This is a genomic window from Paraliobacillus sediminis (assembly GCF_003426055.1).
The window spans coordinates 230,687-346,029 of the sequence record NZ_QJSI01000003.1 but is presented as its reverse complement, the minus strand read 5'-3'; the positions used below and the strand labels follow the sequence as shown (position 1 = coordinate 346,029).

General features: G+C 35.8%; 112 protein-coding genes, 1 pseudogene and 1 other annotated feature (2 of these 114 running past the window's edge). Of the genes and pseudogenes, 16 read left to right on the top strand and 97 right to left on the bottom strand.

Annotated features, from left to right (window positions below; genetic code table 11):
- From ffh to smc, 4 genes are all read right to left on the bottom strand, one after another.
- A protein-coding gene (gene ffh / locus D2K60_RS14380) for a signal recognition particle protein (protein WP_117169736.1) crosses the window boundary here: on the bottom strand, positions 1–1,100 show its 5' portion. The gene continues 253 nt to the left of window position 1, outside the view; 1,100 of the gene's 1,353 nt are visible here — the first part of the coding sequence; the start codon lies at positions 1,098–1,100; its stop codon lies beyond the left edge, outside the window.
- 13 nt (positions 1,101–1,113) lie between these two features.
- The gene (locus D2K60_RS14375) at positions 1,114–1,440 is read right to left on the bottom strand and encodes a putative DNA-binding protein (RefSeq protein WP_117169737.1); all 327 of its coding nucleotides are present in this window, start codon (positions 1,438–1,440) and stop codon (positions 1,114–1,116) included.
- Positions 1,441–1,522: 82 nt separating this feature from the next.
- Entirely contained in the window at positions 1,523–2,512 is a 990-nt protein-coding gene (gene ftsY / locus D2K60_RS14370) for a signal recognition particle-docking protein FtsY (protein WP_117169738.1), read from the bottom strand.
- A gap of 26 nt (positions 2,513–2,538) precedes the next feature.
- Complete coding sequence (smc, locus tag D2K60_RS14365) at positions 2,539–6,111, bottom strand: chromosome segregation protein SMC (protein ID WP_117169739.1); 3,573 nt, start codon at positions 6,109–6,111, stop codon at positions 2,539–2,541.
- Positions 6,112–6,254: 143 nt separating this feature from the next.
- Between smc and D2K60_RS14360 the strand changes: the two genes are divergently transcribed.
- Entirely contained in the window at positions 6,255–6,476 is a 222-nt protein-coding gene (locus D2K60_RS14360; RefSeq protein WP_117169740.1) for a DUF1128 domain-containing protein, read from the top strand.
- Between the two features lie 85 nt (positions 6,477–6,561).
- Here the strand turns inward: D2K60_RS14360 and rnc are convergent, their stop codons facing one another.
- From rnc to D2K60_RS14310, 10 genes and pseudogenes are all read right to left on the bottom strand, one after another.
- Positions 6,562–7,242: a ribonuclease III gene (gene rnc, locus D2K60_RS14355; RefSeq protein WP_117169741.1), complete on the bottom strand. Its 681-nt coding sequence runs from the start codon at positions 7,240–7,242 to the stop codon at positions 6,562–6,564.
- 440 nt (positions 7,243–7,682) lie between these two features.
- Positions 7,683–7,916 carry an acyl carrier protein gene (locus tag D2K60_RS14350; RefSeq protein ID WP_117169742.1) on the bottom strand — a complete coding sequence of 78 codons (234 nt, stop codon included), beginning with the start codon at positions 7,914–7,916 and terminating at the stop codon, positions 7,683–7,685.
- Between the two features lie 43 nt (positions 7,917–7,959).
- Positions 7,960–8,700 (bottom strand): 3-oxoacyl-[acyl-carrier-protein] reductase, encoded by a 741-nt coding sequence (fabG, locus tag D2K60_RS14345; protein ID WP_117169743.1) that lies wholly within the window; start codon positions 8,698–8,700, stop codon positions 7,960–7,962.
- Positions 8,700–9,647 (bottom strand): ACP S-malonyltransferase, encoded by a 948-nt coding sequence (gene fabD, locus D2K60_RS14340; RefSeq protein WP_117169744.1) that lies wholly within the window; start codon positions 9,645–9,647, stop codon positions 8,700–8,702. Before fabD ends, fabG begins: the two co-directional genes overlap by 1 nt.
- Before the next feature lies 1 nt (position 9,648).
- Positions 9,649–10,650: a phosphate acyltransferase PlsX gene (gene plsX, locus D2K60_RS14335; RefSeq protein ID WP_117169745.1), complete on the bottom strand. Its 1,002-nt coding sequence runs from the start codon at positions 10,648–10,650 to the stop codon at positions 9,649–9,651.
- Positions 10,634–11,227: a transcription factor FapR gene (fapR, locus tag D2K60_RS14330; RefSeq protein WP_117169746.1), complete on the bottom strand. Its 594-nt coding sequence runs from the start codon at positions 11,225–11,227 to the stop codon at positions 10,634–10,636. Before fapR ends, plsX begins: the two co-directional genes overlap by 17 nt.
- A gap of 119 nt (positions 11,228–11,346) precedes the next feature.
- Complete coding sequence (recG, locus tag D2K60_RS14325) at positions 11,347–13,380, bottom strand: ATP-dependent DNA helicase RecG (protein ID WP_117169747.1); 2,034 nt, start codon at positions 13,378–13,380, stop codon at positions 11,347–11,349.
- 5 nt (positions 13,381–13,385) lie between these two features.
- Positions 13,386–13,535 (bottom strand): annotated as a pseudogene (locus tag D2K60_RS14320) (L-serine ammonia-lyase, iron-sulfur-dependent, subunit alpha); the annotation flags it as partial.
- A 154-nt stretch (positions 13,536–13,689) separates the two neighbouring features.
- A complete protein-coding gene (locus tag D2K60_RS14315) occupies positions 13,690–15,357 on the bottom strand; it encodes a DAK2 domain-containing protein (protein ID WP_117169748.1) in 1,668 nt (555 codons plus the stop codon).
- Positions 15,358–15,435: 78 nt separating this feature from the next.
- Positions 15,436–15,798, bottom strand: a complete 363-nt coding sequence (locus tag D2K60_RS14310) for an Asp23/Gls24 family envelope stress response protein (RefSeq protein ID WP_112180806.1) — start codon at positions 15,796–15,798, stop codon at positions 15,436–15,438.
- Between the two features lie 443 nt (positions 15,799–16,241).
- On the opposite strand from D2K60_RS14310, the gene rpmB reads away from it, so the two are divergent.
- On the top strand, positions 16,242–16,430 hold the full coding sequence (rpmB, locus tag D2K60_RS14305) for a 50S ribosomal protein L28 (RefSeq protein WP_117169749.1): 189 nt from the start codon (positions 16,242–16,244) through the stop codon (positions 16,428–16,430).
- Between the two features lie 118 nt (positions 16,431–16,548).
- On the opposite strand, the gene spoVM is transcribed toward rpmB, so the two are convergent.
- From spoVM to D2K60_RS14230, 15 genes are all read right to left on the bottom strand, one after another.
- On the bottom strand, positions 16,549–16,671 hold the full coding sequence (gene spoVM / locus D2K60_RS14300; RefSeq protein WP_240335288.1) for a stage V sporulation protein SpoVM: 123 nt from the start codon (positions 16,669–16,671) through the stop codon (positions 16,549–16,551).
- On the bottom strand, positions 16,668–17,342 hold the full coding sequence (locus tag D2K60_RS14295) for a thiamine diphosphokinase (RefSeq protein WP_117169750.1): 675 nt from the start codon (positions 17,340–17,342) through the stop codon (positions 16,668–16,670). Before D2K60_RS14295 ends, spoVM begins: the two co-directional genes overlap by 4 nt.
- A 28-nt stretch (positions 17,343–17,370) precedes the next feature.
- Complete coding sequence (gene rpe / locus D2K60_RS14290) at positions 17,371–18,024, bottom strand: ribulose-phosphate 3-epimerase (protein ID WP_117169751.1); 654 nt, start codon at positions 18,022–18,024, stop codon at positions 17,371–17,373.
- 3 nt (positions 18,025–18,027) lie between these two features.
- On the bottom strand, positions 18,028–18,909 hold the full coding sequence (gene rsgA, locus D2K60_RS14285; protein WP_117169752.1) for a ribosome small subunit-dependent GTPase A: 882 nt from the start codon (positions 18,907–18,909) through the stop codon (positions 18,028–18,030).
- An 8-nt stretch (positions 18,910–18,917) separates the two neighbouring features.
- The gene (pknB, locus tag D2K60_RS14280) at positions 18,918–20,984 is read right to left on the bottom strand and encodes a Stk1 family PASTA domain-containing Ser/Thr kinase (protein ID WP_117169753.1); all 2,067 of its coding nucleotides are present in this window, start codon (positions 20,982–20,984) and stop codon (positions 18,918–18,920) included.
- The gene (locus D2K60_RS14275; RefSeq protein ID WP_117169754.1) at positions 20,978–21,736 is read right to left on the bottom strand and encodes a Stp1/IreP family PP2C-type Ser/Thr phosphatase; all 759 of its coding nucleotides are present in this window, start codon (positions 21,734–21,736) and stop codon (positions 20,978–20,980) included. Before D2K60_RS14275 ends, pknB begins: the two co-directional genes overlap by 7 nt.
- 69 nt (positions 21,737–21,805) lie before the next feature.
- Entirely contained in the window at positions 21,806–23,152 is a 1,347-nt protein-coding gene (gene rsmB / locus D2K60_RS14270) for a 16S rRNA (cytosine(967)-C(5))-methyltransferase RsmB (RefSeq protein WP_117169755.1), read from the bottom strand.
- A 1-nt stretch (position 23,153) separates the two neighbouring features.
- Complete coding sequence (gene fmt / locus D2K60_RS14265; RefSeq protein ID WP_117169756.1) at positions 23,154–24,092, bottom strand: methionyl-tRNA formyltransferase; 939 nt, start codon at positions 24,090–24,092, stop codon at positions 23,154–23,156.
- Between the two features lie 14 nt (positions 24,093–24,106).
- Positions 24,107–26,515 (bottom strand): primosomal protein N', encoded by a 2,409-nt coding sequence (priA, locus tag D2K60_RS14260; protein ID WP_117169757.1) that lies wholly within the window; start codon positions 26,513–26,515, stop codon positions 24,107–24,109.
- Positions 26,512–27,717 (bottom strand): bifunctional phosphopantothenoylcysteine decarboxylase/phosphopantothenate--cysteine ligase CoaBC, encoded by a 1,206-nt coding sequence (gene coaBC / locus D2K60_RS14255; RefSeq protein WP_117169758.1) that lies wholly within the window; start codon positions 27,715–27,717, stop codon positions 26,512–26,514. Before coaBC ends, priA begins: the two co-directional genes overlap by 4 nt.
- A 108-nt stretch (positions 27,718–27,825) precedes the next feature.
- Positions 27,826–28,038: a DNA-directed RNA polymerase subunit omega gene (gene rpoZ / locus D2K60_RS14250; RefSeq protein ID WP_117170377.1), complete on the bottom strand. Its 213-nt coding sequence runs from the start codon at positions 28,036–28,038 to the stop codon at positions 27,826–27,828.
- Positions 28,038–28,658, bottom strand: a complete 621-nt coding sequence (gene gmk, locus D2K60_RS14245; RefSeq protein ID WP_117169759.1) for a guanylate kinase — start codon at positions 28,656–28,658, stop codon at positions 28,038–28,040. The genes rpoZ and gmk overlap by 1 nt, the downstream gene beginning before the upstream one ends.
- Positions 28,659–28,702: 44 nt before the next feature.
- Positions 28,703–28,963 carry an extracellular matrix/biofilm regulator RemA gene (remA, locus tag D2K60_RS14240; protein ID WP_117169760.1) on the bottom strand — a complete coding sequence of 87 codons (261 nt, stop codon included), beginning with the start codon at positions 28,961–28,963 and terminating at the stop codon, positions 28,703–28,705.
- A 107-nt stretch (positions 28,964–29,070) separates the two neighbouring features.
- The gene (locus tag D2K60_RS14235; protein ID WP_162880744.1) at positions 29,071–29,949 is read right to left on the bottom strand and encodes a YicC/YloC family endoribonuclease; all 879 of its coding nucleotides are present in this window, start codon (positions 29,947–29,949) and stop codon (positions 29,071–29,073) included.
- 595 nt (positions 29,950–30,544) lie between these two features.
- Positions 30,545–33,205 (bottom strand): cation-translocating P-type ATPase, encoded by a 2,661-nt coding sequence (locus D2K60_RS14230; RefSeq protein ID WP_117169762.1) that lies wholly within the window; start codon positions 33,203–33,205, stop codon positions 30,545–30,547.
- 104 nt (positions 33,206–33,309) lie between these two features.
- On the opposite strand from D2K60_RS14230, the gene D2K60_RS14225 reads away from it, so the two are divergent.
- Entirely contained in the window at positions 33,310–35,022 is a 1,713-nt protein-coding gene (locus tag D2K60_RS14225) for an Rqc2 family fibronectin-binding protein (protein WP_117169763.1), read from the top strand.
- A 144-nt stretch (positions 35,023–35,166) separates the two neighbouring features.
- Positions 35,167–36,705 carry an RNA polymerase sigma factor gene (locus tag D2K60_RS14220; RefSeq protein ID WP_117169764.1) on the top strand — a complete coding sequence of 513 codons (1,539 nt, stop codon included), beginning with the start codon at positions 35,167–35,169 and terminating at the stop codon, positions 36,703–36,705.
- A gap of 220 nt (positions 36,706–36,925) precedes the next feature.
- Here D2K60_RS14220 and D2K60_RS14215 read toward each other — a convergent pair whose 3' ends face one another.
- On the bottom strand, positions 36,926–37,387 hold the full coding sequence (locus tag D2K60_RS14215) for a GNAT family N-acetyltransferase (protein WP_117169765.1): 462 nt from the start codon (positions 37,385–37,387) through the stop codon (positions 36,926–36,928).
- Positions 37,388–37,650: 263 nt separating this feature from the next.
- Here D2K60_RS14215 and D2K60_RS14210 point away from each other — a divergent pair, with 263 nt between their 5' ends.
- Positions 37,651–38,091 carry a PH domain-containing protein gene (locus D2K60_RS14210; protein WP_117169766.1) on the top strand — a complete coding sequence of 147 codons (441 nt, stop codon included), beginning with the start codon at positions 37,651–37,653 and terminating at the stop codon, positions 38,089–38,091.
- A 466-nt stretch (positions 38,092–38,557) separates the two neighbouring features.
- Here the strand turns inward: D2K60_RS14210 and pyrE are convergent, their stop codons facing one another.
- From pyrE to lspA, 12 genes are all read right to left on the bottom strand, one after another.
- Positions 38,558–39,181, bottom strand: coding sequence for an orotate phosphoribosyltransferase (gene pyrE / locus D2K60_RS14205; protein WP_117169767.1), 624 nt, complete (start codon positions 39,179–39,181; stop codon positions 38,558–38,560).
- Positions 39,168–39,881: an orotidine-5'-phosphate decarboxylase gene (gene pyrF, locus D2K60_RS14200; RefSeq protein WP_117169768.1), complete on the bottom strand. Its 714-nt coding sequence runs from the start codon at positions 39,879–39,881 to the stop codon at positions 39,168–39,170. Before pyrF ends, pyrE begins: the two co-directional genes overlap by 14 nt.
- Entirely contained in the window at positions 39,853–40,791 is a 939-nt protein-coding gene (locus tag D2K60_RS14195) for a dihydroorotate dehydrogenase (RefSeq protein ID WP_117169769.1), read from the bottom strand. The genes pyrF and D2K60_RS14195 overlap by 29 nt, the downstream gene beginning before the upstream one ends.
- Positions 40,788–41,558 (bottom strand): dihydroorotate dehydrogenase electron transfer subunit, encoded by a 771-nt coding sequence (locus tag D2K60_RS14190; RefSeq protein WP_117169770.1) that lies wholly within the window; start codon positions 41,556–41,558, stop codon positions 40,788–40,790. Before D2K60_RS14190 ends, D2K60_RS14195 begins: the two co-directional genes overlap by 4 nt.
- Complete coding sequence (gene carB, locus D2K60_RS14185; RefSeq protein WP_117169771.1) at positions 41,555–44,755, bottom strand: carbamoyl-phosphate synthase large subunit; 3,201 nt, start codon at positions 44,753–44,755, stop codon at positions 41,555–41,557. Before carB ends, D2K60_RS14190 begins: the two co-directional genes overlap by 4 nt.
- Complete coding sequence (locus tag D2K60_RS14180; protein ID WP_117169772.1) at positions 44,734–45,855, bottom strand: carbamoyl phosphate synthase small subunit; 1,122 nt, start codon at positions 45,853–45,855, stop codon at positions 44,734–44,736. The genes carB and D2K60_RS14180 overlap by 22 nt, the downstream gene beginning before the upstream one ends.
- On the bottom strand, positions 45,842–47,134 hold the full coding sequence (locus D2K60_RS14175) for a dihydroorotase (RefSeq protein WP_117169773.1): 1,293 nt from the start codon (positions 47,132–47,134) through the stop codon (positions 45,842–45,844). The genes D2K60_RS14180 and D2K60_RS14175 overlap by 14 nt, the downstream gene beginning before the upstream one ends.
- Entirely contained in the window at positions 47,091–48,023 is a 933-nt protein-coding gene (locus D2K60_RS14170) for an aspartate carbamoyltransferase catalytic subunit (RefSeq protein ID WP_117169774.1), read from the bottom strand. The genes D2K60_RS14175 and D2K60_RS14170 overlap by 44 nt, the downstream gene beginning before the upstream one ends.
- Before the next feature lie 55 nt (positions 48,024–48,078).
- Positions 48,079–49,455, bottom strand: coding sequence for a solute carrier family 23 protein (locus D2K60_RS14165; RefSeq protein WP_117169775.1), 1,377 nt, complete (start codon positions 49,453–49,455; stop codon positions 48,079–48,081).
- A gap of 133 nt (positions 49,456–49,588) precedes the next feature.
- Positions 49,589–50,134 (bottom strand): bifunctional pyr operon transcriptional regulator/uracil phosphoribosyltransferase PyrR, encoded by a 546-nt coding sequence (gene pyrR / locus D2K60_RS14160; protein WP_117169776.1) that lies wholly within the window; start codon positions 50,132–50,134, stop codon positions 49,589–49,591.
- Between the two features lie 176 nt (positions 50,135–50,310).
- Positions 50,311–51,225 carry an RluA family pseudouridine synthase gene (locus D2K60_RS14155; RefSeq protein WP_117169777.1) on the bottom strand — a complete coding sequence of 305 codons (915 nt, stop codon included), beginning with the start codon at positions 51,223–51,225 and terminating at the stop codon, positions 50,311–50,313.
- Positions 51,222–51,689, bottom strand: coding sequence for a signal peptidase II (lspA, locus tag D2K60_RS14150; protein ID WP_117169778.1), 468 nt, complete (start codon positions 51,687–51,689; stop codon positions 51,222–51,224). Before lspA ends, D2K60_RS14155 begins: the two co-directional genes overlap by 4 nt.
- Positions 51,690–51,898: 209 nt before the next feature.
- Here lspA and D2K60_RS14145 point away from each other — a divergent pair, with 209 nt between their 5' ends.
- From D2K60_RS14145 to D2K60_RS14130, 4 genes are all read left to right on the top strand, one after another.
- Positions 51,899–53,146, top strand: a complete 1,248-nt coding sequence (locus D2K60_RS14145) for an MDR family MFS transporter (RefSeq protein ID WP_117169779.1) — start codon at positions 51,899–51,901, stop codon at positions 53,144–53,146.
- 438 nt (positions 53,147–53,584) lie between these two features.
- Positions 53,585–53,881, top strand: coding sequence for a hypothetical protein (locus D2K60_RS14140; protein WP_117169780.1), 297 nt, complete (start codon positions 53,585–53,587; stop codon positions 53,879–53,881).
- A gap of 275 nt (positions 53,882–54,156) precedes the next feature.
- A complete protein-coding gene (locus D2K60_RS14135) occupies positions 54,157–54,489 on the top strand; it encodes a hypothetical protein (protein ID WP_117169781.1) in 333 nt (110 codons plus the stop codon).
- A 51-nt stretch (positions 54,490–54,540) separates the two neighbouring features.
- Entirely contained in the window at positions 54,541–55,182 is a 642-nt protein-coding gene (locus D2K60_RS14130; protein WP_117169782.1) for a hypothetical protein, read from the top strand.
- Between the two features lie 186 nt (positions 55,183–55,368).
- On the opposite strand, the gene D2K60_RS14125 is transcribed toward D2K60_RS14130, so the two are convergent.
- The 33 genes from D2K60_RS14125 to D2K60_RS13960 all read right to left on the bottom strand — a co-directional run bounded on the left by D2K60_RS14125 (position 55,369) and on the right by D2K60_RS13960 (position 89,657).
- A complete protein-coding gene (locus D2K60_RS14125; RefSeq protein ID WP_117169783.1) occupies positions 55,369–55,752 on the bottom strand; it encodes a YuzC family spore coat inner layer protein in 384 nt (127 codons plus the stop codon).
- 272 nt (positions 55,753–56,024) lie between these two features.
- Positions 56,025–58,778, bottom strand: a complete 2,754-nt coding sequence (gene ileS, locus D2K60_RS14120) for an isoleucine--tRNA ligase (RefSeq protein WP_117169784.1) — start codon at positions 58,776–58,778, stop codon at positions 56,025–56,027.
- 73 nt (positions 58,779–58,851) lie between these two features.
- Positions 58,852–59,080, bottom strand: a binding site (T-box leader).
- Between the two features lie 81 nt (positions 59,081–59,161).
- The gene (locus tag D2K60_RS14115; RefSeq protein ID WP_117169785.1) at positions 59,162–59,677 is read right to left on the bottom strand and encodes a DivIVA domain-containing protein; all 516 of its coding nucleotides are present in this window, start codon (positions 59,675–59,677) and stop codon (positions 59,162–59,164) included.
- 79 nt (positions 59,678–59,756) lie between these two features.
- Positions 59,757–60,530, bottom strand: a complete 774-nt coding sequence (locus D2K60_RS14110) for a YlmH family RNA-binding protein (RefSeq protein ID WP_117169786.1) — start codon at positions 60,528–60,530, stop codon at positions 59,757–59,759.
- A gap of 29 nt (positions 60,531–60,559) precedes the next feature.
- Positions 60,560–60,826, bottom strand: a complete 267-nt coding sequence (locus D2K60_RS14105; RefSeq protein WP_117169787.1) for a YggT family protein — start codon at positions 60,824–60,826, stop codon at positions 60,560–60,562.
- A gap of 6 nt (positions 60,827–60,832) precedes the next feature.
- The gene (locus D2K60_RS14100; RefSeq protein WP_117169788.1) at positions 60,833–61,264 is read right to left on the bottom strand and encodes a cell division protein SepF; all 432 of its coding nucleotides are present in this window, start codon (positions 61,262–61,264) and stop codon (positions 60,833–60,835) included.
- Positions 61,265–61,269: 5 nt separating this feature from the next.
- Positions 61,270–61,956 carry a YggS family pyridoxal phosphate-dependent enzyme gene (locus D2K60_RS14095; RefSeq protein ID WP_117169789.1) on the bottom strand — a complete coding sequence of 229 codons (687 nt, stop codon included), beginning with the start codon at positions 61,954–61,956 and terminating at the stop codon, positions 61,270–61,272.
- 44 nt (positions 61,957–62,000) lie between these two features.
- Positions 62,001–62,816: a peptidoglycan editing factor PgeF gene (pgeF, locus tag D2K60_RS14090; RefSeq protein WP_162880745.1), complete on the bottom strand. Its 816-nt coding sequence runs from the start codon at positions 62,814–62,816 to the stop codon at positions 62,001–62,003.
- 114 nt (positions 62,817–62,930) lie between these two features.
- Positions 62,931–63,233, bottom strand: a complete 303-nt coding sequence (locus tag D2K60_RS14085) for a YlmC/YmxH family sporulation protein (protein ID WP_240335289.1) — start codon at positions 63,231–63,233, stop codon at positions 62,931–62,933.
- Positions 63,234–63,298: 65 nt separating this feature from the next.
- Positions 63,299–64,081, bottom strand: coding sequence for an RNA polymerase sporulation sigma factor SigG (gene sigG, locus D2K60_RS14080; RefSeq protein ID WP_117169792.1), 783 nt, complete (start codon positions 64,079–64,081; stop codon positions 63,299–63,301).
- Positions 64,082–64,201: 120 nt separating this feature from the next.
- Entirely contained in the window at positions 64,202–64,921 is a 720-nt protein-coding gene (gene sigE / locus D2K60_RS14075) for an RNA polymerase sporulation sigma factor SigE (RefSeq protein ID WP_117169793.1), read from the bottom strand.
- Between the two features lie 20 nt (positions 64,922–64,941).
- The gene (gene spoIIGA / locus D2K60_RS14070; RefSeq protein ID WP_117169794.1) at positions 64,942–65,862 is read right to left on the bottom strand and encodes a sigma-E processing peptidase SpoIIGA; all 921 of its coding nucleotides are present in this window, start codon (positions 65,860–65,862) and stop codon (positions 64,942–64,944) included.
- Between the two features lie 384 nt (positions 65,863–66,246).
- Positions 66,247–67,395: a cell division protein FtsZ gene (ftsZ, locus tag D2K60_RS14065; RefSeq protein ID WP_117169795.1), complete on the bottom strand. Its 1,149-nt coding sequence runs from the start codon at positions 67,393–67,395 to the stop codon at positions 66,247–66,249.
- A 79-nt stretch (positions 67,396–67,474) separates the two neighbouring features.
- Complete coding sequence (ftsA, locus tag D2K60_RS14060) at positions 67,475–68,761, bottom strand: cell division protein FtsA (RefSeq protein WP_117169796.1); 1,287 nt, start codon at positions 68,759–68,761, stop codon at positions 67,475–67,477.
- 216 nt (positions 68,762–68,977) lie between these two features.
- On the bottom strand, positions 68,978–69,328 hold the full coding sequence (locus D2K60_RS14055) for a small basic family protein (protein ID WP_117169797.1): 351 nt from the start codon (positions 69,326–69,328) through the stop codon (positions 68,978–68,980).
- Positions 69,328–70,047: a DUF881 domain-containing protein gene (locus D2K60_RS14050; RefSeq protein WP_117169798.1), complete on the bottom strand. Its 720-nt coding sequence runs from the start codon at positions 70,045–70,047 to the stop codon at positions 69,328–69,330. Before D2K60_RS14050 ends, D2K60_RS14055 begins: the two co-directional genes overlap by 1 nt.
- Before the next feature lie 14 nt (positions 70,048–70,061).
- Positions 70,062–70,754: a DUF881 domain-containing protein gene (locus D2K60_RS14045; RefSeq protein WP_117169799.1), complete on the bottom strand. Its 693-nt coding sequence runs from the start codon at positions 70,752–70,754 to the stop codon at positions 70,062–70,064.
- Entirely contained in the window at positions 70,738–71,529 is a 792-nt protein-coding gene (locus D2K60_RS14040) for a cell division protein FtsQ/DivIB (RefSeq protein WP_117169800.1), read from the bottom strand. The genes D2K60_RS14045 and D2K60_RS14040 overlap by 17 nt, the downstream gene beginning before the upstream one ends.
- A gap of 982 nt (positions 71,530–72,511) precedes the next feature.
- Complete coding sequence (spoVE, locus tag D2K60_RS14030) at positions 72,512–73,621, bottom strand: stage V sporulation protein E (RefSeq protein WP_117169802.1); 1,110 nt, start codon at positions 73,619–73,621, stop codon at positions 72,512–72,514.
- Positions 73,622–73,716: 95 nt separating this feature from the next.
- Complete coding sequence (gene murD, locus D2K60_RS14025) at positions 73,717–75,066, bottom strand: UDP-N-acetylmuramoyl-L-alanine--D-glutamate ligase (protein ID WP_117169803.1); 1,350 nt, start codon at positions 75,064–75,066, stop codon at positions 73,717–73,719.
- Positions 75,063–76,049, bottom strand: coding sequence for a phospho-N-acetylmuramoyl-pentapeptide-transferase (gene mraY, locus D2K60_RS14020; RefSeq protein ID WP_117169804.1), 987 nt, complete (start codon positions 76,047–76,049; stop codon positions 75,063–75,065). The genes murD and mraY overlap by 4 nt, the downstream gene beginning before the upstream one ends.
- 49 nt (positions 76,050–76,098) lie before the next feature.
- Positions 76,099–77,457: a UDP-N-acetylmuramoyl-tripeptide--D-alanyl-D-alanine ligase gene (locus D2K60_RS14015; protein ID WP_117169805.1), complete on the bottom strand. Its 1,359-nt coding sequence runs from the start codon at positions 77,455–77,457 to the stop codon at positions 76,099–76,101.
- 52 nt (positions 77,458–77,509) lie between these two features.
- The gene (locus D2K60_RS14010; RefSeq protein ID WP_117169806.1) at positions 77,510–78,991 is read right to left on the bottom strand and encodes a UDP-N-acetylmuramoyl-L-alanyl-D-glutamate--2,6-diaminopimelate ligase; all 1,482 of its coding nucleotides are present in this window, start codon (positions 78,989–78,991) and stop codon (positions 77,510–77,512) included.
- 113 nt (positions 78,992–79,104) lie between these two features.
- Positions 79,105–81,024 carry a stage V sporulation protein D gene (locus D2K60_RS14005; protein WP_117169807.1) on the bottom strand — a complete coding sequence of 640 codons (1,920 nt, stop codon included), beginning with the start codon at positions 81,022–81,024 and terminating at the stop codon, positions 79,105–79,107.
- A gap of 129 nt (positions 81,025–81,153) precedes the next feature.
- Positions 81,154–83,304, bottom strand: coding sequence for a penicillin-binding protein (locus D2K60_RS14000; protein WP_338048364.1), 2,151 nt, complete (start codon positions 83,302–83,304; stop codon positions 81,154–81,156).
- A 22-nt stretch (positions 83,305–83,326) separates the two neighbouring features.
- On the bottom strand, positions 83,327–83,716 hold the full coding sequence (gene ftsL, locus D2K60_RS13995) for a cell division protein FtsL (RefSeq protein WP_117169808.1): 390 nt from the start codon (positions 83,714–83,716) through the stop codon (positions 83,327–83,329).
- A complete protein-coding gene (gene rsmH, locus D2K60_RS13990; RefSeq protein ID WP_117169809.1) occupies positions 83,713–84,693 on the bottom strand; it encodes a 16S rRNA (cytosine(1402)-N(4))-methyltransferase RsmH in 981 nt (326 codons plus the stop codon). The genes ftsL and rsmH overlap by 4 nt, the downstream gene beginning before the upstream one ends.
- A gap of 62 nt (positions 84,694–84,755) precedes the next feature.
- Entirely contained in the window at positions 84,756–85,187 is a 432-nt protein-coding gene (gene mraZ, locus D2K60_RS13985) for a division/cell wall cluster transcriptional repressor MraZ (protein WP_117169810.1), read from the bottom strand.
- 219 nt (positions 85,188–85,406) lie between these two features.
- Positions 85,407–87,032, bottom strand: coding sequence for a bacillithiol biosynthesis cysteine-adding enzyme BshC (bshC, locus tag D2K60_RS13980; RefSeq protein ID WP_117169811.1), 1,626 nt, complete (start codon positions 87,030–87,032; stop codon positions 85,407–85,409).
- Positions 87,033–87,112: 80 nt separating this feature from the next.
- Positions 87,113–87,496 (bottom strand): DUF3397 domain-containing protein, encoded by a 384-nt coding sequence (locus D2K60_RS13975; RefSeq protein WP_117169812.1) that lies wholly within the window; start codon positions 87,494–87,496, stop codon positions 87,113–87,115.
- A 688-nt stretch (positions 87,497–88,184) separates the two neighbouring features.
- A complete protein-coding gene (locus D2K60_RS13970; RefSeq protein ID WP_117169813.1) occupies positions 88,185–88,661 on the bottom strand; it encodes an RsfA family transcriptional regulator in 477 nt (158 codons plus the stop codon).
- A gap of 207 nt (positions 88,662–88,868) precedes the next feature.
- Positions 88,869–89,042: a 50S ribosomal protein L32 gene (rpmF, locus tag D2K60_RS13965; RefSeq protein ID WP_117169814.1), complete on the bottom strand. Its 174-nt coding sequence runs from the start codon at positions 89,040–89,042 to the stop codon at positions 88,869–88,871.
- A 93-nt stretch (positions 89,043–89,135) separates the two neighbouring features.
- Positions 89,136–89,657, bottom strand: a complete 522-nt coding sequence (locus tag D2K60_RS13960; RefSeq protein ID WP_117169815.1) for a YceD family protein — start codon at positions 89,655–89,657, stop codon at positions 89,136–89,138.
- A 135-nt stretch (positions 89,658–89,792) separates the two neighbouring features.
- On the opposite strand from D2K60_RS13960, the gene D2K60_RS13955 reads away from it, so the two are divergent.
- On the top strand, positions 89,793–91,010 hold the full coding sequence (locus D2K60_RS13955; protein WP_117169816.1) for a nucleotidyltransferase: 1,218 nt from the start codon (positions 89,793–89,795) through the stop codon (positions 91,008–91,010).
- Between the two features lie 634 nt (positions 91,011–91,644).
- Here the strand turns inward: D2K60_RS13955 and D2K60_RS13945 are convergent.
- Positions 91,645–92,661, bottom strand: coding sequence for a SepM family pheromone-processing serine protease (locus D2K60_RS13945; protein ID WP_117169818.1), 1,017 nt, complete (start codon positions 92,659–92,661; stop codon positions 91,645–91,647).
- Positions 92,662–92,868: 207 nt separating this feature from the next.
- Here D2K60_RS13945 and ylbJ point away from each other — a divergent pair, with 207 nt between their 5' ends.
- Complete coding sequence (ylbJ, locus tag D2K60_RS13940; protein ID WP_275896247.1) at positions 92,869–94,083, top strand: sporulation integral membrane protein YlbJ; 1,215 nt, start codon at positions 92,869–92,871, stop codon at positions 94,081–94,083.
- An 8-nt stretch (positions 94,084–94,091) separates the two neighbouring features.
- Here ylbJ and coaD read toward each other — a convergent pair whose 3' ends face one another.
- From coaD to D2K60_RS13900, 8 genes are all read right to left on the bottom strand, one after another.
- Positions 94,092–94,592, bottom strand: coding sequence for a pantetheine-phosphate adenylyltransferase (gene coaD / locus D2K60_RS13935; protein WP_117169819.1), 501 nt, complete (start codon positions 94,590–94,592; stop codon positions 94,092–94,094).
- Complete coding sequence (rsmD, locus tag D2K60_RS13930) at positions 94,585–95,154, bottom strand: 16S rRNA (guanine(966)-N(2))-methyltransferase RsmD (RefSeq protein WP_117169820.1); 570 nt, start codon at positions 95,152–95,154, stop codon at positions 94,585–94,587. The genes coaD and rsmD overlap by 8 nt, the downstream gene beginning before the upstream one ends.
- Before the next feature lie 346 nt (positions 95,155–95,500).
- Positions 95,501–95,776, bottom strand: a complete 276-nt coding sequence (locus D2K60_RS13925; protein WP_117169821.1) for a YlbG family protein — start codon at positions 95,774–95,776, stop codon at positions 95,501–95,503.
- A gap of 64 nt (positions 95,777–95,840) precedes the next feature.
- On the bottom strand, positions 95,841–96,278 hold the full coding sequence (locus D2K60_RS13920) for a YlbF/YmcA family competence regulator (protein ID WP_117169822.1): 438 nt from the start codon (positions 96,276–96,278) through the stop codon (positions 95,841–95,843).
- 61 nt (positions 96,279–96,339) lie between these two features.
- Positions 96,340–96,561, bottom strand: coding sequence for a YlbE-like family protein (locus tag D2K60_RS13915; protein WP_240335290.1), 222 nt, complete (start codon positions 96,559–96,561; stop codon positions 96,340–96,342).
- A gap of 23 nt (positions 96,562–96,584) precedes the next feature.
- Entirely contained in the window at positions 96,585–97,004 is a 420-nt protein-coding gene (gene ylbD, locus D2K60_RS13910; protein WP_117169824.1) for a YlbD family protein, read from the bottom strand.
- An 81-nt stretch (positions 97,005–97,085) separates the two neighbouring features.
- Positions 97,086–98,138, bottom strand: coding sequence for a CAP domain-containing protein (locus D2K60_RS13905; protein WP_117169825.1), 1,053 nt, complete (start codon positions 98,136–98,138; stop codon positions 97,086–97,088).
- Positions 98,139–98,282: 144 nt separating this feature from the next.
- Complete coding sequence (locus D2K60_RS13900; protein WP_117169826.1) at positions 98,283–98,711, bottom strand: CBS domain-containing protein; 429 nt, start codon at positions 98,709–98,711, stop codon at positions 98,283–98,285.
- 264 nt (positions 98,712–98,975) lie between these two features.
- On the opposite strand from D2K60_RS13900, the gene ytvI reads away from it, so the two are divergent.
- Positions 98,976–100,034, top strand: coding sequence for a sporulation integral membrane protein YtvI (gene ytvI / locus D2K60_RS13895; protein ID WP_117169827.1), 1,059 nt, complete (start codon positions 98,976–98,978; stop codon positions 100,032–100,034).
- Between the two features lie 43 nt (positions 100,035–100,077).
- Here the strand turns inward: ytvI and D2K60_RS13890 are convergent, their stop codons facing one another.
- The 4 genes from D2K60_RS13890 to D2K60_RS13875 all read right to left on the bottom strand — a co-directional run bounded on the left by D2K60_RS13890 (position 100,078) and on the right by D2K60_RS13875 (position 103,241).
- On the bottom strand, positions 100,078–100,533 hold the full coding sequence (locus D2K60_RS13890) for a DUF420 domain-containing protein (RefSeq protein WP_117169828.1): 456 nt from the start codon (positions 100,531–100,533) through the stop codon (positions 100,078–100,080).
- A 35-nt stretch (positions 100,534–100,568) separates the two neighbouring features.
- Positions 100,569–101,501, bottom strand: coding sequence for a heme o synthase (cyoE, locus tag D2K60_RS13885; protein ID WP_117169829.1), 933 nt, complete (start codon positions 101,499–101,501; stop codon positions 100,569–100,571).
- 205 nt (positions 101,502–101,706) lie between these two features.
- The gene (gene ftsW / locus D2K60_RS13880; RefSeq protein ID WP_117169830.1) at positions 101,707–102,882 is read right to left on the bottom strand and encodes a putative lipid II flippase FtsW; all 1,176 of its coding nucleotides are present in this window, start codon (positions 102,880–102,882) and stop codon (positions 101,707–101,709) included.
- A 74-nt stretch (positions 102,883–102,956) separates the two neighbouring features.
- Positions 102,957–103,241 carry an Fpa/YlaN family protein gene (locus D2K60_RS13875; RefSeq protein WP_117169831.1) on the bottom strand — a complete coding sequence of 95 codons (285 nt, stop codon included), beginning with the start codon at positions 103,239–103,241 and terminating at the stop codon, positions 102,957–102,959.
- A 228-nt stretch (positions 103,242–103,469) separates the two neighbouring features.
- On the opposite strand from D2K60_RS13875, the gene D2K60_RS13870 reads away from it, so the two are divergent.
- Positions 103,470–104,063: a YhcN/YlaJ family sporulation lipoprotein gene (locus D2K60_RS13870; RefSeq protein WP_117169832.1), complete on the top strand. Its 594-nt coding sequence runs from the start codon at positions 103,470–103,472 to the stop codon at positions 104,061–104,063.
- A 10-nt stretch (positions 104,064–104,073) separates the two neighbouring features.
- Here D2K60_RS13870 and D2K60_RS13865 read toward each other — a convergent pair whose 3' ends face one another.
- Positions 104,074–104,298 carry a hypothetical protein gene (locus D2K60_RS13865; protein WP_117169833.1) on the bottom strand — a complete coding sequence of 75 codons (225 nt, stop codon included), beginning with the start codon at positions 104,296–104,298 and terminating at the stop codon, positions 104,074–104,076.
- Positions 104,299–104,472: 174 nt separating this feature from the next.
- On the opposite strand from D2K60_RS13865, the gene D2K60_RS13860 reads away from it, so the two are divergent.
- Positions 104,473–104,679 carry a YlaI family protein gene (locus tag D2K60_RS13860; RefSeq protein ID WP_117169834.1) on the top strand — a complete coding sequence of 69 codons (207 nt, stop codon included), beginning with the start codon at positions 104,473–104,475 and terminating at the stop codon, positions 104,677–104,679.
- A gap of 36 nt (positions 104,680–104,715) precedes the next feature.
- Here the strand turns inward: D2K60_RS13860 and D2K60_RS13855 are convergent, their stop codons facing one another.
- Positions 104,716–105,519 (bottom strand): inositol monophosphatase family protein, encoded by an 804-nt coding sequence (locus D2K60_RS13855; RefSeq protein WP_117169835.1) that lies wholly within the window; start codon positions 105,517–105,519, stop codon positions 104,716–104,718.
- A gap of 145 nt (positions 105,520–105,664) precedes the next feature.
- Between D2K60_RS13855 and D2K60_RS13850 the strand changes: the two genes are divergently transcribed.
- Complete coding sequence (locus D2K60_RS13850; protein WP_117169836.1) at positions 105,665–106,282, top strand: YktB family protein; 618 nt, start codon at positions 105,665–105,667, stop codon at positions 106,280–106,282.
- A gap of 59 nt (positions 106,283–106,341) precedes the next feature.
- Here D2K60_RS13850 and D2K60_RS13845 read toward each other — a convergent pair whose 3' ends face one another.
- The gene (locus tag D2K60_RS13845) at positions 106,342–106,611 is read right to left on the bottom strand and encodes a UPF0223 family protein (protein WP_117169837.1); all 270 of its coding nucleotides are present in this window, start codon (positions 106,609–106,611) and stop codon (positions 106,342–106,344) included.
- 119 nt (positions 106,612–106,730) lie between these two features.
- Between D2K60_RS13845 and D2K60_RS13840 the strand changes: the two genes are divergently transcribed.
- Positions 106,731–108,203, top strand: a complete 1,473-nt coding sequence (locus D2K60_RS13840; protein WP_117169838.1) for an aminotransferase class I/II-fold pyridoxal phosphate-dependent enzyme — start codon at positions 106,731–106,733, stop codon at positions 108,201–108,203.
- A gap of 361 nt (positions 108,204–108,564) precedes the next feature.
- Here the strand turns inward: D2K60_RS13840 and D2K60_RS13835 are convergent, their stop codons facing one another.
- The 6 genes from D2K60_RS13835 to D2K60_RS13810 form a co-directional block, all read right to left on the bottom strand.
- Entirely contained in the window at positions 108,565–109,440 is an 876-nt protein-coding gene (locus tag D2K60_RS13835) for a polysaccharide deacetylase family protein (RefSeq protein WP_117169839.1), read from the bottom strand.
- A 261-nt stretch (positions 109,441–109,701) separates the two neighbouring features.
- Positions 109,702–111,111, bottom strand: coding sequence for a dihydrolipoyl dehydrogenase (gene lpdA, locus D2K60_RS13830; protein WP_117169840.1), 1,410 nt, complete (start codon positions 111,109–111,111; stop codon positions 109,702–109,704).
- Between the two features lie 3 nt (positions 111,112–111,114).
- A complete protein-coding gene (locus tag D2K60_RS13825; protein ID WP_117169841.1) occupies positions 111,115–112,728 on the bottom strand; it encodes a dihydrolipoyllysine-residue acetyltransferase in 1,614 nt (537 codons plus the stop codon).
- A gap of 25 nt (positions 112,729–112,753) precedes the next feature.
- Complete coding sequence (locus D2K60_RS13820) at positions 112,754–113,731, bottom strand: alpha-ketoacid dehydrogenase subunit beta (protein ID WP_117169842.1); 978 nt, start codon at positions 113,729–113,731, stop codon at positions 112,754–112,756.
- Positions 113,732–113,734: 3 nt separating this feature from the next.
- Entirely contained in the window at positions 113,735–114,817 is a 1,083-nt protein-coding gene (pdhA, locus tag D2K60_RS13815; protein WP_117169843.1) for a pyruvate dehydrogenase (acetyl-transferring) E1 component subunit alpha, read from the bottom strand.
- A 405-nt stretch (positions 114,818–115,222) separates the two neighbouring features.
- A protein-coding gene (locus tag D2K60_RS13810) for a YkyA family protein (RefSeq protein ID WP_117169844.1) crosses the window boundary here: on the bottom strand, positions 115,223–115,343 show its 3' portion. It continues 530 nt past the right edge of the window; 121 of the gene's 651 nt are visible here — the last part of the coding sequence; its start codon lies beyond the right edge, outside the window — the gene reads right to left on this strand; it ends in the stop codon at positions 115,223–115,225.

Genomic DNA, 115,343 nt, shown 5'->3' with positions numbered 1-115,343 from the left:
TGTACGTTTTTGAGACCTTTCATTTTATTCGCACCTGGTATCATACCAAGTATATCTTCAAGCGGTCCCATATTTTTCACTTGTGCCATCTGATCGAGGAAGTCATCAAATGTAAAAGATGACGAACGCATTTTCTGCTCAAGTTCTTTCACTTTCTTTTCGTCTACATTATCTTGCGCCTTTTCTATTAAGGACAAGACATCTCCCATACCTAAAATACGAGAGGCCATTCTTTCTGGATGGAATGGTTCTAACTCATCTAATTTTTCACCCATACCAGCGAATTTAATTGGTTTATCCAAAACAGCCTTAATTGAAAGGGCTGCACCACCACGTGTATCGCCATCTAGCTTGGTCAATATTACCCCTGATATATCTAATTGTTCATCAAAACTCGCAGCAACATTAACTGCATCTTGACCAGTCATTGCATCCACAACTAAAAATATTTCATCAGGTGAAACATTTGATTTAATTTGTTTCAATTCATCCATTAGATTTTCATCAACATGTAAGCGACCAGCTGTATCGATAATCACATAATCATGATGTTCTTCTTTTGCTTTTGCAATAGCTTCATTAGCAATATCAACTGGATTTGCTTCTGTTCCCATTGAAAAAACAGGAATACTTAATTGTGTACCGATCGTTTTTAATTGGTTAATAGCCGCTGGGCGATAAACATCCGCTGCTGCTAACAATGGCTTCCGATTATGTTTCTTTCGGAGTAAATTCGCTAATTTACCGGATGTAGTTGTTTTACCGGCCCCCTGTAAACCAACCATCATTATAACTGTTGGCGGCCTTTCACTTACTGCAATCTTACTTTGTTCGCCACCCATTAAAGCTGTTAATTCTTCTTTTACTATTTTAACTACTTGTTGTCCTGGAGTTAAACTCTCCATTACTTCTTGGCCAACCGCACGTTCTTTAATTTGTTTGACAAAGTCTTTTACTACTTTAAAGTTTACATCAGCTTCCAATAAAGCAAGACGAACCTCACGGGTCATTTCTTTTACATCTTGCTCGCTAACTTTCCCTTTGCCAGTCATTTTTTTCATTGTCTGTTGCAGACGATCTGCTAAGCCTTCAAATGCCATAGAGGGTGTCCTCCTAATCTAATTCTTTTAAATTATTCACAATTTCTTTTGCTTTTGCATGTGTAGCTATTTCTGGTATTTCTTCTAATTCAGTCAATAACTTTTGTCGAGAAATAAATTTTCCATATAACTGAAGTTTTTCTTCATATGCCTCTAACATTGCTTCAGTTCGTTTAATATTGTCATAGACAGCTTGCCTTGAGATAGTATATGTTTCTGATATTTCACCTAATGAATAGTCCTCTAGATAATACATTTCCATGTAATTCCGTTGTTTTGGTGTCAATAATGCTTGATAAAAGTCGAACAAAAAATTAACCCTTGTTGTTTTTTCTAACAATATAAACACTCCTTGTTAAGTGAAAAACCTTTACATTTAAAATAGTAGACGATAGCTTACTCGTCTGTCAAGGATTCTATGATTATTCCTGTTCAATCATATCAGCAAATAAACCATAAACAAATGCATGGGCATCAAATTCCTCTAGATCGGTCACTTTTTCACCTAATCCAACATACTTAACCGGAATTTTCAATTCTTTTCGAATTGCTAACACGATACCACCTTTTGCGGTACCGTCCAATTTAGATAAGACTATCCCAGATACATCTGTTGACGCGGAGAATGTTTTTGCTTGGCTTAATGCATTTTGTCCTGTTGTTGCATCTAGCACAAGTAGCACTTCATGTGGTGCACCAGGAATCTCGCGTTCAATTACTCTTTTTACTTTCGATAATTCATTCATTAAATTCACTTTATTTTGTAATCTGCCGGCAGTGTCACAAAGTAAAACATCTGCACCACGTGATTTCGCTGCTTTAACACCGTCATATATAACAGCAGCAGGATCACTTCCAGCAGTCTGTTTAATAACATCAACACCAACACGTTCTCCCCATACTTCAAGCTGTTCAATAGCTCCTGCTCTAAATGTATCACCTGCTACTAGTACTACCTTTTTGCCTTGCGCTTTTAGTTGATACGCCAACTTACCAATTGTTGTTGTTTTACCAACGCCATTGACACCAACGAAAAGAATAACAGAAAGGTCATTCTCCTGTATGTTTAGTTTCGTGTTAACATCATCATCACCAGCGTATATCTCCACTAATTTTTCAGAGATAACTTCCTTCAAATTAGCTGTGTCTTTGATGTTTTTTCTTTTTACTTCTGTTTTTAATTCTTCGACTAAATCCATTACCGTCATGACACCGACATCTGCTTGGATGAGGATTTCTTCTAAATCCTCGAAGAAATCCTCATCCACTGTTCGATACCGAGCAACCAGGTTATTTATCTTACTAGAGAAGGAGTCTCTTGTTTTAGTTAAACCTTCTTTGTACTTATCTGATACATTGCTTTCCTCTTCTGTCGTGGTAAACTTCTCTTTCAACTTTTTAAAAAAACTCATATACTACTTCCTCTCTAGCAATTTCATTATATTGTTGTCTTCACTAAGCCGTTTGTCTCTTCTAATTTCACTGACACCAAACGGGAGACGCCAGATTCTTGCATCGTAACGCCATAAAGGACATCCGCTTCTTCCATCGTTCCTTTTCTATGTGTGATCACGATGAATTGTGTATTCTTACTGTAGTCCTTTAAATAACGGGCAAATCGATTCACGTTTGCATCATCTAAAGCAGCTTCCACTTCATCTAATACACAAAACGGTACTGGACGAACACGTAGAATTGCAAACAATAAAGCGATCGCTGTCAACGCTCTTTCTCCACCAGATAAAAGACCAAGTTGTTGTGCCTTTTTACCTGGAGGTTGGGCTTTAATATCTACTCCTGTTTCTAACATATCTGTTGGATCTGTTAAAATTAAAGCAGCATTTCCACCACCAAATAGTTGTTCGAACACTATAGAAAACTCTTCTTTTATTTGATAGAATGTTGTTTCGAATTTCCGTTTCATCTCTTCATCCATTTCGCCAATAACCGTATATAATGTTTCTTTGGCTTCTAATAAATCTGTTTGCTGCTCTACTAAAAATTCATAGCGTTCTGCAATCCGATCGTATTCATCAATTGCCCCTAAATTAACGGTTCCTAACTCTTCAATTGATCGCTTAATCAATTTTACGTCTTGACTTGATTGATTGATATCCGCAGCCGTTGGATAGGTTGCTTTTGCTTTTTCATAAGTAATTACATACTCGGTTTGCAAATGATTTAATCGATTTTCTAGTTCCACATCCAAACGGGTAGCTTTTACTTCCTTCTGTTGAATTATTTCTATTATTGCTTGCCTTTGATTCACAAGTGTTTTAATTTCTCTTTCAGCATCTTCACTAAATTGTGTTTGCTTTAACCTCTTTTGACGATTTGCTTGAATTGATTCCATTGTTTCTTGTTTCTCTTTTTGCTTTTGAACTACTTTCTCTTCAAACGCTAATTGTTTATCATCGGTTTGATGAAAAGCTATCAACTCATCTAATTGCTCTGTCGTGTTCTTTTCAGTCGCCTGAAATTCTCTCAACGTCCGTTTCAGAACTCCAGTTTTTTCTACTTGATGTTGTGCATGTCCTTCTTGTTCAGCAAGCGTTACTTGTAGACGGTGATAGTTTTCTTTTAAATCCGCATAATTTTCTTGGTGCGTATTTTTCTCACTCGTTAAGCGCGTAATCTCATCCTGTCTACTGCTTAATTGTTGTTCTAATGTTGTAAGAGTTTCCCCAATTTGAATTTTTTGGTCTGTTAGTTCTTTTTTATCTTTTTCAAATTGAGCCTTTTCTTGATCATATATACTTAGATTACTATTTATATGACGGACGTTTGCTTGATTCTCGGCCATTCGTTCCCGCAACTTATTTTCTTCCTGTTGCATCGCTTGAATGCTTGTCCTAGCTTGTTCTAAATCGGCTTCTTTTTCTGAAATTAATTGTTTTTGCTTGTTAACTTTTTGTTCAAAGTCACCTATATTTTGATTGAATTTAGTTAATTTATCTGTAACATCTTGTAAATCATTATCTCTTGTAAACAATGATTGATTTGTGTTTTTTCGCGCACCACCAGACATAGATCCACCTGGATTAACAACATCACCTTCAATTGTTACAACACGATAGCGACGCTCTAATATACCAGCAATTGCATTGGCATCTTTTAATGTGCTTGCGAATATTGTATTCCCAAGTAAGTAACGAATGACGCCATCATATTTTTCGTCATATTGAATTAAGTCACTAGCAACACCAATAAATCCAGATTGATTCTCCACTTTTTGTTTTAGGTTTGCTGGTAGCGATTTTGCACGCATTGTTTTTAGTGGTAAAAAAGTCGCTCTTCCATTGTTTGATTGTTTTAGCCATTCGATTGCTCGTCTTGCTATTCCTTCATCATCCACTACAATGTGCTGCGATTGCCCACCAAGAGCTGTTTCCATTGCAGTGACGTAATCCTTAGGAACATCAAGTAATTCGATTACAGCACCGTGTACGCCTGTTAAACGCTTATCTTCTCTTGCTTTCAATATAGCCTTAACACCTTGGAAGAATCCTTGGAAATCTTCCTTCATATCTTCAAGCATTTCTTTTTTTGATTTTAACTTTTCAATATACTGATAGCCTTGGCTTAGTTTAGTTTGTGATGCCTGATAAGCATCCTTTATCTGCTTAAGCTCTTCTATAGCAGCATGCAAGCCATCTTCTTTTTCTTTTCGATTTTCAAGTTGTACTTCTAATTGCTTTTGATACTCACTTAATACACGTGTTAAAGCGTCTCGTTGTGTCAATTGATCTTCAAATTTTGATTCTTGGCTTTTTTGTCTATGATCCATTTGATTTAACTGTTGCTCAATCGATTGTCTGGCGTTTCTTTTCGCTGCTTGTTTATTCAGTAGTTCAATATAGTCACTTTTTAGTTCTTCTATTTTTTCTTCACTATTTTCCGCGGATTCTTCTAGTTGTCTTTGTACTATTTTCGTTTGATTCTTCGTCTGATTACGTACAGACTCGAGTTCAGCAAGTTTTATATTTTCCGTTTTCAACTCATTTTCTACAGAAGCAATTCGGACTTGTAGTGTTTCTAGCTCTTGTTCTAATTTCGTTTTATTTTCTGTAAAGTGCTTGGAACGTTCTTCCATCAGCTTCTTATTGCCCTCTAAATTCTCTAATTCTTGCGTAAAAGCTAATAATTTTTCTTGTAAAGCTTCTATCGATTGATCCAACTGTTGCATATCTTGACGTTCTCTTTCCAAGACAGCTTCTTTTTGCTGAATAGATGTAGTAAATGCAATTTCTTCATCTTTATTTTGTTTAATTTCTTCCAGATAATCCGACCACTGCTTGTGAAGCGTTTCAATTTCAGCGTTTAATAACGCGATTTCTTTTGTTTTCAGACTTTCTTTTTTGGCGATATATTCTTTTGCTGTGGAAGCTTGTTGTTGTAAAGGTTCCAACTGCTTTTCAATTTCATGCGTAATATCTTCGACGCGATTTAAATTTTCCTGTGTTTCCGCAAGTTTATATTCCGCTTTCTTTTTACGATTTTTATATTTCAGAACACCGGCTGCTTCTTCAAATATTGTCCGTCTTTCTTCCGCTTTTGAACTTAATATTTCTTCGACTTTACCTTGACTAATAATAGAAAACGCATCTCGCCCTAAGCCAGAATCCATAAATAAATCAACAATGTCTTTTAATCGACAAGATTGTTTATTTAGCAAATATTCACTTTCTCCAGAACGATATACACGCCTCGTCACACTAACTTCTTCATAATCAATTGGTAATGCTTGATCATGGTTATCTAAAACAAGGGTAACTTCTGCAACATTCAAAGCTTTTCGTGTATCACTTCCTTGGAAAATAATATCCTCCATCTTTGTACCACGCAGTGATTTAGCAGACTGTTCTCCTAAAACCCAACGTATTGCGTCCGTTATATTACTTTTTCCGCTTCCGTTTGGTCCTACCACTGCGGTAACACCAGGAACAAAATCTACTGAAACACGTTCAGCAAAAGATTTAAAACCAACTGATTCTAATTTTTTTAGGAACATATATATTCTCCTATTAAGTCGCTACTATTTTTTATTCATCATTTATTTTACTACAATTTCAACTAAAAGCTTGCATTTCAACTAAACTATTTTATCATAAAGAGAGAAGAGATAGAAGGTCAGATTACCAAAGGAGTGTTCGTTTGAACTTAAATGAAGCAACAAATGAAAATCTTGCTTATATTTTGAAAGAAATTGCTAGTCAGTTACGCGTAGTAAATGAATCAATTATGGATCCAGATGATTATAACCTAGAGAAGTATGACGATTTAAAAGCATTGTATGATGTATTAATTCAAAAAGGTCAATTAAGTGTTTCTGAAACACAAGCATTTATTCAAGAACTTTCAAGTATCCGTAAATAAAATGGAGTGATTGTTGGCTTGTTTTTACGAAAAGATTTCATAAAGACGAGCCAACCATCAATCACTTTATCCTACATTTCATATCTCATCTTTGATCTAAAGCCTTTTTGGCTGCACGTTGTTCCGCTTCTTTTTTTGTTCTACCATGTCCGACTCCGGCAATTTCTTGATTCAAATGTACGTTTGCAATGAATTCACGGTCGTGAGCAGGACCTTTCTCCTCAACAATTTCATATTCAATTACTGCATCTCTATTCTGTTGCACTAATTCTTGCAGTTGGCTTTTATAGTCCATTGCATGAGAAAAGGCCCCTTTTTCAATTTTAGGATAGAGGTATTTTTCTAAGAAAGCTAATACGACGTCATAACCTTGATCCAAGTAAAGTGCACCTACAAAGGCTTCGAAAACATCTGCTAATAATGCTGGACGCTTTCTCCCACCTGTTCGTTCTTCTCCTTTTCCAAGTAACACATATTCATCAAAAGAGAGATCATTAGCAAAACCAACTAAAGCAGGTTCACAGACAATTGAAGCACGTAATTTCGTTAACTCCCCTTCTGCCATATTCGGGTATGTTCGATATAAATATTGTGAAACACCTAGCTCTAAAACCGCATCTCCTAAAAATTCAAGCCGTTCATTATCTTGAGATGTTTTGCCTCGATTTTCATTCACATAGGAAGAATGGGTAAAGGCCTGTTGCAATATTAATTCATCATTAAAATGAATTTGTAAATGATCTTGTAATGGTTGAAAATTCATCATCTTCCCCTCCTAATATTATTTTAAGCTATTTTCTAAAAGATTGTTGTTTAAAACTAAATTTCCATAGACTCTATCGTAACATTACTCGCGTTTAGAATTACCTGACCCGCTTCTCAAGTGAAATTGACTCCCTTTCCGCAGGCACGGCTTCAGCTAACTTGGAAGCAAAGAACACTTCCAAGTGGATCTTCAGTCCGTGCTGTTCCTGCAGGACAAGGAAGGCTACGGCAGCGATGCATCGCACGAAGAAATTTTTTTTTATTTTCGATGATGTCGCCAATTTCACTTGATACGCTAATATCCACCTTAGTGGGTAAGGATCTTCTGTTATGTTACAATTTTCATCAAGTCCGTATATTGAAAAGCAACAATGTTTTCGAAAAGAGCCATATGTTAAAAGTCTCGCTTTATGAGCGAGACTTTTAAATTAGTACCATGTATTATGATTGGCTGTCTATGTATGTTACAGCATCACCAACCGTTTGAAGTTTTTCAGCATCTTCATCAGCTATTTCCATATCAAACTCATCTTCTAATTCCATAACAAGTTCAACAACATCTAATGAATCTGCTTCTAAATCATCTTTAAAAGATGCCTCCAAAGTTACTTTATCTTCTTCAACATCTAGGCGATCGATCACAATTTTCTTTACGCGTTCAAATGTATCTGCCATCTTTCGTTCACCCCCTTTCAAAGTCACAAGAGAATAACAAATTCTACATTACCATACCACCATCAACTTGTATAGTTTGTCCAGTAATATAACTTGCATCATCGGAAGCTAAGAATCGGACAACTTTTGCGACGTCATCACCACTCCCTAATCTTGCAAGAGGTATTAAATCCGACATCGCTTTACGTTGCTCCATTGATAATTTAGCTGTCATATCTGTTTCAATAAATCCCGGTGCAACTGCATTTACTAATATATTGCGTGTAGCTAACTCTTTTGCAGCTGTTTTCGTCATACCAATAACACCAGCTTTTGCTGCAACATAATTTGCTTGGCCGGCGTTACCACTAATACCCACCACTGAGGCAACATTAATAATTCGACCAGCCCTTTGCTTCATCATTTGTCTTGTAACAGCTTTCGTGGTGAGAAAAACACCTTTTAAATTTGTTTGAATTACTTCATCAAATTCCTCTTCTTTCATGCGCATAATTAAATTATCACGTGTTATACCCGCATTATTAACCAAAATATCCAAACTACCAAACGTTTCCGTTACTTGCTTGACCATATCTTTTACTTCTGACTCTACTGTAACATTTGCTTGGATCTTAATTGCCTCTATGCCTAGCGCTTCTATCTCATCAACAACTTGTTGTGCTTTTATTTCGTTGCCAGCAAAGTTGATGGCAACTTTCACGCCATGCGATGCAAGCTCTAACGCAACCGCTCTGCCAATTCCTCGTGAAGCTCCTGTTACAAGTGCTACTTTACCTTTTAGCATCAAGATTCCTCCTTATACCATGAAATAAACGCCTGAAGTGATTCTGGATCTTGGATAGAGAAAGTGGTCATACGGCGATTAACTTTTTTCATTAATCCGGTTAAGACTTTTCCAGTACCAATTTCCACGATAGCATCTAATGAATCCTCATTCAAACGGTGTAAAATTTCTTCAAAACGGACTGGTGAATACAATTGTTCAATTAGTAATTGTTTAATCTCTGCTTGGTCCATCACTTCTTCAGCTGATACATTCGCATATACAGGGATTGAAGCGTTTGTAACATCCACTTGTTCTAATCGTTTAGATAATGCCTTAGCGGCAGGTTTCATTAAACTAGAATGAAATGGACCACTTACATTCAATGGCAATACTCGTTTCGCTCCAGCTTCTTTTAACTTCGTAACCGCAAGCTCAATCGCTCCTTTAGTTCCAGAAATAACAATTTGACCTGGACAATTCAAGTTAGCAATTTCAATCACTTCATTTGTTTCACTTTGAATTTGTTCTAATTCCTTTTGTAGTGCATCTTGCTCCATGCCTAGAACTGCAGCCATTAGGCCTTGACCTTTCGGGTATGCTTCTTCCATTAACCGACCTCTAGCTTGCACTAATGGTAAGGCATCCTGAAATTGGATAGCATCTGCTGCAACGAGTGCACTATATTCACCAAGACTATGCCCCGCTAAACGGACAGGTTTAATACCGTACTCAGAAAGTACCTTTGTAATAGCGACACTAGTAAGTAATAAGGCGGGTTGCGCGTTCTCTGTTTGCTTTAACTTATCATCTGGACCTGCAAACATAAGATTCATTAAATCTATATTTAGTAAGCCATTAGCTTGTTCAAAAAGTTCTTTTACCACCGGGTACGTTTGATATAATGCTTCTCCCATCCCTACTTGTTGCGATCCTTGTCCGGGATATATAAAGGCTACACGTTTCATATTATTCCTCCTCACTAGCGTCATATTCTGCTACAGTTGTTTCAATTGTTTTCGTAACATCATATTCCACCATATAACAGGCTTGTTTAATTGCACTGAAAATCGCACGGGCATTTGAAGAACCATGTGCTTTGATAACAGGTGCTTGCAAACCAAAAAGTCCTGCACCACCATATTCTGCATAGTCTAATTGATCTTTTAATTTTTTTAAGTCATTCTTCATTAATCCGGCTGCTACTTTTGTCTTCATATTAGCCATAAATGACTTTTTCAACATAGAAAACATAGTTGAAGCTGTACCTTCAATTGTTTTCAGCGTTATATTACCACTAAAACCATCTGTAACAACGACATCTGCAACACCTTCAAGTAAATCGCGTGCCTCTACATTACCAATAAAGTTAATCGGAGCTTGTTTTAATAAAGAAAAAGCAGCTTTTGTTAGCTCATTGCCTTTACCATCCTCTGTTCCAATATTCAGTAGGCCTACTCGCGGTGACTTAATTCCGCGGACTTTTTCACTATAAATCGTACCCATAATTGCAAATTGAACGAGGTGTTTCGCTTTTGCGTCTACATTAGCACCAACATCTAATAATAAAAATCCTTTTTGATCTTTAGTAGGTAAGGTTGGGCTTAATGCTGGCCTCTCTATCCCTTTTATTCGACCGACCTGAAACAGTCCCGCGCTCATCAATGCTCCAGTACTTCCTGCTGATACACAGGCGTCAGCTCGATTTTCCTTCACTTCATTTGCCATTAAAACAAGAGAAGAGTCCTTTTTTCTGCGAACAGCTCGAACAGGTTCCTCTTCACCAGTTATTACAGTTGTTGTATGTATAATCGATATCTTGCTATCAATCGTTAAATGTGGAGTAATTTTTTCTTGATCCCCCACTAGTATAATTTCAAGGTTTTTAATTTGTTTAACAGCTTCCATAGCCCCTTTTACTACTGCTTCTGGAGCATGGTCGCCACCCATTGCATCAATTGCTATCTTCATGTCGATCTTCTCCTTTTTGTTCTGTTGAACGATACATATCGAACACACCAGAAAAAACAATCTCATTATCAACATAACTATCTACTTCAACCGATGTACGTTGGTTTTCAACAGCCGTTACTACCTTAGCTTTTGCTATAACGCGTTCCCCTTGTTTCACTTGCCTCGTGAATTTTATCTCAGCCTTAGCTGTTAAAGCTAATTCGTCATTAATAACTGCTACAGCTAATGAATTCGCTTGCGCAAACAAATGATGACCACGAGCGATATCATTACGCGAGAATACATGCTCACTACTAATATCTAAAATAGAAATTGCACGATTGTCTAATTCTAAATCAATCACTTCACCAATTACTTCGTCAATTGGCAATGCTTTTACGGTTTCATTCCACTGATCTGTTGCGACAGATTTTATACGTTCACGTAACTCAGGAATCGCTAATTCCATTCGGTCCAATCGAATCGTTTGAATACTAACGCCAAACTGTTTTGCCAACGCTTCATCTGTAATAAAAGGCATTTCTTTAATTGTATCTTGTAATTTTTGTTGCCTATGTTTTTTAGGTAATTTCATTTATTTATACACCGTCCTAGTTTTCTCATCACTTCTAATGTAAAACTAAAGAGAATCTCGATATTATGAGTAGGTACTAATAGTAATATATAATACCAAAGAAAAAGATGCAAGTCCCTTTAGTCAAATGAACCTCCATTATTGTTTAATTCTTTTGTGATGTAGTTTTTAAGTGCATGATAATTTGGATCTTTCAATCGATCTTGATAAACAATTGATTGCGCATCATTTCTTGCCGTTTCTAATGCGCGATAATCTTGGACGATATCTGCTACTTTAAATTCCGGTAAACCACTTTGTTTTTTTCCGAAAAAGTCACCTGGGCCTCTTAATTGTAAATCTTGTTCCGCTAATTCAAACCCATTACTTGTTTCCGTCATAATTTTCATACGTTCTTTACCCACTTCACCTTTAGGGTCAGCGAGTAAAATACAATAACTTTGCGCTTTCCCTCGTCCTACTCTTCCTCTTAACTGGTGTAATTGTGATAAACCAAAGCGTTCTGCATCATAAACAAGCATAACTGTCGCATTTGGAACATTTACACCTACTTCTACAACTGTCGTAGAAACTAAAACATGAATCTCATTAGCCGCAAATTGCTGCATGACATTCTCTTTTTCATCACTATGTAACCTACCATGCAATAACCCAACTTTAGTGGATGAAGGAAATGTAACTTGCAGTTGATTATATAAATCTACAGCATTTTGAATATCTAGTTTATCTGATTCTTCAATTAATGGACAAATAACATACGTTTGATAACCACTATCCACTTCTTTTTGAATGAATTGTAATAGTCGTGGCAGCATGTTTTCCTTAACCCAATACGTTTCAACTGTTTTACGACCAACCGGCATTTCATCAATTTGTGAAACATCCATATCGCCATAACTTGTAATAGCAAGCGTTCTCGGAATTGGTGTGGCTGTCATAAATAGCACATCTGGGTCCATCCCTTTATCACGCAATGTCTTTCGCTGATTAACACCAAAGCGATGTTGCTCATCGACAATAACCGTTCCTAAATTAGCAAAGATGACCTCATCTTGAATTAATGCATGGGTACCAATAATAATATCCACTTGATGCGTCTTGATTTTTTCTAGAATCTCTTTTCGCTTTTTCCCCTTAACAGAACCAGTTAATAACGTAATCGTTCCGTATCCATCGAATAAAGATTGCAATGATTCATAATGCTGATCAGCCAATATTTCAGTTGGCACCATGATCGCGCCTTGCTTTTTGGAAGTAATAGAAGCAAACAAGGCAATTGCAGCTACAGCTGTTTTCCCTGAACCTACATCACCTTGTAATAATCGATTCATTCGATAAGGGGCACGTAAATCTACTAATATTTCATCAAGCGAACGTTTCTGTGCGTCTGTTAACTTAAATGGTAACGTTTCAATAAACTGATTAACTTTTGATTGATCATATAGTTGACTGTTTCCATTTGTACGCTCTCGATCTCTTTTACGAAATAGCTGCATTTTTAATTGAAATAGTAAAAGCTCTTCATAAATAAACCGACGCTTCGCATGCTTAAGGGCTTGAAAATTAGAAGGAAAATGCATTTCCCTTAGTGCTATGGCACGCCCTGGTAACTTATATGCTTCTGTATACTGATTTGGTAGAATTTCTTCAATCTCATCTGCAAATTGATCCATTGCTTGCATCATTATTTTTTTAAATTGAACTGACTTTAATATGTTCTTTAAATAATAGACAGGCTGAATCGGCTCATCTTGTTTCACTTTACCCTTTTTATATTGATTCACAGTAATTTGTAAACGATGCTGATCCCATTTTCCAGTTAGAGTTACTATGTCGCCTTGTTGCAATTGTTTTTTTGCGAAAGGTCGATTGAACATGATCCCTTTTATGATTACCTCTTCAACTTGAATGTGAAGTACTAAGCGTGATTTCTTTTTCCCAAAGAAAGTGAGCATAGGATCTCCTACAACTTCCCCTTCAATCGATACTTTCTCATCGTGTCTTAATTCACTTACAGGTTTAATTTCATAATGTTCATACCTATTCGGAAAATAAAAAAGTAGATCGTTAACTGTATGGATACCTAGCTCATCAAAATTCTTTTGTAGAGCTTCTCCTACTCCTTTAACTTGCTCAATCGGATGATCTCCCAATTATCTCACTCTTTCTTTGCCGTATTTCCGTAAATTTTTGCAGCAATCGCTCGTCCAGTTGGAGTAGCAGCCAGACCACCTTCTGCAGTTTCTTTTAAGGATGATGGCATTTGTCTTCCGATTCGATACATCGCCACAATAACTTCATCACAAGGAGCACTACATCAACTCCAGCTTGGATTGCGAGACTTCCCAAGTATACCAAGACTTATATGCCTGTTTCACTCTGCGAAGGGGTTATACTTAGTATAACGAGAATTCTAAAATAAGAAAAGCTCAGGATATGGTATAACTCCTGAGCCTTCTTACTTATTCTATAGCAAAAATATAAGAATAAATCGGTTGATTTCCTTTATGAACTTCTATTTCCAAGTCTTCAAATTCTACCTGAATATATGATTCAATAATCGCAATTTCTTCATCGGCAGCATCTTCACCTTGTAAAATTGTCACAATTTCATCTTCCTCTGTAACAAGATCCGCTAACAATTGTTTGATAACATCTAATTTGTCTGTACCAGTAGTAATAATCTTACCATCAGCAAGTCCCATAAAGTTCCCATTTTCGATAGTTAAACCATCAATTTGCGTATCGCGCACAGCATATGTTATTTGACCAGTTTTTACTTGCTTACTAGCCTCTAACATATTAGCTTTATTAGTCTCAAGTGTAGAATCAGGATGAAAGGCTAATAATGCACTCATTCCCTGTGGAATTGTTTTCGTTGGAACAACAACTACTTCATCCTTACTCAACTCTGCTGCTTGCTCAGCGGCCATAACAATATTTTTATTGTTTGGTAATATAATCACGCGTTTAGCATGCGCTTCTTCAATTGCATGTGTAATATCCTGCGTACTAGGATTCATTGTTTGTCCACCTTGAATGACAACAGAAGCACCAAGACTTTCTAACAATTCTTTTAGTCCATCACCCATTGCAACAGATACGATCGCATAATCTTGCTTTTTCTTTGGCTTTGCTTTCGTTTTAACTTGCTCACCAACAATTGATGTATGTTGTTCACGCATATTTTCTACTTTAATGCTAATAAAGCTTCCAAATCGTTGACCTAAATCTATTGCTTGGCCTGGATATTCAACGTGCACATGGACCTTAATAATTTCATCATCCGATACAACTAACAATGAATCACCAAGTTCACTTAACTCTTGACGAAATGCTTCTTCATCATATGGATGTTCCTTTAACTTTTCATCTTCAAATTTAACCATAAACTCAGTGCAATAACCAAATTCGATATCCTCTGTTCGCATATAATCCTGAACAAGTTTATGATGTTCAGCATTTACCAAATCATCCATTTCAACTGTTGCATTTGCGGATTCTGGTAATGCTTCCCCTTTTAATGATGCTAGAAAACCCTCATATATAACTACTAAACCTTGTCCGCCACTATCTACTACACCAACTTCTTTCAACACTGGTAATAGTTCTGGCGTGTACGCAAGTGACTTTTTAGAAGCTTTTAAGACACCTTCCATAAATAAAATGATATCATCAGTAGTTTCAGCCAATTCTACTGCTTTCTTTGCAGTGTCCTTTGCGACAGTTAAAATTGTACCTTCAACCGGTTTCATAACAGCTTTATAAGCCGTATTAACACCAGTTTGTAAAGCCTTAGCAAATGTCTTTGTGTCAAGTACTTGAGCACCATTCACACCTTTTGCAAATCCACGAAATAGTTGTGAGAGGATGACACCTGAATTTCCACGGGCACCCATTAATAAACCCTTTGCAAAAGCTTCTGATACGATTGTTACTGTTTCATTCTCTAATTTCTTTACTTCAGCCGCTCCTGAAGTCATTGATAAATTCATATTTGTCCCTGTATCTCCATCTGGAACAGGAAAAACGTTTAATGCATCAATCATTGTTGCATTATTAGTTAAATGGTTTGCACCAAGTAGCACCATTTGTGCAAACTTAGCACCTTCTATAGTTCTTACAACCACTAGAACTTCCTCCTTCATAAACGAAAAACGTAACAAGTTTCAATTTGTAACTAGCGTTTTATTTATAAAAATATTTTTTTATTCTGCTTGTACTCTTACACCTTGAATGAAAATATTAATTGCATGAATTGGTAATCCTAATGTTTTGTCCAATGTATATTTCACCTGAGATTGTACATTATGTGCTACTTCAGAAATTTTTGTGCCATAGCTTACAATGATATACATATCGATACTAATAAGGTCATCATCTTGACGAACGACAACACCTTTAGAAAAGTTTTCTTTACGCAAAATTTCCGCAATTCCATCTTTTAATTGGTTTTTTGAAGCCATACCAACAATACCATAACATTCAATAGCTGCTCCACCGGCAACTGTAGAAATCACTTCATTTGTAATTGTGACATGTCCGTCTTTTGTAGTTAATTCAATAGACATAACATTATCCTCCTTAATCATATCTTTCTATTCTTTTCTAATGATTTCAGTTTAACATATAAAACATTTGAGATATCTACATATTACAACAAACATATTAATTATGAAAGCCGTTTCACCTTGCACGTATAACAAATAATTCTTTCATTACTTATCATGTGCTTAGATTAATCAAAGTACTAGCTTTTCAAATCTCCCTTAACCCTAATAAACCCCTTTATACAATGGACGAAAACTCAATTCCTGTCAAGTGCTTCCTCTTTATATTCCAATTATTTAGGTTGAATTTTGTCTAAAAAATGAAGCTTATATGTATCAAGTGTGAGTTGATTCGAGATCATTACTATCGTCTATAATTATTAAACAATAGATTGCAATATCCGTATATTTATGATAAATTATATAAGTATGTAATGAGATAGCTGTAAGTAGGAGGGATTAATATGGGACGACAATGTGTTATAACTGGACGTAAAACTTCTGCTGGAAATAGCCGTTCGCACGCAATGAACTCTAATAAACGCACATGGAAAGCTAACGTGCAAAAAGTTCGCATTATGGTAGATGGTAAACCGAAACGTGTTTATGTTTCTGCTCGTGCATTAAAATCTGGTAAAGTAGAACGCGTATAATAATAAGTTACGCTTTATTGAACAGCTTTTGCTAGTCAGTAAAAATTATACTTATTCAACAAAAAAGCACCTATCATTAGGTGCTTTTTTGTTATGCTCCTTTCATCTGCGAAGCAAGTTAATTCTTTTTAAATGAACCCATGATTACACGAACAAAGCCACCAATGAACCTTGGGAGTTTAAAGGTATAAAATTTAATGAGAACCCCTCCTCTTTTCCTTATGACAAGTGAACACTTCATATTATTGTATGATTACCATGCCTAATAAGTACATCACGGCTCTTTATCATTATTAATATGCCTGTATCAAAAGAAAAAGTACCTTTTTTCCTAATAAGCTTATTGGAAAGACATAGCGTTGATCCCCACTCGATTACCTTATCTTCTAAAGGATAGTAGAAGTTTTCAAGTGATAAACCCTCTACAGTAGGTGTTAAGGGGATAAAAGAAATTATTGGTAAGTTATAATTTTCTTCTATATCATGGATTCCAGAACGAAATAAAGAAATTTCATTTTGAGAATCAATTATACTTGTTTGGATATCTGGATCCAAGCGGTAGAGTAATTGAATATTAGCCAGTGTGTGATCCATTCGACCACCTGTAGCTCCAAATATAACTAGATTATCAGGCTTTAAAGCTATCGCTTCTAAAATTGCTAAATCTAAATCGGTCTCATTTTTTTCAATTGGAAAAACTTTTATTTCCTTTGCATGTTCTTTCACTCTTATTAATTCAACTTCAGTAATGGAATCAAAATCACCAATTGCTAGATCTAGACTGATATTTGCTTCTATTAAACGGTAAGAACCTTTATCTGCACCAATCCAATAGTCAACTTGATTCTGATATAATGTTAAATTTGGAATGAATGAAGCAGGTCCCCCTGCTACAATGGCTACAGTATACATGATTCGTTACCCCTTTTTAAGCACAAAATTATTTTGTTGCATGTCGAATAACTTCAATTGCTTTATGTCGATCCTGTTGATTGAAAATTGCACTTCCCGCCACTAGTACATCGACACCAGCATCGGTACACAATTTAGCTGTCTCTGCATTGATACCACCATCTACTTCGAACTCTACATGTGGTGCGAATTCTTTTCTCCATACAGCTGCTTGTTTAACCTTGGACAATACATCTGCGATAAAAGATTGCCCACCAAATCCTGGATTTACAGTCATAAACAAAACTAGATCAACATCTTTTAAAATGGGATAGATCATTTCTACAGGTGTACCAGGATTAATAACGACTCCCGCTTTTACTCCTCTTGCTTTAATCGCGTGTATGGTACGGTGTAAATGTGTACATGCTTCAACATGAACAGAAATAATATCTGCTCCAGCATCAGCAAAAGCATCAATATAGTCATCTGGATTATCTATCATTAAATGCACATCTAAAGGTAACGTTGTAACTGGACGAATGGCATCAACAATAAGAGGTCCGATCGTAATGTTAGGAACAAAGTGGCCGTCCATTACATCCACATGAATATAATCGGCTCCCCCTTGTTCCACGTCTATAATTTCATCTTTCAATCGTGCGAAATCAGCTGATAGAATTGATGGAGCAATTTTTGTCATCTGTTAATACCTCGGCTTTCTAGTATGAATTTCATCATAAAATGAAACATAATGTTTGTATCTAAATGGTGCAATTTCTTCCTTTTCTACTGCAGCTTTAATAGCACATTTGGGCTCATTTATATGCATGCAACCACGGAACTTACAATCATTCTGTAACCTTCTCATTTCTGGAAAACAAACTGGTAATGTTTCTAAATCAATTTGATCAAATTCCAATGAACTAAATCCTGGTGTATCCGCAACTAAACCTGCAGCAATTTCTACGAGTTCAACATGCCTGGTTGTATGTTTACCACGATTAAGACTAGATGAAATTTCATTTGTCTCAATATCAAGTTGTGGATTCAATTTGTTTAATAATGATGATTTACCAACGCCTGATTGTCCAGCAATAACCGATATGTTATTCGAGAAATAAGGCATTAATTGTTGTAGGTCAGAACCATCTTTCGTTGAGGACACTTCAACCTGATAGCCAATAGACCGATAAATTTCTTGATACGAATTAATTTTCGCCAGTTCATCAGCAGAAAGCATATCTACCTTTGAAATGAAAATTACGGGTTCTATTTGATTTGCTTCGACTAATAGTAAAAAACGATCTAATAGTAGGGAGCTGAAATCAGGTTCTTTCGCTGATACAACAATAATGGCTTGATCAATATTCGCTATCGGTGGACGTCTTAATTCATTTTTACGTTCTTTCACTTCAAAAATATAGCCTTCATTTGGATTGCTAATATCAAATTGGACTTCATCACCAACTAATGGTGAGATTTTTTGTTTACGAAACAAACCCCGTCCTCTGCATTGATAGATATCTTGACCACTTTTTACGTAATAGAAGCCACTTAACGCTTTCATGATTTTACCTTCAGGCATTCATTCACTCACCCCTCTACATCTTCATATGCAATCGTTTTTTGTAAGATCACTTGATCTTCTCTTTCGACTTTGTACGTTGCTGTCTCACCTGGCGCAATTGTGAGTCTGACAGAAAATTCCGTATCTTCTGTGATCGACTCTGTCTCATACAAACTCGTAAGATCGTTATCCATGTCATTAATGTAAATACGTACTTCTTGTGCTTCACCGGAACTATTCTCGTTATTTTCGTTCCCGTTCGCATTTTCATTAGCATTACCGTTAGTTGAAGCGTCACCGGTATATGGAATTGTAAATGACACAGTATGCGTTATAGGCGGTTGTTCTTCCTCCCCTATTGAAACGACAAGATCAACAACTGAATCTTCTTCCACTTCACTATTGGCACTAGGTGATTGACTAATCACATCTCCTTCTGCCACTTCATCTGAATTACTTTCTTCTACATTAGCAGATAGATTGTTTGCCTCGAGATAATCTCGTGCATCATCTTCACTCATACCAGTTAAGTCATCTAACGTTATCGTTTTCTCCCCGGCACTAACGTCAAATATAACAGTCGTATCAGAAGGAACAACCGCACTATTTGCTGTAGGTTCAACCTGTGCTAAAATCTGCCCTTCAGGTTGATCAGAATAGGTATCATTTCTCTGAACGTCTTGATATCCTTTTTGCAAGAGAATTCGTTCTACTTGATCATAATTTTGACCTACGTAATCAGAGATATCCTCCGTTTCTTTCCCTTGACTAACATAAACCGTTATTGATGAACCTTCTTTAATATTTTTACCTGCCTCGGGGTTTGTTCGAGTGACATGATCTTCCGGAATTTCATCTGAAAAATCATCTTCACGTTCCACTTCCAAACCTAGTTCAACAAGTTCCTGTAATGCATCACTATATGCCTCTCCTTCTAACTCAGGAATCGTGATATCATCTGGTTGAAGCCAATTAGGCAGAACAAATAGTGCAAACAGACCAGAGCTTATCAAAACAAAAAACAATATAATGAGCCATATAAAAACTTTCTTCTTTTTCGATTTCTTTTTCTTATCTTTTTTATTTTTACCTGTTTTTTTATCTTTTTCGTTATCATCTGTTGGTTGCTCATTTACAACATAATTTTTAGTATGGACGAGTGTATCTTGTGCTGATTTATTTTTCTCAAATGATTGTTCTGTTATGATCGGAATTGCCTTTGTTGCCTCTCCCTCTTCTTCAGGAGGAAGAAAAGGTGCTTCATTTATACGAGATGGGTCTAATACTGTTATTAAATCTTGTTCAAAAGCGTCTACCGAATCATAACGATAGAACGGATCTTTTGTTGTTGCCTTTAAGACAACATTTTCAATACTTTGTGGTATTTCTTTATTCCATTGTCTAATGGATGGCGTATCTGATTGTAAGTGTTTCAAAGCAATCGATACCGCAGATTGTCCAGAAAAAGGTATTTGACCTGTCAATAATTCAAAGAGTACAATACCTAAAGAATATATATCAGATTTTTTATTTGCAGTACCGCCTCGTGCTTGTTCTGGTGAAAGGTAGTGAACAGAACCTAAAACAGAATTGGTTTGTGTTAAAGAGGTAGCACTTAGGGCTAATGCTATACCAAAATCAGTAACTTTAACTTGACCAAAAGGATCAATTAAAATATTTTGAGGTTTGATGTCACGATGAACAATATCATTTTCATGGGCATGATCAATTGCCGAAGTAACTTGTCTCATAATTGCAATTGCCTCTTCAACTTGGATTGGACCGTATAATTGAATGTATTTCTTCAAAGTCATTCCGTTCACATATTCCATTACCATGTAGTAGATATTATCTTCATCACCGACATCATATATATTAACTATATATGGATTAGATAGACTCGTTGCAGAATGTGCTTCTCGATGAAAACGTGTAATAAATTCTTCATCATTTGCATATTCTAATTTCAACACTTTAATAGCTACTTCACGATCTAAGATGGTGTCATGCCCTAAGTATACATTGGCCATCCCACCGCCGCCAATCGTCTTCATTACCTTATAACGCTCATTTAGCAATCGACCTTCTAGCACGACGGATCACCTTCTTTTACTGATTCATACTCAGATAAAGTAATGGTGATATTATCCTCTCCACCACGCTCATTAGCTAGATTAACTAATTGTTGTCCAATTAGTTCAACTGAATCACTCTTCTCCAAATAAGCACCAAATTCTTCATCACTAACTTTATTAGATAAACCGTCTGAACAAATTAATAAACGGTCATTTTCTTTCCATTCTTCAGATCGCACATCTGGAAACGCACTTTCATCTGTCCCCAAAGCTCGCATCAAGACATTTTTTCGCGGATGAAATGCAGCATCTTCTTTAGAGATTTGGCCAGATCGTACAAGTTCATTGACGAGTGAATGATCGTCTGTTACTTGACGAAGTATATGATCATGATAAAGATAACAGCGGCTATCACCAATATGCGCGATAGAAACAAAATCACCAGTAAAAATCGCAGCCACTATCGTAGTGCCCATACCAGTGCATTCTGTATTCTTCTGAGCATGATCATAGACTTTTTGATTAATCTCATTAATTGAATTTGTTAACCATTCTTCCGTTTCCTCTTTTGTTTTGAAGCTAGTAGTTTCTGGCCATCCTTTTTGAAAGTAATTAATGACCATTTTACTCGCCACATCACCTGCATTATGGCCACCCATTCCATCTGCTACAACACTTAAGACTTGGTTTTCTCGATTACGAAATATACCACCAGCATCTTCATTATGCTCTCTTACTTTACCTTGATCCGTTATAAAATATTGCTTCATTCATCTCACCCCGTATCATTCATTCTTCATCATTATATACTTAATCTATTTCTAATAACGTATGTCTTTTTATTTCTTTTGCAAGCGTGTAAGGAAAAAACCATCCGTTTGATAATCATCCGGGAATAATTGCAATCCTAGATTAGATAAACCAGGAGCATCTTGGATGAATTCTGGTAGCGTTTCGAAAAAAGTCTTATCTATTTCAAAGTCAGTATTCGCAAGTAAAAATGCTTCCACTACTTTTTCATTCTCTAAAGTATCAACTGTACATGTACTATATAAAAGTTTACCATCTTTTTTTAATAAATGTGCAACATTTTCTAATAATGCTAACTGAATGGTTGCTAAATTAGTAATATCCGCTTCATTTTTGTTGTATTTAATATCTGGTTTCCCTCTAATAACGCCTAAACCTGAGCATGGTGCATCCACTAATATCCGATCAAATGTGTTCGGGTTGTGATAGGCATCTAAGTTTCTAGCATCTGCTCCCTTTGTCTCAATATTGGTTAAGCCCAATACACCTGCTTTTTTAGCAACAAGATCTGCCTTCTTCTCTAATAAGTCATAAGCAAAAATCTGTCCTGTGTTCTTGAGCTTTTCAGCGATATGTGTTGTCTTTCCACCTGGCGCACTACATGCATCTAAGACGATCTGATTCTCTTCTAATTGTAACATTTCTGCTACTAGCATCGAACTCTGATCTTGAATAGATAAACTATTTCTACTAAATAAGTCACTTTTTAATACATTACCTTTTAATACGACAATTCCTTGTGCTGAGAAAAGAGAAGCTTCTACCTCATAGCCTTCATCTTCCAGTGCTTTGATTGCCTCATCCCGTGTTATTTTTAAGGGTTGGACACGAACAGACATTGGCTTTGTTTGTAAGTTAGCATGACAAATTAATTCTGTTTTAGCCATACCATACGCCATAACCCAACGTTTTACAAGCCACAATGGATGACTTGTTTCTAAACTAAGGCGTTCAACATCATCTGAAATTGTATCAAACGAAGGAAAACCACTTCGCTGTGCACTACGTAATACGCCATTAACTAAAGAAGAAATACCTTCATGTCCTCTTTTTTTAGCAATCGTAACTGCCTCATTAATAATTGCATGATCAGGAACCTTCTCTAAATAATGCATTTGATAGAAGGATAGATAAAGCAACCACTTTACCCAAGATGCTAATTTTTCTGGTTTTTTCACAAAATGCGATACGAAATAATCCAGTGTTAGTTTTCTTTGTAACGTACCGTAAACAATCTCTGTTAATAGTGATTGATCTAATGTTGATAGATCATTTGACTTAATTGTATGATCAATTAATAAGTGACTGAACGCACCATTATCACCTATTCGCAATAAAACATCTAATGAACTTGCTCGTACATTTTTTTTCTTCATCTTATTCTCCCAACTTTTCGCCTACTTTTAATGATTGACCGCTCCCACGTACAAAGTCTGCAACAGACATTTTCTTTTTACCGGACGGTTGTATTTCAGTAATCCTTAATCCTTCTTTATTTCCGCAACAGACAATGATTCCGCTAGAACTAACTTCTACTATTTCTCCGACCTTATTTTGATAAGTAGTATGCTCTATTTCTCCCCACCAAATTTTAATATTATTCCCATTTAGAGTCGTACTTGCGACAGGCCACGGATGAAGCCCTCTAATATGATTATATATTTCGTCGTTTGTTTCGTTCCAATCTATTTTTTCTTGTTCACGTTTAATATTTGGTGCATACGTAACAAGGGTTTCATCTTGCTCTATTGATTGAGCAGATTGGTTTATAATCGTTGGCAACGTTTCCTGTAAAAGTGTTGCCCCAACTTCAGCTAACTTCTCGTGTAAAGACCCTACATGATCATCATGCTTAATTGTAATTTCAGACTGCGAAATAATCGCTCCTGCATCTAACTTTTCAGCCATATACATAATTGTTACGCCAGTTTTTGTTTTACCTTGGAGTAGTGCATAATGAATTGGCGCACCACCTCGAAGTTCTGGTAAAAGAGACGCATGTACATTAATACAACCAAACTTCGGAACTTCTAATAACGCTTTTGGTAAAATCTGTCCAAAGGCCGCTGTCACGATAATATCAGGCTCATATTCCAAAATTTCTTGATAGGTGTCTTTAACTTTTTCTGGCTGATACACCGGAATACCTTGCTTAATAGCTTCATCTTTTACTGGTGGCGGTGTCAATTTTTTCTTTCTGCCCTTAGGACGATCTGGTTGTGTGACGACTAATACCACATTATAATTATCTTCTACTAATTGTTTTAAAATAGGAACAGCGAAATCTGGTGTTCCCATAAATACGACATTCTGCATCAAATACCTCATTTCTACATTAATTGATAGGGTTGTAAATCAATTTGAATTAATAACTCATTCTTTTGTATATCTTTTTCATAATAGGCTAAAACCCGTTGCAGTACACGTCGTTGTTCTGGTTCATTTTTGTATTTTATCATGCATTGATAGCGATATCTATCTTTTATCCTTGTTATTGGTGATGGTGTAGGACCTAACACACGGACTTGACTCGATAAGTGTTTAATCAATAGCTGTGTAATTGTCTTTGTAACTTCCATTGCTTTTAATTCATTCGGATGGGAGACCGTTACTAATGTTAGAAAATAGTATGGCGGATAATTATATGTCTTTCGTAATAACATCTCTTTTTTAAAGAAGGCCTCATAATCATATTGCGCGGCTAGTTCTACACTGTAATGGTCTGGCGTATAGGTCTGAATAACAACTTCTCCTGGTAGATGGTGTCTGCCAGCACGCCCACTTACTTGTGTCAAAAGTTGAAATGTTTTTTCAGAAGCACGAAAATCAGGTAAGTGTAACAAACTATCTGCAGCCAACACACCGACTAACGTAACATTACCAAAGTCAAGACCTTTTGCGATCATTTGTGTACCTAATAAAATATCCGCTTCATGGTTCCCAAACTGATCTAATAACTTTTCATGCGCACCTTTTCTTCTTGTTGTATCGACATCCATTCGAATCACGCGTGCCGCAGGTATCACTTCTTGAATTGCTTCCTCTACTTTTTGTGTTCCTGTACCAAAATAACGGATTGTTTCACTCAAGCAATCCGGACATTTATCAGGCATTTTTTCTTCATGACTACAATAATGACATTTTAATTTTTCCGTTTTCCGATGATAGGTTAGTGCAATATCACAATGTGGACAATTAATAACATACCCACAATCACGGCACATCACAAATGTTGAATAACCGCGTCGATTTAAAAATAAGACTACTTGTTCTTTACGTTCGATACGCTTTTCAATTTCTTCTTTTAATTGTCTAGAAAACATTGTTCTATTTCCAGCATGAAGTTCTTCTCGCATATCAACAATATGTACATCAGGCATTTTTGTTTCATTCATCCGATCAGGCATAGATAACAGCTGATAAATACCTTTACCAGCTCTTGCATAGGATTCTAACGTTGGTGTTGCACTTCCTAAAATAACAGGACAATGATGGTATTCTCCGCGATAAATCGCAACATCACGTGTGTGATAACGCGGATGTTCTTCCTGTTTATAACTCGTTTCATGTTCTTCATCAATAATAATAATACCAACATTTTCAAATGGTGCAAAGATAGCTGATCTTGCACCAACAACCACATTTACTTCCTTGCGTTGAATTTTACGCCATTCGTCAAATCGTTCACCTTTTGATAGAGCACTATGCATAACAGCCACTTGTGAACCAAACCTACCTTTAAATCGCGTAACCATTTGTGGTGTTAAGGAGATTTCGGGTACTAAAACGATAGCTTCTTTACCTTGTTCTAAGACATGCTGAATAGATTGTAAATAGACTTCCGTTTTTCCACTACCTGTTACACCATGTAAAAGAAAAACATCATGACTCGCTGTATCAAGTGACGCAACTATCGGTTCCATTACTTTTTCTTGTTGCTTCATTAATGGAAGTGCAGTGGTCCGCTCAATTTGATCATCTTTGAATGGATTACGATATATTTCTTCTTTTCTTTCTATTAATAAACCTTCATCTATTAATGGTTTAACTGTTGCTTGCGTTGTATGCAGTTTTTTCAAGAAATCACGTTTTAAAATCATCTCACTATTATCTTGAAAATAACGTAGTACTTCTATTTTTTTCTTTGCTTGCTTTGGTAAATCCGCAATTATTTCTTCTAATTCTAGTGGATCCTTTCCCGATCCAATCATTATTTGCTTTTTAAATGTTTCCTTCGAGTTTACCTGATAGATCATCTCTACTAGATCTGCTTTTATTGCCTGTTGCAACTGTTTATGCGATCCTGACATTTCAACAAATTCCTCGTATTCAAGGTAATCACGACTAGCAAACAATTCTTCTAGCTCATCAGATAACCTTTCATCCGTTAGACGGTGCATGGTCTTTTTATATGTTGCCTTTAAAGCTTGTGGTAGCATTGCTTGAAAGGTGGAAATATAAAAGCTTATTGTGTGTTCTGCCAACCATTTCCCCAAATCCAATAATTCATCTGTCAACACAGGTGTGACATCCATTAACGCCATAATCTTCTTTAGTGGCGAGAAATCCGATTGATCCGTAAGCTCCAGAATATACCCCATAATCTTCCTTGGTCCAAATGGAACAATGACGCGCATGCCTCGATGTATCGACCCCTGTAACGTTTCTGGTATCTCGTAATCAAATACACGATTGGTTTGAGAGGCAGGCACATCGACTACTACTTTAGCAATATTCACTTCTCATCAGCCTTTAGATCGTTGATTATTTGTTCTAAGATTTGTTTTGCTATTTCTTTTTTTTGCGCTAATCCAAAGTGCGTCGTAACACCAGAACGATGCATGTATGTGACATCGTTTGTATTTGATTTAAAACCAGCACCTTTAGCTTGAATATCATTAACAATAATCGCATCCAAATTTTTGCTAACTAATTTCTTTTGACCTTGTTCCATTAGATTATCAGTCTCAGCAGCGAAACCTACTAAAAATTGATCGGTTTTTTTGCTACCTAACTCTTTTAAAATGTCTGTCGTACGTTCAAATTCAAGCATTAAATCTCCATCTATCTTTTTCATTTTTCTGTCATACGTTGTTTTAGGTCGATAATCTGCAACTGCGGCTGCTTTAATTACGATATCACTTGTGGAAAAATAACGATTCATTTGCTCATGCATTTCACTTGCTGAAACAATGTCAACACGATTTACATTAGCTGGTGTATCTAATTCTACAGGACCTGAAACAAGTGTGACCTCTGCACCAAATTGTGCTGCTACTTCAGCTAAAGCAAAACCCATCTTCCCAGAAGAATGATTTGTAAAAAAACGAACAGGATCGATTTTTTCTTGTGTTGGTCCAGCTGAAATTAAAACCTTTTTATTTGCTAATACTTTACTCATTTTCTTGTTCTCTTCCAAAACTGCTACAATTGTTTCTGGCTCTTCTAATCTTCCTTTTCCAACATACCCACAAGCAAGATAACCATCACCAGGTTCAATAAATTTATAACCCCACGATTCTAATCTTTTCATATTATTAACCACAGCAGGATGTGCATACATATGTACGTTCATTGCAGGCGCTATATAAACATCCGCTCTTGTTGCAGTAATAGTAGTAGATAACATATCATCAGCTATCCCATTAGCGATTTTACCAATCATATTCGCTGTTGCTGGTGCAATTATAAATAAATCAGCCCAATCCGCTAAATCAATATGGGCTATTTTTTCTGAATCTTTTTCATCGAATGTATCTGTATAAACTGGATTACGAGATAACGCCTGAAAAGTTAACGGACTGACAAATTCCTGTGCGCTTTCTGTCATAATAACTTTTACTATTGCACCCTTTTGGACCAGTTTACTTGTTAGTGCACAAGCCTTATATGCAGCAATGCCTCCAGTTACGCCGAGTACAACATGTGAACCGTTTAGCATGTCATTTCTCCTTTCAAAAATTAACTGTTTTCGTAAAGTAGGAATATTTATAGAAGAAACCCCCGCCTGCAAAATGCAAACGAGGGAATACTAAGAAATAGTCAGTGTTTATCTTCTTTCTTTTACATCAGTTGCAATGTAAGTCAACTTACCCGCTTGAATTTCTTCCAAAGCAATTCCAACCTGTTTAAATGATTTAGGGTTTTCTAACTGATGCTTTTTCATTACTTGGATTTGTCTCGCACGTCGAGACGCTATCGTTACTAATGTGTATTTTGAATTAACGATTAATTGTAGCTTATCAATAGACGGTTCTAACATCATAATGAATCAACCTCCAACACTTTCTTATATTGTTTTGCGACACGTTCTCTCTTACAATGTTCACTTTTTACAATCGCTTGGACTTTATCCACAGCCACTTCGACTTGATCATTCACAACAACATAGTCATAGGCGTCCATCATTTCAATCTCTTCTTTGGCCGCATCCAATCTATTTGCTACTAATGCATCGCTTTCCGTACCACGGTTGACGATACGTGTCTTCAATTCCTCAAGACTAGGTGGTGATAAGAAAAGGAAAACACCCTCTGGGAAATTTTCTTTTACCTGAAGCGCACCTTGTACTTCAATCTCAAGGAATACATCTCTTCCAAGCTCTAAAGTCTCTTCTACATATTCACGTGGAGTGCCATAATAATTACCTACATATTCAGCATACTCTAATAATTGTTTGTCTTTAATCATTGATTCAAATTCATCTTTTGTTCGGTAAAAATAATCAACTGCTTCTTGTTCACCAACACGTTTTTGTCGCGTTGTCATTGAAATAGAATACTGTAAGGCGGTATCTCTTTCAAATAATGCTTTACGAACAGTTCCTTTTCCCACACCTGACGGACCAGATAATACAAATAAAATACCTTTCTCCTTGATCAACATACATCCTCCTGTTTGCACAAATTTCCATTCATGTCTACTATTTATTCATCTATCATTTCTTCATGACTAAGAACACGTTGACCTACAGTTTCAGGTTGAACAGCTGACAAGACAACATGGTCACTATCTGTAATAATTACGGCTCTTGTTCTACGGCCATAAGTTGCATCTACTAATTTATTATTTTCTCGAGCAACCGTAATAATTCTCTTTATTGGTGCAGATTCTGGTGATACGATAGAGATAATTCGATTAGCCGAGACGACATTTCCAAATCCTATGTTTATCAATCTTAAACTCAATCTTGCTCCCCCTCTATGTACATCATCTCCGTGTACGGTTAATCTTAATCTACTTATAATTTCTATTCCTATATATTATAGTACATTTTAGGACATGATGAAAATATTTATTCGACATTAAGAATTTGTTCTTTCAATTTTTCCATTTCTGTTTTTAGCGTAACAACCCACTCGCTAATTAATGCATCATTTGATTTGGAACCAATTGTATTTGTTTCACGGAGCATTTCTTGTAAAATAAACTCTAATTTCCTGCCCATCACCTGTTCTTGCTCAATCGCAGTACGAAACTGTTTGAGATGACTATGTAATCGTGTAACTTCCTCCGTTATATCTCCTTTTTCAGCAAGCAAGGCAATTTCATGATATATTTTACTATCATCAGGAAGCATTTCCGTTGTGTAGGACTTAATTCTATTCTGAATTCGCTGCCGATATTCTATTATAACAGTTTCTCGACGTTCACCCAACATATTTATAATTTTTTCTATTTTTTCTATTCGTGTTACCATATCTACTTTTAATGCTTGTCCTTCTATTATACGCATATCCCAAACTTGTTGACACGCATTTTCAACACTAACTAAAATTGCGTCCTTTAACTCATCCGTTTCTCGATCTATTTCTTGAACAGCCACAACTTCCTTCAGACTCGGAATCATTGCAATGGTCACTTCATCAGCTAAGTCATAGCGCGACTGAACCTTATGAAACATCGTAATATATTGATCAAAGAGATTCCAGTCCACTTGTAAATCACGTTTTACAAATCCCTGACCAGATATTGAAATAAAGACTTCTATTCTCCCACGAGAAAAATAACGTTGGACATTTTTTTTGATTTTATCTTCAAACATAGAAAATGCCTGTGGCAGTTTTAATGAGATATCAAGAAAACGTTGGTTCACACTTCTTATTTCCACCGTAATAACCGTATCACCCACAATTCTAACTTCTCTACCAAATCCAGTCATGCTGTTTGTCACATCATCACATCCAATTTTATATTTCATTCTTAAATATATAAAAGTAGTATAGCAAAAATAATCACGAAAATAAAAACGAGACTGGAACATAACGAAATTTACTAACTCTATATACGAATAATCATTCCATAAACATATATACATGACCCAACTTTTGCAGCGTGATGGAAAACGCGACGTAGATTCCTTACCTGCTACGTCAGCAAATGGATTCCCTTTCCGTGGGCACAGTCTCAGCTAACTTGGTAAAAAAACCTTTACCAAGTGGATCTTCTACTTGTGCTGTTCCCACAGGATCAGGAATGCTTCAAAGAACCCACATCGCACGAAGGAAATCGATTTGTATTTTCGAGGAGTGTCATCCATTTGCTTCCATAGCGAGTACGGTACGTCAGAATTTATAGATGTTTCTTAATAAACGTCAATCTTTTAGAAAGTAGCCTTTTTTAATGACTGTCAAGCAAATTAACAGACAGTTGATCACTATGTCTACTTTTTAACTAAATCAAAAAAACGAGCTATAGTTGTATTAACAGCTATTATAGCTCGGTTATTTGATTCTTTATTTAATTTTAGTCTAGCCTGTTATATTTTCTTATGATTTAGCTGTGCCTTTCGTGAATCCAAATAATACAGTTGGAATCGCACTCAGTGACAAGATAAAGATCCAGTCTCGTAAATGAAGATCCACTGTCTCAAAAATCACTTGCAATGGCGGGTAATAAATAACAACCATCAGTAGAGCAACTGAGGAAAATACCGCTCCTAACAAATAAATGTTTTGAAATGGATTACGTGAAAAAATCGAGCGTTCACTTCGACAATCAAAAACATGAATGAGTTGTGCCATTACAAGTGTTGTAAAGGCGATTGTTCTGGCATATGTTAGATGTGCTGGGTCATTTTGATAAGCAGTCATGAATGCTAGTAACGTAACAACACCGATCATTAAACCACGTGTTAGTATTTTAATACCAAGTCCTCTGGAGAAAATACCTTCTTTTACGGGACGAGGTTTTGTTTTCATCACATTGTTCTCCGCTTGATCGAGTCCTAATGCCATAGCTGGTAAACCATCTGTTACAAGATTAACCCATAATATTTGCACCGGAATTAGTGGTAATGGAAAACCTAATGCGATCGCAAATAACATGACCAGTATTTCCCCTACGTTTGAGGCTAGTAGATAGCGAACGAATTTTCGAATATTTTCGTATATATTTCTTCCTTCTTCAATCGCTGCTTCAATCGTAGCAAAGTTGTCGTCAAGTAATACTAATGCAGAAGCTTCTTTGGCAACATCTGTGCCTGATTTACCCATACTAATACCTATATCACTTGCCTTCATCGCTGGAGCGTCATTTACTCCATCGCCCGTCATGGCAACTATATGTCCTTTTGCTTGTAAAGCTTGGACAATTTTTAATTTGTGTGCAGGTGTTACACGTGCAAACACATAGACATTATCCACTCGATCTGCTAACTCTTTTTCAGACATATGATTTAGTTCATATCCATTTAATACTTGTCCGCCTAAAGGTAGTATATCTAACTGTTTAGCTATCGCCTCAGCAGTTTTGGCATGGTCACCAGTTATCATAACTGTTTTAATTCCTGCGTCTTTACAAGCCTTGATTGCTTTTTTCACTTCCTTACGTGGTGGGTCCATCATTCCTACTAAGCCTACAAAAGTTAGGTTATTTTCAATTGACGTGTGATCGAGCGACATATCCGCATTAAGTGGCTTTACACAAATAGCAATTGTTCGCAAAGCCTGCTCTGTCATGACATTTAATTTTTCTTCTATTTCCTTTTTATCCTTACTTGTAAAAGGCCTACGTTCCGCATCATCCGTCAGATAATTAATACGTGGCAGCAGCACGTCCGGTGCACCCTTTGTAATTGCAAAACGCTTTTTTTGATTATCTTCTACAATAACGGTCATCCGTTTACGTTCTGAGTCAAAAGGTATTTCTTTGATTATTTTAAAGTTATTTCGATCATCTTCGGAAAGATTTGCTTTACGTGCCGCGATTAGTAAAGCACCTTCCGTTGGATCACCATCCACCTGCCATAATTTCTTTTTCTGCGTCAGTGTCGCATGATTACAGACCATCCCATACATTAAAACAGCATGTATTAATCTATCTGGTACAATCTCTTGATCTTGATAGAAGTTACCAGTTATTGCTTGACCTTCCCCTGTCACTTGAATTAATCGTTGATTTGTGTAGATTTGCCTCACTGTCATTCTATTTTCAGTCATCGTTCCCGTTTTATCAGAACAAATAACGGTTGTACTTCCTAATGTTTCTACCGCAGATAACTTTCGAACGATTGCCTTTTTCTTAATCATTCGTTGGACACCTAAAGATAGGGCCACCGTAACAATTGCTGGTAATCCTTCTGGGATCGCTGCTACTGCAAGAGATATCCCAGCTAAGAACATATCGTATAATGGATGTCCTTGCCATACACCAATGAAGACGACAAAAGCTGTCAGTATTAAAGCAATTACAATTAGTATTTTACCCAAATCAGCTAATCTACGTTCTAAAGGTGTTACTTGAGCTTTTGTTTGTACTAATAGATCGGCGATTTGACCCATCACTGTTTTCATCCCAGTCGCAACAACTACACCTACACCAGTTCCTTTTGAGACAAGCGTTCCCATAAAAGCCATGTTTTGTTGATCAGCATAATCCAGATCTTCGGTTGCGATCGATGTTATCTTTTTATGAACAGGTGCAGATTCCCCGGTTAAAGCTGATTCTTCAATTTCTAATCCTTCACCTTTACAGATTCGAATATCCGCAACAATTCGATCCCCATTTGTCAGTTTAATAATGTCACCAATAACTACTTGTTGTGATGGAATAGTTATCCACTCTTTATCACGCAGTACGTGTGCTACTGGAGCAGATAACTCCTTTAACTTAGTTAATGATTTCTCAGCTTTCTGTTCTTGAAAAAAACCTAAAAAACTATTGATTAATACAATTACTATGATCGCAATTGCATCTACATATTCCCCTAGTAAGCCTGATAATAATGTAGCAGCTAGCAGAACCAGGACCATGAAATCCTGAAATTGCTTTATGAACAGAAAAAATAAAGATGCTTTTTGTTTCTCTTCTAGCTGATTGGGTCCCGTTTTCTTTAAGCGTTCTGTTGCAACCTCTTTTGTTAGGCCTACTTTTTGATTAACTGCGAGCTTGTCCAAGACTTCTTCTTCACTTAACTGATACCAATTCACATCGCATTCCTCCATCTACTTTCGCTCGTAATCATATCTATGCAGACATACCCAAAAAAATGCTATAATAGAAAAGTTCCAATAGAACAAAGAGGTGATTAACTATGACATTTGATGGCATTGTTACCCGAGCAATTACACACGAGCTTCAAGAAGATTTAAAATCGGGAAGAATTATGAAGATTTATCAACCAACAAACACAGAATTAGTCTTTACTATTCGGTCACAAGGAAAGAATAAAACATTGCTATTATCCGCGCACCCAAGTTATTCGCGCTTTCATTTAACTGATGATTCGTATCAAAATCCAAGTGAACCTTCTATGTTTTGTATGCTCCTACGTAAACACTTAACAGGGAGTTTTATTACTAACATAGAACAATATGAAAACGAGCGTATTGTGACGTTTCATATTAAAGGAAAAAACGAAATTGGCGATGAAACAGAAAAAACGTTAGTAATCGAAGTTATGGGCAAACACAGTAATATTTTATTAATTGATCATGAAAAAGGCCATATTCTAGACAGCATTAAGCACGTACCACCTGCACAAAATCGACACCGGACAATTTTACCTGGTCAAGCTTATGTATTACCACCTGATCAAGATAAATTAAATCCAGTTACGACTGATACTGACACATTCCGTAAGAAAATGGATTTAAATGCAGGAAAACTAGATCAACAGATTGTGCAAACTTTTATGGGTGTATCACCTTTATTAGCCAAAGAGATTGTGTATCGCGCTCACTTAGGTACACTTGAAACCTATCAAAAAGCTTTTACAGACATACAAACAACTGTTCAAGCTCATGCGTATCAACCAACTATCTTTAAAGAAGATAAAGAATATTTCTATGTCTTGCCTTTATCACAATTAAAAAATGATCATGAAGTTTTTCCAAGTGTTAGTGTCATGCTTGATGCATTCTATTCGGGTAAGGCAGAACGCGATCTTGTTAAACAACAAGCAGGAGATTTATTACGTTTTCTGAAAAATGAACGCGAAAAAAATATACGTAAAATAAAAAAACAAGAGCAAACATTGAAAAAAGCTGAAAAAGCGCCAATGTACCAACGAAATGGTGAATTGCTTACGGCTAACATGCATGCGGTTAAACTTGGGGATAAAAATACAACAGTTATTGACTATTACGATCCAGACCAAAAGGAAATAACGATTGAATTAAACCCAAATAAGACACCTAGTGAAAATGCACAAAGTTATTTTAAAACGTATCAAAAATTAAAAAAATCAAAACAAATGGTTATTTTAGAAATTGAAAAAGCCAAGTTAGAAATTATTTATCTTGATGAATTAATTCAACAAATTGGCGAAGCGCGTGTACAAGACATTGAGGAAATAAGAGAAGAATTACGCGAACAAGGCTATTTAAAAACGAAAACAAAGCATCGGAAAAAACCGAAGAAGGCGAAAAAGCCTGAGCCTGAAGCATTTGTTGCAAGCAACGGAACAACCATTTTAGTCGGTAAAAACAACAAACAAAATGAGTATGTAACGATGCGTTTAGCAGCACGTAATGAAATTTGGTTACACACCAAAGACATACCAGGATCCCATGTCGTCATTCGTGACCCAGATCCAGATCAAGAAACATTAGTAGAAGCAGCACAGTTAGCTGCCCTATTTAGTAAAGCAAAAGCTTCTTCATCTGTGCCCGTTGACTACACACAAATTAAGCACGTCAAAAAGCCTAACGGCGCAAAACCAGGCTATGTGACATATGATAATCAAAAAACATTATTCGTCACACCAAATAGCGCACTAATCAAGCAATTAAAACCGAAAAAATAAGTATAACCTCTCCAATGTTTGATTTGGAGAGGTTATTTTAAATATCTAATTACGCTATAAGCCAGGATTCGATTGTTCTAGAAAATCTGATGGAACGTTTCATTATTTTAATAAGTCTTATACATATAGGAGGGATCAACTAACATGATTGATGAGAACGATGTGAAATTAGCACAAACTGGTGATAAAGATGCATTTTCCCGCCTAATTATAACGTATCAAAATGCATTGTATCGTGTCTCAAAAGGGATATTAAAGCATGATGTTGACTGTGCTGACGCGATTCAAGAAATTATTATTAATAGTTATTATTCCGTACATAAGTTAAAGAATCAACAAAATTTCAAAAATTGGTTAACACGAATATTAATTGATCAATGCTACGATCTATTAGAAAAACAGGATAAAGTTATCCCCACTAAATCGGTTGATCCCGAAATTCAATTAATCGCTCATGAGGATTCAGTAACGTATGATCAACTGGCTGAGGCAGTGAATAAATTAAACACCAATAAAAAGGTAATCATAACTCTATTTTATAATGAACAATTGGCGATTCTAGAAATTGCTGCTATTCTAAATATTACGGAAGACACTGTAAAATCAAGACTTAATTATGCACGGGATAACATTACAAGCTACTTAATAGAAGAAGGAGCAAAGAAAAAAGATCATGAAGAAATAGATAAAATGTTAGAACAACTAGCTGACAAAGAGTACGACGAACCTTCTGACATTATCAAAAAGGGGATAAAACAAACACTTGATGATTTGCCAAAGTCAAACAGAAAGCGTCGACTTTTTTTATCGCCCGCTGCTATTAAATTTTGGTCAGTAGGAATTGTCTGTATGATTTTCTTTCTCTTTCTATATTTTCAATTCAATGATTCACCTTTGACACCAAGCGATTCCAATAATACAGCTATTAATATTGATGATACATTCTTATATGAAGAAGTATCTGTTGAGGCAGATCAATTATCAGAAGTAATAGAAGAGAAATTAGACGATCAAATGCTCGAGGAAGATATAGATAACATCACCATATTGACGTCGATTAAACAAAGGGACCGTTGGATTGTTCTTGTTCAATTTGACATGTTGTTTCCAGGTAATTATGCATTAATTGAAGTGAAGCAAGAAAATAACACCTATTCAAAACGATTGTTAACACTTAGTCATGAAACTAACGCTGACTACTTTCACTGGTATGATGAAACTGAGGAAGTTGGCTTTGGTTCTGGTAGGTCTTTTTCAGAAAATGCAATTATAGAAACAAAGAATAGGAAGATAAGTAGTTATCTCCATGACGATTATTATATCTACGCGAGCAATGAGAAACCTGTTAAGGTTAGCTTATTTAATGAAAACGGTGAGGTCAACAGAACATTGGAAACGTTTAATTTTGATGAAATCTATCCTTTAATTGCTGAAGACGAGGATGAATATGCGCTTTTTGTCGTCGATAATCTAGAATCTTTTGAATACGACATACTGGAACAAGAGGGCATTGAAAATGTCACTTCGGCACAAACTACTGATTCTTTGGAAAGTGCGAATCAACAATATCAATTTCTGAATTTAGAAAAATCTCCTGCATATGTAGTCTTTGATGACAAAGAAATGATTTATAAGACATATAAAATAGATGAACTATTAGAGTTTTTAAAACAAGGGGAATAATTCGAATTGTTTATGACTAAATTTTTATAGACCTCGACGTAACGTTCTTATCGCTTTGAAAATACACTCTGTTTTTTGTGCTAATAGAAAGATACAAAGAAAAAGAGAAGTGAAATTTATGTTAAAACAACAAACGTCCCTACCATCCCAGAAAATACATGTTTTTATTTGAAAAAGTACATAATTCATTTTTATAAATACCAAATCTGTAATAAAAAATTTATAACTGTTTATATACAAACTCACGATATTTTACAAAGTCATGTTTTTTGTAAAACTCTTTCGCAATTTTATTATCTAACCAATAATCTAATTCAATCATGTCTATTCCTTCATCATTTGCCATGTTATAGATATAGTTCATCAAACTTGTTCCATACCTCTTTTTTCTTTGTGTTTGAACAATGCTGATTTGGTGCAGATAAACTGATTTGTAACTTTTCTTAAACGCATTCTCTGGGTAATTTCTAAACTCTATCCAAGCGTAACCAACCGCTTCTTTATTTTCTTCTAATAGCAGAAAAACAAAATCTTCATTAACCATTAGTTTTTTAAATAGATACTTGATTTCTTCATAGTTATATTCGTTAAAATACCTCGGATATAGAGAAAAGTGTAAATCATGAACTGGCTTGTTTAATTTTGCAACTAACGCATAATCTATTGTCTTGCTTATTTCCATTAATATCACCGCATTTAAACTTTTAATTATTATAACTCTTCTTTAACTGATTTGGTTTGAAATTAACAGTTTTAAAATAATAACGTTGCAATAGTTACATATAAAGCTTTTTTGTGACCTTTGTTCTTTTAAAAATGAAGATCAGTTTAATATTTATAATTTCATTCAAAAATACAGGATTATGAATTAGATAAATTGATTTGAGAATGAAACTTTTATAATAAATAACCGTATATTTATTATAAGAAAGGTGTGATTATTCTATGATTTTCCGTTCAAAAGTAGATTCCTTTTTCATACTATTTATTTCCATAGTGATTTTAATAATAGGTGTTGTAACGTCGTTATCTCCGTTAATTGATAAAGAAGCATCAATATCTATCATAATCATTATGTTCGCTATCTTTATTACTTCGGTAGGTTTGATATTATGGTCTATCTTTTTTATTCAGTACATTTTCTATGAGGATTATCTATTAGTGAAAGGCGGACCCTTTAGGAGTAAAATCCCTTATCAAGCGATAACAAAAATATCTCTAACGAAGAATATATTTACTGGTTATCGAATTTCATCATCAAAGAAGGCACTTGAATTATTTTACAGTTCAGCAATCCTTGGTAGTATAAAAATCTCACCAAAGAATAAATCCGAGTTTATCACCGAATTAAAAAAACGATGTCCCAATGCAGAGATTCAAGAATAAACCTTCATTCACACGAATTCCGTCAAAAAGCATTTTAAGATAACTCATCATTTTTTAGTACCTTCTGCTAATTTCTGTCCTTTTTTTGTTTAACATTTAAAAATAGTTGCTTTAATCAGCGAAGAAAGCAAATGGTTGAGACTCCTGTGGGAACAGCACAAACCGAAGATCCTCTCTAGAAGCGTCCTTTGCTTCTAGAGATAGCTGAGGTTGTGCCCACGGAAAGCGAGACCATTTGCTGTCGTAGCGGAATGAGAAAGTTTAGGTCGAAATTTATGGTTGTTTCATACTATGCGACAATCTTTTACAAACAGGCTTTTTTATAGACTGTCAATTAAAATATGTAATGTACTTCAGACTTAAAGCAATCACCATTTCACACTTGTTTTTTTGTGAGAAAATTGAGTTACCTATTCACACCAAAAAAATCATAGCGATGATTCCGCTATGATTTCATAGTAAATATTTATCCAAGTGCTAGTGTGTCTCGCCATTCTAGTAAACTTTCTTGTTCTTTTTTGGTAATTGCTTCCTTTTCTAGCAATTGTTCAATTAAGATATCAAATGTTGTTATGGTTGATAAGTCTATTTGTTTAGCAGCAAATTCAGTTTTTGCTTTTTCTAGACCATATGAGAAAATCGCCATCACACCTAATACTTCTATACCCTCTTCTTGAAGGGCTAACGCTGTATTAAGTGAAGAACCACCTGTTGAAATTAAATCTTCGATAACAATTACTTTCTGACCCGCCTCTATTTTTCCTTCGATTTGATTCCCTTTCCCATGCGCCTTAGCCTTTGCCCGGACATAAATCATCGGTAAACCTAGCTTTTCTGCTAGCCATGCTGCATGTGGAATACCTGCTGTTGCACAGCCAGCAATCACATCTGGTTGAACAGGCAATGCTTTAATCTTTTCTACAAAAGCATCCGCTATGTTATTTCGAATCTCTGGATAGGACATGGTTAAACGGTTGTCACAATAGATTGGCGATTTGATTCCAGATGTCCAAGTGAATGAACGATCTGGTTTAATTTGAATCGCTTCTATTTTATATAAATCTTTGGCAATTTGTTTAGCTAGAGACATGATTCCACTCCTTTAATGCTTGCTGATAGGTTTCTTTCGGGTTCTCTGCTGCAGTAATACTCCGACCAATAACAAGTGCGTCTACCCCATGTTCTTTTGCAAAACGAGGTGTTGCAATTCTTTTTTGATCGTCATGTGCCGAATTTATTAATCTAATCCCTGGTGTTACTGCTAAAAAGTCGTCTCCGCAGGCAAGTTTGATTGCTCGCGTCTCATGAGCAGAACAAACAACACCATCCGCTCCATTATTTTTACCTAATAGGGCTAGATTTGTCACAATCGTTTCGATCGGCTGCTGTATCGCTAATTCTTGTTCTACTGTCTCTTGGTCCATTGAGGTTAACATCGTTACAACTAATAATTTTGGTATTTGGATTTGGTTACTTCCGTCAATCAATCCTTGTTTAGCAGCTGCAACCATCGCACTCCCTCCTAGTCCGTGAACATTGACCACATCGACTCCTAGGTTTGCTAGATTGCGCATTGCTTTATAAATCGTCGTTGGAATATCATGCAATTTAAGATCTAAAAAAATCGGATGATTTCTTTTTTTAAGATAAGCAATCACAGCTGGACCTTCTCGATAAAATAATTCCATTCCAACTTTTACTGGAACACCATCTAGTTCATTAACTTGTAAGAATTGAGTCGTTTCTTCCCATGTTGGAAAATCAAGGGCGAGATATATTGGTTGTTGCATGTTCATGCCCCTTTCCAATTGCATCTTGTACAGATGAAAAACCGTATTTTTCTAGTACAGCTGGCAATCCTTCTATTATTTCTGGACAAATGAACGGGTTTTGAAAATTAGCCGTTCCGATCGCGACAGCACTCGCTCCCGCTAGTAAAAACTCCAACACATCTTCTGCTGATGTGATACCACCCATACCAATAATCGGAATCGAAACATGTTGTTTTACTTGGTAAATCATTCGAATCGCTACAGGCTTGATAGCAGGTCCTGATAAACCGCCAACTTTATTCGCAAGTATTGGTTTACGTGCGTTTAAATCAATTTGCATGCCCGTTAATGTGTTAATCATCGATAAACCATCAGCACCTGCTGCTTCCACTGCTCTCGCTATTTCTACGATATCCGTTACATTCGGCGATAATTTTACGTAAACTGGAACCTTACTTTTGGCTTTAACACGTCTGGTTACTTCACTTGCTAATACTGGGTCAGTTCCAAACTGGACTCCACCCTCTTTCACATTAGGACAAGAGATATTTAATTCTAACGCAGCAATATCAGGCGAATTTGAAATAGCCTCTGCAACTGCTTCATATTCTTCAATCGTACTACCTGCAACATTAGCAATAACAGGCGTAGTATAATTTCGAAAGAACGGCAGTTGCTCTGAAATGATTTTCTCTACCCCAGGATTTTGAAGTCCAATTGCATTTAACATACCAGAAGCTGTTTCCGCTACGCGCGGTGTAGCATTACCAAATCGTGCTTCACCAGTTGCCGCTTTAATAATTACTGCACCAAGTTGACTTAAATCATAAAAGTTACTATATTCCCGACCGAAACCAAAACAACCAGATGCTGGCATGATTGGATTTTTCAAAGATAAACCAGGAAGTTCAACCGCAAGATTACTCATAGTGCCACCTCACTCGCTTCAAATACAGGACCATCGCTACAAATCTTTTTGTAATCAGTAGTTGAACCTGGCACTGGGATCACACAAGCAAAACAAGTACCAACTCCACAACCCATTCGTTCTTCCAAAGAAATATATCCCTTACTGTCCGCTAATTTAGCAGAAACAGCACGAAGCATTAGTGTTGGTCCACAAGAGAAAAAGTAATCAAATTCTGGAGATTCTGTATCAATCACATCTGTTACGAAACCTTTATGTCCATAACTACCATCATTTGTGACAATATGACAATTTCCAAGTGCTTTAAATTCTTCTTCATAAAAAACGTGCTCTTTCGCTTGGAAGCCTAGAATAGCAGTTACTTCTGTACCCTTCTCTACTAATTGTTTTGCTAGGTAATATAAAGGAGGAACACCTATTCCCCCGCCAATAAGTAATGCTTTTGGTACATCAAGTTTATCAATCGGATAGCCGGTTCCACATGGAAGAAGCACATCTAATTCTTCTCCCACCTTAGCTCGTGCTAATATTTCTGTACCAGAACCAACTATTTTAAATACGATTGTCATGATTTGATTCGCTTTATCGAGATCCGCAATTGAAATAGGTCTTCTTAATTGATGTGCATGATCACTGCCAATTCGAACATGAATAAACTGTCCTGGTTCTACTTCTTCCAATGAAATCGGCGTCTTTACTTTCATTTCAATTGTGTCCATTGCAATTTCGTTTATTTGTTCGATCTTAACAATAGACTTCGTGATCACCTGATGACCTCCTTATTCGCAACGACAGCTTGTGCGGTAAATGTCGTTGAATCAATCACATTTAAAATTGCTAGTGCAGTATCAAGACTTGTTAAACAAGCAATACCATGTTCTACAGCTTCACGACGAATTCTAAATCCATCTGATCTAGGACGTTTTCCAGAAGTGAGGGTATTTATAACAAATTGCGCTTCTCCGTTCTCAATAATAGAAAGCACATTTCTACCTTCTGCACCTATTTTCCCAACTTTTGTTACAGGTATGCCTTGCGTCTGAATGAATTCTGCTGTACCTTCTGTTGCGTATAATTGAAATCCTAGTTGATGAAATCTTTCAGCAATTTCAACAATTTCTTGTTTATCTTTGTCTGCTACAGTTAACAGTACTGCACCTTCCATGGGGATAGAAAGTCCAGAAGCGAGTAAACCTTTATACAAAGCTTTTTCTAGCGTTTTGTCACGACCAATTGCTTCGCCTGTTGATTTCATTTCAGGTCCAAGTATCGTATCCACACTCCGTAATTTCTCAAAAGAAAAGACAGGAACTTTAACGGAAACATGATTTGGCTCAGGTAGTAAACCGCTTGTATAACCCATTTCTTTTAGTGACTGGCCAACAATACATTTTGTTGCAAGGTTTGCCATCGTTACGCCAGTAATTTTACTTAAAAATGGAATTGTACGACTAGCACGTGGATTTACTTCAATGACATATACGTGATCTTTATGAACAACGAATTGAATATTAACTAAGCCGATAACTTGTAATTTAGTTGCGATTTTAATTGTCGTATCAATTAATTGTTGTTTTATTTCTGGTTTGATACGTTGCGTTGGATAAACTGCTATCGAATCACCAGAATGGACTCCAGCGCGTTCGATGTGTTCCATAATACCAGGAATAATGGTCGTCTCCCCATCACATATCGCATCTACTTCTACTTCTATGCCAGTCATATATTTGTCGATTAATACAGGATGTTTATGTTTGATATGGGTCGTTTTTCGTAAGTAATGCGCTAATTCATTCTCGTTATAAACAATCTCCATTTGGCTTCCACCAATTACATAAGATGGTCGCACTAAGACAGGATAACCAATTTCATTCGCTGTCTCTATCGCTTGATCTAAATGACGCACACTTTTCCCTTTAGGCTGTGGAACGTCAATGTTGGTTAACAATTGTTCGAATTTATCGCGATCCTCTGCTAGATCAATCGCTTCAAGTGATGTGCCCATAATTTTTACTCCACGTCTCTCTAAACCAGACGCTAAGTTTATTGCTGTTTGTCCACCAAATTGAACAATGACACCTAGTGGATTCTCTAATTCAACCACATGCATAACATCTTCTAATGTCAAAGGTTCAAAATATAATTTATCCGAGACACTGAAATCAGTAGATACTGTTTCCGGATTATTATTCATAATAATCGCTTCATATCCTGCTTCTTTTAAAGCTAAAACAGAATGTACTGTTGCATAATCAAATTCGATTCCCTGGCCGATCCGAATTGGTCCTGATCCTAATACAAGTACTTTTTGATTCGAACTTGCAACTGACTCTTGCTCTTCTTCATATGTGCTATAAAAATATGGTGTAGCTGATTCAAATTCAGCTGCACACGTATCTACCATTTTATAAACAGGCTTGATATAATGCTTTTGTCGAAGATGATAAATCGTATCCACATCAACATCCCATAGACGAGCAATTTGTGTGTCAGAGAATCCAGTCTGTTTTGCTTCTAGTAAACATTCTATTGAGTCTACTTCATCTTTTAACCTATTTTCAATTTTAATAAGTCGATTTATTTTATTTAGAAAGAAACGATCTATTTTTGTTAGCTCAAAGATTTCATCAATTGTCATGTTTCTACGCAATGCTTCAGCTAAGACAAATATTCTCTCATCATCTGCTTTTACAAGTCTTTCTTCTAATTCAGTTTTTTCAAGTTTTTCAAGTTGTGGAATCCAAAACTCTTCTTCACTAATATCTAATGATCGAATCCCTTTTAAGAACGATTCTTCAAACGTTCTGCCTATTGCCATTATTTCACCAGTAGCTTTCATCTGGGTACCAAGCGTACGATTTCCTGTCGTGAATTTATCAAAAGGAAAACGTGGGAATTTTGTAACTACATAATCAAGTGCAGGTTCAAATGCTGCATAAGTCGTCTGTGTAATCGGATTTTTTATTTCATCCAAAGTTAAACCAACTGCAATTTTAGCTGCAATTTTAGCAATCGGATAGCCAGTAGCTTTTGATGCTAATGCTGACGAACGACTAACCCTAGGATTTACCTCGATGATAAAATAATCGAAACTGTCTGGGTCTAATGCAAGTTGGACGTTACAGCCACCTTCGATTTTAAGTGCACGAATAATTTTTAACGATGCATTACGTAATAATTGATATTCACGGTCACTTAATGTTTGCGACGGTGCTACAACAATTGAGTCACCTGTATGGATCCCAACTGGATCAATATTCTCCATGTTACAAACAACAATAGCTTGATCCTTTTTATCACGCATTACTTCATATTCGACTTCTTTAAGTCCTGCAATATTCCGTTCTATTAAACACTGTGTTACTGGAGATAAAGCTAGTCCGCTTCTGGTAATCTCCCGTAATTGTGTTTCGTTATAACACATTCCCCCACCAGTACCACCTAGTGTGTACGCTGGACGGACTATTAATGGATAATCAATTTTATTGGCAAAATCAACTGCTTGCTCTACTGTTGTAACAATTTCACTTTCAGGTACAGGCTCGTTAAGCTGATACATCAGTGATCTAAATTTCTCGCGATCCTCTGCTAATTGGATTGCTTCTAACGATGTACCCAACATTTCAATATCATATGTCTCAAGAATGCCTGTTTTTTCAATTGCAACAGCTAAATTCAAACCTGTTTGACCACCCAATGTAGGTAAAATTGCATCTGGTTTTTCTTTACGAATGATTTTCGTTAAAAATTCAACCGTTAAAGGCTCCATGTAAACTGTGTCAGCTACCGTATGATCTGTCATAATTGTAGCGGGATTTGAGTTTGCTAGAATAACGCTATATCCTTCTTCTTTTAACGATTGACAGGCTTGCGTACCTGAGTAATCAAACTCTGCGGCTTGTCCGATGATAATTGGCCCTGAACCAATAACTAGTATTTTATTTAAATCTGTACGCTTTGGCATGCGAGAGCCTCCTTGACTGTATTCTGGTGTGTGTTTATTTCAGTTAAAAAAGCATCAAATAAATGACTCGTATCTTCTGGACCTGGTGAACTTTCTGGATGGTATTGGACAGAAAAGGCCGGAAACGTTTGATGACGAATGCCTTCAACAGAACCATCATTTAGTGCAATTTGCGTTAAGGCTAATTCAGTTTCTACCAATGAATCTGCTGTTACAGCATAGCCGTGATTTTGTGATGTAATATAAGTTCTATCTTCTTCTAGATCTTTTACTGGATGATTTGAGCCTCGATGACCAAACGTCATTTTCTCTGTATCGGCGCCACACGCTAAGGCTAACAATTGATGCCCTAAACATATTCCAAATATAGGAACCTTATTAATAATGGAAGCTATCATTTCAATTGCTTCTGGTACATCTTTGGGATCTCCTGGTCCGTTTGTAAGCATAATTCCATCCGGCTTTAAACGGAGAATTTCTTCCGCAGAATAATGGTACGGTACAACTGTAATATGACATCTTCTCTTCGTTAATTCACGTAAAATTCCGTGCTTCATTCCAAAGTCAACTAAAACTATTCGGTACCCTCTGCCCGGTACCACATAAGGCTTAACTGTTGAAACACGCTCAACTTGATCGCGCATGAATGTCGCATTCGTTAATGCTGCTAATTCATCTTTCTCGCTGACCTCCATTGATGCTTCCGTCAAAATGGCTTTCATCGTTCCATGTTTGCGAATGATTTTTGTTAATTTTCTTGTATCTATTCCTGAAATAGCAGGAATGTCTTTCGCTTTTAAATAGCTATCTAATGATTCTTCACTTCTAAAGTTAGATGGCATCTCACACATTTCTTTGACAACTAATCCATGGATAGACGGATTTATCGTCTCAAAATCATCTCGATTGACGCCATAATTACCGATTAACGGGTAGGTCATCGTTACGATTTGTCCACAGTAAGAAGGATCTGACAATATTTCTTGATAACCAGTCATTCCTGTATTAAAGACAACTTCCCCAACACTTTTATTTAAACTACCAAATGCTTTTCCAGTAAATATCGTTCCATCTTCAAGTACAAGTTTACGGTTTAACATATGATGCCTCCTCATAGACGATCTTCCCGTTTACCATTGTTAGAATTGGATTAGCTGTTACTTCCCAATTTTGGAATGGCGTGTTTTTCCCTTTTGAATAAAACTTCTCTTTATCTATTAGCCATTTTTGATCCAGGTTAATTAGTGTTAAATCAGCAGCACGTCCAACTTTTAACTCACCAGATGTTAAATCAAATACGTTTGCCGGCTTAATGGTTAACCAATCAATCAATTGCTTTAAAGTCACTTTCTCTGTTTGTACGAACTGGCTATATAAAAGCGCAAAAGCTGTTTCTAAACCGACAATACCAAATGGTGATTTATTGATATCTGTTTGTTTTTCTGCTTCGGTGTGTGGCGCATGATCTGTTGCAATAAAATCAATCGTACCGTCTAATAATCCTTCAAATAATGCCTGTTGATCATCTTTCGCTCTTAATGGTGGATTCATCTTGAAATTCGTATCCAGATCTTTAATATCTGTTTCATTTAATATCAAATGATGTGGTGTTACTTCTGAAGTGACATTAATTCCTGCCCGTTTTGCATCACGAATTACTCGAACGGACTCTTTTGTACTTACATGGCAGACATGATAATGACAACCAGTCGCTTCTGCTAATAATACGTCTCGAGCAATTTGTACCGATTCACAAACTGCGGGAATACCATTGACTTTTAACCTTTTACTTACTTCACCATCATGGACAACACCTTGATGAATTAAGGAATTATCTTCACAATGTGCCACAATCGGCATGTTAAGACTTGCTGCAATTTGCATTGCTTGTAACATCTGATCTGCTGTCTGCACACCAACACCATCATCTGTAAAAGCAAAAGCACCAGCTTCTTTTAAACGAGCCATATCTGTTAACTTCTCACCTTGTAAACTTTGTGTTATCGCGGCGTATGGCAAGACGCGAACAGATGCTGTATCTGTTATCTTTTGATTCAATTGTTGTAAAATCTCAGGATTATCTACAACAGGTCTCGTATTTGGCATCGTGCAAACAGTCGTAAATCCACCTCTTGCAGCGGCCTTCGTACCTGTTTCAACTGTTTCTTTTGCGCCACCTCCAGGTTCTCGTAAATGAACATGGATATCAATAAAGCCTGGTGTAATAAGATTTCCTTGACCATCGATCAGCTTATCTGTTGGCAGTCTTTCAATATAATCAGCTATCTCTTCAATCATTCCATCTTTGACTTTTACTTCACACGATTCAAATTCATTAGTTGGTAACAGTTGCTTGACGTTCGTTATAATCAGTTGCATGTGTAATTCCCCCTGTTTGAAGTAAATGATGGATTACTGCCATTCGTACCGTTACACCATTTTTCATCTGTTTAAAAATCCGTGATCTTTTTGCTTCTACTAGCGTGTCATCTATTTCTACACCTCGATTGACTGGAGCTGGATGCATAATAATCGCATGAGCTAGCATTTTTTGTTCCCGTTCTATTGTTAAGCCATATTTTTCAAGATAAGACTTTTCTTGTGGATAGTCTTTTTCTTGATGTCTTTCCGTTTGGACGCGAAGCAGCATAACAACATCAGCTATTTTAACTGCATCATCAATATTGATATACGGAAAAGGTAACGTATCATCTTGCCATTCATTCTTAGCCGAAAGATAAACATTAGCCCCTAACGTTTGTAAAGCTAAGGCATTTGATCGAGCAACGCGACTATGTTTGATATCGCCAACAATCGCTACATTTAGTCCCTTGAATCTACCGAACTCTTGAAACATGGTATATAAATCTAGTAAAGATTGTGTTGGATGTTCACCGGCTCCGTCACCAGCATTTATAACCGGAATTGACAGCTGACTCGCTAATTGTTGCACTGCATCATCTTCCGGATGTCTTACTACAAGAAGTGAAGCACCAATTGATTCAAACGTTTTTGCAGTATCGTAAATTGTTTCTCCTTTTTTCACACTTGAAGTTTCAGCATGAAAATCAAGTGCTTCAATGCCTAGTCTTTTTTGTGCTACAATAAAGCTCATTTTCGTTCTCGTACTAGGTTCGAAAAATAAATTCCCAACAAAGAATTGCTCAGAAAATGGTGCTATCCCATTCTCCTCTATATCGCTAGCTAATTTCATTAACCGCATCAATTCATGCTCGGATAAACCCTTCATCGAAACAAAATGTTTCATTACTTACTCCTCCTTTTAGTCTGAAGGACTGTTTACTTAGACAGTCCTTATCATTCTATTTTGCGTTCTCTTCTTCTATTTGTTCTTCTGTTTTGAACATATTACCATTACCAAATCCAGACTCTTTTCCTGGTAATACTAAGTTAAGAACAACTCCCGTAATAGCCGCTAATGCCATGCCTTGAATCTCAATACTTTGTCCCAAAACAGTGAATCGTACTAATGCTCCCCCAATTCCAATTACTAAAATGACTGATGCTACGATTAAGTTTCGGTTATTTCCTAAATCAACTTGATTATCAACTAACATTCGTAAACCACTTGCTGCAATAATACCGAACAATAGAATCGAAACACCGCCCATTACAGCAGTTGGTATCGAGCTTATTAGATCTGAGACGATACCGACAAAACCGAATGTAACTGCTAGAACTGCTGCACCACCGATAACGAAGACACTAAACACACGCGTAATGGCTAAGACACCAATATTTTCACCATACGTTGTGTTTGGTGGTCCGCCTAAAACAGAAGCGATTAATGTTGCAACACCATCGCCTAGAATCGAACGATGTAAACCAGGCTCTTTAATGAAATTACGTCCGACAACTTTCGACAAAACCATTTGGTCACCAATATGTTCTGCAATCGTAACGACTGATACAGGCACCATGATCCAAAATATACTCCAGCTAAATACGTCTATCGGGTTGTAATCTTTAAATGGAATAACAAACTCCGGTAGAACGAAAACTGCTGTTAAGAATGCTCCGATAGAATCAGCACCAACAATAGCTGACCATGAGGCACTTAATGCAGATGTATCAACAATCCCTTGTGTTAAGGCAAAACCGTAACCAGATACGATACCAATCAGTATCGGTATAAGTCCAAAAAACCCTTTGAAAAATAATGAGCCAATAATTGTTATTGCTAATGTTACAACTGCAACAAGAAAGTGTTTTTCACTATAACTGCCATCAACATTCATTGCCATATCTACTGCTGTAGGTGCTAAACCTAAACCAATTACGATAATAACTGGACCTACGACAATTGGCGGTAATATTTTCATTAACCAGTCTAATCCAAAAGCACCAATCAAAAGTGCGAGTATACCGTAAACTAAACCTGCAAAGAAACTACCAACCATGGCACCTGGAACACCACTTTCACTTATCGCAGCCCCAATTGGAGCGATAAAAGCGAAACTGGAACCTAGATAGGCTGGAATTTTACCTCTTGTTATTAGTAAGTAGGCAAGTGTACCTGATCCACTTGATATAAGTGCAACCGCTGGTGGTAAGCCGGTTAAAAAAGGTACTAAAATTGTGGAACCAAACATTGCGAATAAGTGCTGTAAACTTAACATAAACCATTTTGATTTCTGTGGTACATCTCTTACATCCATTACCATTTCCGAATTTGCCATTTGCTGACTTCCCCCTCTAATCTATCTTTCTCCATAAAAAAAACCTCTTTGCAAAGTCGCAAAGAGGTAGACGTGCGTACACGTATCCCTTAACAACCTTGCAAGTCTCTCAGGACTTACTTAAAGGTTTCCATTATTCACTTTCGTATATACTAACCATTTCTTCTTGATCTGTTTCATCTAACGCAACGACAATCACTTCTTCTTGTGATGTTGGAATGTTTTTACCGATATAATCAGCTCTGATTGGCAATTCTCGGTGACCACGATCAATTAAAACTGCTAATTGAATCTGAGATGGTCGACCTTGATCCATTATCGCATCCATTGCCGCACGTACCGTTCTACCTGTATACAATACATCATCAACCACTATTAGCTTTTTATTTGTTATTTGTGTTTGAAAGTCAGCATCATGAATTATCGGTTCTTGATTAGCAGAAACATGACTTAAATCATCGCGATAGAGTGTAATGTCAATTTCACCAAGCGGTATCTCTATCCCCTCAATTTCAGCAATCTTTGCTCGCAATCGATCAGCTAGTGGACCACCTCTTGTTTTAACCCCGACAAGCATCAAATTTTCGACACCTTTGTTTCTTTCCAGAATTTCATGGGCAATTCTAGTAAGTGCGCGATTTATTGCTGGCTGATCTAAAACAACTGCTTTTTGTTTCATTGCACTCACCCCCAACTTTATTGATAAATGACCGAAAAAAATCCATTTTCTCCGCGTGGAAGAAAATGGATTTAGACAGACTTACACATCTATTTGCCGATTCCTTTTCAGCCTCACGGGACTGTGCTTAAAGGTCATTTTAATACTCTCTATTATTCCAAAAAAAGACGTCAATGTCAACGCATTTCTTTGATTTTTTTCAAACCTTCTTGAAAATCTTTTGGCGCTTTTGCTTCAAAGTGCATCCATTCTTTGGTTCGCGGATGTTCGAAACCTAATTCTTTTGCATGAAGCGCTTGTCCACCCATTGCAATAATTTTTCGCGGACCATATTTAGGGTCACCTACTAAAGGAAAACCAATGTATTTCATATGAACACGAATTTGATGTGTTCTACCTGTTTCTAATACACATTTTACATGTGTGAATTTATCACCAATACGCTCTATCACTTCAAAATGCGTAATCGCTGCTTTCCCACCTGATACGACAGCAATTTTTTGTCTATCTTTTGGATCACGTCCTAATGGTGCATCTATTGTACCGTATTCGTGAGGAACTGCTCCATGTACAATCGCTTCATAAGATCGTTTGACTGTTTTTGCTTCTAACTGCTCAGCTAATGCGCGATGGGCTTGATCATTCTTAGCAACCATCAATAGTCCACTTGTATCACGATCAATTCGGTGTACGATACCCGGACGAATGACATCGTTAATCCCTGATAAATCATCACAGTGATGTAATAATGCGTTAACTAGTGTACCGCTTCTATGACCTGCCGATGGATGTACAACCATCCCTCTTGGCTTATTAACAATGATTAAGTCTTTATCCTCATAAATAATATCTAGTGGGATATCCTCAGAAATAAGATCGATCGTTTCTGGCTCTGGTGCTTGCCACGCTATCGTATCTCCTTCTTCACACTTATAGTTACTCTTTACGGTCGATTCATTTACTAAAACATGACCTTCTTTAATCCATGTTTGAATTTGTGAACGTGATGCTTCTTCAATAACTTCGGTAAGTACTTTATCAATCCGAACCTCATTTTGTTCTGAGGATACGATAAATTCATTATCTGTCATGCCTTTTTTCTCCTTTGTTTTCTTTCATCGAGTATGGTCGCTATTAAGACCAGAATAACGCCGATAACTAAAGCGGAATCTGCTATATTAAAAATCGGATAATTGTAGCTACCTATATAGATATTAAAGAAATCTACAACCTCTTTACGTACAAGCCGATCAATAAAATTACCAACAGCTCCTCCTAAAATTAAGCCTAACGCTAGACCTGTTAATAAACTATCCTTAGCAAACTTTTGTATGTAATAACAAATAAAAACAATAACAACTGCAGTTACAATATAAAAGAATGTCATTTTACCAGCTAATATACCCCACGCAGCTCCTGTATTTCGGTGTGATGTGATATAAAAGAAATTTTCAATAACTGTTATACTTTCCCGAAGCTCCATATTCGTTATAACCCACAACTTTGTTAATTGATCAATAATAACAATGACAAATGCGAGCACATAATAACGCATTTATTCTCTCCCCCGTTCAAACTCTCTTCTTCGTTCTCTAGCATTTTACCATAAATTACGACAAAAGCGAAAAACTTATTCTACTATTTAAGTAGTGATATACATCCGCCTTAAGTCGGTGGTAAATTGATCATAAATACATTATGCTAAGATAGCTATTATTTTAATACGACATATAAAGCTTTTCAAGCATCAAAGGAGAGAAAGAGATGGGTCAATTCCGAAATTATCACCGCAATATTAAAATTCGTATTGGACAAATATTTTTATCAGATATGGTGGCCGGCGCTATATTTCCATTTATCGCGATTTATTTTGCAACATACTTTGGTTCAGCTATTACTGGCCTTTTACTGCTTATCAATGTGGTCATTGGTCTTATTGTTGGATTATACGGTGGCTATTATGCCGACATCATGGGCAGAAAAAAATTAATGGTGATAGCTGGTCTCATTCGAATGGTTGCTTTTATCGTAATGGCTGTTGCGAATTCACCGTTACTAACTTCACCCGGATTGACTTTCGTGATGGCAGTACTTATAACCGCTTCATTTGGTTTAGACGGACCTGCAGCTGATGCAATGATCATTGATATTACGAAGCCATCAGAAAGAAAAGGTGTTTATGCACTTATTTACTGGAGTTTCAATCTTGCATTCGCAGTCGGCGGTATTATCGGAGCCTTAACATTTAATCATTATCTATTCGAATTATTAGTCATTATGGTTATCACGAGTATAGCAGCTAATATTTTAGTTATCTTTTTCATTACAGAAACAATGGAGAAGAAGGCTAAACCAATTGAAACCAATGTGTTAAAAAGTATGTTCACCAGTTATAAGGATGTCGCGGGTGATAAATTATTTTTACTATTTGTTTTTGCAGGGCTACTCTTGCAATCTATGGAAAATCAAATGGAAAACTATATAGCAATTCGTTTAAATAATGAGATGCCACTTCAAACCATTTTAGGCTTTCCGTTTTCAGGTGTAGAGATGGTCGGTTTTCTAAAATCCGAAAATACGATACTCGTTGTTTTCTTAACTGTATTTGTCACAAGATGGGTAGCAAAACAAAAAGAAGGCCCTATTTTCCTTTGGTCAATTGGAATATTCACATTAGGCTATGTGGGTATCAGTTACTTCAACAATATTTGGCTATTATTTGCATTTATGGTCCTTGCAACAATTGGAGAGTTAATGCGCGTTCCGATTCAATCTGATTTCTTAGCTAGCATTCCTACAGATGATAAAAGGAGTTCTTACATGGCTGTCTACGGATTAGTCTTTAATGGCTCAATGATGATTAGTTCATTTTTTGTTACCTTAGGCGGGATATTCTCTAGTGAAATCATGTCTACACTTATTCTTTTTTGTGGATTTATAAGTTTTATAGTAATGAAACATATTATGGGCGACTTAAAAAACAGACGCGATGCACAGTTGAACGAGGATTAGATATGTATGTTTTACTTTTCGAAAACCACTACGATTTTAGGAAGCCACTGAAAGTCTTATCCCTACTCAGTGAACGTAAATTCCGTTATAAAAAGACGACTTTAATTTCAATTTTTGAAATTAAAGTCGTCTTTTTTTAGGGAAATTCCTTTCTTTCCTTGCTAAACCTTTCCAATAGGTCAATACCCCCCCCGCCTGCAAACTTACATTCCTGTTTCTTTATTAGATTTTCATCATCTTTCATGGAGTAGTTTATTTTAACTACTAATTTCATTTTCTCTATATTGGTGAATTCAATATTTTCTATTTCAGAAGAAGATTCATCACCCTATTACTAGAAATTCACACATTTTGGTTTAAAGTAGTTAAACACCACGTGCAAGAACAACAAAATTCTATATAGTACTAGTAGCCTTAGAGAGAAGGAGGTGAATTCCAATGACTAATAACGAAAAACTAGATTTGAGTCTTTTAAGTCCTGAAGCTTTGTCTAAAGCTTTGTCTGTACTTTTGCAAGCACAGAAACTGGAGCAGGATACTGAACAAGAGGTAGAAGTAGAAAATGAACAAGATGCTGAACAAGATGCTGAGTTAAAAGGGAAATTTGAGGTTTATAACGGAAACTCGTATGTTAAAAATAGTGGAAACAGTAAATCTTATAAGCAAGTAGACAATATAAACATTATTCTCATCATTATTCTCTTCCTTTTTGGAGGGGGCGTGGCAAATTCTTAAAATGAAATCTAGAAAAAGGGTGCTTATATAGGCATCCTTTTTCTTATGTTAGCCCGCGCAAATTTCATATTACTGCATAATTCTAATTATATGAGATAGTGTGCCCTAACTGTAACATTCGATCTTGCTTATTATCTAAGACACATAAGACTGCCGGTCGAAAGCTCATACGGAAAGTTGCAGGTATAACAGATGAATCAATCGGATGATATAAATATTTTAACAGGTTTTTAATAAAAACTGACAAATACAAATTAAAAACAGGAGGAATATTGATGGAATATGAAACAGAATTAAGAGCGTTAGTTAAAGAAGAACTAGAGGATTACATGCAAAATCAATTTAGAGACCTCGCGAAAAACGTCACAACAGATTTAACGAATGAAAATGGGAATTCTAGTATTAAGCAAAGTGGAAATGGATTTGTATATGTTGATAATACAGGAATTGCCTACGCATTATCATTATTTTTCTATCATTTTATGTCTGAAGAAGGGAAACAAAATATTCATATAGATCAAATTTTAGCAAAACTAGATGATCATATAGGTGATAATCGTAAAATGTTTGAAGCTACTATTCAATCACTTAGAGACAACGAAGAATAATCTGTAAACTCTGTTTCCAAACATCTAATCCTAATGAATAGGGGGGGAATTATGATACAACTTATGCAACTTCTTCAAAACCAAAAGCAGCCAGTTATCGCTCAATTCTATTTTAAAAATGGAGCATCGATCAGCATGCAAAACGTAAAAGTATTTTCAAATCACATTTTAGTAGGAAGCGATCAGTTTCACGGAAAAACTTTTATTTCAATTAAAAATATTAAAGGTTATTGCTTTTTACCAAAGCCTATTAAACAAATTGAGAAGAACATAAAAAGTGATACAGAACAAGCCTCTAATATGCAACAAACAAATGAAACTTCTAAATGGTTTAGTAAAAAAGCTTATTCCCAAACTAATAATGATTACTTTAACGCTAGAGAAGCAAAAAACGAACAATTAGTAGCTACAGTAGAAAAACAGCCTATTACTAGAAGTACATTAAACTTAGATTCTAATCAGGTAAGTTTAAATTCAGATCCTTCTAAAGCAGACAATACTCCCCTACTAAATCTATTGGAATCAAAGACTAGATCTAATAACATTACCATACAAAAAACATTGTCTGAATCACAGCAATCTATCGCTAAAAAAGCAGATAAATTAGCAGCAACTAACACAAGATTGTCCAGTACGAACGGCAATTCTATAATTAAAGACAGTGGTATATTTACAAATGTAGATAAATGTTGAAAGACTACTGTACTTTATCCATTTCCTCAAGAGTTTTGAATCACCAACCCTAAAATACCCCCTCGTATTTTAATCACGAAGGGGTATTTCTAGCGATCATTCAAATCAACTTTCTCAATTTATGTGATTTTAGTTCAAACCATTTTTTAGGTAGGCTTTAAAGTATTATGCTCTTACTAACTTCTTTTAACGCCAGCGGAGTGCGATTTTCAGGTGGCAACACTCCGTTGATTCCACTTGTGATTTGAATTCTATACGTAACCCATCTGGATTGAAATCAAGCGTTACATCAGATGCTAAACCTAATGAATTAATTAAGCGATTAACCTCATTGTTATTTGAAGACTGTGCAGCATGCATTAATTCTGTGTTGAATTCTTTTGAATCTTCCAGCTTATCTAAAACAATACTAGCATCTTTCATAAGTTTTTTCGTTTCATTCGCTGATTGACACAATTGGTTTGGATCAATGGGTGGAAACTGTTGTCTTGTAATTTGCTCATATGACATATCGAACGTATGATCAGGAATAGGGTAATAATAGTAACCAGGCTGATAAACATAATACATAAACCAGTACCTCCTTTTTTTAAGAACAGTGCTAAAATAATATATTCAGACAATAGGGGTTAGTGATTAATTAATAAATTGATACATGTCACAATAGGAATGATACACTGGTAAAATTCTTATATCTCGACTAGCGTACGAACGGCGTTTATTACTTTTGAGACTTCTAGTTCAAGAAGAAGTATTACCAGTTTACGCTTCAAAAATTTAATAGTTATAAAAAAACCATCAAATTAACGTACAATTTGATGGTTTTTCTATTTAAATCTGTTTTAAGCCTGATAATGTTCTGTGACGATTGCTGCACATCTCGTACATAGTGCTGGATGTGCCAGATCTTCTCCGACTGTTTCAGCAGCAACCCAACAACGTTCACATCGCTCTGCAGCATGTTTTTCAACTTTTACAGTAACTTGTTCAAACTCTTTCGCATCCGTAAGCTCTTCTACTACTTCAACTTCTGAGACAATGAACAATTGATGGATATCTTCCATACTTGTAAGCAATTCTTTTGTATCAGCATCTTTAGCAACAATTTGTAATTTCGCTTCTAAAGATTTACCGATTACTTTCTCAGCTCGCGCTTCTTCTAATGCTTTTAAAACATCGTCACGAATTGTCATGAAATGATCCCATTTTGCTTGTACTTGCTCTTGATTAGCAATTTCTCTTGCAACAGGCATATCTGTTAATTGAACACTTTTCTCTTGTACGTGTGGAATGTGTTCCCAAACTTCTTCTGCCGTGTGCGAAAGAATTGGTGCTAATAGTTTTACTAAGCTCGTTACAATCTCATAATAAACGGTTTGAATGCTTCGACGTCTTGAACTATCTTCAGATTCGATATATAAAACATCTTTACCGAAATCTAGATAAAAAGCACTTAATTCAATCGAACAGAAATTGTGAATGGCTTGATTAACACTTGAGAAATCATATTCCTCATAAGATTTTGTTACTTTTTTAATTAAGCTTTGTAAACGAACTTGCATATATTGATCTACTTCTTGTAAGTCCTCATCTTTGATCGTATGAATAGCCGGATCAAAATCAGCGATATTCCCAAGCATGAAGCGGAAGGTGTTACGGATTTTGCGATAACCTTCTGATGCTTGCTTAATAATTTCATCTGAAATACGAACATCTGCCTGATAATCTACTGATGCAACCCATAAACGTAAAATATCAGCACCATATTGGTTCATAATTTTTGAAGGAACAACTACATTCCCTACTGATTTACTCATTTTTCTACCTTTACCATCTAAAGCAAAACCATGACTAATAATTGTATTAAATGGCGCTTTTCCAGTAACGGCAACTGCTGTTGAAATAGATGAGTTAAACCAACCGCGGTATTGATCCGAACCTTCTAAATATACATCAGCTGGACGTTGTAATTCTGGTCGTTCACTTAGAACACCTTGATGAGATGATCCTGAATCAAACCAAACATCCATGATATCCATTTCTTGTGTAAACGTATTTCCTGGACTCTGTTCTGATGTAAATCCTTCTGGCAATAAATCTTTCGTGTCCCACTCAAACCAAATATTTGACCCATGTTCACGGAATAAGTTAGACACGTGTTCAATCGTTTCATCCGTAATAATTGGTAGACGATCTTCCCCATAGAATACTGGAATTGGAACTCCCCACGCACGTTGACGTGAAATACACCAATCTTCACGATCTCGCACCATATTATAAAGACGCGTTTCGCCCCATTTTGGAACCCAGTTAACTCGATTGATTTCAGCTAGGATATCTTCACGGAAATCTTTAATTGATGCAAACCACTGATTTGTTGCACGGAAAATTGTTGGTTTCTTCGTACGCCAATCATGTGGAAACGAATGTGTAATGAAAGTAAGTTTTAGTAAGGCGCCAACCTCTTCAAGTTTCTCGGTAATTTCTTTATTTGCAGCATCATAAAATAATCCTTCAAATCCTGGAGCCTCATCAGTAAATACACCCTTTTCATCAACAGGACAAAGAACATCTAAGCCATTCTTCTTACCAATGATAAAATCATCTTCACCATGTCCAGGAGCTGTGTGAACAAGTCCAGTACCACTTTCAGTCGTAACGTGATCACCTAAAATAACTAATGAATCACGGTCATAAAAAGGATGTTTGGCAACTAAATGATCTGCTTCTTGACCTTTAAACGTTTGGACAATCTCTGTTTTATCCCATTCTAACGTTTCTTTCACTTGCTCAATCATTTCTTCTGCAACAATATACTTTGCATCGTTTACTTTTACCACTGCATATGTTAAGTCAGGATGTAGTGCGATTGCTAAGTTTGCCGGAATTGTCCAAGGGGTTGTTGTCCAAATAATGAACTTCTCATCTCCTTGTAGCAATTCACCCGGATTTTTCACATCAAATGTCACGTAGATTGATGCAGAACGTTTATCTTGGTATTCAATTTCAGCTTCAGCTAGTGCTGATTCAGACGAAGGTGACCAGTAAACAGGTTTTAAACCTTTATAAATATAACCTTTTTTAGCCATTTCACCAAATACTTGAATTTGGGCAGCTTCATATTCTTTTTCTAATGTGATATACGGATTATCCCAATCACCACGTACACCTAGTTGTTTGAATTGAATGCGTTGATTGTCCACTTGTTTTAGCGCATATTCTGCACACTTTTGTCTGAATTCAGCAATTGACATCTTCTTGCGATTCACTTTCTTTTTAGCTAAAGCTTGCTCAATTGGTAGGCCGTGTGTGTCCCAACCTGGAACATATGGTGCATGGAAACCCGACATTGATTTATATTTAACAATAAAATCTTTCAGCACTTTATTTAGAGCATGCCCCATGTGTAAATCACCATTTGCATATGGAGGGCCATCATGTAAAATAAATAGTGGTCTACCCTCTGTCCGTGCTTGAACTTGTTGATACATGTTATCTTCGTCCCATTTTTCTTGCATCTTTGGTTCTTTGTTTGGTAAATTACCACGCATTGGAAACTCAGTTTTTGGCATTAATAACGTATCTTTATAATCCATCTTTTTTCCTCCTTGAATGATCTTCACATTACCATTACTTATTTTTTTCAACAAAAAAAGCCCTCAAGATCCCAAAAGGGACGAGAAGACTCGCGGTACCACCCTTACTAGATAAAAATGTTCTGAATATTTTTATCCGCTTAGCATCGTAACGTGATGGACACGTCCTACTTTACTCGAAATCTTTCAAATAGGAAGCTTAAGGGTGATTTTAAAATAGTATACTGTGTTAGGCTCACACCAACCCTAACTCGCTAATCAACAGTCTTATTCTATTCTACTTTCCCTTGCATTGCTTTTCTTAGTTATAGAAATTGCATTTTATAAATTATAATAGCTTTAAGTTAATCCATTATATGAATTAACCTTTAAAACGTCAAGTTTTAGTAACGATTTGTTTCTACTTCTTCCTCATTTTCATACTCTTCATCCACCCGTGTATGAAATAAACCATCCCAATCATCATTTTCCACTAGTTCAAGCTGCGCTTCGACTAACATCTTCAAGCGTGTACGGAATACTTTTGCTTGTTTCTTTAAATCTTCTACTTCAATTGCAATCGTTCTTGATTTTTGTAATGCTTCATTAATAATTCTATCTGCATTTTTCTCTGCTTCTTTGATAATCAGTTTTGATTCTTTATTCGCATTTCCTTTTACTTCTTCTGCAGTCTCTTGCGCGATTAATATTGATTTGTTTAATGTTTCTTCAATATTAGAGAAATGGCCAAGTCTATCTTTCATATCTTCTACTTGATTTTTTAATTCCTTTTTATCCCTTATTACTAACTCATAGTCTTTAATAATCTGGTCTAAAAATTCGTTAACGTCATCCTCATCATAGCCTCTAAATCCTCGCGAAAATTCTTTATTATGAATATCCAATGGTGATAATGGCACATCGGCCACCTCCTTGTGAAGTGATCTATCTACTTTATATATTTCGACAAAATTAGTACAATTCCTGCTAAAACTTTTATTATTTTAGTATATCATAGTTTATTTGTGCTTTATTTTTTTTTGAGGCCCCTACTATTTCCTTTAATCTACTTCTTCCTTTACCGCGCAAGGAAAATATATCCCCTTCTTCCACAACAAAAGCAATATCTTCGACAATTCTGAAATTCACTTTTACAAATTTCTTTTGGATTGCTTGTACCGCACTTTGTCTTGAGATACCGTAGATTTCTTTCATCATAATATCCAACCTTAAAGAACTCACAAACGTCATATGGGACTGCCATGTTTCACTTGATAAAATAGCTTCTTCTAAAGGCTTCTCTATCCATTCAATCGTGGCTTTCTTCACAGATGTTAAGTTAAATGTGATAAAAGATGCAATGTCTGATGAAACGAACAACTGAATAATGCCGTCGCCTACCACTATATCGCCAAGTTTTTTTCGTTGAACACCTAATGATAGAAAAGCACCAAGTACGTCACGATGTTCAATTGTGATAAACTTTGTTGGGTAAACAGCATGTAACATAACAATCGGAAAATCTGTCTGTTCGATTGACTCATAATAGGGTGCTAGAATTGCTTGTTTTCTTTCTGTTTCAGCAGTACCACCAAAAAAAGATAGTTTAAATTGCTCGTCATTGCCAATTAAACTTTGAAAAATCTTTTGTTCTCTTGGATCTAAAAAGTCACTACTCTTTTGTAGAAATTGTTTTTCCACTAATTCTTTCCAAGATAGAACTTGGTCGATAAATGGCTGTTCTTCTTTTCGAAAATGTTGATATATTTCCATTTTATCTCCTCTTCATTCCATTAAAACAATTAAATAAACCAACCGAACAATACAGTAATTCCACTCGGTATTAAATATCTAAGTACAAATATAGCTACTATTGGCGAAATATCAATCATTCCAAGTGGTGGGATAATTTTACGAAATGGTTCCAAAAACGGCTCACTTAATCTAGATATGATACTTCCAAACGATGATTCTCTTGCTCCTGGAAACCATGACATTAAAATATATATAATTAAAACATAACTATATATTTCAATAGCTTGCATAATTATTTGATAAAGCATATACATAACCACTTACCACCTCTGCTCAAATTCTTCCTCTTCTTCAATCATTTGTGTGATACTTCCTGAAACATCGACATTATCTGGTGTACATAAGAAGGTGTGTGGTCCAAGTTTTTGAATTTCACCTGACACAGCATAAACAGTACCACTAAGGAAATCAACAATCCGTTTTGCCTGTTGAAAGTCCACTTGTTGTAAATTGATTACAACAGAACGCCGATTAACAATATGGTCAGCTATCTCTTGTGTCTCATCATAAGAACGTGGTTCAGCTAGAACAACCTTTGCAGAAGCTTGGACTGATTTTAAACTGACAATATTTTGTCCTGTACGCTTTTCGCTTCTAGTAGAAGGTTCTTCCGTACTCTCTTCTTCTTCATCAACATATTCATAGTCATCTTCGACTGAAAATAACGTTTTGAATTTATTTTTCATGCTCATTTTGCTCACCCCGTTTCAGTAGTTCCAACTAAATTGGAACCAATTCGAATATGTGTTGCACCTTCTTCAATGGCAAGTTGATAATCATTACTCATTCCCATTGATAGGTATGTACACGGTGCATGTGCCCATTGCTTTTGTTTCATATCATCTCGTAACTCTCTTAATGATCGAAAAGTATTGCGAAGCTCTTGTTCATCTTCTACATGAGGAGCCATCGTCATCAGCCCAATTACTTTAATGGCAGGGTACGCTTCTAATGCAGTAATAAAATCCGGAACGTCTTTTCTATCTAAACCTTGCTTGGATTCTTCTCCACTAACATTAACCTGCACAAAACAGGGTAATACCTCATCCGTACGTTTATTAATTTCTTTTGCTAAAGACAAGCGATCAAGCGAATGTAAATAATCTATTGAGCCAATAACACTCTTGACCTTTCTTGACTGCAGTGTGCCGATAAAATGCCAATTTATTTGCTCTTGAGAAAGGTGTTCTTGCTTCTCAAGCAGACCTTCAAGCCTATTCTCTGCTAGATCGACAATACCAGCTTGAAACGCTTCTTCTGTACGTTCTATTGTAACATATTTCGTCACGCCAATGATTGTAATTTCTTCAGGGTTACGATTTACCCGAGTACATACTTCGGCTATATTGTTTTCAATTTTCTTTAAGTTTTGTTCTACATTCATATTTCTCTATCCTTTCATACTCCGAATCAACACAAGGTTCAAGTTTATCTAGCTGTTTTCAACCCAATGTAGCCAAGCATTCTTCCTGTTTTCCCATCTTCTTTACGGTGTGAATAAAAAGGATCATCTTGGTAGGTACAATAATGCGTTTTGAAAATGTTATTTGGCTTTATCCCACTATCAATTAATATTAATTGATGCAATTTGTGTAGGTCAAGCAAATAATGTGTCGCATCGATTTTCTGCGTAACTTCTTCTCTCCATTTACCCGGAATAAGTTGAAAAACTTTTTCATCTACTTGGTAATTTGATAAAGAAATGGACGGACCTATCGTTACTTGCAACGTAGAGATATTTGCACCGTGATCTGTTATTTTATCTACCATATGCCTCGCCATCTGGTTCACCGTGCCACGCCATCCTGCATGTGCAATCCCAATCCAGTCTGTAGCTGGATCATAGTAATATAGTGGAACACAATCTGCAAACATTGCTGTTAATAATACGTTCTCTTGTTTTGTAATTAAACCATCTATATCTTTCAATGCATCTCTATTTGTTAAAGCACCCGATCCAATTTTCGGATCATCCTTGTTAACAACATAAATGTTTGTTTGATGGGTTTGTTCACCCATAATCCAATTATGTAAAGGGAATTCTAGCAGTGTGGCAATTTTTTTTCGATTATTACGTACGCGATTTGGATCGTCAGGAACATGAAATCCCATATTTAAAGAATCAAACGGTGCAGTGCTTTCTCCACCAAAGCGCGTTGTTATTCCAGCAATACATTTTGAATTGTTACCTTGTCCATATGAGAGCTCCATAATGGATTCATTTTTTTGTTTAAAAGGTTCCAATTTGATCTCTCCTTGCATTTTTAACTATTTTATCATATAACCAGACTAAATTCTCGTCTCAATTGTATAAGCGTTAGATTTTGTCTAAAATACGTATAAATTCTTACTTATCTACTACAAATTTGCCTCTTTTATTAATATCACATCTGAACCGACAGTGACAATATGGTTCCACGGAATAATGACTTCTTCTTGTTTCCCAAATAGACCCATCATTTTGTTTTTCATTGCAATTACAACATGCGTTATAATTCCTTTATCAACATCGATTTCCAGATCAATTATGTTACCGATCTTTTCCCCACTCTCAACAAAAATAATTTCTTTAACTTGCATATTTGTTAATGTTACCATAATATGATCACCTTCCTTTTTACTACTATATGCACATAAACCTAATATTTTCGTATTATTCAACAAAACAAAAAACCCGACTACAGAAGTGTGTAGTCGAGTCCATATAAATACCAGTTTCTTTTTATTTATTCAAACATTTCTTTATTCATTTCTTGAATAGCCGCTTTCTCTAAACGGGAAACTTGTGCTTGAGATATACCAATTTCATCAGCAACTTCCATTTGCGTTTTCCCTTGGAAAAACCGTTTAGTTAAAATCATTTTTTCTCTTTCATTTAACCGATGCATACCTTCTTTTAATGATATTTGATCAAGCCAATTTGATTCTTTATCTTTATCGTCACTTATTTGATCCATAACAAATATTGGATCGCCTCCATCATTATAAATAGGTTCAAATAATGAAACAGGATCTTGAATCGCATCCATTGCGAAAACGATATCTCCATGAGAGACACCCATCTCCTCTGCAATTTCCATAGCTGTCGGATCTCTTAATGTTTTACTCATTAATTTTTCTCTCACTTGCAACGCCTTATAGGCTGTATCTCGCAGTGAACGCGAAACTCGAATCGGATTATTATCACGTAAATAACGGCGTATTTCTCCAATAATCATTGGTACAGCATAAGTTGAAAATTTTACATTCTGTCCTAAGTCGAAATTGTCAATTGACTTCATCAAACCAATACAACCAACCTGAAATAAATCATCACCATATTCACCACGGTTTTGAAAACGTTGTATGATACTTAAAACCAATCGCAGATTTCCATTCACCAGTGTTTCTCTGGCAAAAAGATCCTTATCTTCTTGTAGTTGTTTGAACAGTTTTCTCATTTCATCATTCTTAAGTACTGGTAACTTAGACGTATCTACACCACATATTTCTACTTTATGTCTTGCCATTTTCCACCCTCCCATTTGGAGATGTTACTCATGGAACAGTATCACCCGTGGGAGGATCTTTTATGCAGGAAAAATATACCGGAACGTCTCTCTATTTCCGAAAAAACAAGCCATTACTTGCTAAACCATCTTATTAAATTCTTTTTGTAAACGTCGAATAATTTTTTTCTCTAAACGTGAAATATAGGATTGTGAGATACCTAACATATCTGCAACATCCTTCTGTGTTTTTTCTTCATCACCAATTAAACCAAACCTTAATTCCATTATTTGTTTCTCTCTTTCATTTAATTGTTCCAATGCATTTCTTAATAATGATTTATCCACATCAGCTTCTACATCTTTAATTGTAATATTCTCATCTGTTCCTAAAATATCAGAAAGCAATAATTCATTTCCATCCCAATCAATGTTTAATGGCTCATCAAAAGAAACTTCTGATTTCAGCTTATTATTTTTACGTAAATACATTAATACTTCATTTTCTATACAACGTGAGGCATAAGTAGCTAATTTAATTTTTTTCTCAATATTGAATGTATTAATCGCTTTGATTAAGCCAATTGTACCAATACTGATCAGATCTTCAATGTTTATTCCTGTATTTTCAAATTTCCTTGCAATGTAGACAACAAGACGTAAGTTTCGCTCAATTAACACGGCTCTGGCGGATTTATCTCCGCTAGGTAATTTTTGTAACAGAACGTATTCTTCCTCTTTTGATAAAGGAGGTGGTAAGGGTTCGCTCCCTCCTATGTAATAAATTTCTTTTGGTTTTAACCCTAATTTTAAACGAATTTTATACCAACTTAACTTAAATTGAAACAACCATCTTCTCATAATATATCTCCCCTTCATCTTCATGCTGAGTTCGTAACAACTTCCTTAAACAATCCTGGTTGCAATAAACAATGATAACTTTCATCTGCTGTAAGATTACCAAATTGAATGCCTATCAGAACCTTAGCTATTTTAATTGATTTATTTTCATATTCGATCTTTATAAAATTCGGCTTCACCACTACAAGGAAGCGCTGATCGCCTGTAACACCTTGATACGGTACAAATTGAACTTGTGTCATTAATTGATCTGGAATACAGTCAAAATCACATGTTTCTTGTGCTTTTTTTAATTGTGCTACTTCCTCTGCCTGAAATAATTGATTAATAATTTTATAATCACATATAATAACAGGTTTTTGACTAATCGGGTCAACTAGATGGTTACCACTATCGACATAACCAATTGTCGAAACTTCCTTATCACGTAAGACAATTGTGACCTGCATATATTGATCCTGTTGAAATTTAAGTAATGCGTGCTTGTCCATCGTTTTTTTAGTAAAGATCCAGACAATTGGAAAACCTATAACAACAAACAACCAACTAATCGGATCACCATAACCACTACTCCAAGTTAAAAACCCATGTTCTGAATAATACATAGGACTTTGAATAAAAAAGTGTAAAGCTGTTAATCCACCTCCCAATGTAATAGAAATAAAGTAAAATGTGACGAGTAACTTTGCGAATCTTCGTATGTTGTGAAAACCAAATCCAGCGATTACAATCAGAATAGAATAAACTAATTTCCCAATGGGATGCAGTACAATTGAATTTGGATAAAAGATAGTCAAAGGAACTAATAACGCGGCAATTACAGCAGCAATTATGAGTGAGAATCTACCTGTCGCCATTTTTGACATCTGTTGGGTTAATAATAAAATCATCCAATCAATTAAAAAATTCAATAAAAATACTGCATCAACATAGATGGTCACTTTTTACTTCCTCTCTATTAGTTCCTTACTAATTGTTGCAAGTATATCGAAGCTATCTATAAAAGTCTGTCATATACTGTAAGGGAAATACCGCTAATTTTTAGAGTTTCGCCAATAAATTGTCGCATTAAAAATAGAGAAGAATATCCGATCATATTCTTCTCTATTTAAATTAAAACCTATTGTCTATAAAATTCTTGTTTTTAAAGAAAAAACTAAACGTGCTTGGTCCCCAATGCTTCAGAAAAAGCTTTCGGATTTCTTGGGCTGAAAATCTCTTGCAAGCGTTCTTATCTACCTAGCCTGCTAGTAATATTTCTCCAAAAAGAACCACAGCAAAAAGGACAAGTGAGCAATAGCCACTTGTCCTTTTAATCATTTTATTTATCTTCTACGGTTTCTGTTACGTAAAAATGTTGGTACATCTAACGTATCTTCTTCTTGACGTGCATTATGCGGTGTAGCTGGTTCTCGATTACCTTCTTCACGTCGTGGCTTTTCGTCCGGTTGTGCAGCTGCTTTTGGTGATTGTTTTGCAGCACTTGGTCGTTGTTGCTTTGTTTTTGCTGTATTCAACTGTGCTTCATCAAATCCTGTCGCAATAACTGTTACAACAATTTCATCTTTTAATTCCTCATTGATAACAGAACCAAATATAACATTTACCTCTTGGTCTGCCGCTGATGTAACAATATCTGCAGCTTCTTGCACTTCATACAAACTTAAATTATTGCCGCCTGTGATATTCATTAAGACACCATGAGCGCCATCAATTGAAGTTTCTAATAGTGGAGAAGAGATTGCCTTCTTAGCCGCTTCTACTGCTCTATTTTCTCCAGTAGCAATACCAATACCCATTAAAGCAGATCCTTTATCAGACATAATTGTTTTAACATCGGCAAAGTCGACGTTAATTAAGCCTGGTACAGCGATTAAATCTGATATACCTTGTACACCTTGACGTAAAACGTTATCAGCTTCACGGAACGCTTCTAACATAGGTGTATTTTTATCAACGATTTCTAATAAGCGATCATTTGGAATGACGATTAATGTGTCAACACTAGCTTTTAAACCATCTGTGCCACTTGCTGCTTGTGTAGAACGTTTCCGCCCTTCAAACGTAAATGGACGTGTTACAACACCTACAGTCAACGCTCCTAGTTCTTTGGCAACTTGTGCTATAACAGGTGCAGCACCAGTACCAGTTCCGCCTCCCATACCAGCTGTTACAAAGATCATATCTGCTCCAGCAAGTACTTCTTCTAACTGCTCTTTACTTTCTTCAGCAGCTTTTCGACCAACTTCTGGATTAGCACCTGCTCCCAATCCTCTAGTCAACTTTGTTCCAATTTGTATTTTCACTTCTGCTTTAGATAAGTTCAAAGCTTGCGCATCCGTGTTAACTGCAATGAATTCAACACCTTGCACGCCGTGTTCAATCATACGGTTTACAGCATTGCTTCCACCACCACCAACTCCGATTACTTTTATCGTTGCTAGCTGATCCATTTCTGTATCAAACTCTAACATGTTCGTTCCTCCTAATTTGCAAGTTTACAAGATTCAATGAAGTTAGCTTCCTACTTTGAAAATTCTTTCAGAAGCTATTCTAATCAAAAAAGTATTTGAATAAGTTAGCAATACCTGATTCTTTTTTCTTATTTGAACTTGATTTCTCATTTGTATTTGATGTACGTTTCTGTTTACTAGGCTTTTCAATAGCCTGATCTGTTAATGTTACAGCAGCTGATAATTCTTTACCTTGAATTTTCGCATTACGATATGCAAATTTCAAGATACCGACACCAGACGTGAATTGCGGCTCTCGGACTCCAATATAATCTGGAATGGCCATTCGAACATTTGCATGAAATAAATCTTGTGCAAGTTCAATTGCTCCAGGCATTTTAATACAACCACCTGTGAGTACGAAACCACCAGGTACTTCTGAATAGCCCATTTTCTTAATTTCACGTGCTGCAAAAGTGTAAATCTCTTCTAATCTAGCTTCAATCATATCAGAAATTTCTAATTGATTAAACGTTTGCTTTTGGTCACTTCCTATAATTGCTGCTTCAAAAGTCTCTTCTTCACGAGCATCTTCATAAAAAGCGTGACCATGACTAACTTTAATTTCTTCCGCATCTTCTGATGTAGTACGTAATCCAATAGAAATGTCTTTTGTGATATTATCTCCACCTAATGCAAATACGCTTGTGGAAACAAGGTGGTCATCTTCAAAAACGGAAACAGTAGTGCTACCACCACCTACATCAATTAAAGCGACACCTAAATTCATTTCATCTTTTGATAAAGCAATGGACCCCGTAGCTAGTGGTTGTAAACAGATATCAATAACATCTAAGTTTGCACGTTCTACACATTTTAAAATATTATGTAACATCGTTCTAGAACATGTAATAATTGTACCTTCCATTTCAAGACGAACACCAATCATTCCTCTTGGATCCGTAATCTCATCTAATCCATCAACAATAAATTGTTTCGGAATAACATCAATAATTTCGCGTTCAGGAGGTATGGATATAACTTGGGCAGCATCAATGACTCTTGTTACATCTTCATTACCTATTTCACGATTGTCACTTGCAACAGCAACAACGCCATGACATGGTTGCAATTGAACATGATTACCATTCACGCCAACAATCACGCGGTCGATTTTTAAATCTACCATTCTTTCTGCTTGTTCTACAGCAGCCCGAATAGATTGAACCGTTTGATCAATATCTACTATTGCACCTTTTTTCATCCCATTCGATTTTGCTGTCCCTACCCCAATAATGTTTAACGAATCACTTAATACTTCACCGATAATTACTTTTATTTTTGATGTACCTATATCCAGGCTGACTAAAATTTCATTGTTGTTCAAAAGTAAGGCACCTCCCAATCTAAGGCATCTGAATAGTACAAATATTAACGAATAATCAATAAAATTACAATCGATTTTTTAAAATACTTTCTCAAAATCCGATCTTTCATTCAGTATACCATTTTTATAGTCATTCTTTTAACAATATCTTTATATCTCTACTTTAGTACATTATGCAACATATTACGACTATTTTCTGTTTAAAATCGCTATTTTTTATAAATCCCCTTGTTTTTTTCTTGTTTTGAATAGATGTCGACGAATAATCGCTATATTTTGGAATAATCGAACACCAAAAGCAAATATTGCAGCTAAATAGAGATCAACACCTAATTGTACTCCTAAAAATGCTAATACAACTGCTAAACCAATATTAAAGAAAAAGCCTGAAACAAAAATCGTTTGATCGAATTTCTTGTCCAAATAAGCACGTATACCACCCAAGAGTGTATCAAGCGCTGCTAGAACGGCGATCGATAGATACAACGTATATTGTTCTGGAATCGTAATATCTGATAAAAACCCTAATGCGATACCGACGACTAAGAACAATGCTGGTAACCACATTATCCTTCACCCGCTTCGTTAGTTTCATCTATTTCCACTATTTCTAAATCGATGTTTCCATCATAAGAAGGTAAGGTAAGATTATCTTCAACGTTAATTTCAAACATCATATTTTCGATTATAAAATCATCCTTTGATTGACTAACTTCCATATAATCAAGCAACCGTTTCGGTTCATTTGATAGTACTTTAATATCAAACGGAATATCTGATAGCGCTCGATTATTAACATAAGTTTCTCCATTCACATATCGAATTGGTGTGATGCCAATATATCTTTCATTTCCAATTGCGATATCAGTTGCACCATAATTGTTCAACTCATTAATGAGACGATTTAACAATTCTGGTGTCACACTCGGATAAACTTGTGGTCCAGCTGACTCTTCATAAACCGGATTAATTGTTATGATAATTCCTCTACCTGTCTTATCCGTTAGTCCTGCTTCCATTTGCAGTGCCTCAACTGATTCCATTAAGGTATTAATCTGCTCTTGTTCTGCATTATCTTCATATAGTTGTAATGTCGTTTCTAATTCATCTAACTGTTGATAAAGCGCTTGTTGCTCCTCTTGTTCAGCTTGTAGTTGCATACGAATTTCCCACATATCCCTTGTATCCCGTTCCTTTGGTTCTTGTATAGATTGGAATTGGATCGCAATCATAAATCCAATACATGCAAATATTAGGGACAAAATGATTTTACTTTTAGTTAACAAACCGATCACCTTTCCTAATTAACTCTTGCACCCATAGCAATCTGGTCGGCAGTTCCAACCTCAACTTCTACATTATCACTTACTAGCATGTCAATTACACCGTTTTTTAGTTCTAAACTTACTTCTAACGTCTCCTGCTCACCTATCGCTTCAATCGAGAATGGTGCAGGATACTGGTTTCCATCAACAGATATTACAGGACCAACACATGTAACGTAACTATCCTTATAAATACGCTGGCCATTAATTGCAATTGCTTTTGCCCCAGCACTATATAATTCATTGATCACTAATTGAACATGACGGTCGTGAACAATATACTGATTTGTATTTTCTGTAGATGGTATATAATCCGCATCAGACAATGTTACGCTAACACCTGGTCCAGTAATAGGTAATTCTCCTGTTAGCATTTGAAGTTTACCCTTCATTTCAACGTATTCACCAATTGCTGTTTCTTGTTCACCTAATGATTTTTCAAACGTGTTTATTTCTTGACGGTAAGTGTCTACCTTTTGTTGTAATTCTCGACTTTGTTCTTCAAATTGTAGTAATTGCTGCCTGTAATAGAAATCTTTTTCCCACTCCTGCTGAGATAATTGAATAACCTCTGCTTGCTCTTTCGTATTTTGATAACTAAAGGCAACAAGAAAACCAAAAATGAATAATACAAAAGAGAGAACAACATGTTTACCCTTCAATTTCATTTTCTGCCTCCTCTTCAGTTTCATCCTTTTTCTTATAAGGATCGAACACTGCTCCACCTTCACCAATACGAATAATGCCCTCTTTCTCTTCTAGCTGACTAACGATAGATGGGTACGTTTGTAGGTATTTGGCGAAATTTCTAATGGAGGATTCTACTTGATAACCATCATCCATAAATAACAAAACTTTATATGGATTTGCATCTGTTGGCTTCCAATAGATCTCAGATATTAACGTAGAGACAGTAGTAGGTAATTCCTGCAGTTCCTCAGCAATCTCCTGAATATAAGTATCCTTTGCAAAATCAATTAAAAGAGGGGCATCACCTTTCCATTTAGAGACCTCAATAGAATCAATAACTTCCCCATTTTCTAGTAGTGGCATATAGCTATCTTCCAATTTTATGTAAGCAACTTTTTCTAACTCTTCCACATTAATTACAATTGAATTCGGTAATTTTCTTTGGACTTGTACATCTTTTAATTCTGGATGTTTTTTAATTTTCTCAACAGTGTCACTCAAGCTAACACTCCACAAGTTATTCTCATTTGATAATTCGCTTAATTCAACAATTACATCCTCTTCTACATATTCATTTCCATTCACTACAATATGTTGTATATAACTAAGAGGAGATTGTAAATATACAACTATTGAAATCAAGATAAAGAATAATGATAAATAGAAAACTAAACGTCTATTTGTTTTCTTTTTTCTTGCTTCTTTTAGCTTTGGAATTCGATCCTCTATGGATATAACTTTTTTCTCTGCCATCTCCTCATTCTTCCTTTATCGAAACAAAATAACAATCCTATATAAACAAATTGTTTGAACTACATTAAAATAGTTCGTCACACTAAAAGTATATCATATTTTTTCGTTAAAAGTTGTAAGATTTACTGATCCAAAAGATGGATTTTTTATCAAATTTCATCTTTTTTCGTCGAGTTTGTTGGATAATATGACAACAAATTATTTAATTCCGATTTATTCAATCAAAAAAGCTCATCTTTTTGTGAAAGATAAGCTTTTTAATTAGAATATATAAAGTATAAATAATTATACCACTCAACTTTCTCACCAAAAAAGTGAGTGCCACTCATTGCCTGTTTTAAGTTTGACATTTAGCTGTCATATTGCTTGACAATCTTTAAAAAAGGCTGCTTTCTAAAAGACTGTCATATTACAAACATTCATAGACTCTGACATAACGTTCCTTGCGTCGGAATAATCATCAACTGTGACGTAAAGTTCTAGTCTTACTCGCTACGTCAGCAAATGCTTTCCCTTTCCACGGGCACGGCCTCAGCTAACTTAATAAAGCAAAGAACGCTTTACTAAGTGGATCTTCGGCTCGCGCTGTTCCCGTAGGAGTGTCAAGCATTTGCTTCCTTCGCTAGTTAGTGGAAATATTTTTAAGTGTAAGACAGAATCAATCGAAACATTTTCAAGAGACTAATGATTAATGTGTTTATTTGTAGTTCATAAAATGTTTAAAGACAAAACTAGCGGAGCAATTGAAGTTGGTGAGACTCCAGTGGGAACAGCGCGAGCTGAAGCCGTGCCCACGGAAAGCGAGCCCATTTCAATTGTGGAGCGGGTATGGAATCTACGTTGCAGTTTCTCTCAAGTTAGTCAGTCAAAGCACCATGATGCTTACGAAAGGAGTACGAAGTCAACTTCACCTTTGGAAGTCTTCTTAGTTATATCAAGACTTATTTGCCAATTTCACTTTACGAAAATGAGTATATAATGTTTATTCGTTACTATATTTGCTAATATTTATAATAATACCCATTGCGGCTAATGTTAACGTAAGAGAAGATCCTCCGTAACTCAGGAAAGGCAATGTAATTCCTGTTACTGGAATTAATCCAATTACGACACTCATATTGATAATTACTTGCAAGGCAATCATAACTGTTATGCCTAATCCAAGTAGCATGCCAAATTTATCAGGTGCAGCTAAACCTATTTTAGTACCTCTCCAAAACAATATAAAGAATAGACTTATAAGTATTAATGCGCCGATAAACCCAAGTTCTTCAGCTAAGATAGCGAAGATAAAATCATTGTGTGGTTCCGGAAGATAAAAAAACTTTTGTAGGCTATTTCCAAATCCCATTCCTAATAGTCCACCTGGTCCAATTGCATAGAGCGATTGGATAATTTGAAACCCATTCCCTAATGGATCTTCCCATGGATTTAAAAATGCTGTAATCCGATTTATTCGGTAAGGGGCTGAAATAATTAAACCAGTAAAGCCGATCACACCTAAAATACCTAGACCTACAAAATGGCTAATCCTAGCTCCAGCTACAAATAATAAAACAAAACATGTTAAGATAACAATCACCCCTGTACCCAAATCCGGTTGTAGCATAATAAGTCCAAAACCGGTAAATATCAGTAACAGTAATGGCAAAAACCCCTCTTTAAAGGATGTAATATACCGCTGTTTTTCAGCTAGGTAAGTGGATAAGAAAATTACGAGACCTAATTTCATAAATTCCGCTGGTTGAATACTGAAGGCACCTACACCAATCCAGCTCCTTGCTCCACCACGAACTAAACCCACTCCAGGTATCAACACCGCAACCAATAAAATAAAACACGTAATTAAAATAACTTTTGAGTAGGTCCGCCATACTTGGTAAGGAACACGTGCTACACTGAACATCGCAACCAAACCGACAGTTGCAAATAGAAGTTGGCGCTTAGCAAAATAAAGGGAATCGTTAAATTTATAATCGGCCCAAATTGCTGATGCACTATATACCATAAAAACTCCGATTAATAAAAGCGCCAATATAGTGATAATCAAAAGGTAATCAGGACGTAATTGTGTTTTATGTTTACTTTCCACCTTGAAATGACCCCATTTCCACTCGCATATAAATAAGAATGTAAAAGCCTCACCTTCCCAATTAACAAGGAAGATGAGGCCTTTTGTACAAGCCCTTATTTTAATGTATGCACAGCTTCAATAAACATGTCTCCTCTTTCTTCAAAAGTTTGATACTGATCCCAACTTGCACAAGCTGGTGACAAAAGAATGATATCCTTTTCGTCTGAAAGTTGAAAGGCTTGATCAACAGCTTGTGCCATATTATCAGCAAACAGAATATCTTCTACACCTGCTTGTTGTCCTGTTTCATTTAATTTAGTAGCTGTCTCACCAAATAGGATCATTGCTTTCACATTTTTCAAGTAAGGAATTAGTGAATCAAAATTATTCCCGCGATCCAAACCACCAGCTAATAAAATAACAGGTTGTTCGAAAGAGTCTAGCGCTTTTGAAGTTGCTAAAATATTAGTCGCCTTTGAATCGTTATAAAATAATCGCCCTTGTACTTGATCGACATATTGGGTTCGATGTTTCACGCCCGGGAATGTCGTTAGCACTTCTACAATTCCATCCCTCGTTGCGCCAGATAGTATGCTTGCAGCTATTGCAGCTAAGATATTTTCTAAATTATGATCCCCAACCAAACGAATCTCTTCTCGTGCAATAATTCGTTCATTTCTAAAGTAAACATACGTTTCATCACACCACGCACCATTTGTAAGTTCTTTTTCACTAAGACTAAATGGTACCTTTGTTGCCATAGTATTTTCAATTAATTCAGCAATTTCACTATCCGATGCATTATAAACGAGATAATCCTCTTCTGTTTGATTGACAAAGATACGTGCTTTTGCATCTTTATAATTCTCAAAGGTTTTATGATAATCTAGATGTGCTTGAAATAAATTTAACATTACAGCTATATGTGGTTGGAATTTTTCAGTTCCCATTAATTGAAAGGAGGATAATTCTACTACCATTGTTTCCTCTTTTTTAAGATTTTCAGCTATTTCAACTGCTACCTTACCTATATTACCTGCTAATTTACTTCCTTTATTACTCTTTTGTAACATTTCATGTATTAATGTAGTCGTTGTTGTTTTGCCATTTGAACCCGTTATCCCTATGTATGGCTCAGTAATAAGGTAATGAATAAGTTCGATTTCTGTAATTATTGGTATACCTTTTATTTCCGCTTCTTTTATAAGTTCATTTTCATAAGGAATACCTGGATTTTTCACGACAACGTCCACTTCATCTAATAAAGTTAATGGGTGTGAGCCAGTTGTCACTTCTATCCCTAATGCATGTAATTCAGCAATGACTGAGTCACTCGCTACCTGTAAGTCATTCGCTCTGACTGTGCATCCATTTTTCACTAAAACTTTACACGCTGCTGTTCCACTCTTAGCTAAACCAAGTACTAAAACGTTTTGATATGGGAAATTTTTTAGCTTATTCATGTTAACCACACCTCAATGTAAATTCCTAACGCAGCACATAAAAGTCCAACAAGCCAAAAGGTAGTGACAACGCGCCATTCTGACCAACCTTTTAGTTCATAGTGATGATGTAGTGGACTCATTTTAAATACCCGTTTTCCAGTCGTTTTAAAAGAAATAACTTGAATGATAACAGATAATGTTTCAAGCACAAAAACACCACCGATAATAACAAGCAATAATTCCATTTTTGTTAAGATAGCTATTGCAGCTATCGCGCCACCTAAGGCTAAGGAACCAGTGTCACCCATAAATACTTTAGCTGGATGTGCATTAAATACTAAAAAGCCTAATAGCGCTCCGACTATCGCTAATGAGAAAATTGTCACTTCAAATTGAGGAATACCATACCACGCCAAAATGCCAAAAGCACCAAATGCAATTGTTGCAGTTCCAGCTAGTAGTCCATCTAAACCATCTGTTAAGTTAACCGCATTAGACGCTCCTACAATCATAACAATAACAAAAATCGCATATCCCCATCCTAAATCGAACTGTATACTCGTACCTGGAATTGAAATATAAGTCGAAAAATCCTGCATGACTAATACGACATAAAAAATACCGGCAATTAGCACTTGACCGAACAATTTCTGTTTAGATGTAAGACCCAGATTTCTTTTTAATACTACTTTGATAAAATCATCTAAAAAACCAAGGATACCATATCCGATTAATACTAGGATAAGTAGCATTGTTTCTGAATTTATTGAACTAGCATTAAATTTATTGGTAATGATTAGAGTCGTAATTGTGACACTTAAAATAATCATAACACCACCCATTGTTGGCGTTCCTGTTTTCTTCATGTGTGACTTTGGTCCTTCTTCACGTATGCTTTGACCAAACTTTAACCGACGTAAAAGTGGTATGAAAATTGGTGATAACAGGACGGTAATTAAAAATGCAATACTCATCGTAATTATTAATACATATTCATTCATGATCTATTTCCTCCTCTATTAGTCAAACCGCCCATTGTTTTTTTAAAAATTATAATAGTCGATCAATAATTGTTTCTAACTTTATTCCTCTTGATGCTTTCACTAAAATTAATGTCCGTTCATCTAAATACCCTTCTAAAAAAGTTATCGCTTCTTCTTTAGTCGTAAAGTGTTTTGTCTGAATCGATGGATTTTGTTGTTTTACTGCTTTACTTATTTCATTAGCATCTTCACCAATTGTACATACATACGCGATTGGCGGGGATATTACATCTGCAATCGAACGGTGAAAATCTTTAGACGAATCTCCAAGTTCATACATATCACCTAAGACAACAATCTTTCTTTCGTATCCTGTAATTTCTTTGACTACGTTAATTGCTGCTTTCATTGATGTCGGAGACGCGTTATATGCATCATTAATTAGTGTTACACCAGATCTTCCTTTAATCATTTCAAAACGCATTCCAGTCCGATCAACTTTTAAAAAGGATTGTTGCATCTCTTTCTGTTCCATACCAAGTTTTCGTGCTATTTCAATTGCAAAGGAAGCATTTTTGGCATGGTGCATTCCTAGTAATGGGATTTCATATGTATCATTGCCCATTAGCCGAAAGCTAGAATGTGAAGGAAGCATGCTAAATTGATCAATTACTACGTGATTAGAAAGGTCAAAACCTATTTTGATCGTTTCAACTTTATCACTATATGGTAATAATAATGATTCATCGCCATCAATTAACAAGGTGCCGCCAGACTTTAAACCACTTAAAATTTCAGCCTTTGCTTTAGCTATACCAGCTCTTGTGCCTAGATACTCAATATGAGATTCACCAATATTTGTAATTACCGCAATATCTGGTTCAGCTATTTTTGATAAACGTTCCATTTCACCAAAATGATTCATTCCCATTTCTAATATAAGCATTTCAGTATCTTTTGGCATTGATAGGATAGTTAAGGGTAAACCAATATGATTATTTAAATTCCCATCGGTATAATGTGTTCGATAGCGACTTGATAAAACAGTTGCTATTAAATCTTTGGTCGTCGTTTTTCCATTTGAGCCCGTTACGCCTATAACAATTGGATTTATCTTCAAACGATAAGCATGAGCTAATTGTTGCAATGCTACTAATGTGTCCGTAACAAAGAAAACAGGAAAATCCGTTGGCAAAAACTTCGGCAACGGTGTATCTTTTTCCCATATAGTAGCAACTGCACCTTGTTCAATTGCTTGATTCATATAGGTATGCCCATCAAATTTGTCCCCTTTTAATGGAACAAACAATGCATGTGACATTGGTTTTCTACTATCTGTGGTAACCTCATTAATTACAAATTGATCATGTATCGATCCCTTTGCATCAGGAAATAATTCCACTAGAAACGGTAAGGTAAATAACATAGTGATAACTCCTCAGTAAACAGTAATACATCCTCTTGCATAAACAAATTATTTATTCTTGCTTTAAACGTTGTTCTATTGCATGCTTCGCAACTTTACGATCATCAAAATCTACTGTTTTCGAACCAATAATTTGGTATGTTTCATGGCCTTTTCCAGCAATTAATATCATATCATTTCTTTTTGCCATTGCAATACTTTTTTCAATGGCATCTTTGCGATCTATAATAACCTCGTAATTAGACATTTCAACCCCAGCTATCATGTCTTCAATAATGACAGACGGCTCTTCAGATCGTGGATTATCAGATGTGAAAATAGCGTGAGCAGCATACTTAGTAGCAATGTTTGCCATTAGAGGGCGTTTCGTTTTATCACGATCACCACCACAACCTACCACTACATAAATATCACCTTTCGCAAAAGCGCGCATGGTCTGCAATACATTTTCAAGTGAATCAGGTGTATGTGCATAATCAACAACTACGCCATATGTTTGACCAAATTGAACAGGTTCAAATCTACCACTTACACCAGCTGTTTCTTCCAATGCAGCTTTAATTATTGTTAAAGGAATATCTGATAATAAACTAGTAGCTACAGCCGCCAACATATTATAGATACTAAACTTACCCATTAACTTACTTGAGATAGCTATATTTCCTTTATAAGTCACAAGTTCAAACGACGTACCATTTGCATTCAACTCTAAATTTGTCGCGCGAACATCTGCTTCATTGTCGATACCATACGTGATAACAGGCTGTGTTGTTGCATGAATAAACCTTTCGCTGTATGAATCATCTTGATTAATTACGGCATATTTCGGGTTTTTTGCATCATATCTGTTTCCTAATTGTTGAAATAATTGACTCTTTGCTTGAAAATAACTTTCCATATCAGCATGATAATCTAAATGGTCCTGTGACAAATTCGTATAGACTGCAATATTAAAGTCACATCCATTAACTCTCCCCATTTCTAAAGCATGAGAGGACACTTCCATAATAGCTGTTTCTATCCCACTATCGATCATCTCTTTAAAACCTTTTTGTAAAAAGGAAGCTTCAGGGGTTGTATTCGCTACTGGAACTTTCCTTTCTCCTATTTTCATCTGAATCGTTCCAATTACTCCTGTTTTTTGTTGATTTTTTTGAAATATTTCATCTAACAGATACGTAACACTTGTTTTTCCATTCGTACCAGTGATCCCAATCAGTTGTAAAGCTTGTGTCGGATTATCATAATAGCTATTAGCTAAAAGTCCAACGGCTTTAATCGTATCACGCACATATATAACGGGAACAGTACAATCATCTAATGGCTTTTCAGCTACTATTGCATGCGCACCATTTGCTTCAGCTTGTTTAGCAAAGTTATGTCCATCAACTGTGTAACCATCGATACAAATAAACAAGTTACCTTTTTGGACTTCTCTCGAATCAATTGTTACACCATTTATTTCTATATTAGCTATTGTCTGATCCACTTGGTATACAGGGATAATGTTTAGTACTTCTTTTAGTTTTTTCATGGCTTTCATCCTTACTATCTTTACTAATTATTTTTAATTAACTTTGATTTTCATCACAACTTCTTTAGTATAACAAATTTAACCTTAATCTTCATGATTAATCGTATCTATTTTTAATCAGAAAAGTAAAGACGTACTGTTTCTCCTTGTTCTACCTTTGTCCCTGCCGCAGGAGCTTGCTCGATTACCTTATCTCCTTCACCAGAAGCCTCTATTGAAAGATTAATTAAGTATTCTTGTAATTCATTACGAGACACGCCAATTAAATCTGGCACCTCAACTAATGGTTGATCGGGCCATTGATACTCTTTCCCTAATCCTTCAGTCGTTGTAGGTACGCCCATCGCGCGTAAACTATCTTCCATTATATTTCCTACAATTGGAGCAGCTACCACCCCACCAAATTGCACCGTGTTCTTCGGGTTATCAATGGCTAGGTAGACAACAATCTCTGGGTCATTAGCAGGAGCAAAACCAATAAAGGAAACGATATGATTATCCTTCATATACTGGCCATCTTCACCAACTTTTTGTGCTGTTCCCGTTTTACCACCTACACGATACCCTTCTACATAAGCACCTCTACCAGTTCCTTTAGCAACAACACTTTCTAGGGCCTCTCTTATTTGAGCAGAAGTATCATTTGAAATGACTTGTCTTTTCAAGCTCGGCTCAACTGTTTCCACACTCTCACCAGATACTGGATCTAACCATTCTGAAGCAACATACGGTTCATATAAGTAACCACCATTGACTGCTGCCGAAACAGCCATAACTTGCTGAATTGGCGTGACTGATACACCTTGCCCAAATGATGTGGTTGCTAGTTCAACTGGACCTACTTGATCTAAGTTGAATAATATACCATTCTCTTCACCGAATAAATCGACACCTGTCTTTTCACCAAAACCAAAATCATCAATATAAGAAAACAATTTTTCTTTACCAATTTTTTGACCTAAAGAGATAAAACCAGGGTTACATGAATTCTGAACAACTTCTAAGTAGGTTTGCTGGCCATGTCCACCAACTTTCCAACAGTGTAATGTTGCACCACCAACCTCCATACTTCCATCATCAAAAAATTCATCTTCGTATAAATCAACGACTTTTTCTTCTAGCGCTGCTGCTAATGTAATAATTTTAAATGTAGAACCAGGTTCATATGTACTCCAAATCGGTAAATTCCGATTATAAATATCTGCATCTACTGATTGATAGTCTTCAGGATCAAAATTAGGTCTTGAAGCCATTCCAAGAATTCCACCTGTATTGGGATCAACTGCAATTGCTAACGCGCCATCTGGATTATACGTCGCTTCCGCTTGATCTAACTCTCTTTCTATAATCGTTTGTACTTTCGCATCAATCGATAATTTCATATCTAAACCATCAGTTGGGGCTTGATACGTATCTGCCAAGCTTGGTAGCCGCTGACCTTTAGCATCAGAATAGAAAGATAGACTTCCTTTTTCCCCGCTTAGCTCTTCATCATAATATAGCTCTAATCCCATTAAACCTTGGTTATCTATCCCACTAAAACCTAAAACATGAGAAAGATAGTCACCATTAGGATAATAGCGTTTTGTATCTTTAGCAACGTAAACCCCATCTAAAGCTAACGTTTGGACCGCATCTGCTTGTTCTTCCGTAACCTTTCTGCCTTCATTGAATCTTACAATACTTGTGTTTTTAGTTAATTCTACTAACATATCTTCTTCCGATATTTCTAAGATATTACTCAGCAATCCTGCAACTCTTTCTGGTTGTTCAATTTGTCTAGGAACAATCATTACCGTTGGAGCTGTAACATTTTCTGCTAACACTAAGCCATTCTTGTCCAAGATTTGACCACGTTCCGCTTCAAAAGCAATATCTCTACTCCACGAAGCTTCAGCCTTATCCATTAGTTCGTCACCCATTATAAATTGGACATAACCTAAGCGAATCGTTATGACGAAGAACAAAAGAAAGGCAAAAAGAAATACAGTGACAATTCGTTTTCGCATCGTTACATTTGATACACGTTTCATGGCATAATAACTCCTCACATTATCCAAGTAAAGTTGTATCTAGTATATGTAAATGTTAAACGAATAGAACACTGTATCAATTTGAATGATTGACACAAATCAATCATTTTCTTCTATTGTTTCTTCTCACTATTCTCCCGTATTTTCAGGTGGGGCAAATTCAACCATAATATACGTGTTCTCACTTATATCAGAACCAGCTTTAACACTCTGTGATGTTGCATAGCCACTTCCTATATATTCTAAATCCAAATCAACTAATTCACCTAGCTCTATAACATTTCGCACAGACCACCCCGAAATGTTTGGCATCGTTGGTTTATCTGTTACTAACATGATATGTTCACCTGATACTACTTTTTCGCCAGCTTGAACCGATGAATCAGTTATCGACGTACCATTACCAATCAAGGTGACTTTTAAACCGTCCTCTTCTAAATTAGCTTTGACTTCATCTACAGATTTTCCACTAACCTCTGGAAATGTATATGTTGAAACAGTTTCCTGTACTTCTTTATCTGGTTGAATATTTAGGTAATGTAAACTATTCTCCATTACATTTTTAAAAATATATGAAACTGCTGCCGATCCAGATTCTCCTACTTCTAATTTTGGTTGTTGAACAGTAATGTACATAATCAGCTCTGGGTCTTCCTTAGGTGCCATTCCTAAAAAGGAAAAGATATAATTATTCGCTCCAGTTAAATAACCACCCTGTGACAGTTGTGCTGTTCCTGTTTTACCAGCAACAGAGTAATCAGATAAATTATAAATATTATGCGCTGTTCCATCTTCTGCGGTAACAACTGTTTCTAATATATCAAGCACTTGGTCTGATGTTTCTTCAGATATTGGATTTCCTACTACTTCTGATTCCGTTTCTTCAATAGTTTCTCCAGTTTCACTATCAGTAATTTTTGATATCACATACGGTTTCATCATATTACCATCATTAGCAATTGCCGTTGCAGCTTGGATTAATTGAATTGGCGTAACTGTTGAGCCTTGTCCATAAGCAGTTGTTAGCTTCTCGATCGTATAATTATACAAGATTGTTCCTGCTTTTTCTCTAGGTAAATCAATACCTGTATCCTGATCAAAATGAAACGCCTTTAAGTATTCCAAGAATGTTTCGGTCCCCATTTTCTCCCAAACCAACTTAGAAACAGCAACGTTTGAAGATCGACGAATACCTTCATTATAATCAATCATGCCCCATGATTGATTATAATCTGTAATCGGTTTTTCAATCTCATCAATTTTATATCTTCCAGATTGATAGAGTTCATTCCCGTTGTAGACACCTTCTTCAATAGCTGCCGCTAAAGTAAAAGCCTTAATTGTCGAACCAGCTTCAATTGGTGTCGATACCACATCGTTATACCAATTTTCAACATTCTCAAGGTCATTCGGATTATAACTCGGTCGATTACTCATCGCTAATATTTCGCCAGTTTTCGGGTCAATTACTGTGGCGGTAATACGCTCAGGATCATAATCTTCTACTACTTGTGACATCGCATCCTCTAGGAACGTTTGAATTTTTTGATCAATCGTTAGATACACATTGTTTCCATCTTCTTCTTCTTGAATAACTTCATCAGGATCTAGTAATTTGGTATTGTATTTATCGCGTTGATACGAAATAGAACCATTTGTTCCTTGTAAATAGTCATCTAACTGCGCTTCAATTCCTGTTATTCCCGTAATAATAGAATCATCATTTTTTTGAGCAAGGCCTATTATCTGAGAGGCAAACGTACCATTTGGATAATAACGTTTTGCTTCTTCATCAAAATTCAATCCTGGTAGATCAAGTTCTTCTATTTCTAACTTCGTTTCTTGACTTAATTGGCTACCATTTGTTCCAAATTCCACTTGAAATTTGTCGCTTTCTATCCCCGATTGGAGAATTGATTTAATCTCCGCAACTTCCATTTCCAACAAAGGTGCCAAAGCAACAGCTGTCGCATCCACATTATCAACATGTTTTGGTTTATCAGGGTCTGATGAATAAGCCTGATCAACAATCGCATACAAACCATATGTGGCACGATCTTGCGCAAGATCCATGCCATTACGATCATAAATGGTGCCTCGATTAGCTTCTATCGCGTAATTATTAGTCCTGCGATCATCAGCCCAGTCTTGCAAATCAATCCCCTGAATTTCACCGGTTGCCTGAATGTATAAAAAACGGCCGGATAGTGTTAAAAATATCACGACAAATATAATTATGAATAGATTCGCCATAGTCGATGTCGTTTTATTTTTCTTCACGTTTATCTCCCCATTACTGTTTCTATTCAGAAATTGTTGCTGTTTGTTTCACTTCTGTGTTTTGAATTTTTAATCCGTTCTCTTTTGCAATACGAAGAATGCGATCAGGATTACTATATTCTTTTACTTGATACGTTAAGTTGGCGTTTACCGTCTCTTGTTGTTGCACGCTACTTTCCAAACTTTGAATATCACGATTTAACGCATCTAAATTCGTACTAAATGATACAACATAAAATAATGTTGCTGCTGTAGTTAAAGAAAAAATCACATAAAGAAACTTTTCTCCGGATGTTATCCAACGCTTCGTTACATCTACCTTAACTTGTCTTTTTGGTTTCGTTTCTGTATACAGTTGTTCTTTTCTTTCAGCAGCCTGTTGTTGCCAATTTCTAGCTTCGCTAGCACTCATGCCTGATCCCGCCCTTCTTTAAAGAAAAATTGATCATTCCAAGGCTTTACCTTTTCAACAATACGTAACTTTGCAGAACGTGCACGCCTATTATTATCTAGTTCTTCTTCATCAGCCACAATTGGCTTTTTCGTAATTTGCTTAAATGGTGGTTGACTTGTCTCTGGAATAATCGGAATATTTCTAGGAAGTGGTGGTAACGAACTCCACTTCTTAAAAGCTTGTTTACATATCCTGTCTTCTAAGGAATGAAATGTAATCACAGCAATTCTTCCACCAACGGATACAGACTCTGCAGCTTGATGCAAAACATCATAAAACGCATGTAATTCATCATTTACCGCTATCCGAATTGCCTGAAATACACGCTTTGCAGGATGACCACCCGTTCTTCTTGTAGCTGCTGGTATACCTTCTTTAATAATCTCTGCAAGTTCAACAGTTGTTTCAATTGGCTTCACTTGTCTGGCTGCTTCAATTTTACGAGCAATTTGTTTAGAGAATTTCTCTTCACCATATTTAAAAAAGATACGAACCAACGCTGCATATGACCACGTATTAACAACTTCATATGCTGATATTGCTTGCGTTTGATCCATTCTCATATCGAGTGGCGCCTCATGTTGATAGCTGAAACCACGTTCACTCTGATCTAATTGTGGAGAAGATACGCCAAGATCAAATAAAATACCATCTACTTCATCAATTTGGTGTTCTGCCAAAACATCTTGTAAATATCTAAAATTCGAATGCACAAACAACATTTTATTGTCATGTGCAGCTAACCTTTTTTTTGCTGCTTCTAAAGCAATCTGATCTTGATCAAACGCTACCAGTAATCCTTCATCATTTAGCTGTTCAACTATTTTTTCAGCATGGCCACCGGCACCTAATGTACCATCAACATATGTACCATTTGGGCGAATATTTAATCCTTCTACTGCTTGAAGCTGTAACACACTCTCGTGTTCAAACATTCTTCCACCTTCTTCTTTTAATAAAACATCAATTGTCTATGTTTTAGTTCACATTTATATTTTCAAAAATCTATATCCAGCATATTTTCTGCAATTTCAGAAAAAGATTCTTCAGACTCTTCAACATAGCCTGTCCAAGCTTGATCTGACCATATTTCAACTCGATTAGAAACACCGATAACAGCACATTCTTTATCTAGTACAGCATATTTGCGGAGTGATGCAGGAATATTTATTCTTCCCTGCTTATCTACTTCACATTCAACTGCCCCGGAAAAGAAAAACCGTGTAAATGCTCGGGCATCTTTTTTCGTTAATGGTAATTTTTTTAACTTTTCTTCTAAAAGGTGCCATTCATCTATGGGATAAGCAAATAAGCATTGGTCTAAACCTCTCGTAATGACGAAGGTTTCTCCAAGTCCATCTCTGAATTTGGAAGGAACAATGATGCGACCCTTGGTATCAATATTATGTTTGTATTCTCCCATAAACATATAGATCGCCCACCTTTTTTTCTATCTTACCACAACCCCCCACTATCCTCCACCTTTTTTTAAAATTGATACCAATACGCTCCAAATTAATGCCTACCAGCCATGCATCTCGCTTATTTGGTAAATAATGTAAGACTTTAATACAGTTAAAAAAGGCGCTAACCTTTTGGTTAGCGCCTTTTTTATACCTTTATTATCTTTAGTGGTAAGTTGTGGGGATTAAAGTGTGACAAGATAATGAAAGTGTTTAAATGTATAAGATTGATTGATTATATCTTTTATCCAATTTTCTCCATACTGATTAATAAAGGAAACTGCATTCCATGATCTTTCTTGTAAGCCATTATTAGGGTGTAACGACACATGCAGCATATCAAACATTTCAATCGTTTGATGGTGTTTTTCCTCAAGATTTTTCTCTAATGCTTCTTGTAAATAGTCAACACTTTGTAAGAGATATGTTAAATTTTTCTCAGCCAATTTTTCAAGATCTGGTCCCATTGATTTCGCCACACCTTGTAAAGGCTGGTGAACGTGCTCAATCGACTGTTTCACTTGTTCAACTAATGTGTCTAGCGGCGGATTTAATTGCGAACCTATCCAAGATAATTTGGCTTGTAATGCTCCTGTTCGAATTACTTCTCCGACATCCATACCTTGCTGTTTTACTTTTTTCTCACTCTTACGATCCAACAATGTAAATGATAATCGCGGTAATACAGGCGGCATTTTGTACCCTAACGCATGAAATGCTGGTTTTAAAATAGACCAATATCCTAATTCACCTGGTCCCGCCATAAACGCAAGCGTAGGAAATAAACACTCCTGCATCAACGGCCTTGTTACTACATTATTACTTAATAATTCGGGGCTTTTTTCAGCTATTTCTAGTAATTCAGCCGTTGTAAAATGACATTCTTGATTTTTACCAGACCACTTTTCTTTATCCGTTTTAACTAACAAAATACGTTCACCATTTAAATGATAAAATAAGTGACCGTCTTCTTTCGTAACATCAACAGATATAGAATAACCGTTTCTTCGCACTGTTTGCAAGCTTTGATATACATCCTTACTTATTTCTGGTTGCTGCGTAATCATGGCTTGAAAATATTCTTTCTCTAATTGACGCACCATCGGATTACCCGAGTCAATTAATACTAAACCCTCACCTTTAAACAGGACATTCGTAATTTCTGCAAAAAAATCCACATACGTATCTGCATGACTTAACGCCTGCTTTACTTGTTGATAGATTTTTTTTGTATGTATGGTTTCATCCAACTCTTTAAAAAGTAATTCTAACCAATCAGTAGTCATTTGATTGTCTATTGGTAAATGTGACATGGATTGCTTTTCTTTCACATAGTGTGCAATTTTATGTTTTCTCATTTTACCTTGTTGTTGCGGGACCATAATATGATTGATTTCGGCAAAGTCATGATCTTCTCCAGCAATCCAAAATACTGGAATAACAGGAATCCCTAGGGCATCTTCCTGCTTTTTCGCAAATGTAATAATAGAGATCATTTTATGAATTGTATAAAGCGGTCCTGTTAAAAGTCCCGCCTGTTGACCACCAATAACGGTAACACTTGTTGGATCTTTTAAACGTTCTATATTAGCAAAGACCGCTTCATCTCCATGCCATTTTTCATTTAATTGCTTTAATACAGAAACAAGTTGAACTCGATCATAGGATTGGTTATGTAAGTCTGATACGCGTTGTTTCATCGTTTCTTCCGAAAATGGATCATAATCGAAGTGTTGCATAATTTCTTGTTTTTGTTGATAATAATCTTCTAGTAACTTACTATGTGCTAATGTTATGGGATTAATGGTCACAAGTACCTGCTCCTTCTGTTATATGTTCTTCTATTTAAGCTAGATTATATAATTGCATAATTATGTTTAAAATATTTCTGTTATATACGAATAAGTCCAAGTATGATACCTGTAATGCCTAGCAAGACATAGGCAACAAAAAAGCAAAGAAACATAGAACGCCAAAACAATTTAAAAGCATGCTTAAAAATAATCTCATGCGTAAATTTCCACTGTAAAATAACAAAACTCATCAAAACTACTAATAAAAAAAGAATGATACTACCGATATAGGATGACTGAAATAAATGATCCAACATTATCATAACAGAAATAATATAAAATAGCGTAGAATATGCAATACTACGATGCAATGCCTTTTTGGGATGCTTGTATATTCTTTTTAAGATGTAATAAAGTCCAACTGTAACTACTATAGGGAATGTAATAAAAATCGCTACTATGTATGCAATAAGGTGTGACATTTACTTCGACCCTCTAACTTTAATTTCTACGGTTATAAAGCACTTTTAACTTTCTATTCTTTTCATAAAACGAACGCCTTACTAATACCAGTTAAATCGAGCCAATTATGACACCTTTCGTGAAGGTACGTCAAGATAATCGTTCTATTTGTTTTAAACTCAATTTGCGCATTGTTATTTCTATTTCCATACCTTAGCATATAATAATGTTATTTATACGTCTAGTCCAAATTAGTTTATGGAATCTATTTAAATATTCCTAACTCAACTATCTCACAAAAAAAGAAGTGCGACTCGTTAACTGTTTTAAATTTAAAGTATAACGGTTATATTGCTTGACAGTCTTAAAAAAGCCTGGTTTCAAAAGATTTTCTTTTATTACGAAATAGCTTATAGCAACATAACACACTCGCTACAGAAGCAAGTCGGCTCCCTTTATGGTGGGTACAGAGAAACATTAGATATGCTTGTCTTCATTCATAACTGTGATTTTAAACATATGAAAGAATGCAGACACTATGCTAGCAAAGTATATTTCCAGATCGGTACGTTCAATTACTATCAAGCTCGAAAGATGAAATGAGGAGCATGAAGTCAAATTCAACTTTGGATTGCAGGTTTTAGTATGTAATAAAGTTACTTATTTGTTTTTTTGTAAATAAAAAGCCTTGCAAACTTTCTACAAGGTCTATAATTTAATAGTTGGTTTATCAAAATTTCCCCATAATCGTTGCATTTCATTAATTACCTCTTCATATTTTGCAACTTGTTGCTTTAATGCATTATTCTCCTCTATTATGTCATTTACTTGTTGATAATCGATAGTCTGCTTTTGTTCGATCGCATCATAATTACCTTTTACTTTTTCTAGAATTGCAATTGCGGCTTCTAATGTTAGATGTTGATTGCTTTCAGTAGGAAGATAGGTTGACTCATGTGGTTGTTTTTTTCTTTCTATTTTAGCTACATCAATCGCTTGTTGATACTGTTTTCGTATGGAAGCATTCCACCTAAAACCGCAAGCAGCTGGCGTTCTAACTAACCTTTTACCAACTTCTTTAAAAGCCTCCAATTGGGTTTTGCCATTGCGTATATAACGCAAAACAGTCTCTGCTAATAGCGCATCTTCATCCGGTGACCACGCATCTTGTCTAGTCGTACTCATTTTATTCCCCCTCCTATTACTTTTGCTATTACTATATGCAAAAAATAGGAGTACTAGAATCAAAACCATCTATTTTAATTAGCAGAATTGGCGATTTACATTGTGTGTAAAAAAAGCAGAACATAAGAGACTACCGGTAAGTAAAAAGCAACATAGTTTACAAAACAAAAAGAGCCGACAGGAATTTCCTGTCGGCTCTTCAACGTTCTATTGTTCTACTACTTGTTTACCGTCATATTGTCCGCAAGCTTTGCAAACATGGTGAGGTTTAGTAAGTTCACTACAATTCGAACATACAATCATACCCGGTACATGTAATTTCTTATGTGTACGACGTTGATTTTTAACTTTTTTAGACGTTTTTCTTTTTGGTACAGCCATGTCTTACACCTCCTTCACTTACGAAACGAAAATCTTCCCTTACTATATCAAACATTAAGGCAAGGAAGTGGCATTAGTTTAAATCACTTTACCTTATTGATTTTCTTTGTTTTCTTTATCTAATAGAAATTGTAATTTTCTCATACGAGGATCAATCGTTTCCTCTTTTTTTTCTTCGAGAACAAGTTCCCATCCATTACCTGAAGTTAACGCGTGTTCTTCTAATTCTTTCTCACTAGCAAAAACACGTAAAGGAATTTTCAATATAACATTTTCCATGATATAAGGATCTAGGTCAAGTAATTCTCCATCAACTGGATGAATTTCTGAATCATCCTCTTCATTGTAATACGGACTAATAGAAAAAAGTTCTGTTGCTTCTATTTCAAATGGATACTCGACATCGATTAATGTTCTTGCACACGGGAGAACCATCATACCTTTTAGCGTCATTTGGCATGTTAATTGATCACCTTGTGCTGTAAGGCTTCCCTTAACTAAAACAGGATCGATTCTTCTTATATCATTGCTCCAAGATTCAATTTCCGAAATATCTACTTTTTCTTCAAATTGAAGAGCTTCAGAACGAATTATCTTTTGAATAGAAATTTTCATTTGTATCACCTCAAGGCACAACGTTTATTGTAAAAGGAAATTGGTTGTTTGTCAACATTTTTTCTTTACACTTCGTTGTGATTTTTTTATTACTAACGTGCTATGGTACAATACTATCCAGAAGGAGTGATATCTATGCAAGCATGCGGCATTATTGTAGAGTATAATCCCTTTCATTATGGACATCAATACCATGTTAAACAATCAAAAGAACAAGCTAACGCAACATGTGTCATCGCCTGTATGAGTGGAAACTTTTTACAAAGAGGCGAACCTGCGATTATTGATAAGTTCATGCGAGCCCGTATGGCAATTGATCAAGGTGTCGATATTGTTATTGAATTACCCTATGCTAGTGCAGTACAGCATAGTGATAATTTTGCTTCTGGCGCAATTGCACTTTTAAACGAACTAAAAGTATCTGCAATTTGTTTTGGCAGTGAACAAGGAAAGATAGATTCTTTTCATCAAGCATATCAAATTTTAGAGAAAAATAAAACAACATTTGATGCCGTTATTAAAAATCAATTATCCTTAGGGAAATCCTTTCCAGCAGCAAGTAATAGAGCCTATGAAGAAATTGGTCTAAGTGAGCAAATGAACGGACTCGATCTCAGCAAACCAAATAATATTCTTGGTTTTAGCTATGTAAAAAGTATTAATAAAATTAATCCTTCGATAAAAGCTATCACTATTAAGAGATTACAAAGCGATTATCATGATCTAGAAATCAAGCAACCTTACGCTAGCGCTACAAGTATTCGAAAAGGCTTATTAGATCAACTCGATATCAATGATGTTGTTTCCCAATCACTACCGGAGAACACCCAAAGCTATTTAACAGCTTATAAAGAACAAACAGGTATGTGGCATACGTGGGAAGCTTATTTTTCATTTTTACAATACCGTGTTGGCACGATGTCGATCGAAGAGTTACAAACGATCCACGGTGTAGATGAAGGTATGGAGTATCGTTTAAAAAAGACCGTACATCATGTAACAAGTTTCAAGCAATGGACCGCAGCATTACATACAAAACGATTTACTAATACGCGTATACAACGCATGTTTGTTCATATTTTAACCCATACCACGAAAAACGAGATCAATGAAATGCAAGCTGAACAGTCTATTCCTTATGTTCGTTTACTTGGTATGTCGGAACAAGGAAAAAAACATTTGAATAATACGAAGAAAGAACGCCATGTACCTATTGTGACTCAATTAAGTCGTAACATACCACAAATGTTGGCATTAGATGAAAGAGCAAGTGCTGCCTATTACGCGGCCTTACCTGCCGAAATCCGCAAAAGAATGCGCAAACAAGAATTTAATCCACCTTACATGAAATAATCTTTTAAATTAATGCTTTTTCGTAAACTTTATTACTTGTTAATCAACTTTCGCAGAGTGAAAGAGACTGACGAACTTGAGAGAAACTGCGACGTAGATTCTATACCCGCTCCACAATTGAAATAGGCTCGCTTTCCGTGGGCACGGCTTCAGCTAACTCGGATAAGCATAATTCGCTTTCCGAGTGGATCTTCAGCCGCGCTGTTCCCACTGGAGTCTCACCAATTTCAATTGCTCCGCTAGTTTTGTCAAAAATATAATATGTGCATCCTATAGCATACTGACTTGAAAACACCGCAACTTTGTTAGTGACTAATGCCTGCAACTAATTTCTCTCGTTATTGTTATTCAACATATAGATTTAGTTGCTCTAATCAGCGAAGGAAGCAAATGGGTGACACTCTAGTGGGAACAGCACAAGCCGAAGATCCACTTGGAAGTGTTCTTTGCTTCCAAGTTAGCTGAGGCTGTGCCCACAGAAAGGGAGCCCATTTGCTTCCGTAGCGGGTGTTAAGTCGCAGTTGATGAAAAATGCGATACAACATCTTAACAAAATGTAAATTACTTTATTTAGGCACGGCAAGCTTTAAATACTACAGAACCCCCATTAGTAATACTAATGGGGGTTCTTGTTCTATTCTAGATTTTCTAAATAAGTAATGGCGTCTTCGAATGTGTCGACTGGTACAATTTCCATTGATGTGTCTATTTCATTTGCTGTTTCTACAGCGACTTGATAATTTGAGCCTTCAGCTCCACCTTCGTTTGGTGCAAAAAAGATAGTACAACCTTCATTATCAGCAGCGATAACTTTCTTATCAATACCACCAATACGCCCAACTTCTCCCTCATAGCTAATCTCACCTGTACCAGCTATCTCATATCCTTTTGTGAAATCCTCTTCTGTTAACTGGTCATATATTTCTAAAGAAAACATTAATCCTGCACTAGGCCCACCAATTTCACCACTCGTGAAAGTAATTTCAGGATCAACCGTAACTTCTCTATTCGTAACAAGTTGAATACCAATACCTACTTGATCTGGATTATCTGGAAATGCAGCTAATGTAACAACTTCATTTATTTGTGTTTCTTCTCTATCAATTGTTAAAGAAATCTCTTCTCCTGCTTCCATGCCGCTTACCATCTCAATTAATTCTTCTGCATCTTTAATTACTTGATCGTTTATCGCTGTTATTTTATCGCCTGTTTCTAACTTATCATAAGCCGGCATGCCTTCCAGTACCGTAACAACATAGACCCCTTCATACGAAATGTCTATCTCCTGATTCGCTGCTTGATAAGCTACTACCGTCGATGCCTCTTGCGAACTTTCCATCATTTGCAGTTGAGCCTGAAAATATTCTTCTTGACTAATTCCTTCTGGAAATACATCTTCCAATCGCTCAATCTCTTGATGTGGTTGTGTTAAAGCCCATAGATATTGTAAAGGTGTTGCCTGTCCTCCTCTTACTGTCACTAAGTGCATATCACCCTCACTTTCATAACCATCTGCAACTTCAACAACTGGACTGAGCGCATCCGCTCCACCAGGTTTGTATATGTAATAAGGTAGTCGGTAAGCAACTAAAAAAGCCATAACAATAATGAATACACTATAAATTACAATTTTCTTCTTATTCCAATTCATTTTTTTCCCCACTGTCTGTTAGTTTACTGTTTACTTTATGCTTTTTCTATTTTAGATAGACTTTTTATCTATTCTTAAGCATAAAAAAAAGCGGTACTTGCGTATACATTGATATAGAGGCTTGGACAAAAGAAACTACACTTATTCTACTATTATTTAATTTAGAAGTACAGAATAGCGAAAGATGAATTAGGGGGCATAATACCATTGAAATCAAAAATGAAGTCAGGCTTCTTAGCAAGCGCTGCATTATTTGTTGCTGTAGCTCTGATTACTTTTCCAAAAGATGCACTAGAAGCGAGTATACGTGGAATTGATATGTGGTGGGGAACTGTATTCCCTTCCTTACTTCCTTTTTTTGTTACAGCAGAACTATTAATTGGCTTTGGTGTGGTTCGTTTTATTGGCATTTTATTCGAACCAATCATGCGTCCCGTGTTTAATGTCCCTGGAGTCGGAAGCTTCGTCTGGGCAATGGGAATGGCAAGCGGCTATCCATCTGGCGCTAAATTAACGGCACGACTGAGACAAGAAAACCAATTAACTAAAATAGAAGCAGAACGATTAGTATCTTTTACCAATGCGTCAAATCCATTGTTTATTATTGCCGCGGTATCGGTTGGCTTCTTTCACGATGCTCAACTAGGATTTCTGCTCGCTGTTGTACATTATTCTAGTAATGCGCTTGTTGGTTTCTGTATGCGATTTTACGGCAAAGAGAAAGATCCTAAACCTAGTTATAGAGCAAAAGGGCTAACCATTAGTAGAGCCTTTCATGAACTGCATGAAACGCGATTAAAGGACAGCAGACCTTTTGGTAAGGTTTTTGGTGATGCGATTATACAATCTATCCAAACATTATTAATGATTGGAGGATTTATTATCATGTTTTCTGTATTTACCGCTCTACTCCATGCCATTGGTCTAGCAACTCTTATTTCCAATGGGATAGGTGTGATTCTTGTAGCTTTTCATTTACCAACTGAACTGGCTTTACCTTTGTTTTCTGGTCTATTTGAAATTACTCTTGGTGCACAAATGATTGCCAATGCTAATGTCATAAACTTACTTCCTCAAGCCATTATATTAAGCTTTATCTTTGCTTTTAATGGTTTTTCTGTACAGGCACAAGTTGCTAGTATCTTAGCAGAAACAGATATTCGTTTTTTTCCATACTTTTTTGCAAGAATTATACACGGTGTATTTGCGAGTGGCTTAGTTATTCTACTATTTCCATATTTATATTCCAATCATGCATTGGAAACTAATAAATTTATTCCTGCCTTTTTATCAACTGAAACGCAAGGGTCATTCCAATTGTATACCGCCCTACAAGAATACGGACCTATTATTACACTAGCTTCCCTTTTTGTTGCAATTTTAATTCTATTAAATAGAATACGGTATGAAAAAAACAGCTAACTACTAGCTTAGCTGTTTTCTTGCTGTTCAGTAAATTTTTCCTTTAATGCTTTGTCGACCACTTGGGGAACCAAATCAGAAACATTGCCCTTATATTTAGCTACCTCTTTCACCATACTAGAACTTAAAAAGGAATATTGATTATTCGTCATAATAAAAAACGTTTCTACATCTTCATTTAATTTACGATTCATTGAAGTTATTTGCAGCTCATATTCAAAATCACTTACCGCCCGAAGACCACGTACAATTGCTTGCGCACCCTTTTCCCGAGCATAATCAACTAATAGTCCGCCATGCGAATCAATTGATACGTTTGGCATATCAGCTGTAACTAATTCAAGCATCGCCATTCTTTCTTCGACTGTAAATAAGGGTGATTTCGATTGATTATTAAATACCGCTACAATAACATGATCAAATACTTTTGCTGCTCGTTGAATAATATCCAAATGGCCAAAAGTTATCGGATCAAAACTACCAGGACAAATTGCTAACCTATCATTCATTCGTTTCTTCTCCCATCTGATATAATGTAATAGCAGTTGAATTACTGTATCGTTCCGTTTTATACTTTTGAAAACCTTCATAATAATCAGGTAATGTTTGTCTTCTTTCATGTTCACAAACAACAATTGTTTTATCCGTTACAAGCTCATAAGTTCGCAACGCCTCTAGTAGTTTTTCGTATGATATCTTTTCATAAGGCGGGTCAAGAAAGACAAGATCAAAGGTTAGGTTTCTTTTACCAGCAGCTTTTAATGCACGAAAAGCTTCCGTGCGAAATACTTCTGCATGATCTTCAATATCTAAAACATCTAGATTAGCATAGATAGTTTGAATTGCTTTTGACTGTTGATCAACAAAGATAGCTTTTTCCATACCTCTGCTTATTGCTTCTATTCCTAATGCTCCACTACCCGCAAATAAATCTAAACACATTCCACCTGAAAAATATGGACCAATCATTTGAAATAAAGCTTCCTTCACTTTATCTGTTGTTGGCCGGGTTAAATTATTCGGAACAGATTGTAACTTCCGACCCTTGTATGTACCCGCAATCACTCTCATCATGCACACCTCTTATTTATGTTATTCGACTTCCATCCTACCATAAAATGACGTATGACAGAAATTTTAATCAAAAAATGTCAAAATACAACCTGGATTTTTTTATATTGAAAAGTTCCTTAACAGAATGCGTATAGAAATATATTTCTCGTCTATACTATGCTAGTGAGGTAGCTAAACAATGCTTTGGTTACTTCTTGAAGACGGAGAAGGCTTACGTTTCCCCATAAGTTCTTCCTCCGGTTTCTCCTCTCCCTTTGCCTTTTTGATTTCTATTATAGAAGTTAAAAAGGGCCTGCAGATTAATTAATCTGCAGGCTTTTTTTTGATTTAAGTATTTAGTTTTCTAAATTCCCATCTTGTAATCGTACTCTTTTGCTTTATCCTTTTTAGCATTTTCGAATTCAGTTCTTACAAATGGCTTAAAGGACTTCTCTACACGTGTAATAAAGGGAAGCTTTTCTAATTTTATTAATTTGTCATCCACTTCATCTTTATCAACGTATACTACAGCATATTTCAAATTTCTTGAAACATAAATGAGATGACCGTACCGCTTGATTTGTTTCATATTTTTCATATGTTGAAACCAAATAATAAGTCCTTGTCGTTGTATTCGCATTTGTGTTTTCCTCGCTTACTTTTTTGTTTCGCATCTAACCAAGAGAAAATATAGATTACACTTTTTATGATGCGCAGCCGCAACCGCCACCAGATCCGCAACCACATCCACCTTCTGTTAATAATGCGCCATCTTTTGGAACCTTAACTTGGCTACTAACACTTTGTGCAATACGTTCACTAACCTCATCTAATAATGCTTGCACATTTCGTTCAGTAATTTTAAACTTTGCAACGTAATCATTCATATCCATATCTCGTTTCGTTGCACGAATTTCTTTCATAATCGTACTATAGTCAGGATGATAACGTCCGAATCTCTGAACTTCTTCATACTGTTCCTTTTTATCATGAAAAGCAGTAATAAGACGCTGTGCTTCTATGTCATTCGCTAATGTTTCTTTTGCTTCTATATAATCAATCATAAGATCTGATTGCATAATCATTTGACCAATACGTTCGGATTCATCTATTAAATCAACAATTTCAGTTGTAGCTAACAACAACTTCACCTCCATAAGGATTATCATACCAGTAAAGTGAGCAAAAAAAAAGAGGCATGTGCTAATCTTTCAAAGCACTTGCCATCTGGATGAACATCGCCATCATTTGCATTTGTTCAGATACTTTCTCAACACGCTGTGGAATCGTCTTACCAAGGTAACTTTTAGCTTCCTTTTCGAACTGCTCAAATTGGGCAGGATCTCTCGATAACGTTCGATACCAAATTGGTTGATGACGTAGAAAAAACAACAATTCTGGTTTAGCATTTATTTGATTATACACATTAGAATCGATAGGATTTCCTCCTAATCTCGATAAAATTGAAATGGTCGGCGTGTTGATGGATTGGATGGTTTAGTTGGCGTTTGTTGCTTCGTTTCATCTTTAAACTGAGCCAATAATGATTGGATATTTGTAATGGCGCCATTTAATTGCTCGATATTCCCTTCCATTTTATTCATATCTACTTTCTCCATCAATCCAGATACTTGTTTCATCCAATCTTGTTTACTTTTCTTTTTTTTGTTAGGTTCTTCTTTTTTTTTGCTCGTTGCATCTTGAAGGTATGTTTCCCAACTCGTATCACTCTCACCTAATAACACCCATTGCTCATAGAAATCTTGCCACCTGTAATTCCCATTTCGAACTTCTCTAATTAGGCCTGGATGATCTTGAACAAATTTTTTGAATTTTGCAATGCTCGGATCCACTTCAGGATTAGACACAAACGATCACCTCTCATCCCTATTTACTATCAAAATAGTTTATGTTACTTAGGCAAAAAGGTGATAGTTATCATCTTTAGATCATTTCCCTAAAAAATTTTGTGTGTAATACTCACGATAAACACCTACGCCTAAATCTGTATATTCCTCTTTTAGCAGCGCTTGTCGGTGCGCGTCGCTATTTAACCAACCCTCAACAGCAGCAGGGGCATCCACGTATTGTGCTGCGATATTTTCACCTGCTAATTTGTACACTGTCTTATTTACTTCTAATCGTTCTTTAAGGCCTGCTCCTGATTGTGAATAATGAGAGAAATAATTATTTCCCTCCATATCTTTACTATGATTATAGGCAACTTCTTGTACCGCTTGATTCCAAACCAATTGATTTCTATTAAACCTACTTCTTATAACATTTGTTATTGAAAAAATTTGTTGTTCAGCACCCGAAGCGATAGATTGCCAATCTTCTTCTGAAACAAATGGCGGTTCAGGAAGTTTACCACGATAACTAATTTCATAGGGTCGTTGCATTAGTAAGACGTCTTCTGTCATTAACCGAAATGACGACAATGTTTCTGTGTTAGAATCAAAATAAAATTGTATGAAGAGATTTTCATCAATCTGTTTTAATGGTCTGTTTTTTTTATCTTGTTCTGTAAGTTTAAATGTATATGTGGAAAAGACAATTTGATCTTCAAATTGATATGCATCCTCTAATTCTTTATAAGTCGTCCCAATTTTAATCGGATCAAAATTATCTGCAACTCCTGTAGCGTATAGTGTAACAATTTTTTTATCCTTTACACCAAATTGTACATACTGGTCATCACCATCCTGATAAACCCACCACATATAGCCATATTGACTTAAATCTTTACGGATTGGCTCCCCTTTTTCTTTACGTAATACATCAGTTGTTTCACCAATCCAACGGAATACACTTTTTTGCGTAGCAACTTTCTCCGTTATGTACACTGGCGATACCTTAGATTCTTTTACTATTTCCTTTTTACTCATCCAACCATCAACATTTGATACCACTTCCTTCGTCCCTACCACACCTTGTAACATATAAAAAACACCTGCACCAAATAAAAAAACAAAAATAACCCGCTTCACTCCACTTGGCATGCCTGTTAGCTCCTTTGTGAATCCTACTCCCTGTATTGCTATATATTATGTATTCTTAAACCCTTTTATTATCGAATGGATCAGAAAAATATAAAAAGGCTCCCTACTTAACAACAGTAAAGAGCCTCTAAATAAAAAATTATATTAGTGTATTTCTGGTCGTTCAGAGATTTCTTCTAACGCGTGTCCAGCAGCCATATTTGATTTATCATCTAATGATAGGTCACCTAATGCGACAATACCGACAATCTTTTTATTTTCTACAATTGGTAAGCGTCTGATTTGGTGTTCTGCCATCATGGAACTCGCATCTTTTACATTTGTATTTTGTTCAGCTGTAATAAGATGATCGGTCATAACTTCTTTAATTTTCGTTGTTCCTGGCTTATCTAATGCATAACCTCTAAGAACTAAATCACGATCAGTAACCATGCCAATTATTTCTTTATTATCTTGACAAACTGGAATAGCACCTACATGATGTTGCTTCATCATTTCTGCAGCTTTAATAAGCGAATCTTCAGGCAAACAATAAGTAACGTCCTTCGACATTATATCTTTTACGGTTTTCATAATTATCCTCCTCCGCGTTAATTGAATGAATACAACTATTCATCATTTGTTATTATGACCGACTAAGCAAAAAACTTGCATGCTCTAGACAAAAAAATTCATATCGAAATGAAAAAATGTTTACGAAAAGAGCCTATTATTAATTTTTACAAAATAATATGATTTACTTTTTCATTTACCTATTCAAATAATCAACTTCATGCTATATTTTGTATAAAGGATTTTTGAAAACAGTTTCCTACTTGAAAGGAGTCACAGCATAAATTGTTCCGTTACCTCAGTAAACGTCATTGGATATTAATTTTAGTAGCATTTTTACTTATTTTGATTGGTTATTTTATTTTACCAGTTTCTATTCCGTTAATTTTCGCTTTTTTTACAGCTTTGTTCTTAAATCCTGCCATTCGCTGGTTGCAAAATCGCTTTAAAATAAATCGGAAGTTTGCGGTTACAATAGTTTTTCTTATTTTTATATTAATTGGTGGAGTTATCGGTACATATACTGTTACAAGCGTCGTCAAACATGTGGTTACACTAGCTGAGAATACGCCCACATATGTAAACCAGATTAATGGAAAAGTATTAGAATGGGAAGCTGATTTAGAACGTGTCATGGAGGATTTACCTACAGAATTTGTCGATCAAGTAAAAGATGGTATAAAAGGAAATGTACTAGAAATTAATGAAACAATAAAAAATAACCTACAGCTTGAAAACATTGCAGGTTATGTAGCTACAGTACCACAATATATTGTAAGCTTTATTGTTTATTTAATTGCTTTATTCTTATTTATGATTGAATTACCACTTTTAAAATCGAAGTCTTATTACTATCTTACGGAAGATACAGCTGAGAAAGTTCGATTTATGAGTGCACGATTAACTTATGTTGTCTTAGGATTTTTGAAAGCACAGTTCCTGGTTAGCACCGTTATCTTTATTATATCGTTGCTAGGATTACTATTTATTTTTCCAGAATACGCTTTAATTATGTCACTAATTATTTGGATTATTGATTTCATTCCAATTATTGGGTCGATTGCTATTTTAGGACCATGGGCATTGTATATGTATATAACTGGTGATATTGTTCTAGGAACACAATTAGCTGTACTTGCGATTGTACTCTTAATTATACGTAGAACCGTAGAACCTAAAGTAATGGGAAGACATATCGGTTTATCCCCATTAGCGACACTAATCGCCATGTACATTGGTCTTCAATTAATTGGTTTACTTGGCTTCATTATCGGACCACTATTTGTTATTGCTTTTAATTCAGCTAAAGAAGCTGGTATTATAAAATTAAAATTCAAAGTTTAACATAAAAAAAGAGGCTGATTTAAAAATCAGCCTCTTTTTATTATTAGAATCCAAGTATCGCCTTAATTACGCTGGTTGTCTCACCACTCTCATAAAGTACGTATAAGAGTGCATACACCATCGTACCCGTTATTGCCACAAAGAACCATATAACACTCGTTATCGGCCCCCATTTTCGATGTTTTTTAATATTGCGTCGAAAAGCAAGAGTTAACGTTACAAGCCCAAAAACAGCTCCTGTTGTCGCCAAGATAATATGAAAAACCAAGAATATTGTATAATAAATCTTCAAATCATCTGGTCCACCAAAACTAGTGTTTCCAACAAATACTGTCCGGGAAGTATAGATAATAAAAAACAATATTGCACTAATGGCCGCACTGACCATTGTGTATTTATGTGCCTTATATTTCTTTTTAACAATTAAGATCCAACCGATTGCAACTAGTATTGCGCTTAAAATAATAAAAGCTGTGCTTAGTGTAGGTAAAAACGGCATTCAACTATTCCCTCTCTTCATGCATATCTTTTTTCTTATATAACTGATGGTAAAGTCAAAACCACCAAACTAATGCATAGAATCAGTAAATAAAATAAAGAATAAACAAATAATCTATTCGCCCATTTTAAATCATCCATTTTTTTAAAACCATTTAGTGCTAATGCAAGCCAAAAAATATTTAACCCACTAACTAAGACAATAAATGCGATCCCTATTTCACTTAGAAAGAATGGCAGTGGCAGCATACAAGTAATATACATCACAATTTGCCGTTTTGTAACCTTAAATCCATAAACAACGGGAAGCATCGGTACGTTAGCTGCTCGATATTCTTCCGTTTTTTTCATCGCTAATGCTAAGAAATGAGGTGTTTGCCAAACAAACATAATGCCAAATAATGCCCAGGCTGCTAAGGAAAGGTCGGGATCTACAGCTGCCCAACCTATTAAAGGAGGAACAGCGCCAGAAAGGCTCCCTATTGCTGTATTTAACGTATATCTTCTTTTAGACCACATTGTATATAAGACAACATAAGCGAACCAACCAAATGCTGCTACTAAAGCTGCTTGCCATGTAGTAAATAACAAAACAACTATCCCCATGATTGATAGCACTACACCTAAAGCTAATATAACAGATAACGGGATGGTTCCAGTTACTGTTGGACGTTTTTTCGTACGCGACATAACTGGGTCAATATCACGGTCATAATAATTATTTAGCACTCCGCTTCCACCGATAACCAAAGCGGTACCTATTAGCACAAATACTAATGATAACCAGTGTGTATTCACTTGCATATTGTTGTAGTATAATGCAACCCAAAATCCTGCAAAGGCTGTCATGACATTCGATTGAATAATTCCTGTTTTTAACAATGCCTTTAAATCGGATGCAATACTTTGTTTCCCATTTTCAGCAGTATTCGTTAATATCTTACTTGATGGTGTTTCTGCCTTATCCATCGTATTTCACATCCCTTTTAGTAGATCCATAATAAAAAAAAATCGTTATTTATTTTAATCTATATATGTTCTCTTTCTTTTACATACGTTATCATTTTTAGCAAAGAAAAGCTATATTTGCAAGGTTTTTATACATTTTGGCACAAAAAGTTCACAAATGTAAAAGCCCCATCTATTCACTAGTTGGGACTTTTACACATAATAATTAATTATGATTCATACGTACAGGACGTATTCTTCTATCTATTGTTTCTTCAGGTTTTTCTGTAGCGGACTCAGATATTGATTTCTTCACGTGACGTGCTATATTATTTAAAATACCCATTGATATCATTAAGACTAACAAGGATGATCCCCCATAACTAACAAATGGTAATGTAACACCTGTGATTGGCAACAGCCCACTTATTGCACCTAAATTGATAAGTGCTTGAATTCCGACCATGGAAGATATTCCAATAGCTAATAAGGAACCAAAACTATCTTCGCAAATTCTTGAAATAAATAACCCTCTTAATACGATAAGAGCTAACAAGCCGATTACAATGAAGACGCCAATAAAACCAAGTTCCTCTGCTATTACCGCCATAATAAAATCATTATACCCTTCTGTTAAATAACCGAGTTTCTGTACACTCTTTCCTAAGCCTAATCCATCCAAACCCCCGGTCCCAATTGCAATGTACGATTGTATCAGTTGATAGCCACTATCTTCTGGATTAGAAAATGGTTGGTATGCACCTGTAAATCTTGAAAGCCGTTCGGTTGTCAACATGTCGGATCCTACAAAGAATGCAAAAACCGCACCAACTATAAACAACAAAGACAAATGTCTTAATTTAATTCCTGCACTAAAAATAACAGAACAAGCTATCAAAAAGATAATTGCTGCTGTTCCTATATCTGGTTGAAAAAAAATCAGCCCTAACAAAACACCTGTCATAACAAGGGGAGGTAATACACCTGACGTGAAATTGTTTAAATAACTTTGTTTTTTAGCATAAACAGAAGATAAATACATAATTAAACCTAATTTCACAAATTCGGCAGGCTGAACCGAAAAGGGACCAATATATAACCATGATCGCGCTCCTTTAACTGGATCTTCAAAGAGAACTAAAACTAACATTAAAATCAAAGCCATTATAATTAACTTCATTACCTTTTGATAATGACGATAGTTAAAAAAGCTACAAAAAACAAAAAATGCGAAACCGATAATAAACCATTGCAATTGTTTCAGCATATAATATGTTGGCGCCTTTCCGTCCATTACTGCAATAACCATACTTGAACTATATATCATTATAATCCCAAATATAGCGAGTATTAATGGCGTAAAAGCTAGTGTAAAGTCAAACATTTTCCATTTCTGTTTCATACCCTTACTCCTTCACCAAAAAAATAAAAAAACCTTGCCATTGGCAAAGGCTTATCTAAGACAGAGATACACAACTACATTGATTGTTGTGCAGCTTCGTGTAACAAATTTAATTGTCTTTCTAAACTTTCCAAAAGTTGTTTACCTTCTTCTTCTGAGACTAAGTTTAAACGAACCGCAAAATCAATCTCCCTTGAAAGACCAAACATATGTGTATCTAACACTTCCTCATATAGCGGACATTGAGGCATCGTTAAATTATCCATTTGAACTCTTATAAGCTTCAGTATTTTATCTGCGTCTTCTTGTAAAAGGACATAGGCTTTTTCCGCTTTGCTTACGACTACTTCAGGTATCATCTTAATCCCCTCCGTTAAAGAACTTCTTTCATTCATATTAGCGGTAATAATCTTAAAAAGCAAGATGATTCCAACGATTTACACAGAATTTTTTGTATATAATACGTTACATTTTCTATAAATGCTAAATTTATAATCGTTCCTCCGTATAACTTTCTATTTTTAACGAAAAATAAGGACAAGAAAGTGTATTATCACATCATTAATTATAGGGAGGAAGACTATTTGATGAAATTCACAATGATCTTTTTATCCATATTTTTCATCCTTGCAGGTTGTCAAGGGAAAGAAGAGAATTTAGCTAATCAAGGAAACGAAGATCATGTTCTTCATGTAAAAGATTCTGAAGCATCACAAGATAATAATGGGTCAAATCAAGAAATCGCAAAACACCTCGCAAGTTTAGCAAATAATGTACCTGATGTTAATGATGCAACGGCAATTATTGCTGGACCTTATGCAGTGGTAGGTATAGACGTAAATAAAGAGATAGATCGAACAAGAGTTGGTTCTATAAAATATGCCGTCACAGAAGCACTACACGACGATCCTTATGGAAAAACGGCAATGGTTATTGCGGATGCGGATGCTACAGAACGTATTAAGGCAATGGCTCGTAGCGTTCAGACTGGTAATCCAGTAAGCGGTGTTATAGAAGAGTTATCTGCTATCGTAGGTCGCTATATGCCAGAATTGCCGCCTGAAAACGCAAATAAAGGTGAAGAAGATGCAAATAAAAAGTCTATTCCAGAAAATGAAGAAAAAGAATTAGAAAAAATTCAAGAAGAACAATCAAATAATCATCTTAATCAAAAAGAATAGACAAATTTGTCTATTCTTCTTTTAAATTATTATAATAATTTACACCAAATTGCGAACCCTCATCAACCATATTTGCATTTTCTGGATTATCTGTTTCTGGTACTCCCGCTTCTTCAATTGGGAAGTACTCTGATTCTCTTTCTGTATTTGATTCCCTTAATCTTCGCACTCTTTTATTTGTCATAAAATAAGTAGCTAAGAGACCAACAATACTATATATTATTGTTTTCTTCATAATTAACCAACCCTTCTTTTATACCGTATATAACAATTTTACCCTTTATTTCGTATCTCAAACTATGTAAAAACTTATTATATAAGTTCGATCTGTGGTAAACTATTATTTAAGGAATAAAACCCCTAAAAATTAAGTCAATTAGGAAATATGATCTAATAGAGGTGTGGTAAGATGCAAGTTAAATGTCCAATATGTGATTCAATTGATACGATCGATCCTGACTCTCCTCTAGCAAAACGATTAAGAAACCGCCGAAAGCATTTATATTTATGTCCAAGCTGTTCCGATCGAATTGGAGAAAAAACAAAACAAAGACTCGCAACAGGAAAGTTTAAGTTTTATCAAGAACGTAAAAAAGAAGATCCCTTTCTCCAATAAACTGGAGTTAACGGGATCTTCTTTCTTGTTTCCTATTCATTTCAACTCTATGTAGTTGTCTATAATCTCGCGAGCTACTTGGATGTTACCTGAGAATACAGTGTTTTCTATTAAGAAATTCAAAGGATCACCATTTGCTTGAGTAGTTGTACCCCCTACTTCTTCAATTAAAATAACGCCAGCAGCAAAATCCCATGGATATAACTTCATGGAAATATAGCCATCTAATATACCTTCAGCAATTCCAGCAAATTCTAATGCTGCGGATCCATATGAGCGTGTTCCTCTAACTTTTCTAACAAGATTTTGAATTTTTTGATGATTAATACGTTTATTTTCTCCACTCCATAAACTATTAATTAATAAGATACTTTGATCCAACGTTACCTTTTTATCAAGTTTTGGTAATTTTACATCATCCTTGTATGACCCATCGCCTTTTTTAGCATGATATAAAACATCCTCCATTACATTATAAATGAACGCAATTTCACCTACCCCATCTTGGTAGATTCCAACTGAAATAGCAAAGTTTCTTTTTTGATGAACAAAATTCATTGTGCCATCAATGGGATCAATGATCCACACTGTTCCATCTAAGTTATCAAGGTTATCTCCAAAACCTTCTTCTGAGAGTAATTTATGCTTGGGAAAAGTGCCCTTAATTTTTTTCGCAAAAAATTCTTCCGTATTTCGATCCATTTGTGTTACGAGGTCATTTGGATTCGATTTTGTATCAATAGTTAATGGCTCATCAATAACGTCTCGAATATGTTCACCAGCTTCTAATACCCATTCTTTCGCACGCTGGTATATTTCATCTCTTTTCATTTGATCCATGTTTTTAGCCTCCAATTCGACAGTTACTTTCGTTTATAGTAGCAGAAAAATTACCTTCCTGCATCTTTCCAGTGCAATTTAATGCAAGATTCTGTTGGTTTATGGTAAAATAGAAGTTATTAGAGAATGAGAAAGGTGAATAAATATGACATTTAATGGATTTGAACAAAAAGATTTCGACGCATTCCAGCTTGATGGCTTAGAAAATAGAATGGAGGCTATCCAACAACGGATACAACCAAAATTTGAAATTATAGGGACAGAATTAGCAACGCATTTATCTGCTACATTAGGTAACGAAATGTTCTTACATATTGCAAGACATGCTCGTCGCTCTGTTAACCCACCAAATGATACGTGGCTTGCTGTAGCACATAGTAAACGTGGTTACAAAATGGTCCCTCATTTTCAAGTTGGCTTATTTGATGACCATATTTTTATATGGCTTGCTTTCATTTATGAATTACCTCATAAAGAAAAGATTGCAAAACAGTTTCTAAATCAATTGGACGAATTACAGGAGCTACCAAAGGATTTTGTTGTCTCACTCGATCATATGAAAAAGGATGCTTTTTCTATCGAGGAGTTAACTGAAAACAATTTAGAACGTTTTCGTGATGTGAAAAAAGCTGAGTTTTTAATCGGTCGTCACATCACCTCTGCACAAGCCGTAGATATGGATGGCGATGCGCTAATCAAACACATAAAAGAAACGATTGATACCATGGTACCTTTTTATCGTTCAGGTCTAGATGCAATTTAAGGCATACATGTAATTACTGATTTTGTATAACCTAGGCTATACAAAATCAGTTCTTTTATTTATATTTTAATGCGATCACCTTTTTTTGCGGATTTAGCTTGCTTTATTGTGCGATAAATTGAGCAGCCTGTATCTTTTTCGAATTTTTTATCAATTTGTTTTTCTTCACTCATAGATGGCACTATTTGTTTAAACTTTGTATATGCTAGCATGATGTCCTCACGTTTGACTCCGTCTTCGTGTGCTTTTTCAACAATTGAGATAAAGTTTACAACATCGATAATATCGGTTGTACTCCATGATGGATCTATTGGATAACTATATGACATGTTATAACCGTCCTTTCTTCATTCCACATTATTAATTGCTAGTAAATTCAATTTTAATTTGCTATAATTCACTTGTTTTAATCACTATCATTTATATTTTACAAAGAGAGGTAGCCTTTATGCAAGCACAACATGAAACACCTTTATTTACAGGTTTAAAAAACCATGCCGAGAAGAACCCGATTCCATTTCATATACCCGGACATAAAAAAGGGGTAGGAATGGATCCGACATTTCGATCCTTTATTGGGGAAAATGCATTATCTATTGACCTAATTAATATTGAGCCACTAGATGACTTACACCATCCACAAGGTATGATTAAACAAGCACAAGATTTAGCGGCTCTCGCATTTGGTGCCGACTATACTTTCTTCTCCGTACAAGGAACAAGTGGTGCAATTATGGCTATGGTCTTAAGTGTATGTGGTCCTGGAGATAAAATCATTGTACCACGGAACATCCATAAGTCAGTAACTACTGCACTTATCTTCGCGGGTGCAATTCCAATCTTTGTTCATCCAGAACTAGATAATAAACTTGGTATTGCACATGGTATTACACCAGAATCTGTACAAAGAGCAATTGAAGCACATCCTGATGCTAAAGGGATTTTTGTGATTAATCCGACTTATTTTGGGATTGCAGCTGATTTAAAACGTATAGTTGACATCGCCCACGGTCATGAGATACCTGTTTTAGTTGATGAAGCTCATGGCGTACACATTCATTTTCACGATGAATTACCACTTTCAGCAATGCAGGCTGGTGCAGATTTAGCTGCAACGAGTGTTCATAAACTTGGCGGCTCTCTAACCCAAAGTTCTGTTTTGAATTTAAAAGAAGGACTCGTTTCTCATTCTCGTGTTCAAAGCGTTTTATCGATGCTAACAACAACATCAACATCCTATATATTACTTGCGTCACTTGATGTTGCGCGTAAACAGTTAGCTATAAAAGGTAAAGAATTATTAGATGAAACACTGTTGCTAGCCGATGCAACACGAAAAGCGATTAATACAATTCCACACCTTTTTTGTGCGGGTAAAGAAATGCTTGGTAGTGAAGCGACATTTGGTTATGATCCTACTAAGTTAATTATTTCTGTAAAACAACTTGGTATAACTGGTTACGATGTCGAGGTTTGGTTGAGAAAACAATATAATATTGAAGTTGAGCTCTCTGATATGTACAATATACTTTGCATCATTACACCTGGTGATTCGAGTAAAGAAACTAATTTATTAGTACAAGCATTACAACAACTAGAAAGATCGCATCAAAAGTCGTCTACAGACAATCGAATAGATGTTACCATTCCTGCTATTCCACTGTTGAGTATAACGCCTCGTGATGCGTTTTATGCTGAATCAGAGACTGTCCTATTAGCAGATGCTGCTGGTAGAATTAGCGCAGAATCGATAATGGTATATCCACCTGGCATTCCTATCTTTATTCCAGGTGAAATTATTACCGAAGAAAACTTAGCGTATATCAAACAAAACTTAGCAGCAGGTTTACCTGTTCAAGGTTTAGAAGACGATACGCTTGAAACAATTCATGTAATTAAAGAAATGAAACCAATAACATAAAAAAAGGAGCCACGATTAAAGAAGTCTTGCTACCGTTTATAACAAAAGCAGGTTTTCTAGAAGATTATTGTTTATGGCTTACATTACTGTATATTGCGACGTAAGGACTATATTTGACCCGCTGATCAAGTGAAATGGGCTCCCTTTCTGTGGGCACAACCTAAAGCTTTCATTGGTAAAGAAAGACACTTCCAAGTGGATCTTCGGTTTGTGCTGTTCCCACTAGAGTGTCACCCATTTCACTTGCTCCGCTAGTTTTTTATTAATAACCAACTGTTCAATGCAACAATGTTTACGAAAAACGACGAGCAAATGGATAGATGTCATTTGTTCGTCGTTTTTTTATCTAATCTTATAAATTTTAGCTCTCATTCACTTTTTGAATCGCTGCTGGATCTACCATTTCATATCCTTTATCACGAAGGCCTGTAACGATTTCTTCTAATGCTGCTGCAGTCCAATCACGATCGTGCATTAACAGGTTTGCACCTGGTTTAAGTAATGAATAAGGAACATCGACTTCTGGTCCTTCACCGGTAATCATTGCAGTTGCTAATTTATCAGCATCCTGATATGGTGTGAAATAATCATAACCATATGTCCAATTCATTACAACCATACCCTCATCTTTAGCAAGATCTGTCGAGTAATCAGTATTAGCTCCATGAGGTGCACGGAAAAATTTCGGTCTTTCTCCTATGATTTCTTCAACTAAATCATTTAAGCCAACAATTTCCTCGCGTTGTTCTTCCTCACTGATCTCTTTTAAATTTTTATGTGTATACGTATGATTCCCAATCGGAAACCCCATATCATATATTTCTTTTAACACTGCTTTTTCTTCATCCGTTTCTAAAAAGTGACCATTCACAAAAAATATTGCTTTAGCATCAAGACCCTTTAATGTCTTTGCCATCTCCAATGCATTATCTGCTGGTGCATCATCAATAGTTAATAAAACCACATCCTCACTAGCATCTGCTAGTGGTTCAACACTCCAAGTTTCTGAATTAATTTGGTATTCTACTTCAACAGACTCTGGTTCTTCCTCTACTAGTTCCTCTTCTACTTCAGGTTCTTCAACAACATCTTCTATTTCTTCCTCTTGATTTTCTTCATTCGTTTGCGTCTCATCACTATTTTCATTTTTTTCAGAATCTTCGTCTGCATTACCGTTATTACAACCGGCTAATAATAGAATTGCTCCAATAAGTAGTACGAATAATTTACGTTTCATATTGTTCCCTCCTGATGTCCTATGTATGTTCTCTATTATACTGGAAAATCTGACAAATATCTTCCTTTTCGAAAGAACTTTTGATGAAATTTATTCCTATCAACCTTATAATTAGATAGATCTTCAGGTCGCGCTGTTCCTGTAGGACGAGGAATGCTTTGACAGGCAATACATCGTCTTAGCCAATGACTATTTAAAAATAAATTTTTCATAGAAAAAGCCTATGTCTAGATATCCAGACATAGGCTTTAGAATTAATCTTTATTTTATAATATGGATTGGTGTACCCATAGCTACTTCTGCAGCTTCCATTGTAATTTCTCCAAGTGTTGGATGTGCGTGAATTGTCATAGCTAAATCTTCAGCAGTCATTCCTGCTTCAATCGCTAAACCAAGTTCAGAAATCATGTCACTTGCATTAGCACCCGCAATTTGGGCACCTAATACTAGGCCATCTTCTTTTCTTGTAACAAGCTTAACAAATCCTTCACCACTACCAAGAGATAATGCACGACCATTAGCTGCAAATGGGAATTTAGATCCGATAACATCAAATCCTGCATCCTTCGCACTTTGTTCGTCATATCCTACAGTAGCTAATTCAGGTTCAGAGAATACAACAGCTGGAATGCCATTATAATCGATTTCTGATTTTTCTCCTGCAATTGCTTCTGCTGCAACTTTACCTTCATAAGAAGCCTTGTGAGCTAATGGAGGTCCTGCTACAATATCACCAATTGCATAGATGTTATCAATGTTCGTACGACATTGTTTATCAATTTTGATTAAACCTCTGTCATCCGTTTCGATTCCAACTTGTTCTAAACCAATTTCGGCAGTATTTGGTTTACGTCCTACTGTTACTAATACGTAATCTGCTTCCACTGTTTCCTCTTTACCTTTTGCTTCATAGGTAACTTTAACACCACTATCAGTAACTTCAGCACCTTTAGCCATTGCCTTCGTAACAATCGTAACGTTTTTCTTTTTCAAATGACGCTTAACTAAAGACGACATTTGCTTTTCGAAACCACCAAGAATTTCGTCAGCACCTTCTAAAATAGTAACTTCAGTACCAAAATTAGCATAAGCAGTTCCTAATTCAGTTCCAACATAGCCGCCACCAACGACAACTAATTTTTTAGGGATTTCTTTTAAGTTTAATGCTCCTGTGGAATCGATAACACGCTCAGAAAATTTGAAAGTCGGAATTTCAATTGGTGTTGAACCAGTTGCAATAATACAATTTTTAAATGTGTAACTTTGAGAGTTCTTCTCGTCCATTACTTTTACTGAATTTTTATCAACAAAGTATACTTCACCTTTGATAATCTCAACTTTATTTCCTTTTAATAAACCTTCAACTCCACCAGTAAGTTTATCAACAACGCTTTGTTTCCACTCTTGTACTTTCGAAAAATCAACGGTAACATTTTCAGCTTTAATACCCATTTCAGCTGCTCCGTGTGCTTCCTCATAACGATGGCCAGCTTGGATTAATGCTTTAGATGGGATACACCCAACGTTTAAACAAACCCCTCCAAGTGTACCTTTATCAACGATGGCAACTTTTTGTCCAGTTTGTGCTGCACGAATTGCTGCAACATATCCACCAGGACCAGCGCCAACTACTAGTGTATCTAAATCAATCGGAAAATCTCCTACTACCATAATTTACGCCTCCATCATAATTAATTGTGGATCGTTTAGTAAACGTTTCACTTGATTCATTGCCATTTGAGCTGTCGCACCATCAACAATACGGTGATCAAAGCTTAATGATAATGCTATGACTGGTGCAATAACAATCTCACCGTCTTTAACAACTGGTTTTTCAGCAATACGACCAATACCTAAGATCCCCGCTTCTGGATAGTTAATAACTGGTGTAAACCATTGACCACCTGCAGAACCAATGTTAGAGATAGTAGATGATGCACCTTTCATTTCGCCTGGTGCTAATTTACCATCTTTAGCTTTTTTACCTAATTCATTGATTTCTTGTGAAATTGCAAAGATTGATTTATGATCAGCATTTTTAACTACTGGCACAAGTAAACCTTTTTCAGTGTCAGCCGCAATACCAATATTATAGTAATGTTTGTGAATAATTTCTTCTGTATCATCATCTATAGATGCATTCAACATTGGATACATTTTCAATGCAGATACTAATGCTTTTACAACATATGGTAGATACGTTAATTTAATATCTTTTTCAGCCGCAATAGCTTTGAATTTCTTTCTATGTGCAACAAGTTCTGTAACATCAATTTCGTCATGTAACGTAACATGAGGCGCTTTGTGTTTAGAATTAACCATTGCTTTTGCAATAGATTTACGGATTGCAGTCATTTTTTCACGCGTTTCAGGGAATTCACCTTCAGGAACAGCTTGTTTGCTAGCTGCAGGTGTTTTCGCTGTTTTCTCATCTTTGATAACAGTTGTACCTTGATCAGATGATTTCTCATCGGAAGTAGTTTCTGCTACTTGATCACCATTTAAGTAAGCGTCAATGTCTTCTTTAATAATACGATCGTTTTTACCTGATCCAGCAACACTCGAAATAGTCACGTTATTATCACGTGCATATTTACGAACAGAAGGCATAGCTATTATACGACGGTCTTTATCTACTTCTTTAGAATTTGAATTAGACTTAGGTGCTTCTTTTTCTGTTTTCTTCTCTTCTTTAGAAGGTTCTTGTGAAGTTGCTTCACCTTCGTACCCAATAGCATCAATAGTAATAATCGTTTGTCCTACTGTTGCTACCGTTCCCTCTTCAAAGTGTACTTCTTTTACAGTACCTTCTACTGGGGATGGTATTTCAACTACTGCTTTATCATTTTGCACTTCGCAAAGTACATCATCTTCTTTAAGTTCGTCTCCAACTTTTACAAACCATTTAACGATTTCACCTTCATGGATGCCCTCACCAATGTCTGGTAATTTAAATTCATATGCACCCTTATTCTCGCTTGTAGTAGATTCTGCTTGTGCTTCTTGAGGAGTTTCATCAGCCTCTTCATTTCCGCCTTGGTCTTCATAACCTTCCGCATCAATGGTAATAATTGTCTGACCTACTGTTGCTACCGTTCCCTCTTCAAAGTGTACTTCTTTTACAGTACCTTCTACTGGGGATGGTATTTCAACTACTGCTTTATCATTTTGTACTTCACAAAGTACATCATCTTCTTTAAGTTCGTCTCCAGCTTTTACAAACCATTTAACGATTTCACCTTCATGGATTCCTTCACCAATATCTGGTAATTTAAATTCATACGCCATTTTTATTACCTCCCATCAATCTTAATTAAAAGTTCATTACTTTATTTACTTTTTCAACAATATCTTCATAATTTGGCAACCATACTTCTTCTGCTTGTGTAAATGCATAGACTGTATCTGGAGCCGCTACACGTAAAATTGGTGCTTCTAAATGTAAAATAGCACGTTCTTGAATTTCAGTAACAATTTGTGATGCCATACCAGCTTGACGCTGTGCTTCTTGAACAACAACAACGCGATTAGTTTTCTTAACCGATTCAATGATGGTTTCCATATCTATTGGCATAACAGTACGTAGATCAATTACTTCTGCTTGGATGCCGTTTTTTTCTAACTCTTCAGCAGCTTTTATAGAAGCTTGAACCATTGCACCATATGCTATTAATGTTACGTCTGTACCTTCACGTTTAACATTTGCTTTACCAAGTTCAACTGTATATTCTTCTTCTGGAACTTCCTCACGGAATGAGCGATATAGTTTCATATGCTCCAAAAATACTACTGGATCATTATCACGAATTGCAGAAATCAACAATCCTTTTGCATCGTATGGATTTGAAGGGATTACCACTTTCATACCTGGTTGTTGTGCAATTAAACCTTCTAATGAATCTGCGTGCAATTCAGGTGTATGCACACCGCCACCAAATGGTGCACGAATAGTAATTGGTGCGTTCATTGTGTTACCCGTACGATAACGTAAACGAGCCATTTGACCATTAATTGCATCCATTGCTTCATATACAAAGCCAAAGAATTGAATCTCTGGAACAGGACGATATCCTTGTGTTGCTAAACCAATTGCAATACCTGCAATTGCAGATTCTGCTAAAGGAGTATCGAATACACGCTCTTCACCGAATTCATCTTGTAATCCTTCTGTAGCACGGAATACACCACCGTTTTGACCAACATCTTCTCCAAACACTAATACGTTTTCATCATTTTTTAATTCTGTGCGCAATGCATCAGTAATAGCTTGAATCATTGTCATTTGAGCCATGGTTTACTTCGACTCCTTTGCTTTATATTCTTCCATTTGTTCTTCTAAGTGTACAGGAAGTTTTTCGTACATATTTGAGATTAAGTCTGTAACTTTTTGTTTTGGTTGTTCGTCAGCTTTTTTAATAGCTTCTTTAATTTCTGCTTTTGCTTTTTCAGTTACTTCATTTTCTTGCTCTTCAGTCCATAAACCTTTACCTTCAAGATATTTACGGAAACGAACGATTGGGTCTTTTTTCTCCCATTCTGTATCAAGCTCATCCGTACGGTAACGAGTTGGATCATCTCCAGCCATCGTATGTGCACCGTAACGGTAAGTTAGAGTCTCAATTAATGTTGGACCTTCTCCATTAACAGCGCGCTCACGAGCATCTTTAGTCGCAGCATAAACAGCTAATACGTCCATTCCATCTACTTGAATACCTTCGATTCCAGCAGCAACAGCTTTTTGAGCTAACGTTTTAGCAGCTGTTTGCTTATCAACAGGTACGGAAATCGCAAAACGGTTATTTTGAACAACAAAGATTGCAGGAGCTTTAAATGCACCAGCAAAGTTCATTCCTTCATAGAAATCACCTTGTGACGTACCACCATCACCAGTATAAGTTATAGCAACATTCTTCTTACCACGTTTCTTCATACCCATAGCAACACCCGCCGCTTGTGTATATTGCGCTCCAATAATAATTTGTGGACTAAACGCGTGTACACCTTCAGGCATTTGGTTACCATGATAATGACCTCTTGAGAATAAAAATGCTTGATAAAGTGGAAGACCTTGCCAGATCAATTGCGGTACATCGCGATATGCTGGTAAGATAAAGTCTTCTTGTTCTAAAGCAAACTGCGTTCCTAACTGAGAAGCTTCTTGTCCTGCAGTAGGTGCATAAAATCCAAGACGTCCTTGACGATTCAAGGCGATTGAACGTTGATCCAAAATTCTCGTATAAACCATTCTAGTCATTAATTCTTTTAATTCATCATCTGAAAGTTCTGGCATATCTTTTTCATTAACTACTTCGCCTTCTTCATTCAGAATTTGAAACGTTTGAAATTCATTTTCAGCATTTTCAAGTGTACGTTTCAAAATAATCACCTCTTCCTTTCTATTCCTTCAAATTTTCTGCACTATTCGTAATATAGGGTGTATACAAACTGACATAATTGTACTTGTTTATACAATACCCTATAGTAACTTTTTTTAATCTAAATTATTTCTATGTAGATAACTGTTACATAGTTATTACTTATTATTATTAGTACAATTTAGATTTATTATAAGTTTAGCTCATTCTATTACCTTGGTCAAACACTTTGATTCGTTTTATTTAAATTATTTTAACTTAAAAGTATAAAAACAGAATGATTAAGAGACTGTAACAGCCTTACTATAAATTAACTGTTTCATTTTTTTTATTTATCTGTATTACTAATTTTTTTGATAAAATTTTTTTAATAAAAAAACTTCTCGATATCGAGAAGTTTTCAAAGGTTATTCATATGTCACATTTAAGTCAGAAGATTCATAAAAAGCTTTTTTACTTTCATTAAATGCCTTTGTTTTTTCGCTAAACACATTGTTTGCTTCAATCACTTTCTCATATTGCTGATTA

Coding starts and splice junctions, on each gene's coding strand:
- D2K60_RS13955 (WP_117169816.1), top strand. CDS start 89,793: ATGCAAGCATGCGGCATTATTGTAGAGTATAATCCCTTTCATTATGGA.
- D2K60_RS14055 (WP_117169797.1), bottom strand. CDS start 69,328: ATGTGGTTACCAGCATTGTTCTTAGTCGTCGGTATCGCATTAGGGTTT.
- D2K60_RS14145 (WP_117169779.1), top strand. CDS start 51,899: ATGGGTCAATTCCGAAATTATCACCGCAATATTAAAATTCGTATTGGA.
- D2K60_RS13970 (WP_117169813.1), bottom strand. CDS start 88,661: ATGAGTACGACTAGACAAGATGCGTGGTCACCGGATGAAGATGCGCTA.
- mraY (WP_117169804.1), bottom strand. CDS start 76,049: ATGAATGAATATGTATTAATAATTACGATGAGTATTGCATTTTTAATT.
- ftsW (WP_117169830.1), bottom strand. CDS start 102,882: ATGAAACAGAAATGGAAAATGTTTGACTTTACACTAGCTTTTACGCCA.
- D2K60_RS14295 (WP_117169750.1), bottom strand. CDS start 17,342: ATGTATACTGTAGCCATTGTAGCAGGGGGACCTGCTTCATTCATTCCA.
- D2K60_RS14010 (WP_117169806.1), bottom strand. CDS start 78,991: ATGAAAAAACTAAAAGAAGTACTAAACATTATCCCTGTATACCAAGTG.
- sigG (WP_117169792.1), bottom strand. CDS start 64,081: ATGGCAAGACATAAAGTAGAAATATGTGGTGTAGATACGTCTAAGTTA.
- D2K60_RS14170 (WP_117169774.1), bottom strand. CDS start 48,023: ATGAAACATTTTGTTTCGATGAAGGGTTTATCCGAGCATGAATTGATG.
- rpmF (WP_117169814.1), bottom strand. CDS start 89,042: ATGGCTGTACCAAAAAGAAAAACGTCTAAAAAAGTTAAAAATCAACGT.
- D2K60_RS14165 (WP_117169775.1), bottom strand. CDS start 49,455: ATGGCAAATTCGGAAATGGTAATGGATGTAAGAGATGTACCACAGAAA.
- pyrE (WP_117169767.1), bottom strand. CDS start 39,181: ATGTCTCTAGCTAAACAAATTGCCAAAGATTTATATAAAATAGAAGCG.
- D2K60_RS13905 (WP_117169825.1), bottom strand. CDS start 98,138: ATGCCAAGTGGAGTGAAGCGGGTTATTTTTGTTTTTTTATTTGGTGCA.
- D2K60_RS14210 (WP_117169766.1), top strand. CDS start 37,651: ATGATTTTCCGTTCAAAAGTAGATTCCTTTTTCATACTATTTATTTCC.
- D2K60_RS14310 (WP_112180806.1), bottom strand. CDS start 15,798: ATGTCTATTGAATTAACTACAAAAGACGGACATGTCACAATTACAAAT.
- rsmH (WP_117169809.1), bottom strand. CDS start 84,693: ATGTTTGAACACGAGAGTGTGTTACAGCTTCAAGCAGTAGAAGGATTA.
- D2K60_RS13840 (WP_117169838.1), top strand. CDS start 106,731: ATGCAAGCACAACATGAAACACCTTTATTTACAGGTTTAAAAAACCAT.
- D2K60_RS14275 (WP_117169754.1), bottom strand. CDS start 21,736: ATGAAGCAATATTTTATAACGGATCAAGGTAAAGTAAGAGAGCATAAT.
- mraZ (WP_117169810.1), bottom strand. CDS start 85,187: ATGTTTATGGGAGAATACAAACATAATATTGATACCAAGGGTCGCATC.
- D2K60_RS14005 (WP_117169807.1), bottom strand. CDS start 81,024: ATGAAACGTGTATCAAATGTAACGATGCGAAAACGAATTGTCACTGTA.
- D2K60_RS13855 (WP_117169835.1), bottom strand. CDS start 105,519: ATGGATCAAATGAAAAGAGATGAAATATACCAGCGTGCGAAAGAATGG.
- D2K60_RS14350 (WP_117169742.1), bottom strand. CDS start 7,916: ATGGCAGATACATTTGAACGCGTAAAGAAAATTGTGATCGATCGCCTA.
- D2K60_RS14095 (WP_117169789.1), bottom strand. CDS start 61,956: ATGAATGTAGAACAAAACTTAAAGAAAATTGAAAACAATATAGCCGAA.
- D2K60_RS13865 (WP_117169833.1), bottom strand. CDS start 104,298: ATGAAGAAAACAATAATATATAGTATTGTTGGTCTCTTAGCTACTTAT.
- pyrF (WP_117169768.1), bottom strand. CDS start 39,881: ATGCAACAACCAATATATCTCGCCCTTGATTTTCCAACATGGGAAGAA.
- spoVM (WP_240335288.1), bottom strand. CDS start 16,671: ATGAAGTGTTCACTTGTCATAAGGAAAAGAGGAGGGGTTCTCATTAAA.
- smc (WP_117169739.1), bottom strand. CDS start 6,111: ATGTTCCTAAAAAAATTAGAATCAGTTGGTTTTAAATCTTTTGCTGAA.
- D2K60_RS13835 (WP_117169839.1), bottom strand. CDS start 109,440: ATGAAACGTAAATTATTCGTACTACTTATTGGAGCAATTCTATTATTA.
- D2K60_RS14135 (WP_117169781.1), top strand. CDS start 54,157: ATGGAATATGAAACAGAATTAAGAGCGTTAGTTAAAGAAGAACTAGAG.
- pyrR (WP_117169776.1), bottom strand. CDS start 50,134: ATGAAACAAAAAGCAGTTGTTTTAGATCAGCCAGCAATAAATCGCGCA.
- fapR (WP_117169746.1), bottom strand. CDS start 11,227: ATGAAATTACCTAAAAAACATAGGCAACAAAAATTACAAGATACAATT.
- D2K60_RS13890 (WP_117169828.1), bottom strand. CDS start 100,533: ATGCCGTTTTTACCTACACTAAGCACAGCTTTTATTATTTTAAGCGCA.
- D2K60_RS13900 (WP_117169826.1), bottom strand. CDS start 98,711: ATGAAAACCGTAAAAGATATAATGTCGAAGGACGTTACTTATTGTTTG.
- D2K60_RS13850 (WP_117169836.1), top strand. CDS start 105,665: ATGACATTTAATGGATTTGAACAAAAAGATTTCGACGCATTCCAGCTT.
- D2K60_RS14140 (WP_117169780.1), top strand. CDS start 53,585: ATGACTAATAACGAAAAACTAGATTTGAGTCTTTTAAGTCCTGAAGCT.
- D2K60_RS14225 (WP_117169763.1), top strand. CDS start 33,310: ATGACATTTGATGGCATTGTTACCCGAGCAATTACACACGAGCTTCAA.
- coaD (WP_117169819.1), bottom strand. CDS start 94,592: ATGAATGATAGGTTAGCAATTTGTCCTGGTAGTTTTGATCCGATAACT.
- murD (WP_117169803.1), bottom strand. CDS start 75,066: ATGAATAAGCTAAAAAATTTCCCATATCAAAACGTTTTAGTACTTGGT.
- D2K60_RS13870 (WP_117169832.1), top strand. CDS start 103,470: ATGAAATTCACAATGATCTTTTTATCCATATTTTTCATCCTTGCAGGT.
- D2K60_RS14130 (WP_117169782.1), top strand. CDS start 54,541: ATGATACAACTTATGCAACTTCTTCAAAACCAAAAGCAGCCAGTTATC.
- rsmD (WP_117169820.1), bottom strand. CDS start 95,154: ATGAGAGTGATTGCGGGTACATACAAGGGTCGGAAGTTACAATCTGTT.
- fabG (WP_117169743.1), bottom strand. CDS start 8,700: ATGCTAAAAGGTAAAGTAGCACTTGTAACAGGAGCTTCACGAGGAATT.
- rsmB (WP_117169755.1), bottom strand. CDS start 23,152: ATGAAGAAAAAAAATGTACGAGCAAGTTCATTAGATGTTTTATTGCGA.
- D2K60_RS14180 (WP_117169772.1), bottom strand. CDS start 45,855: ATGTTAAACCGTAAACTTGTACTTGAAGATGGAACGATATTTACTGGA.
- cyoE (WP_117169829.1), bottom strand. CDS start 101,501: ATGGATAAGGCAGAAACACCATCAAGTAAGATATTAACGAATACTGCT.
- D2K60_RS14040 (WP_117169800.1), bottom strand. CDS start 71,529: ATGGCAGAGAAAAAAGTTATATCCATAGAGGATCGAATTCCAAAGCTA.
- lspA (WP_117169778.1), bottom strand. CDS start 51,689: ATGCGTTATTATGTGCTCGCATTTGTCATTGTTATTATTGATCAATTA.
- D2K60_RS13875 (WP_117169831.1), bottom strand. CDS start 103,241: ATGATACCTGAAGTAGTCGTAAGCAAAGCGGAAAAAGCCTATGTCCTT.
- D2K60_RS13860 (WP_117169834.1), top strand. CDS start 104,473: ATGCAAGTTAAATGTCCAATATGTGATTCAATTGATACGATCGATCCT.
- fabD (WP_117169744.1), bottom strand. CDS start 9,647: ATGAAACGTGTAGCCTTTATATATCCCGGACAAGGATCGCAACAAGTA.
- D2K60_RS13925 (WP_117169821.1), bottom strand. CDS start 95,776: ATGCGAATACAACGACAAGGACTTATTATTTGGTTTCAACATATGAAA.
- D2K60_RS13820 (WP_117169842.1), bottom strand. CDS start 113,731: ATGGCTCAAATGACAATGATTCAAGCTATTACTGATGCATTGCGCACA.
- D2K60_RS14220 (WP_117169764.1), top strand. CDS start 35,167: ATGATTGATGAGAACGATGTGAAATTAGCACAAACTGGTGATAAAGAT.
- ftsZ (WP_117169795.1), bottom strand. CDS start 67,395: ATGTTAGAGTTTGATACAGAAATGGATCAGCTAGCAACGATAAAAGTA.
- D2K60_RS13975 (WP_117169812.1), bottom strand. CDS start 87,496: ATGTCACACCTTATTGCATACATAGTAGCGATTTTTATTACATTCCCT.
- D2K60_RS13960 (WP_117169815.1), bottom strand. CDS start 89,657: ATGAAAATTTCTATTCAAAAGATAATTCGTTCTGAAGCTCTTCAATTT.
- ftsY (WP_117169738.1), bottom strand. CDS start 2,512: ATGAGTTTTTTTAAAAAGTTGAAAGAGAAGTTTACCACGACAGAAGAG.
- D2K60_RS14155 (WP_117169777.1), bottom strand. CDS start 51,225: ATGACAGATAATGAATTTATCGTATCCTCAGAACAAAATGAGGTTCGG.
- D2K60_RS13825 (WP_117169841.1), bottom strand. CDS start 112,728: ATGGCGTATGAATTTAAATTACCAGATATTGGTGAAGGAATCCATGAA.
- D2K60_RS13945 (WP_117169818.1), bottom strand. CDS start 92,661: ATGAATTGGAATAAGAAGAAAATTGTAATTTATAGTGTATTCATTATT.
- D2K60_RS14215 (WP_117169765.1), bottom strand. CDS start 37,387: ATGGAAATAAGCAAGACAATAGATTATGCGTTAGTTGCAAAATTAAAC.
- sigE (WP_117169793.1), bottom strand. CDS start 64,921: ATGAGAAGATGGTTGTTTCAATTTAAGTTAAGTTGGTATAAAATTCGT.
- D2K60_RS14105 (WP_117169787.1), bottom strand. CDS start 60,826: ATGTATATGCTTTATCAAATAATTATGCAAGCTATTGAAATATATAGT.
- coaBC (WP_117169758.1), bottom strand. CDS start 27,717: ATGCTAAACGGTTCACATGTTGTACTCGGCGTAACTGGAGGCATTGCT.
- rpmB (WP_117169749.1), top strand. CDS start 16,242: ATGGGACGACAATGTGTTATAACTGGACGTAAAACTTCTGCTGGAAAT.
- carB (WP_117169771.1), bottom strand. CDS start 44,755: ATGCCAAAGCGTACAGATTTAAATAAAATACTAGTTATTGGTTCAGGG.
- D2K60_RS14110 (WP_117169786.1), bottom strand. CDS start 60,530: ATGGAAATATATCAACATTTTCGAAAAGAAGAACAGCCATTTATCGAC.
- rpe (WP_117169751.1), bottom strand. CDS start 18,024: ATGACAAAAATTGCTCCATCAATTCTATCAGCTGATTTCGCACGATTG.
- D2K60_RS14100 (WP_117169788.1), bottom strand. CDS start 61,264: ATGAGCATGAAAAATAAATTCAAAACGTTATTTTCAGTCGAAGATGAC.
- D2K60_RS14125 (WP_117169783.1), bottom strand. CDS start 55,752: ATGTATTATGTTTATCAGCCTGGTTACTATTATTACCCTATTCCTGAT.
- rpoZ (WP_117170377.1), bottom strand. CDS start 28,038: ATGTTAGAACCGTCTATTGATAAGCTACAATTAATCGTTAATTCAAAA.
- D2K60_RS14175 (WP_117169773.1), bottom strand. CDS start 47,134: ATGCAACTGATTATAACGAACGTCAAGCAACTGTTACCAACTAATGAA.
- plsX (WP_117169745.1), bottom strand. CDS start 10,650: ATGAAGATAGCAATTGATGCAATGGGTGGCGACCATGCTCCAGAAGCA.
- lpdA (WP_117169840.1), bottom strand. CDS start 111,111: ATGGTAGTAGGAGATTTTCCGATTGATTTAGATACACTAGTAGTTGGC.
- D2K60_RS14045 (WP_117169799.1), bottom strand. CDS start 70,754: ATGAAATTGAAGGGTAAACATGTTGTTCTCTCTTTTGTATTATTCATT.
- ftsL (WP_117169808.1), bottom strand. CDS start 83,716: ATGAGTGCTAGCGAAGCTAGAAATTGGCAACAACAGGCTGCTGAAAGA.
- rnc (WP_117169741.1), bottom strand. CDS start 7,242: ATGATGAATTTTCAACCATTACAAGATCATTTACAAATTCATTTTAAT.
- D2K60_RS13845 (WP_117169837.1), bottom strand. CDS start 106,611: ATGTCATATAGTTATCCAATAGATCCATCATGGAGTACAACCGATATT.
- ileS (WP_117169784.1), bottom strand. CDS start 58,778: ATGGATTATAAAGATACGTTATTAATGCCAAAAACTGAGTTTCCAATG.
- D2K60_RS14195 (WP_117169769.1), bottom strand. CDS start 40,791: ATGAGTAATCTTGCGGTTGAACTTCCTGGTTTATCTTTGAAAAATCCA.
- fmt (WP_117169756.1), bottom strand. CDS start 24,092: ATGCAGAATGTCGTATTTATGGGAACACCAGATTTCGCTGTTCCTATT.
- D2K60_RS14015 (WP_117169805.1), bottom strand. CDS start 77,457: ATGTTATTTACCTTACCGTTTCTAGTGGAATTATTTCCTGATGCAAAG.
- rsgA (WP_117169752.1), bottom strand. CDS start 18,909: ATGCCTGAAGGTAAAATCATGAAAGCGTTAAGTGGCTTCTATTACGTA.